We start from the raw sequence: 88,699 nt of genomic DNA on the forward strand, positions 1-88,699 counted from the left end.
ACTCTGTGGGTGGGGTGTTCTCGCCGTTGGCAGTCTGAAAATCACCCGTCACGCCCCTCTCCGCGGCCACCCCCTCCGCCACCCCCTCCCGCAGCGCTCCCTCTCGCTGTGGGGGGATGAGGGGTGGGGGTGGTTGAGGGGGTGCGTTGGTGCGACGCGGTGGGGGGGGTGAAGGGGGTGGGGTAGCTGCGGAACGGGGGCTTCAGATGGCCAGTGCCGGGGTCGGGTGGGTAGCCATGGTTTGTAGCAGGGTTCGGGCGGTGGAGTCGTTCTGGCGGAAGCCCAGGGAGTTGGTGCGGGGGCGGGCGAAGGCCGAGGCGGCGCGGAGGGTGGTGTGGGGGCCCATGGCGGTGCGGCGCGGGTGTGGGGCGCCGTTCAGGGCGGGGTCGATGAGGCGGCTGTCGTGTGGGGAGATCGCGATCAGGCCGGAGTGGTGGGTGTACTCCTCGTCGGTCAGGACCTCCTCGACGACCCGGTGGGTGTGGTGCAGGTCTTGCAGGACGGGGTCCGCGGTGCGGCCGATGGTGTGCTTCGGGAGGTAGGCCTCGATGAGGGCCGTCGCGGTGACGGTGTGGCCGGGGACGGTGGTTCCGGAGGCTCGCCAGGTGCCGTCGGCCTCGTTCCGGGTGATCCGGATGCCCGCGCCGAGGAACCGGACCACGCCGGCCTCGGAGAGCGCGAGCAGCTGGCGCAGCCGGAAGCCGGGCGGGCCGGAGGCGAGGTGGTTGAAGTAGCCGAAGAACCACCCGTCGACCTCCTCCGCGATCGACCGGGCGGTCAGCAGCCCGGAGCCGATCACCCGGGGGAGCTGGCCGAACAGCGAGAGCAGGGCGAGGAACGCGCCGAGGTCGGCGCTGTGGGCGGGGTCGGCGCGGCGGTCGGCGTCGGCGGTGATGTAGGCGCGCAGGTGGGCCTGGAGTTCGTCCGCGGACCTCAGTTCTGTTCCGGCCAGCGGGCGGTCGAGCCGTTCGAAGTCGAGCCGGTCGGCGAGGTCGGGGACGGCTTCGGCGACGAGGGCGGCGAGTTCGGGGGTGTACCAGCCGTACCGGTCGTAGCGGGCGAGGAACCCGGTCCAGGGCAGGGCGGTGCGTTCGGGGTGTGCGTGGAACAGTTCGTGGTAGTAGCCGAAGCCGACCTCCTTGGCCATCAACGGCCAGACGTCGCGGCGCAGTTCGAGCGGTCCGCCGGTGGCGAGGACGGCGTCGACGGCGGCCGCGCCGAAGTAGCGGGGGAGCGGGGCGGGCGGGCCTTGGAGGCGGTAGCCGGTCTTGGAGTGGTACGGCACGCCGCGCCGGGAGCCGAGGTGGAGTACCGGTTCGCGGCCGGAGGGGTGGTAGCGCAGCCCGTCCGGGGTGGGTTCGTAGTGTCCGCCGCGGCCTTCGGTCAGGAGCGTGATCAGGTCGACCGCGGCCAGGCCGAGGCCGCGCAGCACGGTGTGCTCGCCGGGGGCGAGGCCCGTGAGGTCGGCGTCGGCGGTGTAGGCGGGCGGGAGGTGGAAGCGGCCGTGCCGGGCGGCGAAGTCGGCGTCGGCGTCGTGGCGGGGGTGCGGGGTGGAGTCGAGGTGGCCGAGGGTGAGGGCGACGTGGTCGGCGGTGAGCGTGCGGTCGCCGAGGTGGACGGTCTGCGGGCCGTCGGCGGGGCCGTCGATCCGCCGGACGGTGTCCCGGTGGACGGTCACGGTGACGTGCGGCGGCAGGTCGGCGACGGCGCGGCGGAACACCCAGTCCAGGTAGGCGCTCTGGGCCCGGCGGGTGGGGAAGTCGGTGGGGGCGAGGGTGCGCAGCTCGGCCCGCACGGCCGGGTCCGCGACCTCCCGGTAGGGCGCGAACTCGTGTCGGCGGCGGGCCCATTCGGCGAGCGAGGGGCCGGGGCGGACCGGGCCCTCGATGGTGGAGTGCTCGTCGGTGAACATCGTGACGTCCTCGGCCATCGAGTTCATCCGCAGCAGCGGGGACTGGTCGTGCCGCCAGATCCGGCCCGCGCCCGGCGGGTGCGGGTCGACCAGGTGGACGTGCAACGGCCGGTCGGCGGGCAGGAGTTCGGGGGCGTTGGCGGCGATCCGCTCCAGCAGCCCGGTGCCGCGCGGGCCCGCTCCGACGATGACGAGAACGCTCATGCCCCGACCACCCGCCGGAGGGCCGCCCGGGCGCGCTGGAGCGGGGTGGGCGGCAGCCCGTCCCGGGTGGCTCCCCTGGCGTAGTGCCGTTCGACGTAGTACTGGCCGACGGACAGGACGGTGGTGATCACCAGGTACCAGATGGTGGCGACCATCAGCATCGGGATGACCTGGTACGACTGCAGGTAGACCAGCTGGACCGAGTACAGCAGGTCGGACACGGCCAGCACGCTGACGATGCTGGTGCCCTTGAGGGCGCCGATCAGCATGTTCCCCGCGGTGGGCACGATCGCCCGCATCGCCTGCGGCACGACGATCCGGCGCAGCACCCGCCACCGGCCGAGACCGAGCGCGGCCGCGGCCTCCAGCTGCCCGCGGTCGACGGACAGGATGCCGCCGCGGATCACCTCGGCCGCGTACGCGGTCTCCAGCAGGGTGAGGCCGATGACGGCGGTGAGGGTGGGCCCGATCAGGTTGACCGTCTTCACGGTGACGAACTCCGGGCCGAACGGGATGCCGAGGCCGAGGGTCGGGTAGAGCGCGCCGATGTTGAAGAAGAACAGCAGCTGGACCAGCGGCGGGGTGGAGCGGAAGAGCCAGATGTAGCCCCAGCTCAGCGTGCGCAGCACCGGGTTGGCGGACAGCCGCATGGTGGCGAGCAGGGTGCCGAGCACGAAGCCGAGGCCGAGCGTGACGGCGGTGAGCCAGAGGGTCAGGCCGAGCCCGTCGAGGACGGACCGCGCGGTGAACCACTCGGCGACGACGCCCCACTGGAAGGCGTCGTTGCGGACGACCGACGCGACCGCCATGACGAACAGCAGCAGGGCGACCGCGGCGGCGATCCACTGGCCGGGGCTCCGGCGGGCGACGATCCGGGCCTCGGCGGTGCCGGGGTCCGGGGGCGGTGCGGGGCGGGCGGTCGGTGCGGGGGAGGGGAGGACGTCCGGCGGAGTGGCCATGGCGGAGGCTCCTGGCGGGAGGCGGGAGGTACGGGTGTCGTCACGTACGGCCGTCACGCCGGCCCGCGTCCCTCAACACGGCCGGCTCTGCGCTCCGCCGTGATCGTAGGCCGCGGCGCGCGCGGGCTGTCAAGGGTGACCAGGAGTCGCGGGAGGACGTCGAGAGATTGCAACAGCGCTGCAATGATGGGCGGTTGACGTACCGCTCGGGCCGCTGGTCAACTTGAGGCCATGTACGCCGAGCAGCTCCTGGTCACCCGCGACCACATCGACTTCGGTCGGGTGTGGTCGGCGGCGTGTCCGGCCTGACCCGGCAGCGGACCGCCGTCCTCCCTCACCGAGGGCTTTCCTGACGGCCTTCCCGACAGCCGTGCGCTGCCGCTCCCCCCGGCCTCACCCACTGCGCTCCGGCAGTTCCCTCGCCCGTCACGTACCCGTGCTCACGGCCGCCCCGCCGCGGCCGCCTCCGGCACGCCCGGATCCGCCCATTCGAAAGGTTCCGCCATGCCCGTCGAGTTCCTCGGCATCGCCGCCACCGGCGACGGTTCGGAGACCACCGCCCGCACCACCGCCGCCTTCGACCGCGACTACACCCTGCGGCTGGCCCGCGCCCACGAGGACCACGGCTGGGACCGCGTCCTGTTCGCGTACGGGGCCGGTTCGCCCGAGCCGGCCGCGGCCGCCGCGTTCCTCGCGTCGAAGCTCGACCGGCTGCAGATCCTGCTCGCCCACCGGCCGAACGTCTCCTACCCGACCTTCGCCGCCAAGACCTTCGCGACGCTCGACCAGATCAGCGGCGGCCGGCTCACCGTCCACTTCATCACCGGCGGCAACGACCACGAGCAGCAGCGCGAGGGCGACTTCCTCACCAAGGACCGCCGCTACGACCGCACCCGCGAGTACATCGGCATCGTCAAGAAGGCCTGGACGAGCCGCGAGCCCTTCGACCACGAGGGCGAGCACTACCGCTTCAACGACTTCGTCTCGGACGTCTTCCCCGTCCAGCAGCCGCGCCCCGGCGTCTCCTTCGGCGGCTCCTCGGACGCCGCCTACGCGGCCGGCGGCGCCGAGGCGGACGTCTACTGCCTGTGGGGCGAGCCGCTGGCCCGCACCGCCGAGCAGATCGAGCGGGTGAAGGAGGCGGCGCGCGCCGCCGGGCGCACCGACGTGCCGCGGATCCAGGTGGCTTTCCGGCCGATCGTCGCGCCGACCGAGGAGCTGGCCTGGGAGAAGGCGCACCGGACGGTGGACGCGATCAGGGCCCGCCGGGCCGGCGGGGAGCTGGTGCGCCGCGGCCGGCCGCTCGGCGCCGATGCTCCGGAGAACACCGGTTCCCAGCGCCTCGTCGAGATCGCCGAGGCCGGCGAGCGCTACGACCGCGCGCTGTGGACCCCGACCGCGGCGGCCACCGGCGGGGCCGGTAACTCCAACGCGCTGGTCGGCACGCCGGAGACGGTCGCCCAGGCCCTGCTCGACTACTACGACCTCGGCGTGGACATCCTCTCCGCGCGCGGCTACGACCTGCTGGACGACGCGATCGACTTCGGCCGGTACGTCATCCCGCTGGTCCGCGAGGAGGTCGCCAAGCGGGACGCCGCGAAGGCGGCCGCGCGGGCGAAGCAGGCCGAGCGCGACCGGCACCAGCTGATCGCGGTGCAGGCGTGAGCGAACCAGCCCATGCGGTGGCGGCCCGTGCCTTGGAGATCCGGCGCGTCACGGTCGACGATCCCCTGGTCGAGCCGCTGCTGCGCGAGCTGACGCACGAGTACACCAGCCGCTACGGCCCCGCGGGGCAGGTCGAGATGACCCGCTACCCGGCGGACGCGTTCGCCGAGCCGCACGGCCTGCTGCTCCTCCTGCTGGAGGACGGCGGGCCGGTGGCCGGCGGCGCGTACAAGCGCTACGACGAGCACACCGCCGAGCTCAAGCGGATGTGGACGGCCTCGGCGCACCGCCGCCGCGGCCTGGCCCGCCGGGTGCTGGCCGAGCTGGAGCGGGCCGCGCTCGCCGCCGGGTACCGCCGGATCTTCCTCACGACCGGTCCGCTCCAGCCCGAGGCCAGGGGCCTCTACCTGGCGGCCGGCTACACACCGCTGTTCGACGTCACCGCCGATCCCGTGGCGATCGGCCCGCTGCCGTTCGAGAAGCACCTCTTCCACTAGCGCACGACCGCACGAAAGGCCTTCCGTGAGAACCACTCCCGTCCGCCGCCTGCTCGCGGCCACGACCGCCCTGCTGTCGGTCCTGGCGGTGGCCGCGTGCGGCGCGGACCCGAAGATCCCGGGCGCGCCCGGTGCGAGCCGACTGGCCGCCGCGGCGGGCCAGGACGTCGTCTCCGGGGTCGCCACGTCGGACGCGGCGGCCGCCCTGCTGCCCGAGGAGGTCCGCGCCGCCGGCACGGTGAGGTTCGGTACGTCCTTCGGTTACCCGCCGAGCGCCTTCTACGCCGACCAGGCCACGAAGAAGCCGGCCGGCATCGACATCGACATCACCGACGCCGCCGCCAAGGTGCTCGGCCTCACCGTGCAGCGCGAGGAGGCCGCGTTCGAGACGATCCTGCCCGCCCTCGACAGCGGCAAGTACGACGTCGGCACCGGCAACTTCGGCGTCACCGCGGCCCGGCTGAAGACCATCGACTTCGTCACCTACATCGACGACGGCCAGGGCTTCGCGGTGCGCAAGGACGACGCGGGCGCCAAGCCCGTCACCGATCTCGTCCAGCTGTGCGGGCTGACCATCGGCACCGGCGCCGGCACCACCTTCGAGACCACGCTGAACGCGAAGAAGAACGTGTGCGCCGAGGCCGGGAAGAAGCCGTACGAGGTCAAGGCGTTCAGCGACAGCGGCGCCGTGCTCACCGGCCTCCAGCAGGGCCGGATCGACATCGTGATGTCCACCATCAACGGCCTGCGCTACCAGGCCGCGCAGGAGGCCTCGGGGACGCGCTTCCTCGGCGAGTTCCACCGGCTGGACGTCGGCTTCGCGTTCAAGAAGGGCTCCCGGCTGACCCCGGCGTTCCGGGCGGCCGTCAACCAGCTGATCAAGGACGGGACGTACGAGCGGATCCTGCGCAAGTGGGGCGTCACCGACTCGGCGATCCCGGAGTCCCTGATCAGCCCGCCCGAACACCCATGACCCCCGGGTCCGTCGGAAGAGCCCCCGGGCCCGTTGGAGGAGTCCCCGCATGACCGTCACCGACACCACCGCCGTCCGCAGACCCGCCGGCACCGCGCGCGGGCCCGGGCGCGTCGACCTCGACGAACTGGCCGGGCTGCGGACCGTCCCGGCCCGGCACCCCTGGCGGCTGGCCACCGGGCTGGCCGCGGTCGTGGTCCTCGCCCAGTTCGTCCACGGCCTGGCCACCAACCCGGGCTGGGACTGGGGCACCTTCCGGCTCTACTTCACCGCCGACGTGATCGTCCGCGCGGTCGGCCGCACCCTCGAACTCACCGCCTACGGCACCGTCCTGGGCTTCCTGCTGGGCGCCGTCGTGGCCGCGATGCGGCTGTCGCACAGCCGCATCCTGCGGACCGTCGCGTGGGCGTACGTGTGGGCGTTCCGCTCGATCCCGCTGATCGTCCAGCTGGTGTTCTGGTTCAACCTCTCCTACCTCTACAAGCGGTTCGGCTTCGGCGTCCCGTTCGGCCCGACCTTCGGCGGCTTCGAGACGATGAACGTGCTCAGCGCGCTCGGGGCCGCCGTGCTCGGCCTCGGGCTGCACCAGGCCGCGTTCGCCGCCGAGATCATCCGCGGCGGCATCATCGCCGTCGACGCCGGCCAGCGCGAGGCCGCCGCCGCGCTCGGCATCCCACGCCTGCGCCAGGCCTGGCGGATCGTCCTGCCGCAGGCGATGCGCGGCATCCTGCCGTCCGCCGCCAACGAGGTGATCTCGCTGCTCAAGGGCACCTCGGTGGTCTACGTGATGGCCATCGGCGAGCTCTTCTACCAGGCCCAGGTGGTCTACGGGCGGACCGGCCGGGTGGTGCCGCTGCTCATGGTCGCCACCGTCTGGTACGTCCTGCTGACCACCGTCCTGTCCGTCGGCCAGTACTACGTCGAGCGCCACTTCGCCCGCGGCGCCGAGCGCACCCCGCCGCCCACCCCGCTCCAGCGCGCCCGGACGTTCCTCCGGGGCGCCGGCGCGGTCCGCAGCCCGGAAGGACAGTCGTGACCACCCTGACGAAGACCGAGGCCGCCCCCATGGTGCAGGTCCGCGGCCTGCACAAGAGCTTCGGCCCGCTCGCCGTCCTGCGCGGCGTCGACCTGGACGTCCCGGCCGGATCGGTGACCGTCGTGCTGGGCCCCTCCGGCTCCGGCAAGTCCACGCTGCTGCGCTCGATCAACCACCTGGAGAAGCTGGACCGCGGCTTCGTCGCCATCGACGGCGAGCTGATCGGCTACCGGCGCTCCGGCGACCGGCTGCACGAGCTCAGGGAGCGCGAGGTGCTGCGCCAGCGCACCCACATCGGCTTCGTGTTCCAGGGCTTCAACCTGTTCCCGCACCTCACCGTGCTGGAGAACCTGGTCGAGGCGCCGGTCAGCGCGCTGCGCAGGCCGAAGGCCGAGGCCAGGGCGGCGGCGCTGCGGCTGCTGGAGCGGGTCGGGCTGGCCGACAAGGCGGACGCCTACCCGCGGCAGCTCTCCGGCGGGCAGCAGCAGCGGGTGGCGATCGCCCGGGCACTGGCCCTGGAGCCCAAGGTGCTGCTGTTCGACGAGCCGACCTCGGCGCTGGACCCGGAGCTGGTCGGCGAGGTGCTCGACGTGATCAAGGACCTCGCCCGCAGCGGCACCACGATGATCGTCGTCACCCACGAGATCGGCTTCGCCCGCGAGGTCGCCGACACCGTCGTCTTCATGGACGGCGGCGTGGTGGTCGAGCAGGGCCCGCCGGCCGAGGTCCTGGACCGCCCCCGGCAGGAGCGCACCAAGGCGTTCCTCGCCAAGGTCCTCTGAATCCGCACCCTTTAGAAATCCCCTTCCCCGTACAGGAGTTCCGCCATGTCCCTGCCCCGCCGCGCCCTCGTCGCCGCAGTCGCCGCCGTCTCCCTCCTCGGCCTGGCCGCGTGCGGCGGCCCCGCGGGCGCCGAGGCGGAGCTCGCCCCGGCCAAGGGCAGCACCGCGCCGGACGGCACGACGGTCAACCTGACGGCCGACCAGAAGCGCGTCACCACGCCCAAGGTGGACGCCATCGCGGCGCTCGTCCCGGAGGAGATCCGCAGACGCGGCACGCTGACCGTCGCCGACAACCTCGGCACCACCCCGCCGCTGGAGTTCTACGCCGACGACGACAAGACCGTCATCGGCGTCGAGCCGGACATCGCCTCGCTCATCGGCAACGTGCTCGGCCTCAAGGTCGAGTTCAACCCGGTGTCCTGGGAGAACATCTTCGTCGGCCTGGACGCCGGCAAGTACGACGCCGGCCTGTCCAACATCACCGTCACCGAGGCCCGCAAGGAGAAGTACGACTTCGCCACCTACCGGCTCGACATCCTCGGCTTCGAGGCCAAGAAGGGCAGCGGCCTGAAGGTGACGGGTGCCAAGGACCTCGCGGGCCGCACGGTCGGCGTCTCCTCCGGCACCAACCAGGAGAAGCTGCTGATCGCCTGGAGCGAGGAGGACGTGCGCAACGGCCTCAAGCCCATCGACATCAAGTACTTCCAGGGCGTCGAGTTCTACCTCGCGCTCTCCTCCGGCCGGATCGACGCCTACGTCGGCCCCAACCCCAGCCTGTCCTTCCACGCCAAGCAGAGCGGCGAGACCGAGGTCGTCGGCACCTACTCGGGCGGCGGCGCCGACGTCCTCGGCAAGATCGCGGCGACCACCAGGAAGGACAACGGGCTGGTCAAGGCGCTCAACGCGGCGATCGAGGAGACGATCAGGAACGGCACCTACGCGCAGGTGCTCAAGCGCTGGGGCCTCGCCAACGAGGCCGTGCAGAGCTCCGAGATCAACCCGCCCGGGCTGCCGAAGACCGCGTCCTGATCCGTTCACCCGTTCGTCTTCCCCCGCCGCTATGGTGGTCCGCCCGGCGGTGAACGCCGGGCGGAGGAAATGGACTTGGGGGGAGACATGCAGGCGGGGGACGTGCTCGACGGCCGCTACCGGCTGGAGTCGCTGCTCGGCCGGGGCGGCTTCGGCTCGGTCTGGCTGGCCACCGACGCGCGGATGGGCCGCAAGGTCGCGGTGAAGGTGCTGCTGGAGGAGCACGCCACCGACCGGGAGGCCGTCAGCCGGTTCATCCGCGAGGCCCGGACGGCCGGCGGGCTCGCCGGCCCGCACATCGTGACGGTGCACGACTACGGCCGGGTGCCGGCCGGGGGCGGCTCGGGGTCGGGGTCGGGCGAGACCCACTACCTCGTCATGGAGTACGTCCGCGGCCGCTCGCTCGCCGACGTCCTCAAGGACGGCGTACCCGACCAGGCCGACGCCCTGCGCTGGGCGCGCCACGTGTGCCGGGCGCTGGACGCCGCGCACCGCGAGGGCATCGTCCACCGGGACATCAAGCCCGAGAACGTCATGATCGCGGAGGACACCGGCAAGGCCAAGGTGCTCGACTTCGGCATCGCCCGCCTGCTCACCCAGAGCGCCGTGCTCACCTCCACCGGCAACATCGTCGGCACCGTGCCCTACCTGGCCCCCGAGGTCTGGTCCGGTGCCGGCGCGGACAGCCGGGCCGACCTCTACGCGCTCGGCGTCATGCTGTACCAGCTGTGCACCGGCCGGCGGCCGTTCCAGGCGTCCTCGGCCGCCGAATACATGTACAAGCACCTGGAGGAGGTCCCGGCGAGGGTCCGCACCGCCGACCCGGCGCTCGGCGACCTCATCGCCCAGCTCCTCGCCAAGGACCCCGCCGACCGGCCCGCCGACGCCGCCGAGGTGCACCGCCGGCTGCGCGAGGTCCGCGCCGGCGCGCCCGGCCACGGCGACCCCGGCCCCAGCCCCGAACAGCTGCGCCGGCGCGCCGACCAGGCCTGGCGGCTCGGCGCGGGCGGTGCGCCCGGGGAGGCCGTCGCCATGCTGCCCGGGATCATCCGCGACCTGGCCCGGATCTGCGGCCCGGCCGACCTCCGTACCCTGCGCACCTGCCACGACCTGGCGGTCTTCCTCGCCCGTGACGGCAGCAGGGGCGCCGCCGTCGCGCTGCTGCGCGAGCTCGTCCCGGCCCTCGCCGCCGCCCCGGAGGCCCGGGCCGACGTGCTGCGCGACCTCGACCGCTGGGAGCGCGAGCTCCCCGCCGAGGGCCCGGGCGAGCCCCGGGCCCTGACCCTCGACGGCCTGCTCGCCGGCGGCCCGCGGAACGGCTGAGGCACCGACGGGGGTGAAGGGTGTCAACCGTGCGGGACGCCGATTCGGGCCTTCCCCGGGCTGTAGGAATTGATAGGAATTCGCTCACCGGGACGGTCTGGATCGCCCGCGGCGCCGTTGATATACCTCGTTGCCAGACTCGGGACCGGTGTGCGGCCGGCCCGGTGACCTGCGACGAAATGGTGGTGACGGATCGATGAAGCTCCTCCGTGTCGGACCCCCGGGCGCCGAGCGTCCGGTCGTGCTGGGTCAGGACGGCACCGGTTACGACCTCTCCGGCCGGACCCGGGACGTCGACGGGTCCTTCCTGGCCGGACTGGACGCGGCCGCGCTCGCCCGGGACGTGGCGGCCGGCCTGCTGCCCGAGGTCGACCTCGCCGGGCAGCGCGTCGGCGCCCCGGTGGCGCGGCCGGGCAAGGTGGTCGGGATCGGGCTCAACTACCGCGACCACGCGGCCGAGGCCGGGGCCGCGATCCCGGACGAGCCGGTGATCTTCCTCAAGCCGAGCTCGACCGTGGTCGGCCCCTACGACGAGGTCCTGGTGCCGCGCGGCGGCGACAAGACCGACTACGAGGCCGAGCTGGCCATCGTGATCGGGCGCCCGGCGAGCTACCTGGCCGGCCACGCCGAGGCGGCGCGGGTGATCGCGGGCTACACGATCGCCAACGACGTCACCGAGCGCGCCTTCCAGCTGGAGCGCGGCGGCCAGTGGGCCAAGGGCAAGTCGGCGCAGACGTTCACCCCGCTGGGCCCGTGGCTGGTCACCGCCGACGAGGTGGCCGACCCCCAGCGGCTGCCGCTGCGGCTCTGGGTCAACGGCGAGCTCCGGCAGGACGGCAGCACCGCGCACATGATCTTCCCGGTGCTCGAACTCGTCCGCTACGTCAGCCAGTTCATGGCCCTGGAGCCCGGCGACGTGATCGTCACCGGTACCCCGGCGGGCGTCACCCTGGGCCACCCGGGCGCGGCGTTCCTGGCCCCGGGCGACGTCGTCGAGATCGAGATCGACGGCCTCGGCCGCCAGCGCCAGGTGCTCGGCAAGGCCTGAGCACCCGCCGCCCGACCCCAGGCACGGGGGTCGGGAGGCCACCCCGGCTCCACCGTTCCACCGCGGCCCGCGCCCCCTACCGCCCGGCCGCCAGCACCGCCCGCAGCCGCTCCGCCCGCGGCGCGTCCGGCCCCTCCAGCGCGAGCAGCGCGGCCAGCACCTGCGCCGTCTGCGGATCGTGCAGCGCCGTCGCCGCCGCCATCGCCGTGAACTGGTCGACCAGCCAGTCGCGCAGCTCGGCCACCGGCAGCGCGCGCCCCTCGTCCAGCCAGCTGAGCGAGGCCCCCTCGACCACCGCGATCCACGACCGCACCAGCAGCGTGAGCCGCGGGCCCGCCTCCCGGACGCCCAGGTGCCGCAGCGTGCGCCGCAGCGCCGCCCGCCGGACGTCGTCGACGATCGCCGAGGTACGGGCCGTCTCCACCACCGAACCGCCGCGCAGCAGCGCCGAGTAGCCGGCGTCGTGCTCGGCGACGAACGCGAAGTAGCCGTCCAGGACGGCGGACAGCTGCTCGGACGGCGTGCCGGTGAGCGGGACGGCGAACCGGCTGGTCAGCTCGTCGGCGGCGGTGCGCAGCGCGGCCTCGTAGAGCTGCTGCTTGCCGCCCGCGAAGTAGCGGTAGACGAGCGGCCGGGAGGCCCCGGCGGCCTCGGCGACGTCGTCCAGGCCGACCTCCTCGGGCGCCCGGGTGGCGAACAGCTCCAGGGCCACCGCGATGAGCTGCTCGCGCCGCTGCTGGACCGGCAGCCGCCGGTAGCCGGTGCGGCGCGGCCGCGGTTCGGCGTCGGCCGGGGGGTCCGCCGGGCCGGATGCGGTGGCGGGGCGGGCATCCATGGCGCTCATGGCCGTCAGCGTAATGGGCGTCGGGACGATCGGATCCTGTCGGGCGCCGATGTTCTCGAACGGCTGTTTGCGGGTGCCTTCCGAACGGTTGTCGCGGCGCGCGGCCGGTCGCCGCCCTCCCGTGGGCCACCCGTACCGGGGGGCAAGGGGGTTGCATTCGGCCCGTGCCGCGAAATGATGTCCGAATGGTTGAAGAACTGATCACCTCCGACGGCCCCACCCCGCGCCGCATCGCCGATGGCTACGTCCGCGACCTCGCCGAGCTCGACCCGCTGACCGCGGTCTACCTGGGGCTGAACCCCGAGGACGACCGGCTCCCCGACCTGTCCCCGGCCGGCGCGGAGGCGGTCGCCGACCTCGCCCGCCGCACCCTGGACCGGCTGGCCGAGGCCGAGCGGGCCGGCGCCGCCGAGGACGAGGCCGAGCGCCGCTGCGCCCGGCTGCTGCGCGAGCGGCTGACCGCCGAACTCGCCGTCCACGACGCGGGGGAGGGCTACCGGGCGGTCCGCAACCTGGGCTCGCCGGTGCACAACACGCGTGACGTCTTCACCCTGATGGCCACCGAGACCGAGGAGCAGTGGGCGGTCGTCGGCCGCCGCCTGGCCCGGGTGCCGGTGGCGCTGGCGCAGTACCGGGAGACGCTGGAGGGCGGCATCGAGCGCGGTCTGCTCTCCGGCCCCCGCCAGGTCGCCACCGTGGTCGGGCAGTTCGGCGAGTGGCTGGCCGATGGCGACGTGCCGGCGGGAGAGGCGCCGCGTAGCGGCTCGGACGAGGGCGGTGGCGGGCGACGGGGGGGCTGGTTCGGGCAGTTCGTCGCGCAGGCGCCGGAGGCCCTGCGCGAGGAGCTGTCGGCGCACGCCGTCGCCGCCGCGGGCGCGCTGGCCGAACTGCGCGACTGGCTGCGCGACGTCTACGGCCCGGCCGCCGCCGGCACCCCGGACACCGCGGGCCGCGAGCGCTACGGCCGCTGGGTCCGCTTCTGGACCGGCTCCGACCTGGACCTCGACGAGGCCTACGCCTGGGCCTGGGGCGAGTTCCACCACCTGCTCGCCCAGATGGAGAGCGAGGCCGAGAAGGTCCGCCCGGGCGCCGGCCCGATGGAGGCGATGAAGTGGCTGGAGACGGACGGCGAGGGCCTCGCTGGCGCCGAGGCCGCCCGTGAGTACCTCCAGGGCCTGATGGACCAGGCGATCCGCGACCTCCAGGGCACCCACTTCGACCTGGCCGAGCCGGTCACCCGGGTCGAGTCGATGATCGCCCCGCCCGGCAGCGCCGCCGCGCCGTACTACACCGCCCCCTCGCTGGACTTCACCCGCCCCGGACGGACCTGGCTGCCGCTGCTCGGCCGCGAGCGCTTCCCGGTGTGGGACCTGGTGTCGACCTGGTACCACGAGGGCGTCCCCGGCCACCACCTGCAGCTCGCGCAGTGGAACTACGTCGCCGACCGGCTCTCCACCTACCAGGTCAGCCTCGGCGGCGTGAGCGCCAACCTGGAGGGCTGGGCGCTGTACGCCGAGCGCCTGATGGACGAGCTCGGCTACCTGACCGACCCGGGCCACCGCCTGGGCTACCTCAACGCGCAGATGATGCGGGCGCTGCGGGTCATCGTCGACATCGGCATGCACGCCGGCTTCGACTTCCCCGCCGAGTCCCCGTACCGGCCGGGCGAGCCGGTGAGCCCGGAGGCCGCCCGCGAGTTCTTCGGCCGCTACTGCGGCCTGTCCGCGGACTTCCTGGACAGCGAGCTGGTCCGCTACCTGGGCATGCCCGGCCAGGCGATCGGCTACAAGCTGGGCGAGCGCGCCTGGCTGCGCGGCCGCGCGGCGGCGAAGGCGGCGCACGAGGCGCGCGGCGAGGAGTTCGACCTCAAGGCCTGGCACATGGCGGCGCTGTCGCAGGGTTCGCTCGGCCTGGACGACCTGGTCGAGGAGCTGTCGGCGCTGTAGCGGCCGGGCCGTCCGGGCCCCGGTCCGCCGGGGCCCGGACGTAGGTCGACGGTCGCAGGACCCCGGTCGTACGGCCTGGTCCTTTCGTCCCGCACCTCTTATTCCATTGGTCCGATATGGGTCGATTTGGTGAGGTTTTTCCTTGCCATTCGTCCGCATGCGCGTTTGGCTGGAAGGCGACTGCGTGACCTCTCCGTAAGCACTCCGGAAGGCTCGACCAGTGTCTGCGCAAACCGCCACCGGTCATGACGCCGCGGACAGCCGCCGCTGGTGGGCATTGGCGGTCATCGCCATCGCCCAGCTCATGATCGTCCTCGACATCACCATCGTGAACATCGCGCTGCCCTCCGCCCAGCGGGACCTCGGGATCTCGGACGCCGACCGGCAGTGGGTGATCACCGCCTACACGCTCGCCTTCGGCGGACTGCTGCTGCTCGGCGGACGGCTGGGCGACCTCTTCGGCCGCAAGCGCGTCTTCACCATCGGCCTGCTGGGCTTCGCGCTCGCCTCCGCCGTCGGCGGCGGCGCGACCGGTCCGGCCATGCTCTTCGGCGCCCGTGCCCTGCAGGGCGCGTTCGGCGCCCTGCTCGCCCCGTCCGCGCTGGGGCTGCTCTCGACCACGTTCACCAACCCGAAGGAACGCAGTACGGCCTTCGGGATCTTCGGCGCGATCGCCGGCAGCGGCGCCGCGATCGGCTTCATCGCCGGCGGCCTGCTGACCGAGTACCTGAACTGGCGCTGGTGCCTGTTCGTCAACACCCCGATCGCCGTCGCCACCGCCTTCGCGGCCTTCTACGTCCTGGACCGCGACCACATCGCCAAGGGGCGGCGGGTCAGGCTGGACCTGCCGGGCGCGGTGCTCGGCTGCACCGGTCTGCTCGCCATCGTCTTCGGCACCTCCGAGGCCGTCACCCGCAGCTGGGGCGACGCACTGGTGATCGGCTCGCTGGTCCTCGGCGCGGCGCTGATCGCGGCGTTCGTCCTGGTCGAGCGGCGCACCGCGCACGCGCTGCTGCCGATGCACATCGTCGCGGACCGCAACCGCGGCGGCGGCGCGCTCTCGGTGGGGCTGGCGATGGTCGGCATGTTCGGCCTGTTCCTGTTCCTGACCTACTACCTGCAGGTCATCAAGCACTTCTCGCCGGTGGTCACGGGCGTCTCCTTCCTGCCGATGACGGGCGCGATCGTGCTGAGCTCGACCGGCATCGCGGCCCGGCTGATGACCCGGGTGCCGTCCCGGCTGCTGATCGGCCCCGGGTTGCTGCTCGCGGCGGCCGGCATGGCCTGGCTGACCCAGATGAAGGTGGACAGTCCGTGGGCCGCCATGGTGCTCCCGGCGGTGCTGCTGCTCGGCTTCGGCATGGGCCTGGTGTTCATGCCGTCGATGAGCCTGGCCACCCTCGGGGTCGCCCCGAACGAGGCCGGCGCCGCTTCGGCCACCATCAACTCGGCCCAGCAGGTGGGTGGTTCGTTCGGTACGGCGCTGCTGAACACGGTCGCGGCCAGTGCCACGGCGACGTACCTGTCCACCCGGCTCGTGCGGACGCCGCTGGTCCAGGCGCAGGGCGCGGTGCACGGCTACGTCATCGCGACCTGGGTGGCGATGGGCGTGCTGCTGCTGGCGGCGGTGATCGCGTTCCTGATGATCGACCACCGCCCGGCCCCCGGCGAGGCCACGGGCGTCCCGGGTGGCGCCGACGCCGCCGGGGCCGTTGCCGTCGTGGACGGGCAGCCCAGTGCCAAGGCGGGTGCGACCGCCCCGGCGGAGCGCCAGCGCGCCACCTGAAGGTTTCCGCAAGGTCTCGCAGTCAACCTCCGGCGCCTCCTCGACCCCTGGCCACCGTCCAGGGACCGGGGAGGCGCCGCCGTGCTGCCCGGAAGCCTTCGGCGGTGCGGCGGGGCCGGAGTCAACTGCCGCCGGGTGACGGCTTTTCTCATGGAGCTTCAAGTCTCGGGTAACAACTTTTCCAGCCGGAGGCGTCATAGTCAGTGACCGGACAACGCCGCCTCCCGGGCAGGAGAGACTCGCATGGGCCAGCACAGCCGCCGCACGACCCCGCGACGCAGATTCCTGGCTCCGACCCTGTTCACCGCGCTCTCGGCGCTCACGGTGGCCGCCGTCGTGACCGGCATGCACTCGCTGAGCCCGTCCGAGGCGACGGCCGCGAGCAGTCCCACCCGCACCTCCCCGGCGGCGACGGCACCCGCGTCGCCCTCCGCCACCGCGGCTCCCACGACCTCCGCGGCCCCCGCGGCCCCTGCGTCGACGTCACCGCTCGCCGAGCCCACGCCGTCGAGCACCCCGACGCCGACCGCCGACACCCCGACGCCCACACCCACGCCCACTCCGACTCCGACGGCCACCGCCACCAAGGCCCCCGGCACCCGCACGGTGAACCTCGGCACCACCGCGGCCGCCCCGGCGACCTCCGAATCGTCCACCGTCGGCGCGCTGTTCAGCGGCTCCGTCGCGGCCGGCAACCACTTCTGCACCGCCAGCGTGGTGCACAGCGCCACCGGCAACCTCCTGCTCACCGCCGCGCACTGCCTCACCAGCACCGACGGCGTGGTGTTCGTGCCGGGCTACCGCAACGGCACGGCCCCGTACGGCACGTGGCAGGTGACCGCGATCCACACCACCACCGACTGGTCCCAGAAGGGCGACGTGGACGAGGACTTCGCGATCCTGGAGACGGCCCCCAGCAACGGCCGCAAGGTCGAGGACGTGGTCGGCGCCAACCGCCTGGGCACCGACGAGTCGTTCGGCGCGACCGTCCGCCTCTACGGCTACCCGGCCGACTCCGAGTCCCCGAGCCTGTGCACCAACGCCAGCGACAAGCAGAGCACCTACCAGCGTGTCATCGACTGCCCGAGCTACCCGGCCGGCACCAGCGGCGGTCCGTGGATCGACACCGCGACCGGGGACGTCGTCGGCGCCATCGGCGGCTACCAGCAGGGCGGGGACACCGACGACGTGTCCTACAGCGCCTACTTCGACCACACGATCGCGACGCTCTACTCCCAGGCCGAGGCCGCCGCCTCCGCCTCCTGAAGCCCGCCGCCCGGCCGCCCACCCCGCGGCCGGGCGGCGTCTCCGCCGGCGTGGTCCGGAAAACGACGAAGGCCCAGATCCGTGGAACAACTCCACTGATCTGGGCTTCGGTTGCAAGTGCCCCCGGTAGGATTCGAACCTACGCACCCGCCTCCGGAGGGCGGTGCTCTATCCCCTGAGCTACGGGGGCCTGCTCTTGCCGTCGGGGCCTGCGCTCCGACGTGGAGAACACTACCAGGCTCCGGCCGTGGTCCGTGCACGGGTTTCGCACCGGGCCGGCCGGGCGCCCGCCGGGCGGAAGTCGGGAAAGGCCGGACGGGGCGGCGGCCCCGCCGATACCCTCGGTGAGGTGTCGGGAGAGTCCGGGCGGGTCCTCGTGGTGGACGACAGCGAGGTGATCCGCCAGCTGATCAGGGTCAACCTCGAACTCGAGGGCTTCGAGGTGGTGACCGCCGCCGACGGTGCCGAGTGCCTGGAGGTGGTCCGCCGGGTGCGGCCGGACGTGGTGACGCTGGACGTGGTGATGCCGCGTCTGGACGGCCTGCGGACGGCGGCCCGGCTGCGCGCGGCGCCCGGCACCAGCGGGCTGCCGATCGCGATCGTGAGCGCCTGCACCCCGGCGGACCTGGATCTGGGGGAGGCGGTGGGGGTGGACGGCTACCTCGGCAAGCCCTTCGACCCGGCGGACCTGGTGGCGCTGGTGCGCCGCCTGATGACCCTGGGCGGGCGGCCCGGCGGGTTTCGCCCTGAGCGAACAGAGCGCACCGATCGAGGCTGACACCGCCGCCGGGGCGCCGCACGGGCGTCTCAACCGGCAAACCGAGTGGCGGGCGGGCACCCCGTCTCGCCTACGCTTGGCGTCGTGACCCCCGCAGAGCTTTCCCAGGCAATCCAGGCCGCAGTGAGCGCCGCCGTCGAGGCGGGCGAGCTGGCCGTCGCCGTGCCCGAGCACGTGACGGTCGAGCGGCCCAAGAACAGGGACCACGGCGACTACGCGACCAACGTGGCCCTCCAGCTCGCCAAGGCGGCCGGCAAGCCGCCGCGAGCCGTCGCCGAGGCGCTGGCCGACCGCCTGCGAGGGATCACCGGCGTCACCAAGGTCGACATCGCCGGTCCGGGCTTCCTGAACATCACCCTGGACACCGCCACCGCCGGTGCGCTCGCCCGCACCGTCGTCGAGGCCGGCGAGGCCTACGGGCGCAACGAGGCCCTCAAGGGCCTGAAGATCAACCTGGAGTTCGTCTCCGCCAACCCGACCGGCCCGATCCACATCGGCGGCGTCCGCTGGGCGGCCGTCGGCGACTCGCTCGCCCGCGTCCTGCGGGCCTCCGGCGCCGACGTCACCACCGAGTACTACCTCAACGACGCCGGCGTGCAGATCACCAAGTTCGCCGCCTCGCTGCAGGCCGCCGCGAACGGCCGCGAGGTGCCCGAGGGCGGGTACGTCGGCGAGTACATCGTCGACATCGCCAAGGCGATCACCGACGCCGTCCCGGGCCTGCTCGACCTGCCCGAGGCCGAGCAGCTGCAGGTCTTCCGCACCGAGGGCCTCAAGCTCATGGTCGCCGAGATCAAGCGCTCGATGGACGAGTTCGGCACCCACTTCGACGTCTGGTTCTCGGAGAAGTCGCTGCACGACTCCGGCGCCGTCGAGAAGGCCATCACCCGGCTGCGCGAGCAGGGCCACGTCTTCGACCAGGACGGCGCGGTCTTCCTGCGCACCACCGACTTCGGCGACGACAAGGACCGCGTCCTGATCAAGGCCGACGGCGACACCACCTACTTCGCCGCCGACGCCGCCTACTACCTGTCCAAGCGCGACCGCGGCACCGACGTCGCGCTCTACATGCTGGGCGCCGACCACCACGGGTACGTCAACCGCCTCAAGGCCATCTCGGCCTGCGCGGGCGACGACATGAACCACAACATCGAGGTGAAGATCGGCCAGTTCGTGAAGATGCTTCGCGACGGCGAAGAGGTCCGCATGTCCAAGCGGGCCGGCAACATCATCACGATCGACGACGTCGTCGAGTGGATCGGCGTGGACGCCGCCCGCTACACGCTGGCGCGCTCCTCGACGGACTCCACGATCACGCTCGACATCAACCTCCTGACGAGCCAGACCAACGAGAACCCGGTCTTCTACGTCCAGTACGCCCACACCCGGATGTGCGGCGTGGCCCGCAAGGCCGCCGAGCTGGGCGTGGACAAGGGCCCGGCCGAGCAGTTCAAACCCGAGCTGCTCGCCACCGAGTGGGAGTCCGACGTGCTCGGCCACCTCGCCGAGTTCCCGCGCGTGCTGGCCACGGCCGGCGAGCTGCGCGAGCCGCACCGGGTCGCCGTGTACCTGGAGAAGCTCGCGAGCAAGTACCACCGCCTGTACGAGAACTGCATGTTCCTGCCCAAGGGCGACGAGGAGCTCAACGACACGCACCGGGCCCGCCTCTGGCTGGTCGAGGCGACGCGTACGGTGCTCGCCAACGGGCTCACGCTCCTGGGCGTGACGGCGCCCGAGCGGATGTAGGAACCACCCCCAAGCGCACAGCGGGGGCGGCTGACGGTCAACGGGGACCGTCGCCGCCCCTCGCCATAGGTCTCGAAGGACTGGGAAAGACACATGAGTCGTTCCGCACACCCCGCAGGCCCCCGGCACGGGGACGTGCTGCCCGAGGGCCACTACCAGGCCCCGCCGGCCGACCTGAACGCGCTCGACCCCAAGGTCTGGTCGCGCACCGTGGCCCGCGACGCCGAGGGCGTGGCCACCGTCGCCGGGATCGACGTCAAGACGCTGGCGGCCGAGTTCGGCACCCCGGCCTACGTCATGGACGAAGAGGACTTCCGCACCCGGGCGCGCGCCTGGCGCGACGCCTTCGGCGCCGACGCGGACGTCTACTACGCCGGCAAGGCGTTCCTCTCCAAGGCGGTCGTGCGCTGGCTGCACGAGGAGGGCCTGAACCTCGACGTGTGCAGCGTCGGCGAGCTGGTCGTGGCGCTGGCCGCCGGGATGCCGGCCGAGCGGATCGCGCTGCACGGCAACAACAAGTCGGTGGACGAGCTGGAGCACGCCGTGAAGGCGGGCGTCGGCCACGTCGTCGTCGACTCCTACGAGGAGATCGAGCGGCTGGCCGCGATCGCCGCCCGGCACGGCGTCCGCCAGCCGGTGCTGATCCGGGTCACCGTCGGCGTCGAGGCGCACACCCACGAGTTCATCGCGACGGCGCACGAGGACCAGAAGTTCGGCCTGTCGCTGACCGGGGGAGCGGCCGCCGAGGCGGTGCGCCGGGTGCTCGGCCACCCGACGAGCCTGGAGCTGCGCGGCATCCACTCGCACATCGGCTCGCAGATCTTCGACATGGCCGGTTTCGAGGTGGCCGCCCGCCGGGTGGTCGGCCTGCTCGGGCAGGTCCGCGACGAGCACGGTGTCCAGTTGCCCGAGATCGACCTGGGCGGCGGCCTCGGCATCGCCTACACCAGCGACGACGACCCCCGCGAGCCGGCCGAGATCGCCGCCGCGCTGGCCGACATCGTCCGCCGCGAGTGCCGGGCGGCCGAGCTGGACGTGCCGCGGCTGAGCGTGGAGCCGGGCCGGGCGATCGTCGGCCCGACCGCGTTCACGCTGTACGAGGTCGGCACCGTCAAGCCGCTGGAGGGCCTGCGCACCTACGTCAGCGTGGACGGCGGCATGTCCGACAACATCCGCACCGCGCTGTACGACGCCGAGTACTCGGTGGCGCTCGTGTCGCGCACCAGCGACGCCGAGCCGATGCTGGTCCGGGTGGTCGGCAAGCACTGCGAGTCCGGCGACATCGTCGTGCGGGACGCCTTCCTGCCGGCCGACCTCGTCCCGGGCGACCTGCTCGCGGTGCCCGCCACCGGCGCGTACTGCCGCTCGATGGCGAGCAACTACAACCACGCCCTGAAGCCCCCCGTGGTGGCCGTCAAGGACGGTGCGGCGCGGGTGATCGTCCGGCGCGAGACGGAGGAGGATCTCCTGCGTCTGGATATCGGATGACGAAATTCTTGTCTCAGATCATGGAACGACCGTAGATCCGTGCGGAAAGTCCCCGAGACTGGTACGGACCGAAGTTCCCGGCGGCCCGAGAAAACCGCCGGAATTACCGAAGCACGATGAATGCAGAGCGGAGTCGGATGATGCGTACGCGCCCGCTGAAGGTGGCGTTGCTGGGCTGTGGTGTGGTGGGCTCCGAGGTGGCGCGCATCATGACGACGACGGCCGACGACCTCGCCGCGCGCATCGGTGCCCCGGTCGAGCTCGCCGGCATCGCGGTCCGCCGGGCCGGCCGGGACCGCCCCGGCGTGCCCGCGCACCTGCTGACCACCGACGCCGAGGCCCTGATCAACCGCGGCGACATCGACGTGGTGATCGAGGTCGTGGGCGGCATCGAGCCGTCCAAACACCACATCCTGTCGGCGTTCAAGCAGGGCGCCTCGGTGGTCAGCGCCAACAAGGCGCTGCTCGCCCAGGACGGTGCCGAGCTGCACGCGGCCGCCGCGGCGGCCGGGGTGGACCTGTACTACGAGGCCGCGGTGGCGGGGGCGATCCCGCTGCTGCGCCCGCTGCGCGAGTCCCTCGCCGGCGACAAGGTGAACCGGGTGCTCGGCATCGTCAACGGCACCACCAACTTCATCCTCGACAAGATGGACACCACCGGCGCCGGCTACTCGGAGGCGCTGGAGGAGGCCACCGCGCTCGGCTACGCCGAGGCGGACCCGACCGCCGACGTCGAGGGCTTCGACGCCGCCGCGAAGGCCGCGATCCTGGCCGGGATCGCCTTCCACACCAAGGTGACCGCGGCGGACGTCTACCGCGAGGGCATCACCGAGGTGACCGCGGCCGACATCGCCTCGGCCAAGGCGATGGGCTGCGTCGTCAAGCTGCTCGCGATCTGCGAGCGGGCCGCCGACGGCGAGTCCGTCACCGCGCGCGTGCACCCGGCGATGATCCCGCTGTCGCACCCGCTGGCCTCCGTCCGCGAGGCGTACAACGCGGTGTTCGTCGAGGCCGAGGCGGCCGGGCGGCTGATGTTCTACGGCCCGGGCGCCGGCGGCTCGCCGACCGCCTCGGCGGTGCTCGGCGACCTGGTCGCGGTGTGCCGCAACAAGCTCAACGAGGCCACCGGCCCCGGTGACTCGGTGTACACGCAGCTGCCGGCCAAGCCGATGGACGAGGTCGTCACCCGCTACCACGTCAGCCTGGACGTGGACGACCGCGCCGGTGTGCTCGCCCAGGTGGCCTCCGTGTTCGCCGAGCACGGCGTCTCCATCGACACCGTGCGCCAGCAGGGCCGTGACGGCGACGCCTCGCTCGTCGTGGTCACCCACCGTGCCACCGACGCCGCCCTGTCGGCGACGGTCGACAAGCTCCGCGCGCTGGACAGCGTGCGGGACGTGGCCAGCATCATGCGGGTCGAAGGGGAGTAAGGAACTAGCCATGAACGCCGTTGCCGAGAACGTCGTCCGAGGCGCGCACACCCACCAGTGGCGCGGCCTGATCGAGGAGTACCGCGACCGCCTGCCGGTCACCGCGGCCACTCCGGTGGTCACCCTGCTCGAAGGCGGCACGCCGCTGGTCCCCGCCCAGGTGCTGTCCGAGCGCACGGGCTGCGAGGTCTACCTGAAGGTCGAGGGCGCCAACCCGACCGGCTCCTTCAAGGACCGCGGGATGACGATGGCCATCTCCAAGGCCAAGGAGGAGGGCGCGCAGGCCGTCATCTGCGCCTCCACCGGCAACACCTCGGCCTCCGCCGCCGCGTACGCGGTGCGGGCCGGGATGGTGTCGGCGGTGCTCGTCCCGCAGGGCAAGATCGCGCTGGGCAAGATGGGCCAGGCGCTGGTGCACGGCGCCAGGATCCTCCAGGTGGACGGGAACTTCGACGACTGCCTGACGCTCGCGCGCGAACTGTCCGAGAAGTACCCGGTGGCGCTGGTGAACTCGGTGAACCCGGTGCGCATCGAGGGCCAGAAGACGGCCGCCTTCGAGATCGTCGACATGCTCGGCGACGCCCCGGACATCCACGTCCTCCCGGTCGGCAACGCGGGCAACATCACCGCGTACTGGAAGGGCTACCGCGAATACGCCACCGACGGCCTGGCCTCCCGCACCCCGCGGATGTGGGGCTTCCAGGCCTCCGGCTCGGCCCCGATCGTGGACGGCGCGCCGGTGCTCAAGCCCCAGACCATCGCCACCGCGATCCGGATCGGCAACCCGGCCTCGTGGGACTTCGCGCTCGCCGCGCGGGACGAGTCGGGCGGCCTCATCGACAAAGTGACGGACCGTCAGATCCTGTCCGCCTACCGGCTGTTGGCCTCGCAGGAGGGCGTCTTCGTGGAGCCCGCCTCGGCCGCCTCGGTGGCCGGTCTGCTGGCCAAGGCGGAGGCCGGCCTGGTCGACCCGGGCCAGCGGATCGTCTGCACCGTGACCGGCAACGGCCTCAAGGACCCGGACTGGGCGGTGGCCGGTGCGCCGCAGCCGCAGATCGTCCCGATCGACCCGGAGGCGGCGGCCCGGCGCCTGGGTCTGCTCGACTGACCGACCGGAACGGGCCCACCGGAACGGGCCCACCGGGCCCATCGGGCAAAAGGCCTGATGCCCCACCGGACCGCGACGGGCCGACCCTTTCGGGGGTCGGCCCGTCAAAGTTCTCGACTGACACTTTTGTGTCAATTCCGCTGCGCATTCCGAACCGATTCCGCCCCGCCCTTTGACCGGGTGGGGTGCGCATTCCGGCCAGAAGCGGCAACACACCAGATCGAAGGCCCACGGGGTGTACCACTGGGGAACCTCTCTTCGATACTCTGGGTCCGGCCGTGTGGCACATGCCCCGGGTCCGTCCCCCTCGCGGGCCGCACCGACGACTGTGACCGCCCGCCCCGGTACGGGGCCCGCGGCCCGCCTCCCCACCCCCGCACCGAGGCGCTCCGCGCCGCCGAATTCCCCAGGAGAGTCCACCGCATGGCCGGTCCCGCGTTCCGTGCCGCCGCCGTCCGGGTCCGGGTCCCCGCGACCAGCGCCAACCTCGGTCCGGGCTTCGACGCCTTCGGACTCGCGCTGGGCCTGTACGACGACGTCGTCGTCCGGGTCGCCGACTCCGGCCTGTCCGTCGACATCGCCGGCGAGGGCGCCGACTCGCTGGCCCGCGACGAGCGCCACCTCGTCGTCCGCTCGATGCGCGCCGCCTTCGACCGCCTCGGCGGCCAGCCGCGCGGCCTCGAAGTGGTCTGCGCCAACCGGATACCGCACGGCCGGGGCCTCGGCTCCTCGTCGGCGGCCATCTGCGCCGGCCTCGTGGCCGCCCGCGCCGTCACCATCGGCGGCCCGTCCGCGCTGGACGACGACGCGCTGCTGGACCTCGCCTCCGAGCTGGAGGGCCACCCCGACAACGTCGCGGCCTGCCTGCGCGGCAACTTCACCGTCGCCTGGACCGACGAGGAGTCGGCCAAGGCGGTCGTCCTGGAGCCGTCCGAGCGGGTCGTGCCGGTCGTCTTCGTGCCCGCCACCGAGGTGCTCACCAAGACCGCCCGCGGCCTGCTGCCCAAGACCGTCCCGCTCGGCGACGCCGCGGTGAACGCGGGCCGCGCCGCGCTGATGGTCGAGGCGCTGACCCGGCGCCCCGAGCTGCTGCTCGCCGCCACCGAGGACCGGCTGCACCAGGACTACCGCGCCTCCGCGATGCCCGAGAGCGCCGGACTGGTGGGCGCCCTGCGCGCGGAGGGCATCCCCGCCGTCATCTCCGGGGCCGGCCCGACCGTCCTCGCGCTCACCGACGAGGCGGGCGCCGAGAAGGTGCTCTCCTTCGCCGGGCACCACGGCCACGGCGGCGACCCGGCGTTCGCCGCGCACCGCCTGGAGCTCGACCGCACCGGCGCCACGGTGCTCCCGCTGGACGCCTGAGCAGCACGTCCGGGCGGTCCGCCCGGGCCCGGCGGCGGCACGCCCGCAGCCGGGCCGTCCGGACACGATTGGCAAGCGCAAGGCTGGGGAATGTGTGAGGGGGTCGGTAGTGTTAACCTCATTGCTGCACCAGGTGCCCTCCGGGGCTCGGTGCGCCGCGTCCCGATCCCAGCACTCCGCTGCCGCGGAGTCCCGGCGATATTCGGGGCGACGATTCTCCGGGAGCCCACCGCAGCGCGTACGCAGCCTGCCTGCGCGACTTGCGGCCGCATCCCGAAGCCGTGACGGCACCTGACTCCCACCCGCGGCCTCCCACCTTGAGGCCAGGACGGGCGGAGCGCGGGCCACCGTCACGCGACGGGGGCCCGGGATTCGCAGGCAGCGTGGGGGTACGCCCTTCGGGGAGGTCGGCACACGGCCGGCCCACCGCGCCACTCGCACCACCGTGCTTCGTGCACCGCACCTCGCAGCTCTCCCTCGACGGGCTTCCGCCATTCGAGGGATCCCCGCCTCGGACCGACGCAGTCGAGCGTTGGTCAGGACAGCACAACCGGTCGCCGAGCCAGACAGGCCGACGTCCGCTCCAGGGAAGGACCCTTAGTGAGCGACACCACCGATCTGATGGGCGCGCGCCCGGACGCCGACGCGTCGGACGCCGCCGCCCCCGCTGCCCCGGCCCGGCGCCGCCGTTCGGCCGCCGCGGGCCTGGACGGGATGGTCCTGGCCGAGCTGCAGAAGCTCGCCGCGGACCTGGGCATCACCGGTACCGGACGCATGCGCAAGAGCCAGCTGATCGAGACCATCAAGGAGAAGAGCGGCGGCGACCCGCTGCTCGCCGCCGGTGGTGGCGCCCCGGCCGCCAAGCGCACCGCCGCCAAGGCGGACGCCGAGGCCCCGGCCGAGAAGCCGGCCCGCCGCACCAAGGCCGCCGCGGCCGCCGCCGCCCCGGCCGACGAGCCGCAGGCCCAGATCGAGATCCCGGTCCAGGCCGCCGCCGAGACCGCCGCGCCCGCCCGCGCCGAGCGCACCCGCCGCCGCGCCACCTCGGCCGCCGGCGCCCCGGTCGCCGAGACCGCCGCCGCCGCCGAGCCGGCCGCCGTCGTCGTGGCCGAGCCGAAGCAGACCGAGGCCCGCCCGGCCGAGACCCGCGCCTTCGAGGGCCGCGAGGAGGGCCGCACCGAGTCCCGCCGCGACCGCCGCGAGCGCCGCGACCGCCGCGACACCGGCGAGCGCACCGACCGCCAGGAGGGCGGCGAGGTCCAGGCCGGCCAGGACGGCGAGAGCCGCGAGTCGCGCCGCGACCGCCGCAACCGCCGTGAGCGCGCCGACCGCCAGGGCCAGCAGGGCGGCGGCCAGCAGCAGGGCGCCCAGGGCGACGGCCAGGCCCGCCAGGGCGGCCAGCAGCAGACCCAGCAGCAGCCGCAGGCGCAGCAGGGCGGCTACGACGACGACGAGTTCGGCGACGGCCGTCGCGGCCGTCGCGGCCGCTACCGCGACCGCCGTGGCCGCGGCAGCCGCCGCGAGGGCTTCGAGACCGGCGCCCCCGAGCCGCAGATCGGCGAGGACGACGTCCTGATCCCGGTCGCGGGCATCCTGGACATCCTCGACAACTACGCGTTCGTGCGCACCTCCGGCTACCTGCCGGGCCAGAACGACGTCTACGTCTCGCTGGCGCAGGTCCGCAAGAACGGCCTGCGCAAGGGCGACGCCATCACCGGCGCCGTGCGCCAGCCGCGCGAGGGCGAGCGCCGCGAGAAGTTCAACGCCATGGTGCGCCTGGACTCCGTCAACGGCATGGACCCGGAGAGCGGCCGCGGCCGTCCCGAGTTCAACAAGCTCACCCCGCTGTACCCGCAGGAGCGGCTGCGCCTGGAGACCGACCCGGGCGTGCTGACCACCCGGATCATCGACCTCGTGTCGCCGATCGGCAAGGGCCAGCGCGGTCTGATCGTCGCGCCGCCGAAGACCGGCAAGACGATGGTGCTGCAGGCGGTCGCCAACGCGATCACCCACAACAACCCCGAGTGCCACCTGATGGTCGTCCTGGTCGACGAGCGTCCGGAAGAGGTCACCGACATGCAGCGGTCGGTGAAGGGCGAGGTCATCTCCTCGACCTTCGACCGCCCGGCGGAGGACCACACCACCGTCGCCGAGCTCGCGATCGAGCGCGCCAAGCGACTGGTGGAGCTCGGCCACGACGTGGTGATCCTGCTGGACTCGATCACCCGCCTCGGCCGCGCCTACAACCTGGCGGCGCCGGCCTCCGGCCGCATCCTGTCCGGTGGTGTCGACTCGACCGCGCTGTACCCGCCGAAGAAGTTCTTCGGTGCCGCGCGCAACATCGAGAACGGCGGCTCGCTGACCATCCTGGCCACCGCGCTGGTCGAGACCGGCTCGCGCATGGACGAGGTGATCTTCGAGGAGTTCAAGGGCACCGGCAACATGGAGCTCAAGCTCGACCGCAAGCTCTCGGACAAGCGCATCTTCCCGGCCGTCGACGTGGACGCCTCCAGCACCCGCAAGGAGGAGATCCTGCTCGGCAGCGAGGAGTTGGCCATCGTCTGGAAGCTGCGCCGGGTGCTGCACGCGCTCGACTCGCAGCAGGCGATCGAGCTCCTGCTGGACAAGATGAAGCAGACCAAGAGCAACGCCGAGTTCCTGATGCAGATCGCCAAGACGACCCCCGGGTCCGGCGACTGACCGCAGTCGCACGGCTCGGCCGTCACGGAACCCCGGATCGCGCGAGCGGTCCGGGGTTCCGGCGTTCCCGGGCCCGGCTCCGGCCCGGGATCCGGGCCGGTTGTTCCAGAGTCGGTACATCTCGACCACATTGGTGACTCTTGTCCGATTTACCCTGGAGCGTATGGCCGAGCACAAGAGCGTCCCGAGCAACCGCCGCAGAGTCCTGCGGGTGGTCGCCTGCGCGTCCGCCGCGATCGCCGTCCTCGGCGCCGGGGCCGCCGCGTGGGCCTACTTCACGCTCGACGGCAACATCAAGAGCGTCGACATCAACGCCCGGCTGGGCGACGCCCGGCCGCCGGCCGCCACCGACGGCTCGTTCAACATCCTCGTGCTGGGCTCCGACTCGCGGGCCGGCGCGAACGGCGGCCTGGCGGGCGGGGACACCGGTGACACCGCGCGCTCCGACACCGCGATGGTCGTGCACGTCAGCCAGGACCACTCGCGCGCCGAGGTCGTCTCGATCCCGCGCGACACCCTCGTCGACCGCCCCGACTGCACCGACGCGAGCGGCAAGCCCGTGCCGGCCCTCAAGCGCGCCATGTACAACAGCGCCTTCGAGGCCGGCGGCGCCGCCTGCGCGGTCAAGACCACCGAGCAGCTGACCGGGCTGCGGATGGACCACTACGTGCAGGTCGACTTCGCCGGGTTCGCCCGGGTCGTGGACGCGATAGGCGGGGCCACCGTGACCACCACGGTGGCCATCCACGACAAGGACAGCGGGCTCGACCTCCCGGCCGGCGAGCACCACCTCGACGGCCGGCAGGCGCTCGCCTTCGTCCGCACCCGGCACGGCGTCGGCGACGGCAGCGACCTCGGCCGGATCGAGCTGCAGAAGCAGATGGTGAAGTCGCTGCTCCGGCAGACCGGCGGGGCGGGCCTGCTCACCGACCCGGTCAAGCTGTGGTCGATCGGCGACACCGTCACGAAGAGCATCACCACCGACTCGGCGCTCGGGTCGGTGAACGCGCTGGTGGGCCTCGCCCAGGAGCTCAAGGGCATCGGCCCGGACCAGCTGAGCATGGTGACCCTGCCGGTGGTCGCCGCCCCCAGCGACCCCAACCGCGTCGTCGAGCAGCAGCCCCAGGCGAACCAGGTCTGGGCGGCGCTCAAGGCCGACCAGCCGATCCCGCAGGCGGTCGTCGCGGCCCAGCCCGAGAACCCCGCCCAGGCGGCTCCGACGGCCTCCCCGGCGGCCGCGGCGCGGCGCTGAGGGCGTCCGGAATAACCCGGGACACGACCCGGTTTGGGAAGATGCGGCCCGTCCTGGCAGACTGGACCGTCGGTCCCGGTTCACGTGCGGCATTCCAGCCGCCGACCCGGTGCCCTCCCGATACCTAGGAGAACCCCTTGAAGTCCAACGTTCACCCCGAGTACGTGGTCACCCGTGTGACCTGCACCTGCGGCGCCGAGTTCACGACCCGCTCGACCGAGACCAGCGGCGAGATCCGCGCCGAGGTCTGCTCGCAGTGCCACCCGTTCTACACCGGCAAGCAGAAGATCCTCGACACCGGTGGCCGCGTGGCCCGCTTCGAGGCCCGCTTCGGCAAGCAGCACAGCGCGAAGGCCTAGCGCTCCCTCGGCGCCGGTTCCCGGTGCCCCCGTACTCGTTCCGGGGGCGCTGGGGACCGGCGCCGTTCGCGTCCCACCACCCCATCCGATCCCCGGGAAGAAGGCCACCCCCATGTTCGAGGCAGTCGAAGAGCTCCTCGTCGAGCACGCCGACCTCGAGAAGAGGCTGGCCGACCCGTCCGTCCACGCCGACCAGGCCAACGCCCGCAAGCTGGCCAAGCGGTACGCCGAGCTGACCCCGATCACCCGGGTCTACCGGGAGTGGCGGCAGGCCGGCGAGGACATCGAGGCGGCGCGTGAACTCGCCGCCGAGGACCCGGAGTTCATCGCCGAGGTGAAGGACTCCGAGGCGCGCCGCGAGGAGCTCACGGAGGAGCTGCGGCTGCTGCTCGTCCCGCGCGACCCGAGCGACGACAAGGACGTCATCCTGGAGATCAAGGCGGGCGAGGGCGGCGAGGAGTCCGCGCTGTTCGCCGGCGACCTGCTCCGGATGTACCTGCGCTTCGCCGAGCGGACCGGCTGGAAGACCGAGATCATCGACTCCAACGAGTCGGACCTCGGCGGCTACAAGGACGTCTCGGTCGCGGTCAAGACCAAGGGCAACGCCGAGCCCGGCCAGGGCGTCTGGGCCCGGCTGAAGTACGAGGGCGGCGTGCACCGCGTGCAGCGCGTGCCGGCCACCGAGTCGCAGGGCCGCATCCACACCTCCGCGGCGGGCGTGCTGGTCACCCCCGAGGCGGAGGAGGTCGAGGTCGAGATCCTCGCCAACGACCTGCGGATCGACGTCTACCGCTCGTCCGGCCCCGGCGGCCAGTCGGTCAACACCACCGACTCCGCGGTCCGGATCACCCACCTGCCGACCGGTATCGTGGCGTCCTGCCAGAACGAGAAGAGCCAGCTGCAGAACAAGGAGCAGGCGATGCGCATCCTGCGTTCGCGCCTGCTCGCCGCCGCGCAGGAGGAGGCCGAGCGGGAGGCCTCGGACGCGCGCCGCAGCCAGGTCCGCACGGTGGACCGCTCCGAGCGGATCCGCACGTACAACTACCCCGAGAACCGCATCTCGGACCACCGCACGGGCTTCAAGTCGTACAACCTGGACCAGGTCCTGGACGGCGAGCTGACCGCGGTGATCCAGTCCTGCGTCGACGCGGACGCGGCGGCCAAGCTCGCCGCGGCCCAACAGAACTGAGACCGGCGCGCCAGCGCCGGACAACCCCGCAGCCGGAGCGCAGAAACAAGAGGTCGTACGGATGAACCTGCTGCTCGCCGAGGTGGCTCAGGCCACCCAGCGGTTGGCCGCGGCCGGCGTGCCCTCGCCGCGCTTCGACGCGGAGGAACTCGCCGCCTACGTCCACAACGTCAAGCGCAGCCAGCTGCACACGGTGAAGGACGCCGACTTCGACGCCCGCTACTGGGAGGCCGTCTCCCGCCGCGAGGCGCGCGAGCCGCTCCAGCACATCACCGGGCGGGCGTTCTTCCGCTACCTGGAGCTGGAGGTCGGCCCCGGGGTGTTCGTGCCCCGGCCGGAGACCGAGAGCGTCGTCGAGTGGGCCATAGACGCCGTCCGCGACATGGACGTCGCCGAGCCGCTGGTCGTCGACCTGTGCTCCGGCTCGGGCGCCATCGCGCTCGCGCTCGCCCAGGAGCTGCCGCGCTCGACCGTGCACGCCTTCGAGCTCGACGAGGGCGCGCTGGAGTACACCCGGCGCAACATCGACGCCAGCCCGGACCGGGCCCGCATCACCCTGCACGCCGGCGACGCCACCAAGGCCTTCGCCGACGACCGCTCCTGGGACGGCCGCTTCGACCTGGTCATCTCCAACCCGCCGTACATCCCGCTCACCGAGTGGGAGTACGTCGCCCCCGAGGCCCGCGACCACGACCCGCAGATGTCGCTGTTCTCGGGCGAGGACGGCCTGGACACCATCCGCGGCATCGAGCGGGTGGCCGCCCGGCTGCTGCGCCCGGGCGGCGCGGTGGTGATCGAGCACGCCGACCAGCAGGGCGGCCAGGTGCCGTGGATCTTCAACGAGGAACGCGGCTGGACGGACACCGCCGACCACCGCGACCTGAACAACCGGCCGCGCTTCACGACCGCCCGAAGGGTGTCGTTGTGAACGATCGAGCACAGTACGACCGCCCGAAGGGTGTCGTTGTGAATCGGCGAGCACAGCACGACAGCCCGAAGGGCGTCGTCGTGACCCGCCGCGCGCAGGGCCGCGCCGTGAACGTCATGAGCCACTCCGGAAGGGGACCGCACCGATGAGCCGCCGCTACGACTGTGCCGATGCCGGGGACCGCACCACCGGTCTGCGGGAGGCCGCCTCCGCGATCCGCCGCGGCGAACTCGTCGTGCTGCCCACCGACACCCTGTACGGCGTCGGCGCCGACGCGTTCTCGCCGGAGGCCGTGGCCGCCCTGCTGGCCGCCAAGGGCCGGGGCCGCAACATGCCCTCGCCCGTCCTGGTCGGCTCCCCGACCACCCTGCACGGCCTGGTCACCGACTTCTCCGAGCAGGCCTGGGAGCTCGTCGACGCCTTCTGGCCCGGTGGCCTCACCCTGGTCGCCAAGCACCAGCCCTCGCTGCGCTGGGACCTCGGCGAGACCCGCGGCACCGTCGCCGTCCGGATGCCGCTGCACCCGGTCGCCATCGAGCTGCTGAACACCACCGGACCGCTGGCCGTCTCCAGCGCCAACAAGACCGGCGGCCCGTCCCCGGCCACCTGCGACGAGGCGCAGGCGCAGCTCGGCGACGCCATCTCGGTCTACCTGGACGGCGGCCAGGCCGACCACGCGACCGCCTCGTCCATCGTCGACGTCACGGGCAAGGTCCCGGTCCTGCTGCGGGCGGGCGCGATCAGCGTCGAGCAGCTGAGGGAGGTCGTTCCCGACCTGGAGGCCGGAAGTTGACACCCACCGCCTCGCTCCACGCCGGTCCGGGCATAGCGCCGTACCTGAGCGTGGGACCCAGGCCGCTGGACCACTTCCGGATCCTGTACGTGTGCACCGGCAACATCTGCCGTTCGCCGATCGCCGAGCGGCTGACCCGGCGTGAGCTCGACACCCGGCTCAGCCCCCGAGTGGCGGGGCGGATCCTGGTGGAGAGCGCCGGCACCTGGGGCCACGTGGGCGCGCCGATGGAGGACCACGCCGCGACCGTGCTCGACGAGTACGGCGCCGACAGCGGCGGCTTCACCGGCCGGGAGCTGCTGGACGAGCACGTGGTCGAGGCCGACCTGGTGCTCACCGCGACCCTGGACCACCGCGCCCAGGTCATCTCGATGGGCCACGAGGCGGGGCTGCGGACCTTCACGCTGAAGGAGTTCACCAGGCTGGTGCGGACGATAGACCCGGGCACCCTGCCGGACCCGCGCCGCGGCGCGGACGTCACCGAGCGCGCCCGCGCGCTGGTCCGGGCCGCCGCCGCGCTGCGCGGCTGGCTGCTGGCCGCCACCCCGGAGTCCGACGAGGTGGACGACCCGTACGGGGCGCCGATCGGCATGTTCCGCAACTGCGGCGAGGAGATATTCCACGCGGTCGACCCGGTGGTCACCGCGCTCACCGGAGTGCCCGCGCACCCCTGAGCGCCCGCGTCCCGCAGGGCCCCGCGCGCGCCCGCCCGGGTGCACCCGGCCCGCGTCGGCGAGCCGCCCGGGGGGCCCGGTCCTACGCTGGAGGGACCGACCCCCGTAGCGCCCGGGAGCACCGCCATGACCGTCACCGACGCCGTGTCCGGCACCACCACGACGACGGGGCGCCCCTGGGCGTCCGAGGCGCTGCACCGGGCCGATCCCCAGCTGGCCGACCTGCTGGCCGCGGAGGCCGAGCGGCGGGCCGAGACGGTCCAGCTGCTGGCGGGGGAGAACCTGACCTCACCGGCCGTCCTGGCGGCCCTGGGCGGCCCGCTGATCGACAAGTACGCCGAGGGGTACCCCGGACGCCGCCACCACACCGGCTGCGCCCTCGCGGACGCCGCGGAGCTCCTCGCGATCGACCGGGCGCGCGAGCTGTTCGCCGCGCCCCACGCCAACGTCCAGCCCCGCTCGGCGACTTCGGCGATGCTGGCGGCGTACGCGGCGCTGCTGCGGCCCGGCGACGGCGTCCTGGCGATGTCGCTGGAGCACGGCGGGCACCTCAGCTGCGGCTCGCGGGCGAACTTCTCCGGCCGGTGGTTCACCTTCACCGGCTACGGCGTGCGCGAGGACGACGGGCTGATCGACCTCGACCAGGTGCGCGAGCTCGCCCGCCGGGTGCGGCCGAAGGCCATCGTGGCGGGCTCGATCTCGCACCCCAGGCACCCGGACTGGGCCGGGTTCCGGGAGATCGCCGACGAGGTGGACGCGTACCTCATCGCCTCCGCCGCGCAGACCACCGGCCTGATCGCGGCCGGTGCGGCGCCCTCCCCGGTGCCGTACGCGGACGTCACGGTGGCGGCCACCCACAAGCTGCTGCGCGGCCCGCGCGGCGGCCTGCTGCTGTCCACCGCGGAGCTGGCCGAGCGGATCGACCGGGCGGTGTTCCCGTTCAGCCAGGGCGGCGCGGCGATGAACGAGGTGGCCGGCAAGGCCGTGGCGCTCGCGGAGGCCGCGACGCCCGCCTACCGGGAGTACGCGCGGCGGGCGGTCGCCGGGGCGCGCGTACTCGCCGAGGGGCTCGCGCAGGCCGGTATGCGCCCGTTGACCGGCGGGACCGACACCCACCTCGTGACGGCCGACGTGCGCCCGCTCGGCGTCACCGGGGCCGAGGCGGAGCGGCGCTGCGCGGCGGCCGGGCTGCTGCTCGGCAAGAGCGCCCTGCCGTACGACCCCGCGCCGCCCTCCGAGGCCTCCGGGATCCGGCTCGGCACCGGCACGGTGACCACGCAGGGGATGGGGGAGCGGGAGCTCGCGGAGATCGCCGGGCTGATCGGCCGACTGCTGGCCGGGGACGAGGTCGCGGCGGTCGGCGCGCGGGTGCGGGAACTGGCCCTGTCCTTCGCGGACCGCGGGTGAACGAGCGCGGCGGCGTATCCGGTTCTCCTACCCGGTAGGGCGAACCGCGATGCGCGTCCCCGGCGTCCGACTCAATAAGGTGTGTGCCGTGGCGACGCACCTCGAACCCCGGACAGGCGCGGGAGTACCTTGGGTACCTTCCCGCAGGACAGTGACGCAGGAGGCCAGTGGTGCGTGAGTATCTGCTGGTCCTGTTCACCACCGCGGCCGTCACCTACCTGCTGACCGGCCCGGTCCGGAAGTTCGCGATCGCGGCCGGCGCCATGCCGCCGGTCCGGGCCCGGGACGTGCACCGCGAGCCCACCCCGCGGCTCGGCGGCATCGCGATGTTCGGCGGTCTGTGCGCGGGCATCCTGGTCGCCTCCCAACTCGACAACCTGAGCAAGGTGTTCACCCAGGGCACCGACATCCGCGCGCTGCTCTCCGGCGCCGGGATCATGTGGCTGCTCGGCGTGCTCGACGACAAGTGGGGCGTGGACGCGCTGGTCAAGCTCGGCGGCCAGATGATCGCCGCCGGTGTGATGGTCTGGCAGGGGGTCACGGTGATCACCCTGCCGGTGCCCGGTGTCGGCGCGGTCGCCGTCAGTCCCACCCAGGGCATGGTCATCTCGGTGACGCTGGTCGTCGTCATGGTCAACGCGGTGAACTTCATCGACGGCCTGGACGGCCTGGCCGGCGGCATGGTCTGCATCGCCGCGATGGCGTTCTTCCTGTACTCCTACCGGCTCTGGTACGGCTACGCGATCACCGACGCCGCCCCCGCCGTGCTGTTCAGCGTGCTGCTGATCGGCATGTGCCTGGGCTTCCTGGCGCACAACATGCACCCCGCGCGGATCTTCATGGGCGACTCCGGCTCGATGATGCTGGGCCTGATGCTGGCCGTCGCCGCGATCTCGATCACCGGCCGGGTCGACCCGGACCTGATCAACAACGAGACCGGGTCGCAGACCGCCACCGTCCACGCCCTCGTGCCGATCTACATCCCGCTGCTGCTGCCGCTGACCGTCATCGCGCTGCCGCTGGCCGACCTGCTGCTCGCCGTCGTCCGCCGCACCTGGGCGGGCCAGTCGCCGTTCGCCGCGGACAAGCGCCACCTGCACCACCGGCTGCTCCAGGTCGGGCACTCGCACAGCCGGGCCGTGCTGATCATGTACTTCTGGGCGGCGCTGATCGCCTTCGGCACGGTGGCCTTCTCGGTCACCAACACCGGCCGCACGGTGGTGCTGACGCTCGCCGGGCTCTGCCTGGTCGGTCTGGTCGTGCTCCTGACGCCGCGGTTCCGGCCGCGCGCCCCGCGCGCGGTGCAGGCCTTCGTGCCGCCGCGCTACCGCCGGCAGCCCTCCGGTCCGATGGCTGAACTGTCGGCCAAGGACAAGCAACTTCTGGGTGAAGCCGGCGAGGGCTCCTCGGCGTCCCCCGAATCCCACGGTCGGACCACCGGGCGGCGCTAGCAAGGAATTTGACGCTCCGCCAGACGGGTTCACCCGATCGGCGGCACTCTTGCTCCGCCAGTGTGACAGGAGCCACACATTCATGGTAAAGCTCTCATCAAATAGTTTGTGATACCGTTCACGAGTACCGAGAACACGCCGAAAGACCTGACAGGTGGAGGACTTCCGTCCCTGGTCGGTCTCCCTCGACGGGCCCGCCGCTCCAGCGGGCGGCCCGGCGGCGGCCCCTCGGTCCGGTGCCACCCCACCGAGTGTTCTGCCCCGTCCCCGTAACACCGACATGCCGCCGGAGCTGCCGACATGCCGTCCAACGACGCCCGGATCCTCCGAGGCGCCGCGATTCCCACTGCGGTCGCCGGGATCATCGCCATGGCGATCTCGTTCCCCGTCGCCGGTGGGAAGGCTCTGCTCGGCGCCCTCTTCGGTGCGCTGCTCGTGATGGCCTTCTTCAGCTTCGGCCAGGTCGCGCTCGACCGGCTGACCAGGTCGAACCCGCACATCATGATGGCCGCCGCGCTGCTCGTGTACACCACGCAGATCCTGCTGGTCGGCATCGTGCTCGCGGTCTTCAAGAACACCGAGCTCTTCAACCGGCAGGCGTTCGCCTTCACCCTGCTGGGCTGCGCCCTCGTCTGGACGGGCTTCCAGGTGCGCGGCGCACTCAAGGCCAAGACCTTCTACGTCGTCCCCGACGCCTCCGAAAAGAAGGACGACAAGTCCTCCGGCTCGGGACGTCAACAGTGACGAGGCCCGACTGTCCCCCCAACGAGGGGGGCGGTGTTTATGCGCCACTGACGGGCTGCTATCGTCCGTCGCAACAACGGAGTACGGGAAGAGGCCAGGTCTGTCCGGACATTGGACGGATCGCCCCCCGGATCCGCGCAGTCTTCGATGATCCCGCAGTGGTGCAGCGCACCGCCGCGCAGGATCCGCGAGAAACCCATCAAGTTCCAGTGCCGCTCCGTGGCCGCAGGCCGCGCCGACACACCGAGGTTGCCGTAACCATGCGTCACGACGAAGGAGTCCGTGGTGAGTGCTGAACTCCCCCTCGCCAGCAGTTGCCACTTCGGGGACGCTGGCTGTGGCTTCCCGGCGCCGGGTCTGAACGAGTTCTCGTTCAAGCCGATCTTCACGATCGGCGGCGTCGACTTCAACAAGCCGATGCTGCTGTCGATGATCGTCGCCGTGCTGGTGGTCGTCTTCTTCTGGGCCGCCTTCGCCAAGCCGCGCCTCGTCCCGGGCAAGCTGCAGCTGGTCGGTGAGATCGGCTACGACTTCGTCAAGCGCTCCATCGTGCTGGAGACGATCGGCAAGAAGGGCGAGAAGTACGTCCCGATGCTCGTCTCGATGTTCTTCTTCATCTGGCTGATGAACATCATGTCGATCATCCCCTTCGCGCAGTTCCCCGTCTCGGCGGCGATCGCGTTCCCGGCCGGCCTCGCGGCGGTCGTGTGGATCACCTACATGACGCTGACCTTCAAGAAGCACGGCTTCGTCGGCGGTCTGAAGAACCTCTGCTGGCCGTCGGGCATCCCCGGCTGGGTCATGTTCATCCTGGTGCCGATCGAGTTCTTCTCGAACATCTTCGTGCGCCCCTTCACGCTCGCGGTCCGAGCCTTCGCGAACATGTTCGCCGGCCACCTGCTGATCGTGATGTTCTCCATCGCCTCCTGGTACCTGCTCAGCCCGACCCTGGGCGCGCTGTACGGCTCGGCCTCCTTCATCGTGGCCGTCGCGCTGACCGCCTTCGAGCTGCTGGTCCAGTTCCTGCAGGCCTACATCTTCGTGATGCTGGCCAGCAGCTACATCGCCGGTGCCCTGGAAGAGGCGCACTGAGCCCCGGGGCTCCGGCCCCGCCCCGAACCACACCTCCCGGATCGCCCGGTGGCCAATCACCACCGGATCACCACCCCTGCAAAGGACAACGTCAATGAGCATCCTCGCTGAGGGCAACGTCTACGGTTCCGTCGCCTCCATCGGCTACGGCCTCGCCGCGATCGGCCCCGGCATCGGCGTCGGTCTGATCTTCGGCAACGGTGTCCAGGCCATGGCCCGTCAGCCCGAGGCTGCCGGTCTCATCCGTTCCAACATGTTCATCGGCTTCGCGCTGACCGAGGCGCTCGCCCTCATCGGCATCGTCATGCCGTTCGTCTTCGGCAACAAGTAATCCGCCGTAGACCCTTTCTGAGGAAGGTCCAGATATGAGCCCCGTGCTTTCGCTCGCGGCCGAGGAGAAGATGAACCCTCTCCTCCCCGCGTGGCCCGAGGTGATCATCGGCCTGCTCTGCTTCTTCATCGTCTTCGGTCTGCTCGGCAAGAAGCTCCTCCCCAGCATCGAGAAGGTGCTGTCGGAGCGCCGGGACGCCATCGAGGGCGGCATGGAGCGCGCCGAGGCCGCTCAGGCCGAGGCCCAGGCCCTGCTTGAGCAGTACCGCGCCGAGCTCGCCGAGGCGCGTCACGAGGCTGCCCGCATCGTCGAGCAGGCTCGCGAGCAGGGCGCCGCCCAGCTCGCCGAGATGCGCGAGGAGGGCCAGCGTCAGCGCGAGGCCATCGTCGCCGCCGGTCACGCGCAGATCGAGGCCGACAAGAAGCAGGCGACTGCCGCCCTGCGCCAGGACGTGGGTTCGCTGGCCTCCCAGCTGGCCTCCCGCATCGTGGGTGAGTCCCTCGAGGACCACGCCCGGCAGAGCGGCGTCATCGACCGCTTCCTGGACGAGCTGGAGGCCAAGGCCGCCGTTGCTCAGGGTGCGGCCAAGTGATCGGCGCAAGCCGTGAGGCCCTCGCCGCCGGGCGGCAGAACCTGGAGAGCCTGACCGACTCCACCTCGGTGGACGCGGTCAAGCTCGCCGAGGAGCTCACCGCCGTCACGGTCCTGCTGGACCGTGAGGTGTCGCTGCGCCGCGTCCTGACCGACCCGTCCCGGTCGGGCCAGGACAAGGCCCAGCTGGTCTCCTCGCTGCTGACCGGTCAGGTCTCCGGCGAGACCGCCGACCTGGTGGCCGGCCTGGTCCGCTCGCGCTGGTCCGGTTCGCGCGACCTGGTCGACGCGACCGAGCAGCTCGCCGCGTACGCCGAGGTCATCGCCGCCGACAAGGCGGGCGCGCTGGACGACGTCGAGGACGAGCTGTTCCGCTTCGGCCGCGTCGTGGCCGGCTCGCACGAGCTGCGCGCCGCGCTGACCGAGCCGAAGGCCGGCACCGCCGCCAAGGCGGAGCTGATCGAGAAGCTGCTCGGCGGCCGCGCCAACGCGGGCACCGTCCGGCTGGTCACCGCCCTCGTGAACGCGCCGCGTGGCCGTAGCCTGGAGCAGGGCCTGGAGTCCTACTCGAAGCTCGCCGCCGCGCGTCGCGGCCGGGTGGTGGCCCTGGTCACCACCGCGGTGCCGCTGTCGGACGCACAGAAGGAGCGCCTGTCCGGTGCTCTGGGCCGGATGTACGGCCGCCAGGTCCACCTGAACATCGACGTCGACCCGGAGGTCGTCGGCGGGGTCCGGGTGCAGATCGGCGCCGAGATCATCGAGGGCACCGTGTCGAGCCGCCTCGAAGGCGCTCGCCAGTCGCTCGAAGGCTGAGTACCGAAGCAGCACATCCGACCCTCGGTCGGGAAACCGGCTCCCAACGGAGCCGGCACATCGTACGGCCGGTTCGGCAGACCCGGCCGAGAGTCGAATACTTGCGGCCCTCAATGGCGGGCCGAGGATCGCAAACTAGGAGAGCAGGGAAGCCTGATGGCGGAGCTTACGATCCGTCCGGAGGAGATCCGGGACGCGCTGGCCGACTTTGTCCAGTCGTACCAGCCGGACGCCGCTTCTGTGGAAGAGGTCGGCACGGTCACTGACGCGGCGGACGGCATCGCCCATGTCGAGGGTCTCCCCTCGGTCATGGCGAACGAGCTGCTGAAGTTCGAGGACGGCACGCTCGGCCTCGCGCTGAACCTCGACACCCGCGAGATCGGTGTCGTCATCCTCGGCGAGTTCGGCGGCATCGAAGAGGGCCAGACCGTGCGCCGCACGGGCGAGGTCCTGTCGGTCCCGGTCGGCGACGGCTACCTCGGCCGCGTCGTGGACCCGCTGGGCAACCCGATCGACGGCCTGGGCGAGATCGCCGCCACCGGCCGCCGCGCCCTGGAGCTGCAGGCCCCCGGCGTCATGGTCCGCAAGTCGGTCCACGAGCCGATGCAGACCGGTATCAAGGCCATCGACGCGATGACCCCGATCGGCCGCGGCCAGCGTCAGCTGATCATCGGCGACCGCCAGACCGGCAAGACCGCCGTGGCGATCGACACGATCATCAACCAGCGTGACAACTGGCGCTCGGGCGACCCGAAGAAGCAGGTCCGCTGCATCTACGTCGCCGTGGGCCAGAAGGGCTCCACCATCGCGTCCGTCCGCGGCGCCCTGGAGGAGGCCGGCGCGCTGGAGTACACCACGATCGTGGCCGCTCCCGCCTCCGACCCGGCCGGCTTCAAGTACCTCGCCCCGTACACCGGTTCGGCCATCGGCCAGGAGTGGATGTACGACGGCAAGCACGTCCTCATCATCTTCGACGACCTGTCGAAGCAGGCCGAGGCCTACCGCTCCGTCTCCCTGCTGCTGCGCCGCCCGCCGGGCCGCGAGGCCTACCCGGGTGACGTCTTCTACCTGCACTCCCGCCTGCTGGAGCGCTGCGCGAAGCTCTCCGACGAGCTGGGCGCGGGCTCGATGACCGGTCTGCCGATCATCGAGACCAAGGCCAACGACGTCTCGGCGTACATCCCGACCAACGTCATCTCCATCACCGACGGCCAGTGCTTCCTGGAGTCCGACCTGTTCAACGCCGGCATCCGCCCGGCCGTGAACGTCGGCATCTCGGTCTCCCGCGTCGGTGGCTCGGCCCAGATCAAGGCGATGAAGTCGGTCGCCGGCCGTCTGCGCCTGGACCTCGCCCAGTACCGCGAGCTGGAGGCCTTCGCCGGCTTCGGCTCCGACCTGGACGCGGCCTCCAAGGCCCAGCTGGAGCGCGGTGCGCGCATGGTCGAGCTGCTGAAGCAGGGCCAGTACCAGCCGTTCCCGGTCGAGGAGCAGGTCGTCTCCATCTGGGCCGGCACCACCGGCAAGCTGGACGACGTCCCGGTCGCGGACATCCGCCGCTTCGAGCGCGAGTTCCTGGACCACCTGCGCCTGCAGCACAAGGACCTGCTGGCCGGCATCGTCGAGACCAGCAAGCTGGAGGACGGCACCATCGACGCTCTCACCAGCGCGATCGCCGCCTTCAAGCAGGGCTTCACCACCGCCGACGGCAAGCTCCTCGGCGAGCAGGCCTGAGTCCGGTAGCGAGGGAAAGGACGTAACGACCCATGGGAGCACAGCTTCGGGTCTACAAGCGCCGGATCCGCTCTGTCACCGCGACGAAGAAGATCACCAAGGCGATGGAGATGATCTCCGCGGCGCGCATCGGCAAGGCGCAGCGCGCGGTGGCCGCCTCCACCCCGTACGCCGATGAGCTCACCCGGGCGGTGACGGCGGTGGCCACCCGGTCCAACGCCAAGCACCCGCTCACCACCGAGAACCCGAACGCCACCCGCGCCGCCGTCCTGCTGATCACGGCGGACCGCGGCCTGGCCGGCGGTTACTCGTCCAACGCCATCAAGGCCTCGATGGTGCTCTCCGAGCGCCTGCGCGGCGAGGGCAAGGACGTCGTGACCTACATCGTGGGCCGCAAGGGTCTGTCCTACTACACCTTCCGCAACCTCGCGGTGGGCCAGTCGTGGACGGGCTTCTCGGACAAGCCGGGCTACGGCGACGCGAAGGTCGTGGCGGCCGAGCTGATCGAGGCCTTCACGGCCGAGACCGGCGGCGTGGACGAGATCCACATCGTCTCCACCGAGTTCGTGTCGATGCTGACGCAGAACGCGGTCGAGGCGCGGCTGCTGCCGCTGAAGCTGGACGAGGTCCAGCAGGGCGAGCAGCCGGCCAAGGCGGAGATCTTCCCGCTGTACGACTTCGAGCCGTCGGCCGAGGGCGTCCTCGACGCCCTGCTGCCGCGGTACGTCGAGAGCCGGATCTACAGCGCGCTGCTTCAGTCCGCCGCCTCCGAGCACGCCGCACGCCGGCGCGCGATGAAGAGCGCGACGGACAACGCCGGCGAGCTCATCAAGTCGCTCACGCGGCTTGCCAACTCGGCCCGTCAGGCCGAGATCACCCAGGAAATCAGCGAGATCGTCGGTGGCGCCAACGCCCTCGCCGACGCTAGCCGCGGGAGCGAATGAGTATGACCACCACTGTTGAGCCGACCACGGCGACGGGCCGCGTCGCGCGGGTCATCGGCCCGGTCGTCGACGTGGAGTTCCCCGTCGACGCCATTCCGAACATGTTCAACGCCCTGCACGTCGAGGTGGACAACCCCGACGGCTCGGGCAAGAAGATCCTCACCCTCGAGGTCGCCCAGCACCTCGGCGACGGCCTGGTCCGCGGCATCTCGATGCAGCCGACCGACGGCCTGGTCCGTGGCGCGCAGGTCACCGACACCGGTGCCGCCATCTCCGTGCCGGTCGGCCAGATCACCAAGGGCAAGGTCTTCAACGCCCTCGGTGAGGTGCTGAACGTCGACAAGGCCGAGTTCGAGTCGCAGGTCGAGGTCCGGTGGCCCATCCACCGCAAGGCCCCGAACTTCTCCGAGCTCGAGTCGAAGACCGAGATGTTCGAGACCGGCATCAAGGTCATCGACCTCCTCACCCCGTACGTCCAGGGTGGCAAGATCGGTCTGTTCGGTGGTGCCGGTGTCGGCAAGACCGTTCTGATCCAGGAGATGATCTACCGCGTCGCCGAGAACTTCGGTGGTGTGTCGGTGTTCGCCGGCGTCGGCGAGCGCACCCGTGAGGGCAACGACCTCATCCACGAGATGGTCGACTCGGGCGTTCTGGACAAGACCGCGCTGGTCTTCGGCCAGATGGACGAGCCGCCGGGCACCCGTCTGCGCGTCGCGCTCTCCGCGCTGACCATGGCGGAGTACTTCCGTGACGTCGAGAAGCAGGACGTGCTCCTCTTCATCGACAACATCTTCCGGTTCACCCAGGCCGGTTCCGAGGTGTCGACCCTGCTCGGCCGCATGCCCTCCGCGGTGGGCTACCAGCCGAACCTGGCCGACGAGATGGGCCTCCTGCAGGAGCGCATCACCTCGACCCGCGGTCACTCGATCACCTCGATGCAGGCGATCTACGTCCCCGCGGACGACCTGACCGACCCGGCCCCGGCCACCACCTTCGCCCACCTGGACGCGACGACCGTTCTGTCGCGCCCGATCTCGGAGAAGGGCATCTACCCGGCCGTCGACCCGCTGGACTCCACGTCCCGCATCCTCGACCCGCGGTACATCGCGCAGAACCACTACGACACGGCCGTCCGCGTCAAGGGGATCCTGCAGAAGTACAAGGACCTGCAGGACATCATCGCCATCCTCGGTATGGACGAGCTGTCCGAGGAAGACAAGATCACGGTGCACCGCGCCCGTCGCATCGAGCGCTTCCTCTCGCAGAACACCTACGTGGCGAAGCAGTTCACCGGCGTCGACGGCTCGACCGTTCCGCTGTCGGAGACCATCGAGGCGTTCAACGCGATCGCGGACGGCAAGTACGACACCGTCCCGGAGCAGGCCTTCTTCATGTGCGGTGGCATCGAGGACCTCGAGAAGAACGCCGCCGAGCTGGCGAAGAAGTAATCGCGGCCGGTAGCAGCCGAGTGACCGTGAGGGGTGGGCCCCAACCCTGGGACCCACCCCTCGCGTCGCATCGGCTGTGATTCCGGTCAAATCCGTGCCGCCGGTTTCATGCCGGAGGCGCGGGGCCGTTATTCTTACCGAAACTCCCGAGTAATCGGGGGTTGCACGAGCCTAGGAGCCCACGTTGGCTGAGCTGCACGTCGAGCTGGTCGCAGCCGACCGCAAGGTGTGGTCCGGTGCGGCCACCATCGTCGTCGCCCGTACGGCCTCCGGTGACACCGGCATCATGCCGGGTCACACCCCGGTGCTGAGCGTGCTGGAGACCGGCCCGGTCACCATCCGCACGGTGGACGGCGGCACCGTCGTCGCCGCGGTGCACGGCGGCTTCATCTCCTTCGCCGACAACAAGCTGTCTCTGCTCGCGGAGATCGCCGAGCTGGCGGACGAGATCGACGTCGCCCGCGCCGAGCGCGCGCTGGAGCAGGCCAAGTCCGACCTGGACGCGCACGCCGAGCGTCGCGCCGAGGTCCGCCTGTTCGCGGCGCGCGGCCTCAAGGCGCACGTCTGAGTACGCCTGACCCCGCCTCGGCGAGGTCGACCGACGGTCCCGGGGACGCGCGAGCGTGACCCCGGGACTGTCGTCTCAGTTGGTAGGTCAACGCGGTCGCCTTGTACGACCGATACGGGGAACGCGGGTAGCGAGGAGGTAGGTGAGCATGGTCCTCGCCCTCGTGGTGTGTGCGGCGGTCGTGGCACTCGGTGTGATCGGCCTGGTCGCGTTCGCGGTACGGCGCCGCCTCATCCAGCGGGTGGGCGGCACGTTCGACTGCAGCTACCGGCTCAAAATGCCCGCCGACGCCTCGACGCAGCCCGACCTCGACGAGAACGGCAAACCCACCTCGGCCCCGGTCCCACAGACCGACGGCAAGGGGTGGGTTTTTGGTATCGGCCGGTACAGCGGCGACTCGATCGAGTGGTTCCGGGTCTTCTCGTACGCCCCGCGCCCGCGCAAGGTGCTCCCGCGCCGGGAGATCGAGGTGCTCGGCCGGCGCTACCCGGAGGGCCAGGAGGAGCTCGCCCTGCTCTCCGGCTCGGTGGTGCTGCGCTGCCTGCACAACGGCGCCCCGCTGGAGCTCGCGATGAGCGAGGACGCGCTCACCGGCTTCCTCGCCTGGCTGGAGGCGGCGCCGCCCGGACAGAGGGTCAACGTCGCCTAGGGTCGACGTCGCGCAGGGCCGACGGCGCCTGGGGTTAACGGCGCTTAACCGGCCCGGCTAGTCTGGCCGCATGGTCAATCTGACGCGCATCTACACCCGTACCGGCGACGACGGCACCACCGCGCTCGGTGACATGAGCCGGACCACCAAGACCGACCCGCGGCTGGTCGCGTACGCCGACGCCAACGAGGCGAACGCGGCGATCGGCGTGGCCATCGCCGCCGGGGCGCTGGCGCCGGACGTCGTCGCGGTGCTCACCCGGATCCAGAACGACCTGTTCGACGTCGGCGCGGACCTCGCGACGCCCGTGGTCGAGAACCCGGAGTACCCGCCGCTGCGGGTCCTGCAGTCCTACATCGACCGGCTCGAAGGCGACTGCGACCACTACCTGGAGCAGCTGGAGAAGCTGCGCAGCTTCATCCTCCCCGGCGGCACGGCCGGCGCGGCCTACCTGCACCTGGCCTGCACGGTGGTGCGGCGGGCCGAGCGGGCCACCTGGACGGCGATCGAGACGCACGGGGACACCGTCAACCCGCTGACCGCCAAGTACCTCAACCGGCTTTCGGACCTGCTGTTCATCCTGGCCAGGGCGGCCAACAAGGAGCGCGGCGACGTCCTGTGGGTGCCGGGGGAGAACCGCTAGCCGCCCTAGGGCAGCGGGGCCTTCTCCGGGGCGGGCTGCTCGACCGGCCGGCCGTCGACGACCGTCACGCCGGCCGGGGCCTCCTTGGGCCACTTCGAGTAGCAGCCGGCCACGACGACGTTGACGACGGCCGCGATGCCCAGCTTCCAGTACCACTGGGCGAAGGTGCCGACGTGGGCGCTGCCCGCGGAGAGCGGGACGAGGAGGCTGATCAGGCTCAGGGTGATCGCGGCCGAGACGACCGTGCGCCACGCGATCCGCCACTCGTGCCTGGTCCGCTCCGGGCCGTACTTGGGGGCGGGCAGCGGCTTGGGGCCGCCGGCGAAGCGGTGCAGGAAGTGCCGGTCGGCCCAGGCGACCAGCGAGGGCCCGTAGCCGACCGAGAAACCGGCGTAGCTCGCCGCCAGCGCGTGCATCCAGCTCGCCTCGGCGCCGCCCCGCAGGTTCAGGACGGTGAGCGCGTACAGCGCGAGGTCCACCACCGGGAGGCCGATCAGCAGCGCGGTGCTGGTGCGGCGCCACCGCAGCAGGTAGCGGGCGCTGAGGCCGAGGCCGAGCACGATCCACCAGGAGATCTCGGCCGCGACGATGAGGGTGACGATCACGTTCTGCTCCCGGGCTGGTCGACGGTGGTACCAGCCTCGTGTGCGGGCGCGCTCGCGTCGTCGTCGTGGAGTGCCGTCCCCGCGTGCATCTTTCGATGTAGCCGGATCCTCCGTGGACCGGAGCGGCGCGGTCCGCCCGGGATGGTGAGATGGGAGAGTGCTCCGTCCGTCCCTCTCACCGCGCGCGCTGGACCGGCTGATCGCCCTCTGCGGGCTGCTCGGCGGTGCGGTGCTGATCGCCTTCAAGGTGTACGACCGGCCCGACGACCTCCCGCTGTGGGCCGTCGTGGCGCCGCTGCTCGTGATGGCCGCGCTGGAGCTGGTGCGGCGGCGCAGGCCGGTGCTGGCGGTCTCCCTCGGCGGGCTCGCCTTCGCGGGCAGCATCCTCGCGGGCAGCCTGCTGGCGACGACCATCATGTACACCGACCTGCTGTACGCGGCGGTGATCTACGGGTCCGCGCGGATGTCGCGGATCCTGCACCTGACCGGCGGCGCCACCGTGCTGGTGCTCTCCACGCTGGCGCTGATCTACAGCGGAACGCCCGCCGGGCTGCTCGTCGTGGTGGTCACCTCGCTGGTCTTCCTGGCGCCGGTGTGGACCGGGGACGTGGTGCGCAAGCACCGGCAGGAGGCGGAGACCGAGCGGCTGCGCGCCGAACAGACCGCGCTGCTCTCGGAGATGGACCGCCGCGAGGCCATCGTCACCGAACGGGCCCGGATGGCACGGGAGTTGCACGACGTGGTGGCCAACCACCTGTCGGCGATCGCGATCCACGCGACCGGCGCGCAGTCCGTCGCCCGGCGCCAGCGGCGGGCCGAGGACGACCCGCTGGTGGAGGTGCTCGCCGTGATCCGGGAGAACAGCGTCCAAGGATTGGCCGAAATGCGTCGCATGATCGGACTGCTCCGGGACAGCGGCGGGGGCGAGGCCGACGAGTCCTACGCGGCGCCCGACCTCGCCGCGGTGGACGCGCTGCTGACGAAGGCCCGCGCGGCCGGCCGGGACGTCGGGCTGGAGTTCGAGCTGAGCGAGCACGGCGAGCGCGGCGAGCTGCCGGTGCCGGTGGGCCTGGCCGCGTACCGGATCGTGCAGGAGTCGCTGACCAACGCGCTCAAGCACGCCGGGCCCGGCCTGGTGCGGCTGCGGCTGGACTTCGGGGCGGGGGAGCTGCGGATCGCCGTCGACAGCCCGTACCGCGCCGAGGAGGGCCGCGGGCTGCCGGGGGCGCGGGCCGGGCTGGTGGGCATGTCGGAGCGGGCCGGGCTGCTCGGCGGCAGTTTCGAGGCGGGGCCGCGGGACGGGACCTGGAGCGTGCGCGCGGTGCTGCCGCACGGCCGGGGGAGCGAAGGGAACGAGGGACGCGCGTGACGATTCGGGTGCTGGTGGCCGAGGACCAGGCCGCGGTGCGGGCGGCGCTGGTGATGATCCTGCGGGCCGAGCCGGACGTCGAGGTGGTCGGACAGGCCGCCGACGGCGAGGAGGCCGTCCGGCTGGCCCTGGAGCTGCGGCCGGACGTGGTGCTGATGGACGTGCAGATGCCGCGCCTGGACGGCGTCTCGGCGACCCGCGAGGTGGTGGCCGCCGGCGCGGCCCAGGTGCTCGTGCTGACCACCTTCGACCTGGACGAGTACGTGTACGGCGCGCTGCGGGCCGGCGCGGCCGGCTTCCTGCTCAAGGACCTGGAGGCGGACACCCTCGTCGAGGGCATCCGGACGGTGGCGCGCGGGGACGGCATGCTGGCGCCCTCGGTGACCAGGCGGCTGATCGGCACCTTCGCCCGGCCGGACCGGGCGGTGGGGCCGGACACCCGGGAGGCGGTGGCCGGGCTCACCCCGCGCGAGCGCGAGGTGCTGGCCTGCATCGGCGCCGGGCTGTCGAACGGGGAGATCGCCGCCCGGCTCGCGATGGCGGAGGCGACCACGAAGACGCACGTCAGCCGGATCCTCGCGAAGCTGCGGCTGCGCAGCCGGGTGCAGGCGGCGATCCTGGCGCAGGACCTCGGGCTGATGATCTGACCATCGCGCCGACGATCGGCCGGGCTGATTGGTTCACCTGACCAGGTCGGTTGCAGATCACACTCCCGATTGCTATTGCACGGACGAAATGGGCGTTAGAGTCCCCGCCAGAGCGACGCGGCTCTACCGGGCGGCGACCCCTGCCCTGAGCCGCTTTCAGGGCCCGCCCGCGAGGCGGCGACGGCATCGGGAGACCCGCCATGAGCAATGCGTCCAGCAAGCAGATCGCCGTGATCGGTGCCGGCCTGATGGGCGCCGGCATCGCCCAGGTGTCGGCCCAGGCCGGCCACCCGGTGGTGCTGCGGGACGTCACCGACGAGGCGCTGCAGCGCGGCCTCGCCGGCATCCGCGCCTCGTACGAGAAGTTCGTCGCCAAGGGCCGGATGAGCGCGGAGGACGCCGAGGCCGCCCTCGGCCGGATCACCACCACCACCGACCTGGGCGCCGTCGCCGGGGCCGACATCGTGGTCGAGGCCGTGTTCGAGAAGCTGGAGGTCAAGGAGGCCGTCTTCCGCGAGCTGGACAAGCTCGCCAAGGACGGCGCCGTGCTCGCCTCCAACACCTCCGCGATCCCGATCACCCGGATCGCCGCCGCCACCCGGCGCCCGGAGTCCGTCATCGGCGTGCACTTCTTCTCGCCGGTGCCGCTGATGAAGCTGGTCGAGCTGGTGCGCGGCTACAAGACCAGCGACGAGACGCTGGCCACCGCCCGCGCCTTCGCCGAGGGCGTCGGCAAGGAGGTCGTGGTGGTCAACCGCGACGTGGCCGGCTTCGTCACCACCCGCCTGATCACCGCCCTGGTCGTCGAGGCCGCCAAGCTGTACGAGACGGGCGTGGCGACCGCCGAGGACATCGACAAGGCCTGCCGCCTCGGCTTCGGCCACCCGATGGGCCCGCTGGAGACCGCGGACCTGACCGGCGTCGACATCCTGCTGCACGCCGCCCGCAACATCTACGAGGAGACCCAGGACGAGAAGTTCGCCGCCCCGGAGGTCATGGCCCGCATGGTCACCGCCGGCGACCTCGGCCGCAAGAGCGGCCGCGGCTTCTACGGGCACGAGGGCAAGTAGCCCACGGGCCGCGGGGCCGGGCGGGCCGGGCGATCGAGCATCGTAGGACCCGCCCCGCCCGGGGCGGGTGAGTTTCCTCACGCCGGGTGCCGCAGACGGGTGATTTGGGCGGTAATCGAGCGTAGGTGTGGAGACTACCTGCGTATATTCCCTCGGACGAGTGAAGTTGCTTCAGATCTGACCGCAACCAGCAACCTGCGGTGCTGGTTCGCCGTCAGATGAGGGGCCCAGGTTTGAACGACGGGCGGCCGGCCCGGGCGCGCGGCCCGTCGCCGTTCGGCGCAGCAGGCGGGCCTCCGGACGAGGGGCCACGGCCCGCCCGGGCGGCCACCCCGCTCCCCGGCCCGGCACGGCCGGGGCGGACCCACACCCCCGACACCGGGACCGGCCAGGCGAAGGAGGAGGAGAGCATGCGCATCACCGGCGACCACAGGGCGCTGGCCATCGAGGGCCGCCTCGACGTGCGCACCGCCGCCGACGCGCGGGCCCGGCTCCACCAGGCCGTCGACACCGGCCTCGGCGACCTCGTGCTCGACCTCGCCCGCCTGGAGTTCTGGGACGCCACCGGCCTCGGCGTCATCATGGGCACCCACCGCCGGGCCGGCCGGATCGGCCGCCGGCTCGTGCTGCGCTCCGTCCCGGCCCAGCTCCAGCGGCTGCTGGTGGCCACCAAGCTGCACCGCATCCTCGCCGTGGACGGCGGCGTCGCCGAGGCGCACGGGGTCGGTCTCTGAAGCACGCCGAAGGGGTTCCGGAAGGGGCTCCGAACGCGCTCCGGAAAGCGTTCCGGGGGCGCACGAGGCCCTCGTGGGGCGCGCGTGACGGGACGGCGCTGCACACGCGGGGCCGGATGTGCGAGAGTCTGCCCGTCAGAAGACGGCCGCCGCAGCCGGGCCATGCCCGCCCGGTCCCCGCACGGCCGCGACCGAGACGTCAGCCGGCCGGCGCGGCACGCCGGCGGCCGAGCACGATGCGGAGCAGAACGTGGCACAGCCAACCGGTGAGTTCCGGCAGGAGGCCGTCCGCGCCCGCAGTGGCGAGCTGGTCTCCGGCGCTCTGCTGGTGGGCGTCGGCGCGCCGGACGGCTCCGAGGCCCGGCCCTGCCCCGAGGAGTGGCGCCCGCGCCCCCGCCGGGTGCTGCGCAGCGAGCCCGCCCGCGGACCCGTCGGCGGCGTCGAGCGGGCGGTCGGCCCGCTCGCCCTCGGCGCCGGGCCCGCCGACCTGCCGCTGCTCGACCGCGAGGCGGACGTCGCCGAACTCCTCGGCCTGCTCGCCGAGGGCCGCTCGATACGCCTGGTCGGCCAGGCCGGCTCCGGTCGCAGCGCCCTGCTGTCGGCCGTCGCCGAGGCCGCCGCCGACCTCGCCCCCGGCGGCGTCGTCCAGCTCTGCGGCCACCGCCGCACGACCGCCGACGTGCTCCAGGAGCTGTTCGCCGCCACCCACCACGCCCCCGGCTACCGCCCCGACCCGGCCCAGCTGGCCGCGCACCTCGCCGACGTCGGCGCGATCGTCGTGATCGACGGCGCCGAACCCTCCGGCGCCGAGCTGGAGGAGCTGCTCTCCGCCGCCCCCCGCTGCGCCTTCCTGATCTCGGTCGACCCCGCCGCCCCGCCGCTGTCGGCCGGCTCCCGGCTCCAGGACCACCCCGTCGCCGGACTCTCGCGCGCCGCCTGCCTCGCGCTCGCCGCCCGGCTGGCCGGGCGGCCGCTGGACGTCGCCGAGAAGGCCTGGGCGGTCGACCTCTGGTTCGAGTCCGAGGGACTGCCGCTGCGCTTCGTCCAGGCCGCCGCGCTGCTGCGCCAGCGGGACGTGGCGGTGGACGCGCTGGTCGCCGCCGAGGAGGACCGCCTGGACGTGTTCGGCGCGGTCGACGGGCCCGTCCACGACCCCGACCCGGCCGTCCGCGAGGGCGCGCTGCGCCGGACCGTGCCGCTGCCGTCCGTCGCCGAGACCGCCTCGCCCGCCGTCCGGCTCGCCGAGGGGCTGAGCGAGCCCGCGCAGGCCGTGCTGCGGCTCGCCGTGGCGCTCGGCGGCGAGTGCCCGACCGCGCCGCACCTGCCCGCGCTGATCGACGTCGGCCAGGGCGAGAGCGCGCTCGCCGAGCTCGCCGACGCCGGGCTCGCGGTGTCCATCGGCGGCCACCACCGGCTGACCGCCGGGGCGCTCGAACTGCTCCTCCCGCACTGGCCGGCGCGCGGCAGCGTCGACGGCGCGGCGCAGCACTTCGCCTGGTGGGTCGGGCACAGCTCGGTGTCGCTCGGGCAGATCGCGGCCGAGGCGGAGGTGGTGATCGGCGTCCTGCTGGCCGACCGCACCGCCGGGCGCCACGAGGCCGTCGTCCGGCTGGCCAGGGCCGCCGCCCCCGCGCTGGCCCTGTCGCTGCGCTGGGGGGCCTGGGAGCGGGCGCTGCAGCTGGGTCTGGAGGCCGCCAGGCGGACCGCCTCCAAGGCCGACGAGGCCTGGTTCCACCACGAGTTGGGCGTCTACGCGATCTGCGCGCAGGAACCGTCCCAGGCGATCGCCGAGCTGGAGACCGCGCTCACGCTGCGGGCCGTCGTCGGCGAGCAGCGCGGGGTCGCGGCGGCGCGTCGGATGCTCGACCTGCTGCGGGCCGAGGGCCGTCAACTGCCGGGCGCCCAGCCCGCGGCGGCGCCCGCGCGCGGTCCGGTGATCCGCAAGATCGCGGCCAGGGTGCCGTCCGGGCTGCGGTCGAGCCGGCGCCGGCGGGTGGTCGTCGCGTCGGCGGCGGTGCTCACGCTCGGGGTGCTCAGCACGGCGGTGGCGATGAGCGTCACCGGGCCGGGGGAGCAGCGGACCAACGACCCGCACAGCCGGCTCGACCAGGACGACACCGGTACCGGCGGGCAGGTCCCGCTGCCGCACTCCAGCACCGGCGCCGCCACGACGGCCGGCGCGGACGCCCCGGGCAGCAGCCCGGCGGCGAACGGGACCAGCCCGGAGCCCTCGGCGAGCGGCAGTGCGACGCACTCGCCGACCGCGTCGGCGTCGGCCTCGGCGACGGCGTCGAAGAAGCCGAGCCGCTCGCCCGGCGCGACGGGGTCGGACGCCCCGCAGCAGCCGCAGCCGCCCGCTCCGGGCGACCCGCAGCCGCCGACGCAGCAGCCCGGGCCGGGGCCGCAGCAGCCGCCCGTGACCCACCCGAGCCAGCCGCCGGCGCCGAGCAGTTCGCCGACGACCCCGTCCCCGAGTCCGTCGCAGTCGACCAAGCCCCCGACGACGCCGGTACCGACCGGACCTGGCACGCCGTCTCCGACGGCGACCTGAGGCGTCAGAACAGCTTCAGCTTGTCGTCGTCGATGCCGCGCAGCTCGTCGTAGTCCAGGACCACGCAGCCGATGCCCCGGTCGGTGGCCAGCACGCGGGCCTGGGGCTTGATCTCCTGCGCGGCGAAGACGCCCTTGACCGGGGCCAGCAGCGGGTCCCGGTTGAGGAGTTCGAGGTAGCGGGTGAGCTGCTCGACGCCGTCGATCTCGCCGCGGCGCTTGATCTCGACGGCGACCGTCGCCCCGTCGGAGTCGCGGCACAGGATGTCGACCGGGCCGATCGCGGTCGGGTACTCGCGGCGGATCAGCGACCAGCCGGCGCCGAGCACCTCCATGCGGTCCGCCAGCAGCTCCTGGAGGTGTGCCTCGACGCCGTCCTTGATCAGGCCCGGGTCGACCCCGAGCTCGTGGGACGAGTCGTGCAGCACCTCCTCCAGGGTGATGATGAGCTTCTCGCCGGCCTTGTTCTCCACCGTCCAGACCCCGTCGGCCTCCTTGAGGACGCACGGCGGGGACATCCAGTTGAGCGGCTTGTAGGCGCGGTCGTCGGCGTGGATGCTGACGCTGCCGTCGGCCTTGACCAGGATGAGCCTGGTGGCGGAGGGCAGATGGGCGGAGAGCCGACCGGCATAGTCGACTGAGCAGCGGGCAATTACGAGACGCACGGTCGACCACGCTAGCCCACCGGGGCCAGTTGATGCGATTCCGCGACGACGGGGTGAAGGAAGCGCGAACCCCGCGAACATGGAGGTTCGGCGATTCCGGGGATGCCTCCCGCGGTCTGGCGCCCCTACGCTGGGGTCGCTACCGTGTGTGACGGCATGCGTGCGGGACCGCTGTCAACGGGGATGGAGACTTCAGATGAACGATCCGACAGGATCCGGCCATTCTGGTGCACCACGGCGTATTTACGGAGCAATCCCTAGGAACCACCGGCCTGGCCCGCCGTTGACTGCCACGCTGTTCTGAAGCGGTCGGTGTCCGGGACGTTACGTCCAGTGGCGCCGCCGCACCCTTCGCACGGCGCCGGAAACAGCCGTTCCGTCGCTGTTCCGGACGTCCCGTGCGATTTCGCCCACCCTCACTGTGAGCTTCGGACCACGCACCACCACCCGCGCGCCGCGCGCGGGTGGTCCGCGAGAGGAGAATCCATGTCGCTCGACGTCTCACCGGCCCTGCTCGAAAAGGCCGAGCGGGGCGAGGTCGACGAGCGGGAATTCGTCGACTGCGTCCGCGTCTCGCTGCCGTACGCCTGGAACCTGATCAGCTCGCTGGTCGCCCAGGCCAAGGTCGACGGCACCGATTTCGCCGACAACCAGGTACCGCCGCCCAGCGAGCAGGCCCGCGGCCAGCTCCTGCGGGCGCTCGCCAGCGACGCCATCCGGGGTGCCCTGCAGCGGCACTTCGGGGTCCGGCTGGCTTTCCAGAACTGTCACCGGGTGGCGGTGTTCCTGCCGTCCGACGCCAACGAGGCGCGGTTCGACCGCTTCACGTCCGTCCGGGAGCAGCTGCTCAACCAGTCCGAGGAACTGCGGGACTGCTGATCGACCCGCTCACGGCGGCGCCGGAACGCCGTCGGCCCCTCCCCCGGTGCGGGGGGAGGGGGCGGCGCGGTTCGGTCCGGCCGGGCGGTGCGGCAGCTCGGTTCAGCTCAGTTGCGGGAGCACCTCCGAACCGAGCCGGGCGATGTTGTGCAGGGTCGCCTCGCGGTCGCCGCTGCCCTCGGCGAGCAGTGCGAAGCGGCGGATGCCGGTCCGCTCGGCGGTGGCCAGCAGACGGTCGGCGCACTGCTTCGGGGTGCCCACCGCGTGCAGGTCGCAGAGGAACTCGGTGTACTGGTGCGGGTCGCGCATCTTGCGCTCCCGGCCGTCCACGGTGCGGTGGGCGCCGAGCCCGTACTCGAACCAGCCCGGCATCGCGCTCAGCAGCGTGGCCCGCGCCGTCGAGGTGCGGTCGTCGACCTGGGCCACGCCGGCCGCGACGTGCCGGCGGTTGATCCGGCGCAGCTGCTCCTCGTCGCGTCCGGCGGCCAGCCAGGCGCTGCGGTACAGCTCCAGCATGTTCAGCTTGTCGTCGTCGCCCGAGTGCATGCCCAGCAGCATCGGCAGGCCGCGTTCGGCGGCGAGTCTGACCCCGGCCGGGGACGTGCACGCGACGACCACCGGCGGGCCGGCCACCGGCCGTCCGGCGGGGGTGAGTTCGTCGCCCGCGCCGAGGCTCGCACCCGCCCCCTCGACGTCCTGGCGCTGACGCGGCAGGCGCACCCGGCCGCCGGGGTCGCCGAGGCCCAGCCAGGCGCCCAGCCCGGGCCGGCGCAGCGGCTCGGTCGCCCGCGGGACGACGGCGACCTCGGGGAAGGCGAACTGCGGCCCGTCCGCGCCGACCCGGGAGCCGCGCAGCCAGCGCAGCAGCAGGTCCAGCCGCTCCGGGAAGCCGTTCTCGAAGGCGTCCACGCCGCTGCCGAACACGTCCAGGTCGATCCACGGGCCGCCGCGGCCCACCCCGAGCGTGAAGCGCCCGCCGGAGGTGAGGTGCAGCAGCGCGGCCTGCTCGCCGAGCGCCACCGGGTGGGCGGTGGACAGCACGCTGACGGCGGTGCCGACGCCGATCCGGCGGGTGCGGCCGAGCAGCAGGGCCGCGAGCGTGGCGGCGTTCGGGCAGACCCCGTACGGGACGAAGTGGTGCTCGGCCAGCCAGACGCTGTCCAGGCCCGCGCGTTCGGCCTCGACGGCGGCGCGCACGGTGCGGTCGAGCGCCTCCCCGTGGCTCTGCCCGGGGAACTGCGCGGAGAGCATGAAGGCGCCGACCCGGATCGGTGCGGTGTCCGCGGGGAACGCGGCGGCCCGCTGCGCGGCGGGCAGCGGATCGCCGGCGGCGGCCGTCACCGGGGGGACGGTGGTCAGCGCGGGCCCGGGGGCGGGCGGCCGGACCCCGACGGGCCGACGGGTCTCGGCGCGGGCGGTGGTCTTGGACATCGGTGGGCCTCCTCGGGTGCGCGCAGGGTCTGCGGGCCCCGCCTGTTCCCCTTGTGGGTATCGGATGTCATGTGCCAATGGCACGCCGAACCACGAATTTCGGGGAAGATCGGGTGGATCTCGCCGGAAACCCCGAACCGGCGCGTGATGCCGTGATAGAGGCTCTCGGGGGTCGTGCCCGGCCGTAGGCTGGAACGGTCCCGAGCCACCGGAGAGAGGTAGTCGCCGTGTCGCCCCGCCACAACCGGATCAAGAGCGCCGCCCACCGGGCGGACGAACCGGCCGCCCCGCCGGGCGGTTCGCTGCGCCGCACCGAGAGCTACCAGGGCGACGACTGGGTGGTCCAGACGGTCGCCGGGACGTCCGGGCGCAGCTACCGCTGCCCGGGCTGCGACCAGGAGATCCCGTCCGGGGTCGGCCACGTGGTCGCCTGGCCGATGCACGGCGCCGGGGTGGACGACCGGCGGCACTGGCACCGCGCGTGCTGGGGAGCGCGGGAGCGCCGGGCCTCCAACGTGCTGCGGGGCCGCGGCGCTCCGCGGTACTGATCCGTCGCTCCGGCCGGCGGGCAACCGCCTTACGCGTCGCGGTTCTTGAGCACGAGCGCGCCGCCGGCCAGGGCGGCCAGCGTCCAGGCCAGGCAGATCGCGAAACCGGCCCACGGTCCGTACGGCTGGCCGTGCTGCTCGTACACCAGCAGCATCCGCGAGCCCGCGTAGTCCGGGAAGTAGTGCGCGAGCGTCTTGACCTTCGGCACCGCCGAGAGGATCGGCGAGAGCAGGAAGAAGAACGGCACCAGCACGCCCAGCGCGAGCGTCTGGTTGTGCAGCATCGCCGTGACGCCGGCCGAGAACAGGCAGAGCATCGTCAGGTAGAGCGCGGCGCCGAACACCGCGCGCAGCACGTTCGGTTCGCCGAGGGTGGTGGAGTGCGAGCCGAGCAGCGACTGGCCGATGAAGAAGGTGACGAAGGCCGTCACGACCGACACGGCCAGGGCCAGCGAGCCGAGGACGACGGCCTTGCCGGTGAGCAGGGTGCCGCGCTGCGGGACGGCGGCCAGGCTGACCCGGACCATGCCGGTGCTGTACTCGTTGCCGATGGCCAGCACGCCGAAGACGATGATGGCGAGCTCGCCGAGCATGATGCCGGAGAAGGCCGTGCCGGTGGCGTCGAACGGGCTCTGGTCGTTGCGCCGGAACTCGGTGAAGTTGTTGTTGGTCAGCAGGGACAGCAGCGCGCCGATGCCGACCGTGACGACGAAGGTCAGCGCGAGGGTCCAGACCGTCGAGCGGACGCTGCGGATCTTCGTCCACTCGGAGCGCAGGATCGCGGGGAAGGACGCCATCTCAGTTCTCCTCCTGTCCGGCCGGGGCGGCCGCCTGTTCGGCGCCGGGCTGCCAGCCGGCGCCCCACACGCCGGGCGCGCCGGCCGCGTCCCGGCCCGGTCCGTCGCCGGCGTGGTACTCCACCGAGTCGGCCGTCATCTGCATGAAGGCCTCCTCCAACGAGGCCTGCTGGGGGCTGAGTTCGTGCAGGACGACGCCGTTCGCGGCGGCCAGGTCGCCGAGGCCGGCGAGGTCGCCGTCGACCACCTCGTAGGAGCCGTCCGGCCCGGTCTCGTGGCGGATCCCGGCGCCGGCCAGGACGTCGAGCAGGCGCTCGGGGCTCGGGGTGCGCAGCCGCACGGCGGAGCGGGAGTTGCGCCGGATGAACTCGGGCATCGGCAGGTCGGCGAGCAGCCGGCCCCGGCCGATGACGACGAGGTGGTCGGCGGTGACGGCCATCTCGCTCATCAGGTGCGAGGAGACGAAGACGGTGCGGCCCTCGGCGGCGAGCCGCTTCATCAGGTTGCGGATCCAGAGGATGCCCTCCGGGTCCAGGCCGTTGACCGGCTCGTCGAACATGACGATCTCCGGGTCGCCGAGCAGCGCGGAGGCGATGCCCAGGCGCTGGCCCATGCCGAGCGAGAAGCCGCGGGCGCGCTTGCGGGCGACCGGGGTGAGGCCGACGAGGGCGAGCACCTCGTCGACCCGGCGCTCGGGGATCCGGTTGCTCTGGGCGAGCCAGAGCAGGTGGTCGCGGGCGGTGCGCCCGGGGTGGACGGCCTTGGCCTCCAGCAGGGCGCCGATGTACTTGAGCGGTTCGCTGAGCTGTCCGTACCTCCGGCCGTCGATGGTGACCCGGCCGGAGGTGGGTCTGTCGAGGTCGAGGATCATGCGCATGGTGGTGGACTTGCCCGCGCCGTTGGGGCCGAGGAAGCCGGTGACGACTCCCTGGGGCACCCGGAAGCTGAGCCGGTCCACCGCGAGGGTCTTGCCGTAACGTTTCGTCAGGTCGTGCAACTCGATCATTCGCGCTCCCTTACTCTCTGTCAGGCTAGGACAAAGCGGATATCGCGGCCCGCTGAGTGGGCCCGCCGGGCGCACCGGAATACGGTGGCCCCATGACCCAGCTCCCCTCAGCATTGTCGGTGCGCGAGAGCGGCACCGGAACGCCCCTCGTACTCCTGCACGCCTTCCCGCTGAACGCCGCGATGTGGTCCGCCCAACTGGACGCGCTGCCCGGACTGACCGGGGACGACGCCCGCGTGCTCGCCCCCGACCAGCGGGGGTTCGGCGGCACCGTGCTGGGCACCGACGAACCCTCGCTGGACCTGGTCGCGGACGACCTCGCGCTGCTGCTGGACGCGGCCGGGATCGACCGGGCGGTGGTCGGCGGGCTCTCCATGGGCGGCTACGTGGCGCTGGCCTTCGCCCGCCGTCACCCGGACCGGCTGGCCGGGCTGCTGCTGGCCAACACCCGCGCCACCGCCGACTCCGACGCCGTCCGCGCCAACCGGGAGCGCATCGCCGCCGCGGTCCTCGCCCGGGACAGCGTCCAGCTGCTGCTCGACGAGGAGGTGGCGGCCGGCCAGCTCGGTCCGGACTCGCAGCACCTGGTCGAGCGGGTGCAGGCGCTGGTCGCCGCCGCGCCGCCGGCCGCCGTCGCGTGGGCGCAGCGGGCCATGGCGGCCCGGCCGGACTCCCGGGAGGTGCTCGCCGGGGTGCGGGTGCCGACCGCGGTCGTCGCGGGCGCCGAGGACGCCCTGGTGGCCGTCGAGGAGGCCGAGCTGATGGCGCGGCTGCGGCCGGACGCCGAACTGACCGTCATCCCCGGGGTGGGCCACCTGAGCGCCCTGGAGGCACCGGAGGCGTTCGACGACGCCGTGCGCAAGCTGCTCGCCCGGGTGGCCGCCGGATGACCGAGGAGGAGGCCGGCTGGGACTTCTCGGCCCTGGAGGTGACCGGCCGGATGCCGCTGACGAACCGCGGCGAGGGGCTGCTGGAGCTGACCCTGGAGCCGCTCGGCGAGGACTACTGGATGCGCCCGGGGGAGACCTTCATCGTCACCTCGTACGGCGACCACGGCTCGGGCCACCCGTTCGAGGTGCAGTACTGGCCGGACTCGGTCTCGGTGTGGTGCACGTCGTGGTTCGGCACCGTCTCGGACGACGAGGGCAACCAGCTCAGCAGCGGCCACCAGCGGCCGGACGGGGCCTACCCGAGATGATGACGCCCTGAACGACGGCGGGCCCTCACCCGGGAGGGTGAGGGCCCGCCGTGCTGCTGCGTCAGCGGCCCTGCTGGGCGGGCACGCCGATGGTGTCGTCGTTCGGCAGCGAGGCGGCGGCCACGGCCGCGCCGGTCAGCGTCGCCAGCATCTCGCGGACGTTGGTCAGCTGGGCGTTGATGCTGTCGCGGCGGTTGGTGAGCGCCGCCAGCTCGCGCTCGGACTCGCTGCGGATCCGGTCGGCCTTGGCGTTCGCGTCGGCCACGATGTCCTCGGACTGGCGCTGGGCCGTCTCGACGGTCTGGCGGGCGCGGCGCTCGGCGTCGGTGCGCAGCTTCTCGGCCTCCAGGCGCAGCTGCTCGGCCCGGTGCTCGATCTCGGCGAGGCGCTTCTCGGCCTTGGCCTGACGGGCGGCCAGGTCGCGCTCGGACTGCTCGCGGCGCTTGGCCAGGTTGGTCTCGAACTCCAGCGCGGCCTGGGCGGCCTTGGTGCGGGTCTCCTCGAAGAGGGCGTCCGCCTCCTCGCGCTTGTTCTGCGCGTCCTTGTTGGCCTCGGCGCGCAGCTGGGCCGCGTCGCTCTTGGCCTTGTCGACGATCCGCATGCCCTCGTCCTCCGCCTTGGCCTTGCGGTCCTTGGCGTAGTTCTCGGCCTCGGTGCGGACCTGCTGGGCGGCGGCCTCGGCGAGCTCGCGGTGCTGCTCGGCGGCGCGGTGCGCCTCGTCGCGCAGGTCCTTGGCCTCCTCCTCGGCGAGGCGCAGGATCTTCTCGACCCGGGCGCCGAGACCGGCGTACGACGGCTCCTGCTCGGCGACCGCCGCCTGGGCGGTCTGCGTCTCCAGGTGGAGCTCCTCGATGCGCTTCTCCAGCGCACTGATCCGGGTCAAGGCACTGTCACGGTCGGCCACCAGCTTGGTGATCCGCTCGTCGACCTGGGCACGCTCGTACCCACGGCGCACCAGGTCGAAGCCGTGAGGGGAGTGACTGTCGCTCATGGGGTTCTGGGCTTCCTGTCGTCAAACCGCTGAGGTGGTTGAGGGAATCCTGACACGGTACCGGAGTGTCGACGGCGAAATGCCGTTGTCCCGCGGACAATGTCCGCTCAATCGGGTGGTGCGTTCTTGGAGCGATTGCCACCCGACCGGGGGGAGCCAACTCCGGCACCGGCCTTGGCACCCCCGTCCTTCTTGCTGTTTCCCCCGTTGGTCTGTGCGACCGGTGCCGGTGCCTCAAAGGCCTCCAGGGCGGACAGGACGTCCTGGACCCTGGAGATCTCGGTGTTGATGTCCTTGCGACGGCGCACCAGTTCGTCGAGCTCGCGCCGGCCCTCGGTGGTGACGCGCTCCGCCTCGGCGCGCGCCTCCTCCAGCAGGCGCTCGGCCTCGGCCTTGGCCAGCTCGACCTGCTCGTCCGCCGCGCGGTCGGCGGCCTGCAGCCGCTTCTCCGCCTCGGCGGACGCCTTCTCCAGCCGCTCCTCGGCCTCCTCCTGGGAGGACCGCAGCTTGGCCTCGGCCTTCTCGATCAGCGCCTCGGCCCGGTCGGTGGAGGTGGAGAGCTTGGTCTCCGCCTCCTTGAGCAGGCCCTCGGCCTTGCGGACCGCCGACAGCCGGACCTTGCTCGCCTCGGCGGACGCCTCCGAGGAGAGCTCCCCGGCCCGCTCCTCGGCGGCGGCGACCAGGGCCGCCGCGCGGTCCTCGGCCTCGGCGACGGTGGCGACCGCCTGCTCCTCGGCCTCGGTGAGCTGCTCCTGGGCGGCCGTCACCAGCGCGTCGACGCGCTCGCCGGCCGACTTCATGGCCGCCGCGTTCTCCTTGCGGGCGCGCTCGTGCAGCGCCTCGACCTCGGCGTCGGTGCGCTCGCGCAGCTCCTCGGCGCGCTCGCGGATCGCGGTCGCGTCCCGGCGGGCCTCGGCGAGCAGCGCGTCGGCGTCGGAGCGGCCCTTCTCCACCTCGCCCTGGCCGGCCGCCTCGCCGGCGGCGACCAGCCGGTCGGCCTCCTTGCGGGCGGCGGCGACCATCGCGTCGGCCTGCTCCTCGGCGGCGGCGGTGGTGGCCAGCGCGGTGGTCTGGGCGTCCTCGCCGAGCGACTCGGCGTCCGCGAAGGCCCGTTCCAGGACGGACTTGGCCTGGTCGCGGGTGGCCTTGTCGAACTGCTCGGCGGCCTCCCGGGTGTCCGCGTCGTAGGCGTCGGCGCGGGCGTGGGTCGCGGAGTCGTACTCGTCGGCCAGGGTGCGGGTCGCGAGCGCGTACTCCTCGGCCTCCGAGCGCAGCGCGGCGGCCAGCTCCTCGGCGTCGGCGACCACGCCGGCCGCGTGCTCCTCGGCGGCGGCGACCGTCCGGGCGGCCTGGGCCTCGGCGTCGGCGCGCAGCTGGTCGGCGGCCTCCTGGGCGGTGCGCAGCTCGTGGTCGGCCTCGGCGCGCAGCTGCTCGTCGTAGGCCTGGGCCTCGGCGTACCGGCGGGCGATCTCGGCCTCGGCGGCCTCGCGCTCGGCGGCGAGCTCCAGCTCGGTCTGCTCGCGCAGGGCGGCCGTCTCGGCCTCGGTGCGGGCGCGCAGGTCGGCGGTCTCGCGGTCGGCGAGCTCGCGCTGCTCCGAGGTTTCCCGGTCGGCGAGCTCGCGCTGCTCGGCGGTCTCCCGCTCGGCGTCGGCGCGCAGGTCGGCGGCGGCCTGTTCGGCCTGCTCGCGGACGTCGGCGGCCTCGCGCTCGGCGGTGGCCGTCAGCTCGGCGATCTGCTGGGAGGCGGCCTCGTGCAGGCCGGCCACCGACTGGCGGACCTCGGCGGCCTCGTCCTCGGCGACCTCGACCAGCGCGGCGCACTCCGCCTTGGCGGCGGCGACCAGCTCGTCGCCGTCGGCGCGGGCCCGGTCCAGGACGGCACCGGCCTCGGCGCGGATGGTGTCGGCGGTGGCGCGGGCCTCGGACAGCTCGCGGCCGGCCTCGGCACGGACCGTCTCGGCCTGCTCGGCGGCCAGCGCCAGGTCGGCGGCGGCCTTCTCGCGGATCTCCTTGGCGGCCTGGGCGGCCTCGGCCTTGCGCTGCTCGGCGGAGACGCGGGCGGCCTCCAGCAGCTCCTCGGCGTCGGCGCGCTGGGCGGCGGTCTCGGTGGCGGTGTGCTCGGCGAGCTCGTCCGCGGCCTGCTCGGCCTCGGCGCGGACGCGCTCGGCGTAGGCCTCGGCGTCCGCGCGCTGGGCGACCGTTTCGGCGGCGGTGCGCTCGGTGAGGTCGGCGGCGGCCTGCTCGGCCTCGGCGCGGACGCGCTCGGCGTAGGCCTCGGCGTCGGTGCGCTGGGCGGTCGTTTCGGCGGCGGTGCGCTCGGTGAGGTCGGTGGCGGTCTGTTCGGCCTCGGTGCGGACGCGGTCGGCGTACGTCTCGGCGGCCTCGCGGACGGCGGCGGTCTCGGCGGCCGTCCGCTTCGTCAGCTCCTCGGCGCCCTGCTCGGCCTGCTCACGCGCGGCCTGGGCGGCGGCCAGCTGCTCCGCGGTCTCCTCGCGCAGCGCGGTGGCGACCGTCTCGGCCTCGCCCCGGGTGCGGGCGGCCTCGGTGTCGGCCTCGGTGCGCACGCGCTCGGCGTCGGCCACCGCGGCGTCCCTTACGGCCTTCGCCGCGGCGTCGGCGTCGGCCCGCAGGGCCTCTGCGGCGGTGCCCGCCTCGGCGCGCACCCGCTGGTCGAACTCGGCCGCGTCACGGCGGAGTTCGGCGGTCTCGCGCTCGGCGGCGGTGCGGTTCTCGGCGGCCGCGGCGCGGGCGGCGGCGAGCGCGTCCTGGCCCTGCTGCTCGGCGGCGGCGGTGATCTTCCCGGCCTCGGCACGGGCCCGGGACAGGGTCTGCTCGGCCCGGCCCTGGGTCTCGGCGGCCTGCTCCTGGGCCTGCTCGCGCAGCCGCTCGATCTCGGCGGCGGCGCCGGCGCGCAGCTCGTCCGCGTCGGCCTTGGCCTTGGTGAGCAGTTCCTCGGCGTTCTTCGCCGACTCCTCGATCTGCACCACGGCCTGGCGGCGGGCCTCGCCGCGGACCCGGTCGGCCTCGGCGGCGGCCTGGGCGCGCAGCTCCTCGGCCTCGGCGCGCAGCCGGGCGGCCTCGTCCTGCATCTGCTCGATCCGCTCGCGGATCGCGGCGGCGTCGTCCAGGGCGGCGTTCTGGGCCTGCTCGACGGCGGCCTGGGCCTGCTCGCGCAGGAGCTGGGCCTCGGCGGCGGCCTCGGTGCGGATCCGCTCGGCCTCCGCGGCGGCCTCGCTCCGCGCCGCCTCGGCGTCCCGGTCGGCCCGGTCGAGGACCTCCTCGGCCGTCTTGGCGGCCTTGGCGAGGTGGACGGTGGCGTCCTTGGCGCCCGCCGCGCGGCCCTCCTCCTCGGCCTCGCCGCGCAGGCGCAGCGCGTCGGCCTCGGCCTGCGCCCGCAGGTCGGCGAGGTCGCGCTCGGTGCGGGCGCGCAGGTCGGCGATCGCCGCCTCGGCCTCGGCCTTCAGCTCGGCGGCGACGGACTCGGCGGTGGCGCGCAGCCGCTCGCTCTCCTCGGCCGCGGCGGCCCTGGCGGCGTCCGCCTCGGCCTGCCGGTTGGCGGCCTCGGCCCGCACCGCCTCGGCCTCGGCCCGGATGGCCTCGGACTCCTTGGTGGCCTTGGCGACCAGGCGGGCGATCTCGGCCCGGGCGGTCTGGGAGCGCTGCTCGTTGGCGGCGTCGCCGTCGGCGACCCGGCGCTCGACGGCGGCCTCGGCGTCGGCCTGGAGCTGCTCGGCGGCCCGCTCGGCCTGGTCGCGCAGCTCGGCGGCCTCACGGCGGGTGCGCTCGGCCTCGGCGATCGCCTCGGCGCGCAGCCGCTCTATCTCGGCCTGGGCGTGGGACAGCTGCTGCTCGGCGCGGGCCTGCTCGGCGGCGGCGTGCTCCTTGAGCCGGCCGATCTCGCCCTGCGCGGCGGCGAGCTGCTGTTCGGCGGCCGCGTGCGCGGCGGCCAGCTGCTGCTGGGCCTCGCCGCGGGCGGCGTCGACGTCGGCGGCGGCCTGGGCGCCGGCCTGCTGGGCCTGCTCGGAGGCGGCGCGCAGGAGGCGCTCGGCGTCGTTCTGGGCCCTGTGCAGGGCGGCCTCGGCGGCGGCCTGGGCCTCGCCGCGGGCGGCGTCCACGTCGGCGGCGGTCTGCGCGCGGGCCTGGTCGGCGAGCGCGACGGCCTCGGCGCGGGCGGCGGCCATCATCCGCTCGGCCTCGGCGCGGGCCTCCTGGAGCAGGCGGTGGGCCTCCTGCTCGCTGCCGGTCCTGGTCTGCTCGGCCCAGCCGTTCAGGTGCTGCTCGGCGTTGCGGCGCAGCTCGGTGAGCTCGTCCTCCAGCTGGCGGCGGCGGGCGGTGAGCTCGGCCTCCAGGCGGGCGGTGCGCTCGGCGGCCTCGGCCATGATCCGCTGGGTCGCGGCCTGGGAGTCCCGCAGCTGGCGCTCGGCGTCCGCGCGCATCTGCTGGGCCTGCATCTCGGCGGTCCTGAGCATCTGCTCGGCCTGGCCGGAGACGGCGTCGAAGGCACGCGGCTGGGCGAGCATGCGACGGGATTCGTGCAGCTTGGCCCGGAGCACCTCCACCTGGTAGGCGAGGTCCTCGGCGTGCTCGACTGCCTTGTCCCGCTCCTTTCGAGTCCGACCCATCTCGGCCTCGAACTGGGAGAGGTGATCGTCAGCCTCGTAGCGGTCGTTGCCCCGCACTCCGCGGTCCCATCCATCTCCTGGTCGCGTCCTCGACCCGGCCGGTGCGAGGCCCCCGTGGTTCCGGGTGCCGCTCCGACTGGTCCTTGCATCCGCGGCCGGTGAGCCCCCACGTTCAAGCCGGGGCCGCCCGCCGCGGTCGTCGGAGCCCTCGGTGCGGGAGCGCGGTGATGCCGCGTTCCCCCGTCCGGGTGGACTCCTGGGCGAACTCTTGCCTTGTGGAGAATGGTGACAGATCCGACTTGCGACTGTTCAGCCGTGCCCGCGTAGTGGACTCCCCTGCGACGGGCCGCCGCCGGAGGGCGGACGGGCCTGTCATCGGCCGTGCCCGTCCCCTCCGTCCCCCGGAGTCTTCGCGCACCTGGGCATTGTAGTGGGAGCGCACTGCGGGGGAATGGCCGCGTGGGGGTTTTCGGCGTACCCGGCCAGGTTACTGACGAGTTCCCGGGTCCGGGCGGAGCGAGGGCCCCGTCGAAAGGTGCATGCGCGTCCGGCGCCTCCCGGGCGTCAGCGGGGGGAGGGAACGGGATGCCGCCCGGGGCGGGAGCGGCATCCCGGGGCTCTCAGTGCTCGTCGTGGGCGGCCGGTTCGGCCGAGGTGACCAGCTCGGTCAGGACGCCGCCGCAGTCCTTGGGGTGCAGGAACGTGATCCGCGAGCCCATCGAGCCGATCCGCGGCTGGTCGTACAGGACCCGGACGCCCTTGCCCCGGATCGCCTCCGCGTCGCCGTCGACGTCGGCGGTGCCGAAGGCGATGTGGTGGACGCCCTCGCCGTTCTTCTCCAGCCACTTGGCGACGGTGGAGTCGGGCCGGGTGGGCTCCAGCAGCTGGAGGTAGGAGGCGCCGCCGTCGCCGGTGTCGTTGATCTTGAGCATGGCCTCGCGGACGCCCTGCTCCTCGTTGACCTCGCTGTGGAACACCTCGAAGCCGTACGTGGCGCGGTAGAACTCGACCGTCTTGTCGAGGTCTCGGCAGGCGATGCCGATGTGGTCGATACGGGTCAGCACGGCGGCCTCCGGTGAGCGGGTCGCGAAACGGGTGGCCACCAGTGCAGCGCATCGCGCTTAACGCGCGCCAGCGCCGGACGTGCGAGTCTGCTCACACGCCCGGGGTTCACCCGGACCGCGTTGACACGGTGTTGACTGGACGGTGCCAGTGCGCTCGATCACACCGTAGCTCCGGTGACGGGCGGGTAACAGGTCAGTACATTGAGCGGCATCCTCACCTGGCCACGACGTGCGAAGGGGCTCGTCCCATGACCAACACCACCTCTGTGATCGTTGCCGGTGCGCGGACCCCCATGGGTCGCCTGCTCGGCTCGCTCAAGGGCTTCTCCGGAGCCGACCTCGGCGGCTTCGCGATCAAGGGCGCGCTGGAGCGGGCCGGGATCACGGGGGAGCAGGTCCAGTACGTCATCATGGGCCAGGTGCTCCAGGCCGGCGCCGGCCAGATCCCGGCCCGCCAGGCCGCCGTCAAGGCCGGCATCCCGATGAACGTCCCGGCGCTGACCATCAACAAGGTCTGCCTCTCCGGCCTCGACGCGATCGCCCTGGCCGACCAGCTGATCCGCGCGGGCGAGTTCGACATCGTCGTGGCCGGCGGCCAGGAGTCGATGACCAACGCCCCGCACCTGCTGCCGAAGTCCCGCGAGGGCTACAAGTACGGCGCGGTCGAGGTGCTGGACGCCATGGCGTACGACGGCCTCACCGACGCCTACGAGAACATCCCGATGGGCGAGTCCACCGAGAAGCACAACACCCGCCTCGGCATCGGCCGCGAGGTCCAGGACGAGATCGCCGCCGCCTCGCACCAGCGCGCCGCCAAGGCCCAGGCCGACGGCCTCTTCGACGCCGAGATCGTCCCGGTGCCGATCCCGCAGCGCAAGGGCGAGCCGGTCCTGTTCGGCCAGGACGAGGGCATCCGCGCGGACACCACCGCCGAGGGCCTCGGCAAGCTGCGCCCGGCCTTCGCCAAGGACGGCACGATCACCGCCGGCTCCGCCTCGCAGATCTCCGACGGCGCCGCCGCCGTGGTCGTGATGAGCAAGGCCAAGGCCGAGGAGCTGGGCCTGACCTGGATCGCCGAGATCGGCGCCCACGGCAACGTGGCCGGCCCGGACAACTCGCTGCAGTCCCAGCCGTCCAACGCGATCAAGCACGCGCTGGCCAAGGACGGCCTGACCGTCGCCGACCTCGACCTGATCGAGATCAACGAGGCCTTCGCGGCCGTCGCCCACCAGTCGATGAAGGACCTCGGCGTCTCCGCGGACATCGTCAACGTCAACGGCGGCGCGATCGCCCTCGGCCACCCGATCGGCATGTCCGGCGCCCGGGTGGTGCTGCACCTGGCCCTGGAGCTCCAGCGGCGCGGCGGCGGCGTCGGCGCGGCCGCCCTGTGCGGCGGCGGCGGCCAGGGCGACGCCCTGATCGTGCACGTCCCCAAGGATCACAGCCCGAAGGCCTGATCAACCTCGACCTGTCCGGGGCTGCGGACCGCCACGAGCGGTCCGCGGCCCCGTCGGCATCCGCCAAGGAGCACCCGATGATCGATGTCGCCACGCTGGTCGAACAGGCCCGGCACGGCCGACCGCGCGCCGTCGCCCGGCTCATCACGCTGGTCGAGAACGCCGCCCCGGAGCTGCGCGAGGTCATGGCCGCGCTGGCCCCGCACACCGGACGCGCCTACACCGTGGGCCTCACCGGCTCCCCCGGCGTGGGCAAGTCCACCTCCACCTCGGCGCTGGTCGCCGCCTACCGGCGGCTCGGCAAGCGGGTCGGGGTGCTGGCCGTCGACCCGTCCTCGCCGTTCTCCGGCGGCGCGCTGCTCGGCGACCGGGTCCGGATGCAGGAGCACGCCACCGACCCGGAGGTCTTCATCCGCTCGATGGCCACCCGCGGCCACCTCGGCGGCCTGTCCTGGGCCGCCCCGCAGGCCCTGCGGGTGCTGGACGCGGCCGGCTGCGACGTGATCCTGGTGGAGACCGTCGGCGTCGGCCAGTCCGAGGTGGAGGTCGCCGCGCAGGCCGACACCACCGTCGTGCTGCTCGCCCCCGGGATGGGCGACGGGATCCAGGCCGCCAAGGCCGGGATCCTGGAGATCGGCGACCTCTTCGTGGTCAACAAGGCCGACCGGGACGGCGCCGACGCCACCGCCCGGGAGCTCAACCACATGCTCGGCCTCGGCGAGGCCCGCGAGGCCGGCGACTGGCGCCCGCCGATCGTCAAGACGGTCGCCGCGCGCGGCGAGGGCGTGGACGAGGTCGTCGAGGCGCTGGAGAAGCACCGTGCCTGGCTGGAGGAGCACGGCGAGCTGGCGGTGCGCCGCCGCCGCCGGGCCGCCGACGAGATCGAGGCGATCGCGCTGGCCGAGCTGCGCGCCCGGATCGGCGACCTGCGCGGGGACCGGCACCTGGCCGGGCTGGCCGAGCGCGTCGTCACGGGCGACCTGGACCCGTACGGCGCCGCCGACGCCCTGGTGGCCGGGCTGACCGCCCAGGCCTGAGACGACGGAGGAGGGGGGGGCCCCCCCGCGGGGGGGGCGCGCCCCCGGGCGGCCGCCGGGGCGGGGGCCCCCGCCGCCGGGGGGGCGGGGCGCACCCCCCCGCCCGTTGACCCGGCTGGCGGCCGCCCCCCCGGGGGGGTCCGGCCTCCTCCGTGTCCGCGTGCCGTGCGCGGGCCCTACGAGCGGCCGCGCAGGCCGCGCAGGTGCTCGGCGACGGGTGCCAGGGCGTCGTACATCGCGTCCAGCTGCTCCGGGGTGAAGCGGTCGATGAAGTGGCTGCGGACGCTGCGCACGTGGTCCGGGGCGACGCGCTGCATCGTCTCCCAGCCCTCCTCGGTGAGGTGCGCGAAGAGGCCGCGGCGGTCGCCCGGACACTCCTGGCGGAGCACCAGGCCGGCCGTCTCCATGCGGGTGATCTGGTGCGAGAGCCGGCTCTTGGACTGCAGGGTGGCCGTCGCGAGGTCGGTCATCCGCATCCGGCGGTCGGGCGCCTCGGAGAGGACGACCAGGATCTCGTAGTCGTTGATCGCCAGGTTGTGCGGCTGGAGCTCGCGGCCGAGCTGGTAGTCCAGCAGCTTGGCGACCTCCAGATGGGCGCGCCACATCCGCTGCTCCCGGGCGGTCAGCCAGGGCGTCTCGTCCTCGGGCTGCGACGCGGGGGCGTCCGCGGTGTCGGCGGGGTGCGTGTCCATGGCGCCCAGCATACCCCCGATTTAGTTAAATCTTGTACGAGTTTACGGGGCGAAACGTCGTCCGGCTCAGGGTACCGACCCTTCGGCGCCCACGAGACCGACCGGCCGTCCGGCCACCACGCGCTCGGTGGACTGCAGCAGCACCTGGCCGGCGCCGACGAACTCGAACTGGTGCTCCTCGCCGGACACCCCGCCGATGCCGGTCAGCCGCCGCAGGCCGCCGACCACGCCGTGCAGGTAGTCGTGGTCGTAGTGGTGGCAGGGAGCGGGGCAGTCCGCCCAGCCGACCAGCGCCTGCGGGTCCACCCGGATCGGCGGGTCGACGAAGTGCACCGGGCCGTTGGACGCGGCGACGAACCGGCCGGTGCCGAGCAGGGTCAGGAAGCCCGGGACGATCGACTGCTTGAGCCGCAGCGCGGGGTCGAAGGCGAGCAGGTTGCCCGAGCGGACGGTCAGGTTGCCGTCGTCCAGGTCGTAGGAGTTGAGGTCGTAGGCGCGGTCCGCCAGCAGCAGCTTGCCGCGGCCCCGGGCGACGACCCAATCGGCCGCGTGCAGCGGCGAGTTGAAGTGCAGGCTGAGCATCCGGTCGAGCGCGCCGGCGCCGACGCCCTGGAAGGAGATGTCGCCGTAGTAGGCGATCATCTTGCCCTTCTGCAGGAAGTACGAGCCGTTGAGGTCGACCGAGAACGCGTACGGGTTGACGTTGTCGTCGACCGGCAGGGTGTACGCGTCGTGGACCACCGGGCCGGCGCCGTCCCGCGGCTCCGGGAGGGGCACCGAGAGGTCGTACTGGGTGGGCATCGGGATCGCGAGGCCCGGCTGCGTCGGCTGGTCGTAGGGCGACTGCCCGTACTCGGGCCGGCCGTACTCGGGCCGGCCGTACGCCGGCTGCCCGTACGAGGGCGGGCCGTACGGCGGCTGGGGCGGGTGGGTCATCAGAGCTTCTCCTCGCTCGCCTGGACGTACACCGCGCCGTGCCCGTCCAGCTCCAGCTGGAACGCCTCGCCGGAACCGCGGCCGATGAACTCGCGCCACCCCAGCGCGGTGGACAGCCGGTTGCGCACCTCGCCGCGGTGGGCGACGTAGGCCTGCGGGTCGACGTGCACCGGCTGCCCGGGGACGATCGGCAGCTCGAAGACGCCGCCGTGCGCCATCACCGCGACCGCGCCGTGCCCGTCCAGCCGGGTGGTGAACAGCCCCTGGCCGGTGGCCTGGCCGCGGACGACGCCCATCACCCCGCCCTGCGCGCCGAGGAACGCGGTGGACTGGCGCAGCGAGCCCTCGAAGGCCAGCAGCCGGTCCGCCTCGACGAACAGGGTGTCCCCGGTCAGGTCGATCACGTGCACGTGGTGGCCGCCGTGGCCGAACATGACGGTGCCCTGGCCCTCGACGGTCATCAGCGGGGTGTCCTCGTTCGCCACGCGGCGGCCGATCATCGACAGCACGCCGCCCTGCCCGCCGGTGATGTCCGGCGTGAAGCGGACGTCCCCGGTGTACGCGATCATCGCGCCGCGCTGGCTGAACAGCCGCTGTCCGGGCAGCACCCGGGCCTCGACCAACTTGCCGTTGAGCTGCCGGAAGGCCATCAGACATCACCTCCGAGGGTGTGCTTCTCGGAGGGCTGGACGTACACCAGGCCCTCGCCGGTGAACTCCACCTGGACGGCCTCGCCGCCGCCCTCGCCGATCGCCGTCGTCCACCCCGCGCCGGACTTGAGGCTGCGGTGCAGGCTGCCGGTGTGCGCGACGTACGCGCCCGGGTCCACCCGCAGCGGCATGTCCTTGCCGACCCGCAGGACGACGGCGGGGCCGTTCGAGGTGACGGCGGCCCAGCCGTGGCCCTCCACCTTGGTGGTGAACAGGCCGTTGCCGGAGGAGACGCCGTTCAGCCCGGTGAAGGTGGTGCCGGTGCGCAGGGCGGCCTCGGTGCAGAGCAGGTTGTCCGCCTCGACGTACAGCACCTCGCCGGTCAGCCGGACCAGGTTGATCTCGGTGGCCCGGTCGGCGAAGTAGCAGGTGCCCTGCCCCTTGACCTCCATCACTTCCATCTGTTCGCCGGTCAGCCGTCTGGCGACCATGCCGCGCAGGCCGTCACCGCCGCCGGTGAGCTTCTTGAAGGCCATCTGCCCGGTGTAGGCGACCATCGAACCGTTCCTGGCCTTCACGGCGTCGCCCGCCAGCTCGACGGCGAGCACCCGGGACCCCTGGAGTCTGAACTGTGCCACGGCCGCAATGTAACCGGAGCGGCCGTGGCAGTGGGAGGGGGCCCGGGGCGTGTCCGGCTTACGTGCGGGCGTGCGCGCCCCGGGACGGCGGCACCGTGCCGGCCGACTCCTCGACCTCCAGCAGCGAGGCCGAGTGGCGCTCCGCCTCGAAGGCGACCACGCCGCCGCGCAGGCCGAACAGCCGCTTGGAGAGCATGATCCAGACCACCGCGGCGATGTTGAGCAGCAGCGTGCAGATCTTCAGCACGCTCGTCTTCTCGTGCAGCTCGTAGCCCTCCAGCGGGAGGAAGGCGGCGGTCGCGATGACGGTCAGGTACTCCGCCCAGCGCTTGCCCAGCCACAGGCCGAAGGCCTCGACGATCTCGATCAGCGCGTAGGCGACCAGCGCACCGGCGACGATCACCAGGGTGCTCTTCTTGTAGTCGAAGGTCTTGCGGATCGTGTCGACGATCGGGGAGTGCTCGATGTCCCAGTTGAAGTGGTCGGTGACCGGCTTGAAGACCGTCAGGTCCTGGTCGAAGACCCGGTGCACGGCGTCCTGGCTGTTGGAGAACTTCCAGACGCCGAACGCGACGATGAGGATCAGCACGCCGCGCAGGATCCGTTCGACGGCCAGGAAGCGCAGGATGAAGATGTCGCGCAGGGCCTTGCCGCGCGGCACCAGGGGGGCGTTCCCGGCGGGGCCGGAGCCGTGCGGGGCGCCGAGGGCGAAGTCCCCGCAGCGCAGGCAGCGCCAGGCGTCGCCGAGCGCGGTCGCGGCGTGCAGCCGGGCGGCGAGCTCGGGCTCGGCCGGCGCGTAGGTCACGTGCCCGCGCTTGGCGCAGGTCCTTCGGTCCCAGTCCCGCTTGAACATCGGTGGCTACCCCCGTCGTGCGTTGCGTACGGCGCCCGGTTCGCCGGGCGCGCGGGCAGCAGGATAGGGGCAGCGGGCGGCGCGGCGCCCGGCGCGGCGCGGTTCTGGGGCCCGGTTGTGACATCGGGCACCCCTGGCGTGCTGCCGGGCACCCCGGCGGCCGGTTCGGACGTGTGCTCGGTGATAATGGCCGGAGGCTTGTGAGCGGGTTCACAAGCGATCTCCGACCCCCGCATCGAGGTATCCATCGTGAACAGCAGCGCCGTCCACCGCCTGCGCCTGGTCTCCGGCCCCGAAGGGGTCTCGTTCATCCTGCTGCTGATCTGCTCGGTGCTGAAGCGGACCACCAGCTTCGACGCCGTTCCGGTGATGGGGATGGTCCACGGGATCCTGTTCATCCTGTACGTGGTCTTCTGGATCCAGGCGTGGCAGGCGCAGAAGTGGGACGCCAAGCGCGGCGTCCTGCTGTTCGTCCTCGCGGTGCTGCCGACCGGCGGCTTCTTCGCCGAGCGGATGCTCGGCAAGGAGGAGCGCGGGGAGCTGCAGCCGGCCGCCGCCTGACGCCCTCCGTCCCACGCGCAGCCGGTCGACAGGCTGTCGCGGCCTCCTCTCCCAAGGGCCGCGACAGCCTGTCGCCGTTTCCGGGGGTGGCTCCGACAGAAGCATGACAAGTCGCGGCCGGGAAGAACAGAGCGCCTCGGGGGATTGGCCAAGAAGAGGCCCTGCGGACGTTCGGACGTCCGCAGGGCCCTGTGCCGTTCGTCGGGGCGCCGTGGGTCAGTTGACGTTGACGCCGCTCCACGCGGCCGCGACGGCCTTGTACTCGGCGCTGGTGGCGCCGTACAGGTCCGCCGCCGCCTTGAGGGTGCCGGTGCGGGCGCTCGCGTAGTTGGTGGTGGACGTGAAGTAGACGGTCAGCGCGCGGTACCAGATCTGCGCCGCCTTGTCCCGGCCGATGCCGGTGACCGTCGAGCCGTTGGACGTCGGGCTGTTGTAGCTGAAGCCGTTGATGCTCTTCGCGCCGCTGCCCTCGGACAGCAGGTAGAAGAAGTGGTTCGCGACGCCGGACGAGTAGTGGACGTCCAGGTTGCCGACGCCCGACGACCAGGAGTCGGCCGAGGAGCCGTCCTTGCTGGGCTGGTCCATGTAGCGCAACGGGGTGCCGTCGCCGTTGAGGTTGATCAGCTCGCCGATCCAGTAGTTCGGCGGGTTGGAGGGCAGGTTGGCGTAGAACTCGACCATCGTGCCGAGGATGTCGGAGGTGGCCTCGTTGAGGCCGCCGGACTCACCGGAGTAGTTGAGGCCCGCGGTGGCGGAGGTGACGCCGTGGGTCATCTCGTGGCCGGCCACGTCGATCTCGGTGAGCGGGTGGGTGTTGCTCGCGCCGTCGCCGTAGGACATGCAGAAGCAGGCGTCGCTCCAGAAGGCGTTGACGTAGTTGCTGCCGTAGTGGACCCGGCTGGTCGCGCCGACGCCGTTGTTCTTGATGCCGCTGCGGCCGAAGGTGTTCTTGTAGAAGTCCCAGGTGGCCGCCGCGCCGTACTGGGCGTCCACGGCGGCGGACTCGCCGTTGCCGGCGCTGCCGTTGCCCCAGGTGTTGGTCGACTTGGCGTAGAGGGTGCCCGAACCCGAGGTCCGGTTCTTCATGTTGACGGTGGACTGCCCGCCACGGCTGGCGTCCTTCAGCGAGTAGCCGCCGGTGGTCTGGGTCGTGGTGAGCGGGACCTTGCCGACGAAGACGCCGGTGCCGGTGCCGGCAGCGGTCTGTACCTGCTCGTGGGTGGACAGCACCTCGCCGGAGGCCGCGTCGGTGACCAGCAGCTGGCTGCTCGGGGTGCCGTCGGCGCGCTCGCCCTCGACGGTGGTCCGGTAGGCCAGGCGCGGGTTGCCGTCGGAGGCCCAGATCACCAGCTCGGGCTCGCCGGTCCGGTGGACGGCCGTCAGCGGGGACTCGTCCTTGTCGGCGGTGACGCCGACGGTGGACTGCACGGCGCCGGTCGCCTGCGCGGCGGCCTGGTCGGCGGGGATCTCCGGGGTCAGGCTGGGCACCGCGATCGGGGCGGTTATCGCCTTGTCGACCGACTCGACGGCGCCGCCGGCGCTCTGGTGGACCACCAGGTCGCCGCCGAGCACGGGCAGTCCGGCGAAGGTGCGCTCGAAGCGCAGGTGGCGGGTGCCGTCGGCGTCCACCACCGCGTCCTTGGCGACGAGTTGCTCCTGGCCGCCGAGCGCCAGGGCCTTGCCGAGCGGCCCGGCCTGGCCGTCGGCCAGCGCGAGCGCGGCGGCGTACTGCTGCGCGGCCTGCGCCTGGAGCGCGGGCGCGGGGGTCGCCACAGCGGCGGTGCCCACCTGGACGACGCCGGTCAGGAGGGCGGTGGCGGAGAGTACGGCGACGGCTGCGAGCTTTCGCTTCACGTGCGAGTCCTTCCGGGAAACCGCGGGTGCGCGGTCGCGCCGCGTCCCGGGGGCCGGGGTCGGCACCTTGGGGGCGGAACGGGCGCTGACGTGCTGGGCAACCCCGTGCGGCGGACGGCGGCGCACCGATGGGTGGGGGTGGTGGCCGCTGAACGGGGTTGGCCGAAAGCATGACAATCGAGCAAACGAAATGACAGGTCTGGTTCATGAATTGGCCAAGTCCCGCCAGGGCGAAGCATTGTGAACGGGCCGACAAAACCGGCGAATCACCCCGTCTTTCAGCGGGTTACCGCCCGAACCGAGGCCTGATAGCGGGGTGGACCGCTGATTCGGCGTCAGCGGCCGCGCCGTGACCGCGCGTTGGCGGGCCGACACACCGCCGCAATGTCCAGGTATGGACCTGCCCGCCCGATTGGCGGGATCCCGCCACGCACCGTCGCTTGTCCAGCATCAGGACGGCTGGTAGCACACGTCCGTTCCGCCGGTACGGTAAGGAGGTGGCCAAGCCCCTCGCACTCGACTTCGACCCGATCGCCCGCGCCGACGAGCTCTGGACCCGCCGCTGGGGCGGTGCCCCCTCGATGGCGGCGATCACCTCGATCATGCGCGCCCACCAGATCCTGCTCTCCCGGGTCGACGCGGTGCTCAAGCCGTACGGGCTGACCTTCGCCCGCTACGAGGCGCTGGTGCTGCTCACCTTCAGCCGGACCGGCGAGCTGTCCCTCTCCAAGATCGGCGAGCGGCTCATGGTCCACCCGACCAGCGTCACCAACACCGTCGACCGGCTGGAGCGGGCCGGCCTGGTCGCCCGCCGCCCCAACCCGCTGGACGGCCGCGGGGTGCTCGCCTCGATCACCGCGCGCGGCCGCGAGGTGGTCGAGGAGGCCACCCGGGAGCTCATGGCGATGGAGTTCGGGCTGGAGGAGTACGACGCGGGACAGTGCCGGCAGGTGTTCGACCTGCTCCGGCCGCTGCGGGTCGCCGCCGGGGACTTCACCGACGAGGGTGACGAAGCCGACGAGGGGCCTGCGCCGGCGCGGCCGTGAGGACGGCTACCCTCGTTCGGAGCGGTGCGCAGATCCGGACGTACCGGCCGATCCAGCCGAACGAGGCGATGTAGAAGATGAAGGCGACCCCCCTGCTGGGCTGGTACCGGGCCCTGGCCGTCGCGACCGGTGTGGCGCTGCTGGTGTTCTGCGGCTTCATGGTCGCGAAGTACGGGTTCCAGACCGGCGAGGACGTGACGACGTACGTCGCGATGCTGCACGGCTACCTGTACATCGGGTACTTCGTGGTGACCTTCCTGCTGGGCCAGAAGCTGAAGTGGCCGCTCGGCCGGCTGGTGCTGACCCTGGCGGCCGGCTGCATCCCGTTCCTCTCCTTCGTCTTCGAGCGGCGGGTGGCCCGCGAGGCCGCCGCGAGCCTCCCGGCCGGGTCGGACGCCCGCCAGCCGGCCGGCGTCTGAGCGCGGACGCGGCGCGCAGCGACGACGGAACCTTCGAGGGCCCTCCTCCCCGGTGCGGGGAGGAGGGCCCTCCGTCGCTCCCGGGGAGGCCCCCTGTTCCCGGGGAGACCTCCCGTTCCCGGGGGATCTCCGCGATGTCCACCCGCTTGCCCCGGTTCGTCCATCGACAAGTAGTAGGACGTCCGAGTAAATTAGTAGGACGTCCTAATAGCTGTGCCGCCCCGGTGCCGTGGCGGCCGTACGGAGCGGAGTTCGGCCCATGGACGCCGAGGAGATCGAGCGCGGACGCCTGCGCTGGCAGCAGCGGTACGACGCGGCCCGCAAGCGCGACGCGGACTTCACCACCCTCTCCGGCGACGAGGTCGCGCCGGCCTACGGTCCGCCGGCCGGGCAGCCGTACGAGGGCTTCGAGCGGATCGGCTGGCCGGGGGAGTACCCGTTCACCCGCGGGCTGCACGCCACCGGCTACCGCGGGCGCACCTGGACCATCCGCCAGTTCGCCGGCTTCGGCAACGCGCAGCAGACCAACGAGCGCTACCGGATGATCCTGGAGGCGGGCGGCGGCGGCCTCTCGGTCGCCTTCGACATGCCGACCCTCATGGGCTACGACTCCGACGACGCCAAGTCGCTCGGCGAGGTCGGCCACTGCGGCGTGGCCATCGACTCGGCCGCCGACATGGAGGTGCTGTTCGCCGGCATCCCGCTCGGCGAGGTCACCACCTCGATGACCATCAGCGGCCCGGCCGTCCCGATCTTCTGCATGTACCTCGTCGCCGCCGAGCGCCAGGGCGTTGACCCGGCGGTGCTCAACGGCACCCTGCAGACGGACATCTTCAAGGAGTACATCGCCCAGAAGGAGTGGCTCTTTGCCCCCGAGCCGCACCTGCGCCTGATCGGCGACCTGATGGCGTACTGCGCGAAGGGCATCCCCGCGTACAAGCCGCTGTCCGTCTCCGGCTACCACATCCGCGAGGCCGGGGCGACGGCCGCGCAGGAGCTGGCGTACACCCTCGCCGACGGCTTCGCGTACGTCGAGCTGGGCCTGTCCCGCGGCCTGGACGTCGACGTGTTCGCGCCGGGCCTGTCGTTCTTCTTCGACGCGCACCTCGACTTCTTCGAGGAGATCGCCAAGTTCCGTGCCGCGCGCCGGATCTGGGCCCGCTGGATGCGCGACCGCTTCGGCGCGAAGACCGACAAGGCGCAGTGGCTGCGCTTCCACACCCAGACCGCCGGCGTCTCGCTCACCGCGCAGCAGCCGTACAACAACGTGGTCCGCACCGCCGTCGAGGCGCTGTCCGCGGTGCTCGGCGGCACCAACTCGCTGCACACCAACGCCCTGGACGAGACCCTGGCGCTGCCCTCCGAGCAGGCCGCCGAGATCGCCCTGCGCACGCAGCAGGTGCTGATGGAGGAGACCGGCGTCGCCAACGTGGCCGACCCGCTGGGCGGTTCGTGGTACGTCGAGGCGCTGACCGACCGGATCGAGCAGCAGGCCGAGGCGATCTTCCAGCGGATCCTCGACAAGGGCCGCGAGGACCACGAGATCGGCCCGATCACGGCCGGCATCCTGCGCGGGATCGAGGAGGGCTGGTTCACCGGCGAGATCGCCGAGGCCGCCTTCCAGTACCAGCAGGGCGTGGAGAAGGGCGACAAGCGCGTGGTCGGCGTCAACTGCCACCCGCGCAGCGTCACCCCGGAGCTGGAGATCCTGCGGGTCAGCCACGAGGTCGAGCGCGAGCAGGTGCGCGTCCTCGCCGAGCGCAAGGCGGCCCGGGACGAGGCGGCGGTGCGGGCCGGGCTGGACGCCATGCTCGCGGCGGCGCGCTCCGGCGAGTCGATGATCCCGCCGATGCTGGACGCGGTCCGCGCCGAGGCGACGCTGGGCGAGATCTGCAACGTGCTGCGCCAGGAGTGGGGCACCTACCAGGAGACGGCGGCCTTCTGACAGGTCCTGCGGCCGGTTCTCTTCCCGGAGCCGTCCCGCACGCCATGGGCGCGGGACGGCTCCGGCATGCCCGGCGTCAGTCGGTGGCGAGGCTCGGGAACGGGCCCAGCAGGAGGCTGGTGAAGCGGCGGGTCCACTCCGGGGTGATCGGCTCCCCGCTGACCAGGACGCGGTGCTCGACCGTCCCCGCGATGGTGTCGAAGATGATGTCGATCTCCTCGCCGGCCGCCGACGGGTCGGTGTCCGGGGCGAGTTCGCCGCGCGCCTGGGCGGCCGCCCGGCCCTGGCGGACCAGCCGCTTCTGCGGGTCGACGATGGCCTCCCGGATCCGCCGGCGCAGCTGCCGGTCGCGGGTGCCCTCGGCGAACAGGGCGAGTAGCGCGGCCTGGGTCTCGGGCCGGGCCAGCAGGTCCGCGAACTGGGCCACCACGGCCTCGATGTCGGCCCGCAGGCTGCCGAGGTCGGGCATCACGAGCTCGTCGAAGAGACTGGCGACGGCGTCCACGACGAGCTCGTTCTTCGACGGCCAGCGGCGGTAGAGGGTGGTCTTGGCGACCTTGGCGCGGGTGGCGACGTGGCCCATGGTGAGTCCGCCCCAGCCGAGTTCGGCGAGCGTCTCGCGGGTGGCGTCGAGGATCGCGAGGTCGGCGGCGGCGCTGCGCGGGCGCCCCTTGGCCCGGACCGTGACGGCCTCCGCCGGGGTGCCCGGGGCCGCCGGCAGCGCCGTGGCGGACGGGTTCGCGGCGGTCGGCTGGCTCACGGGGGGCTGGGCGGCCGGCACCGGGCCTCCTTGCACTTTACTGGTTGGTAACTTGGGTGGGGCTGGTAACGGTAGCGACTGTCCGGCGCTTCGGACAGCCGGGCGGTCCGCGAAAGTGGGGCAGGTCACGTCACGGAACGGCCGGTGGGGCTTGCGGGCGGGCCACTCGCTCCAGTTACGCTACGACTCGTAGCGAAAGCAGTGACAACCGGGCGCCGGATCCCGTGGGACGGGAACGGCGCGGGTGCGGGTGGGGATCCGCACCGGAGGCAGCAGGCTACTGGGGGGAGCGCACGGCGCTCCGGGGAGAGGCACCGCGCAGCCCGCGCGGGACGACTTTCCCGAGGTTGGTGCTCGCGGGCGGCGCGGACGGGGGAGGATGGTGCCATGCAGCCACGGAATTCGCGTCAGAACAGCTCCGCCCTGCGTGGTGCGGTCGACCTCGCCGCCGTGAAGGCGGCCGGTGAGGCAGCCCAGAAGGCCGAGCAGGCGCGGGCCGAGCGGGCCCGCCAGGCCGCCGCCGCCGAGGCGGCCGGCATCGCCCCCGCCGAGCCCGCTTACGAGCTCGTCATCGACGTCACCGAGGACACCTTCGAGACCGAGGTCGTCCAGCGCTCCGCCGAGGTGCCGGTCGTCATCGACTTCTGGGCCGAGTGGTGCGGCCCCTGCAAGCAGCTCAGCCCGATCCTGGAGGGCCTGGCCGAGGAGTACGCCGGCCGGTTCGTCCTCGTCAAGATCGACGTCGACTCCAACCAGATGCTGGCCCAGCAGTTCGGCATCCAGGGCATCCCGGCCGTGATGGCCGTCGTGGCCGGCCAGCTCGTGCCGCTGTTCCAGGGCGCGGAGAGCGCGGCCAACGTCCGCAAGGTCCTCGACCAGCTGATCCTCGTCGCCGAGCAGCGCTTCGGCATCGTCGGCGGCCAGGCCGCCCCCGGCACCGCGGACGGCGAGGCCGGTCCGGCCGGCGCCCCGCAGCGCTTCGAGGACCCGGCGCTCGCCGCCGCGCACGACGCGCTCGACCGCGGCGACCTCGCCGGCGCGATCCAGGCCTACCGGAACGTGCTGGCCGACCAGCCCGGCAACACCGAGGCCAAGCTGGGCCTGGCCCAGGCCGAACTCCTGCACCGCGTCGAGGGCCTGGACCTCCAGGCCGTCCGGGCGGCCGCCGCGGCCGACCCGAAGAACGTCGAGGTGCAGCTCCAGGCCGCCGACCTGGACCTGGTCGGCGGCCACGTCGAGGACGCCTTCGGGCGCCTGATCGACACCGTCGGCAAGACCTTCGGCGCGGACCGGGACACCGTCCGGCTGCGCCTGCTCGAACTCTTCGAGGTCATCGGCGCGGAGGACCCGCGCGTCGTGGTGGCCCGCGCCGGGCTGGCGCGCGTGCTCTTCTGAGCCCGCGTGCCGGGTGGTGCGCCTGGCACGGCGGGTGACCTGCGGTGTCGCTGGTGATTTGGCGACAATCCGGTCAACCCGGCCGACGTTTACCAAATCTTGATTTCACCCGTGGGTGGTCACCAAGTGTGACCGCCCACGGGTGTTTCGGCGGTGTTTCCGGGGGATTTCGCCGACACGATTCCTGCACGACGTCACGCACGGTGCAGATCGGGCCGAGTTCATGATCGACGCCACCGACTGTTGCATTACCCGTCAGTAAGGCACCTCTTGTGCTTCGCCCGGGATTCAAGCACGATCGGCCACGCCCGGTCCCAGACTCCTTCCCCCGACAGCCGGTCGGCCACGGGGAGCGCGGGATCCCCACCGGGTGATCCGCCGGCCACGGCCGGCGGTAGGGAGGGCAGGGGGGTATCCGCGGTCCCACGGCGGTTCCTGTCCTTCGACCGGCCGCGTGCCCTGCGCGGTCGCTGGTTGTCGCTCGGGGGTGATCGCCGATGTCGCCGGTCCTGCCCGCCGCCCCACAAGGACGGCCGGTCCAGGGACGGGAGTGCCGCTCCACGCAGGCCGCTCCCGCGTCCGACGACACGCGCGCTCTCCGCTACCGAGGACGTAGCTCTCTCCCATCCCAGGCCCCCACCGGTGCCGGAGGCGCCGCCGGGGAGCCGGAGATGTACGTCCCAGAAGGAGGACTCGCATGTCCAAGACCTACGGCAAGACCCGCTGGAAGCGCTTCGCCCTGGTGATGGTGCCGAGCATCGCGGCCACCGCCGCGGTGGGCTTCTCCATTGCCAACAGCGCGCTCGCCGCCTCGTTCAGCATCTCCGGCCAGGAGTTCAAGGTGCACACCACGCACCTCCAGGGCGAGGGCTTCTCCCAGTTCGGCACCGTCGACGTCGAGGCCGGCGGCAAGCTGCACCCGGTGGCCGTCTCGGCCTTCGACAAGGCCGACATCACCAACCTGTGCCAGTCCGTGGTGACCGACCTGAGCGGCTTCGGCCTCGGCAAGATCACGCTTCAGCTGAACGCCGGCGGCGAGGGGAGCACGCCGGTGCACGCCGAGAAGCTGCTCATCGACCTGGAGGACCTGAAGGCCGACGCGACCTTCCAGGACATCAACATCGGTGAGGACGCCTCTGCCCTGACCGGCCCCGCCGTCGGAAGCTGGCACCCCCACCCGGTGGTCGGGAAGGCGACCGGGGACAAGCTGCCGACCGGCGCCATGGGCTTCGCCCAGGCCGCCAGGACGGCCACCCTGGACAACGTGCAGCAGACCGCGCGCGCCACGTCGGCCGGCACCTTCGTCCTCAGCGGCCTGCACCTGTCGCTCAAGCAGGGCGACGGCGCGGGCAACGAGTGCTTCTGAGCCTCGCCTGACGGCGTGCCGGCCGGCACGCCCGAGTGACGGGTCTTCTCGGGCCGGGGGCGGCGGGTCACCGTCGTTCCCGGCCTCCTGCCAATCGTTCTTCCCTCGTAGCGATGTCGAGGAGCTGCACCATGTCCAGCGCAACGGTCGAAACCCGGACCGGCCACCAGAACGCGATCGGGTGGCTCTGGCGGCACTTCCGCGCGTTCCGCCGCACCAGGCCCTTCTGGGGCGGCCTGCTGGCCATGATCGCCGGCGTCCCGATCCTGTACTTCCCCTACGCGCACCTCGCGCTCGGCAGCGTGACGATCGCGATGTCGACCACGGCGGGGGCCGGGTCGCTGCTGATCGGCATCCTGATGATCATCCTCGGGATCACCGGGTGGTTCCAGCCGGCCGTCCGGGTCTTCGCGGGCATCGCGACCATCCTGCTGACGCTGGTCTCGATCCCGATGTCCAACCTGGCCGGTTTCGGCATGGCGCTGCTGCCGGGCCTGATCGGCGGCGGGCTGCTGGTCTCCTGGGCGCCGCTGCCGGAGCCCGAGGCTGCGGCCGAGAACGCCGTCGCCGAGAACGCCGTCGCCGAGAGCGTCGCCGCCGAAGAGCCCGCTGCCGCCGAGGCGCCCACGGCCAAGCTGCCCGCCCAGGCCGTGCCGGGGGAGCAGGCCGCCACGGCGGATCCGGGGGAGGCGCGGTGAGCACGGGCGACGACCAAGCGAAGCGCTCCGGGCGCCACGCCGCTCCGCGGACGCCCGTCCGGGTGCGGCTGCGGGGCCGGGCGCTGGCGATGGCCGCGGTGCCGACGGCGCTGCTGATGGCCGCCGCCTACACGCCGAACCCGGCGTCGGCCGAGTCCACGGCCGGCAAGGCGTGCCCCACCGCCCCCGTGGCGGTGCCGGACGTCTCGTCGGTCCAGGAGACGCCGGTGCCCAAGAGCGAGCTGCCCGCGCCGCCGCCCGGTCCGTCCGCGACGCCCACCGGCACGCCCACCGCGGGGGCGAGCGCCGGTGCGACGGGCGTCCCGACGCAGGCCCCGACGGCCGCGCCCACCCCGCAGCCGTCCGCGCCGGTGAAGACGCCGACCGCCGCCCCGACGGCCCCGACGTCGACGGCGACCACCGCGCCGGCCGTCCGGTCCGCTGCCAACGGCAGTGCGGGCGCGGTGAGCGCGGTCTACCAGGGCGACCCGAACGGGACAGCCAAGGCGTCCCAGGCCGGGCTGATCGACGACATCCTCGGCGGGATCGGCAACCTCCTGAACCCGGGTGGCTCGGCGTCCCCGACGCCCTCCGCGTCGCCGACCGCCACCCCGGCCCCGGCGACCACCCCGGCGCCCGCCGCGCCCGCCCCGCGGGTCGGCGCCCCGGTCCAGCCCGGGCAGCCGCCGACCCAGCCCCAGCCGCCGACCCAGCCGCAGGCGCAGCCGTCCCCGCAGGTGCCCGGCGGCGGCACGGTGACCCAGGCCCCGAAGCCGCCCGCGACGGGCAAGGCGCCCACCAAGCCGGCGCCGTCGTCCAGTGCCCCGGCCGCGCCGTCCGCCTCCGCCTCGACCTCGGCGCCGTCGTCCTCGGCGTCCCCGTCGGCCTCCGGCTCCCAGACCGCGAACCCGAACTGCGCGGTGGACGCCCGCGGCCTGACCGCCGCCCCGGCGCCCGGCGAGCAGGTCGTCCCGGAGCAGAACTGGACGCTGCAGACCAGCCGCCTCGGCCTGCACGGCGCGGCCTTCCACGGCGTCTACGACGTCAGGACCCCGACCGGCACCAAGCGGGTGCTGAAGTTCGTGGTGTCGAGCGTCGACATCGAGAACCTCGACATGTCGACTCTTGAGGGCAACGGCGTGACGTTCCACGTCCAGGGCGCCCCCGGCTCGACCTCGACCATGCGCGACGGCGCGGTCACCATGTACGTGGAGCGGCTGTCCGGTCACCTGTCCAAGCTGCTGGGCCTGCCGATCCCGATCGACCTGGGCGAGATCACCCTCACCCCGGACACCCTGCCGCGCTGGCTGTACGACCTGATCGGCTCGGTCCCGATCCCGCTGGACATCGAGCTGACCGGGGTGACCGCCAAGCAGGCCGGCCAGTTCGGCGGCACGCTGCACATCCCCGGGATGCACCTGTTCAACGACAACGCCCCCTACAGCGACAAGTAGGAGCAACGCACGACGCCCGTGGGGCGGCCCTCCGTCGCGGAGGAGCCGCCCCACGGGCGTTCGGCGGTGCGGCGGGGACTACTCGCCGTGCGAGCCCAGGCGGTGCACCTGCACCATGTTGGTGGTGCCGGGGATGCCGACCGGGACGCCGGCGGTGACGATGACGGTGTCGCCCTCGGACAGCTCGCCCATCTTCAGCAGCTCGCGGTCGACCTGCGCGACCATCGCGTCGGTGGTGGCCACCTGCTCGGTGACGTACGACTCGACGCCCCAGCTCAGCGAGAGCTGGTTGCGGGTGGCCGAGTCCGGGGTGAACGCGATCACCGGGATCGGCGAGCGGTAGCGGGACAGCCGGCGCGCGGTGTCGCCGGACTTGGTGAACGCGATCAGCGCCTTGCCGTTCAGGAAGTCGCCCAGCTCGCACGCGGCGCGGGCGACGGAGCCGCCCTGGGTGCGCGGCTTGCGGCCCGGGTTGAGCGGCTGCAGGCCCTGGCCGACGAGCTCCTCCTCGGCCTTCTCGCAGATCCGGCTCATGGTGCGGACGGTCTCGACCGGGTACTTCCCGACGCTCGACTCGGCCGACAGCATGACCGCGTCGGCGCCGTCCAGGATGGCGTTGGCGACGTCGGAGACCTCGGCGCGGGTCGGGCGCGAGGCGTGGATCATCGACTCCATCATCTGGGTGGCGACGATGACCGGCTTGGCGTTGCGGCGCGCCAGCGTGATCAGGCGCTTCTGGACCAGCGGGACCCGCTCCAGCGGGTACTCCACGGCCAGGTCGCCGCGGGCGACCATGATGGCGTCGAAGGCGAGGACGATCTCCTCCATGGCCTCGACGGCCTGCGGCTTCTCGATCTTGGCGATGACCGGCACGCGGATGCCGACCTCGTCCATGACCTCGTGGACGTCCTTGACGTCGTCCGCGTTGCGGACGAAGGACAGGGCGATCATGTCGACGCCCAGGCGGAGCGCGAAGCGCAGGTCGTCCTTGTCCTTCTCGGACAGGGCGGGCACGTTCACGGCCGCGCCGGGCAGGTTGATGCCCTTGTTGTTCGAGAGCACGCCGCCCTCGACCACCACGGTCCTCACCCGCGGGCCGTCGACGCTGACGACCTCCAGGGCGATGACGCCGTCGTTGATCAGGATCGGGTCGCCGGGCTTCACGTCGCCGGGCAGGCCCTTGTAGGTGGTGCCGCAGATGTGCTGGTCACCGGGGACGTCCTCGGTGGTGATGGTGAAATCGTCGCCGTTGTCGACGGTCACCGGGCCGTTGGCGAAGGTCGCCAGACGGATCTTGGGACCCTGGAGGTCGGCCAGGACGCCGATGGCCTTGCCGGTGTCCTCCGAGACCTGGCGGACCTTTCGGTACCGCTCCTCGTGGTCCGCGTGGGTGCCGTGGCTCATGTTCAGTCGGGCGACGTTCATGCCCGCTTCGACGATGGCCTTCAGCTGTTCGTAGGAGTCCGTCGCCGGACCCAGGGTGCAGACAATTTTCGCTCGGCGCATATGGATCAGTCTATCCGTTCGTGTTATGGGTGCATTCGGCACGAATCGTGAGGAATCGCCGACGAAGGATTCCGCGGACCGAGACGACGGAGTGTCAGTCCTCGGACCCGTGGGTTCCCTGCGCCTCCTGGTTCCGGCGGTGCACGAGGGCGAAGGCCTGTCGGGCGATCTCCAGCTCCTCGTCGGTCGGCACCACCGCGACCGCCACCCGCGCGTACTCCGGCGAGATGATCCTGGGCTCGCCGGAGCGCACGGAGTTCAGCTCGGGGTCCACCGCGATGCCCAGTTCATCCAGGCCCGCCGTGGCCGCCGCGCGCACCGGTGCGGCGTTCTCCCCGACGCCCGCGGTGAACGCGATCGCGTCCACCCGGCCGAGCACGGCGTAGTAGGCGCCGATGTACTTGCGGAGCCGGTGGACGTAGGAGTCGAACGCGAGCCTCGCGTCCGCGTCCCCCTCGTCCGCGCGGCGCATGATCTCGCGCATGTCGTTGTCCCCGCACAGGCCGCGCAGGCCGCTGCGGCGGTTGAGCAGGTCGTCGATCTCGTCGATCGACAGGCCGCCCACCCGGTGCAGGTGGAACACCACGCCCGCGTCGATGTCACCCGAACGGGTGCCCATGACCAGGCCCTCCAGCGGGGTCAGGCCCATCGAGGTGTCCACGCACCGGCCGCCGGCGACGGCCGACGCGGAGGCGCCGTTGCCCAGGTGCAGCACGATGACGTTCACCTCGGCCGGGTCCTTGCCGAGCAGCCGGGCGGTGGCCCGCGAGACGTACTGGTGCGAGGTGCCGTGGAAGCCGTAGCGGCGCACCCGGTGCTCGTCCGCGACGGCCTTGTCGATCGCGTACCGGGCGGCCGGCTCGGGCATCGAGGCGTGGAAGGCGGTGTCGAAGACGGCCACCTGCGGCAGGTCCGGGCGCAGCGCGCGGGCCACCTCGATGCCGGTGATGTTGGCCGGGTTGTGCAGCGGCGCGACCGGGATCAGCCGGCGGATCTCCCGGAGCACCTCGTCGGTGAGCACGGTCGGCTCGGTGAACCGCTTGCCGCCGTGCACCACGCGGTGGCCGATCGCGGCGAGCTCCGGGGAGTCCAGCCCGACGCCGTCGGCGGCGAGTTCCTCGGCGACGGCCTTGAGCGCGGCGGAGTGGTCCGGGAAGGTCTGCAGGCTCTCGCGCCGCTCGCCGGAGCGCGGGGTGTGCACCAGCCGGCCGCTCGGCTCGCCGATCCGCTCGACCAGTCCGGAGGCGAGCCGGGCGCCGTCGAGCATGTCGATCAGCTGGTACTTGACCGACGAGGAGCCGGCGTTCAGGACGAGGACGCGCGTTCCTTCACTCATGCGTCCACCTCGCTGCGCTCGGTGGTCGCTTCGCGAAACACGCACCCGCTGATGATTCTCCCCCAGCCTCCGGCCGGGGGGACCCCCATGCTGCGCTCGCTCATGCGTTCGACTCCTTGCGGTCCTGGGACTGGATCGCGGTGATCGCGACGGTGTTGACGATGTCCTCGACCAGCGCGCCGCGGGAGAGGTCGTTGACGGGCTTGCGCAGGCCCTGGAGGACCGGGCCGACGGCGACCGCGCCCGCCGAGCGCTGCACGGCCTTGTAGGTGTTGTTGCCGGTGTTGAGGTCCGGGAAGATCAGCACGGTCGCCCGGCCGGCCACCGCGGAGCCCGGCAGCTTGGTGGCCGCGACGTGCGGGTCCACGGCGGCGTCGTACTGGATCGGGCCCTCGACCAGGATGTCCGGGCGCAGCTCGCGGACGAGCTCGGTGGCCTTGCGGACCTTGTCGACGTCCGCGCCGGAGCCGGAGGTGCCGGTCGAGTAGGAGAGCATCGCGACCCGCGGCTCGACGCCGAACTGGGCGGCGGTGGCCGCGGCCTGGATCGCGATGTCGGCCAGCTGCTGGGCGTCCGGGTCCGGGTTGACGGCGCAGTCGCCGTACACGAGGACCTTGTCGGCCAGGCACATGAAGAAGACGCTCGACACGATGGACGCGCCCGGCGAGGTCTTGATGACCTCGAAGGCGGGCCGGATGGTGGCGGCGGTGGAGTGCACCGCGCCGGAGACCATGCCGTCGGCGATGCCCTCCTGGACCATCAGGGTGCCGAAGTAGGAGACGTCGGTGACGACGTCCAGCGCGAGCTCGACGGTCATGCCCTTGTGGGCGCGCAGCCGCGCGTACAGCTCGGCGAACTGGCGGCGCAGCGGGCTGGTGGTCGGGTCGACGATCCGGACCCGGGCGCGGTCGGCGCCGGAGTCTTCCCGCGGTATCGCGATGCCGAGGCCCGCGGCCGTGCGGCGCACCGCGTCGGCGTCGCCGAGGAGGGTGAGGTCGCAGATGTTGCGGCGCAGCAGGATCTCGGCCGCGCGCAGCACGCGCTCCTCGGTGCCCTCGGGCAGGACGACGTGCCGGCGGTCGGCGCGGGCGCGCTCCAGGAGCTCGTGCTCGAACATCATCGGGGTGACCCGCTCGGACCGGCCGACCTCGATCCGGTTGGTCAACTCGACCGTGTCGACGTGCAGTTCGAACAGTCCGAGGGCGATCTCGGCCTTCCGCGGGCTGGCCGCGCTGAGCTTGCCCTCCAGGTGGGTCAGGGTGGCGGCGGTCGGCCAGCTGCCCCCGGGGACGACCGCGACCGGGGTGCCGGGGGCGAGCCGGGCGGCCAGCGCCATGACGTTCGGCCCCGGGTGCTGGCCGAGCGTCAGGAGCACGCCGGCGATCGGCGGGGCGCCGGCGGCGTGCGCGGCGAGCGAGCCGATGACCAGGTCGGCGCGGTCCCCGGGGGTGACGACGAGGGCGCCGTCGGTCAGCGCGTCGAGGAAGGTCGGCAGCATGGCGCCGCCGAAGACGAACCCGCGGACGTCCCGGGCGAGCCCGGCGGCGTCCCCGAGCAGCACCTCGGCGCCGGTCGCCTCGACCAGCTGGGCGACGGTGGGCGCGGCCAGCGCCGGCTCCTCGGGGATGACGTAGGCGGGGATCGGCAGCTTCTCGGTGAGCTTGCGCTGGATCCGCTGCTTGGCGGCGGGGGCGACCCGGTTGGCGATCATCGCGAGGGTCTCGCAGCCGAGGTCGGTGTACGCCCGGTGGGCGTTGCGGACCTCGGCGGTCACGGCCTCCGCCTCCTTGCCCTGCCCGCCGAGCACCGGCAGCACGGCGGCGCCGAACTCGTTGGCCAGCCGGGCGTTGAAGGCCAGCTCGTCCGGGATGTTGGTGTCCGCGAAGTCGGTGCCGAGCACCAGCACGGCCTCGCAGCGCCGCTCCACCGCCCGGAACCGGTCGACGAGGGCCGACACCAGCTCGTCCTGCCCCTGGGCGGCCTGCAGGGCGGCGGCCTCCTCGTACGTCAGCCCGTACAGGTCGGTGGCGGGCAGGTCGATCCGGTACCGGCCGCGCAGCAGCTCGACCACGTGGTCCGACCCGGACTCTCCCGGCGCGTGCGCGTGCACCAGCGGCCGGAACACCCCGACCCGGTCCACCTGCCGGGTGAGCAGCTCCATGACCCCGAGCTCGACCGCCTGCCGTCCGTCCCCCCGGTCGATCCCGGTCACGTACACGCTGCGCGCCACGCGGTCTTCTCCGTCCCGTCGCCTCGGAAAGTGGTCATATCGACCATACCTTCGCACCCCGAACTGGCGTCCGCGAGCAGAGCATCCCGGGGGAGGCAAGGGACGAAGGTCACGTCGGTCGCGGAAGACCGCGAACGGAAGACGGCGAACGGAAGACCGCGGACGGAAGACCGCGGACGTCGGCACCGCGGACGTCGGACG

The 88,699-nt window shown here is 72.7% G+C and carries 77 protein-coding genes and 1 tRNA gene; 56 read left to right on the top strand and 22 right to left on the bottom strand.

What is annotated here, in order from left to right:
- Positions 1–202: 202 nt before the first annotated feature.
- The gene (locus ACFXDE_RS23485; RefSeq protein WP_380496753.1) at positions 203–2,116 is read right to left on the bottom strand and encodes an FAD/NAD(P)-binding protein; all 1,914 of its coding nucleotides are present in this window, start codon (positions 2,114–2,116) and stop codon (positions 203–205) included.
- Positions 2,113–3,075, bottom strand: coding sequence for an amino acid ABC transporter permease (locus ACFXDE_RS23490; RefSeq protein ID WP_380440070.1), 963 nt, complete (start codon positions 3,073–3,075; stop codon positions 2,113–2,115). The genes ACFXDE_RS23485 and ACFXDE_RS23490 overlap by 4 nt, the downstream gene beginning before the upstream one ends.
- 504 nt (positions 3,076–3,579) lie before the next feature.
- On the opposite strand from ACFXDE_RS23490, the gene ACFXDE_RS23495 reads away from it, so the two are divergent.
- From ACFXDE_RS23495 to ACFXDE_RS23530, 8 genes are all read left to right on the top strand, one after another.
- A complete protein-coding gene (locus tag ACFXDE_RS23495) occupies positions 3,580–4,740 on the top strand; it encodes an LLM class flavin-dependent oxidoreductase (protein ID WP_380440072.1) in 1,161 nt (386 codons plus the stop codon).
- Positions 4,737–5,237, top strand: coding sequence for a GNAT family N-acetyltransferase (locus ACFXDE_RS23500; protein ID WP_380440074.1), 501 nt, complete (start codon positions 4,737–4,739; stop codon positions 5,235–5,237). Before ACFXDE_RS23495 ends, ACFXDE_RS23500 begins: the two co-directional genes overlap by 4 nt.
- A 25-nt stretch (positions 5,238–5,262) precedes the next feature.
- Positions 5,263–6,210, top strand: a complete 948-nt coding sequence (locus ACFXDE_RS23505) for an ABC transporter substrate-binding protein (protein ID WP_380496754.1) — start codon at positions 5,263–5,265, stop codon at positions 6,208–6,210.
- Between the two features lie 49 nt (positions 6,211–6,259).
- Positions 6,260–7,246, top strand: a complete 987-nt coding sequence (locus tag ACFXDE_RS23510) for an amino acid ABC transporter permease (protein WP_380496755.1) — start codon at positions 6,260–6,262, stop codon at positions 7,244–7,246.
- Positions 7,247–7,275: 29 nt separating this feature from the next.
- A complete protein-coding gene (locus tag ACFXDE_RS23515; protein WP_380440183.1) occupies positions 7,276–8,028 on the top strand; it encodes an amino acid ABC transporter ATP-binding protein in 753 nt (250 codons plus the stop codon).
- Positions 8,029–8,073: 45 nt separating this feature from the next.
- Positions 8,074–9,057: an ABC transporter substrate-binding protein gene (locus ACFXDE_RS23520; protein WP_380496757.1), complete on the top strand. Its 984-nt coding sequence runs from the start codon at positions 8,074–8,076 to the stop codon at positions 9,055–9,057.
- A gap of 75 nt (positions 9,058–9,132) precedes the next feature.
- Entirely contained in the window at positions 9,133–10,380 is a 1,248-nt protein-coding gene (locus ACFXDE_RS23525) for a serine/threonine-protein kinase (protein WP_380496759.1), read from the top strand.
- Positions 10,381–10,576: 196 nt separating this feature from the next.
- On the top strand, positions 10,577–11,428 hold the full coding sequence (locus ACFXDE_RS23530) for a fumarylacetoacetate hydrolase family protein (RefSeq protein WP_380496760.1): 852 nt from the start codon (positions 10,577–10,579) through the stop codon (positions 11,426–11,428).
- A gap of 76 nt (positions 11,429–11,504) precedes the next feature.
- On the opposite strand, the gene ACFXDE_RS23535 is transcribed toward ACFXDE_RS23530, so the two are convergent.
- Positions 11,505–12,263 (bottom strand): TetR/AcrR family transcriptional regulator, encoded by a 759-nt coding sequence (locus ACFXDE_RS23535; protein WP_380496798.1) that lies wholly within the window; start codon positions 12,261–12,263, stop codon positions 11,505–11,507.
- Positions 12,264–12,457: 194 nt separating this feature from the next.
- On the opposite strand from ACFXDE_RS23535, the gene ACFXDE_RS23540 reads away from it, so the two are divergent.
- From ACFXDE_RS23540 to ACFXDE_RS23550, 3 genes are all read left to right on the top strand, one after another.
- The gene (locus ACFXDE_RS23540) at positions 12,458–14,218 is read left to right on the top strand and encodes a DUF885 domain-containing protein (protein ID WP_380440086.1); all 1,761 of its coding nucleotides are present in this window, start codon (positions 12,458–12,460) and stop codon (positions 14,216–14,218) included.
- Positions 14,219–14,438: 220 nt separating this feature from the next.
- Positions 14,439–16,004, top strand: a complete 1,566-nt coding sequence (locus ACFXDE_RS23545) for an MFS transporter (protein WP_380496761.1) — start codon at positions 14,439–14,441, stop codon at positions 16,002–16,004.
- 243 nt (positions 16,005–16,247) lie between these two features.
- On the top strand, positions 16,248–17,270 hold the full coding sequence (locus tag ACFXDE_RS23550) for a trypsin-like serine peptidase (RefSeq protein ID WP_380496762.1): 1,023 nt from the start codon (positions 16,248–16,250) through the stop codon (positions 17,268–17,270).
- 118 nt (positions 17,271–17,388) lie between these two features.
- Here the strand turns inward: ACFXDE_RS23550 and ACFXDE_RS23555 are convergent.
- Positions 17,389–17,460, bottom strand: a tRNA-Arg gene (locus tag ACFXDE_RS23555).
- 159 nt (positions 17,461–17,619) lie between these two features.
- Here ACFXDE_RS23555 and ACFXDE_RS23560 point away from each other — a divergent pair.
- The 26 genes from ACFXDE_RS23560 (at position 17,620) to ACFXDE_RS23685 (ending at position 45,489) form a co-directional block, all read left to right on the top strand.
- The gene (locus ACFXDE_RS23560) at positions 17,620–18,048 is read left to right on the top strand and encodes a response regulator (RefSeq protein ID WP_380496763.1); all 429 of its coding nucleotides are present in this window, start codon (positions 17,620–17,622) and stop codon (positions 18,046–18,048) included.
- Positions 18,049–18,132: 84 nt separating this feature from the next.
- Positions 18,133–19,794 (top strand): arginine--tRNA ligase, encoded by a 1,662-nt coding sequence (gene argS / locus ACFXDE_RS23565; protein WP_380496764.1) that lies wholly within the window; start codon positions 18,133–18,135, stop codon positions 19,792–19,794.
- Positions 19,795–19,887: 93 nt separating this feature from the next.
- Positions 19,888–21,282, top strand: coding sequence for a diaminopimelate decarboxylase (gene lysA / locus ACFXDE_RS23570; protein ID WP_380496765.1), 1,395 nt, complete (start codon positions 19,888–19,890; stop codon positions 21,280–21,282).
- A 137-nt stretch (positions 21,283–21,419) separates the two neighbouring features.
- Positions 21,420–22,712 carry a homoserine dehydrogenase gene (locus ACFXDE_RS23575; protein WP_380440096.1) on the top strand — a complete coding sequence of 431 codons (1,293 nt, stop codon included), beginning with the start codon at positions 21,420–21,422 and terminating at the stop codon, positions 22,710–22,712.
- A 10-nt stretch (positions 22,713–22,722) separates the two neighbouring features.
- Positions 22,723–23,820, top strand: a complete 1,098-nt coding sequence (gene thrC, locus ACFXDE_RS23580; protein WP_380440098.1) for a threonine synthase — start codon at positions 22,723–22,725, stop codon at positions 23,818–23,820.
- Positions 23,821–24,243: 423 nt separating this feature from the next.
- A complete protein-coding gene (gene thrB / locus ACFXDE_RS23585; RefSeq protein WP_380496766.1) occupies positions 24,244–25,182 on the top strand; it encodes a homoserine kinase in 939 nt (312 codons plus the stop codon).
- A gap of 600 nt (positions 25,183–25,782) precedes the next feature.
- Positions 25,783–27,882: a transcription termination factor Rho gene (gene rho / locus ACFXDE_RS23590; RefSeq protein WP_380496767.1), complete on the top strand. Its 2,100-nt coding sequence runs from the start codon at positions 25,783–25,785 to the stop codon at positions 27,880–27,882.
- 163 nt (positions 27,883–28,045) lie between these two features.
- Positions 28,046–29,134, top strand: a complete 1,089-nt coding sequence (locus ACFXDE_RS23595; RefSeq protein ID WP_380440100.1) for an LCP family protein — start codon at positions 28,046–28,048, stop codon at positions 29,132–29,134.
- A gap of 137 nt (positions 29,135–29,271) precedes the next feature.
- On the top strand, positions 29,272–29,493 hold the full coding sequence (gene rpmE, locus ACFXDE_RS23600; protein ID WP_030235761.1) for a 50S ribosomal protein L31: 222 nt from the start codon (positions 29,272–29,274) through the stop codon (positions 29,491–29,493).
- A 112-nt stretch (positions 29,494–29,605) separates the two neighbouring features.
- A complete protein-coding gene (gene prfA, locus ACFXDE_RS23605; RefSeq protein WP_380496769.1) occupies positions 29,606–30,682 on the top strand; it encodes a peptide chain release factor 1 in 1,077 nt (358 codons plus the stop codon).
- 61 nt (positions 30,683–30,743) lie between these two features.
- Positions 30,744–31,610: a peptide chain release factor N(5)-glutamine methyltransferase gene (gene prmC / locus ACFXDE_RS23610; RefSeq protein ID WP_380440104.1), complete on the top strand. Its 867-nt coding sequence runs from the start codon at positions 30,744–30,746 to the stop codon at positions 31,608–31,610.
- 145 nt (positions 31,611–31,755) lie between these two features.
- A complete protein-coding gene (locus tag ACFXDE_RS23615) occupies positions 31,756–32,403 on the top strand; it encodes an L-threonylcarbamoyladenylate synthase (protein ID WP_380496770.1) in 648 nt (215 codons plus the stop codon).
- A 32-nt stretch (positions 32,404–32,435) separates the two neighbouring features.
- Positions 32,436–33,077 carry a protein-tyrosine-phosphatase gene (locus tag ACFXDE_RS23620; protein WP_359971718.1) on the top strand — a complete coding sequence of 214 codons (642 nt, stop codon included), beginning with the start codon at positions 32,436–32,438 and terminating at the stop codon, positions 33,075–33,077.
- A 126-nt stretch (positions 33,078–33,203) separates the two neighbouring features.
- Entirely contained in the window at positions 33,204–34,484 is a 1,281-nt protein-coding gene (glyA, locus tag ACFXDE_RS23625; RefSeq protein ID WP_380440108.1) for a serine hydroxymethyltransferase, read from the top strand.
- Positions 34,485–34,654: 170 nt separating this feature from the next.
- The gene (locus ACFXDE_RS23630; protein ID WP_380496771.1) at positions 34,655–35,935 is read left to right on the top strand and encodes an MraY family glycosyltransferase; all 1,281 of its coding nucleotides are present in this window, start codon (positions 34,655–34,657) and stop codon (positions 35,933–35,935) included.
- Positions 35,936–36,235: 300 nt separating this feature from the next.
- Positions 36,236–36,679 carry a hypothetical protein gene (locus ACFXDE_RS23635; RefSeq protein WP_380440112.1) on the top strand — a complete coding sequence of 148 codons (444 nt, stop codon included), beginning with the start codon at positions 36,236–36,238 and terminating at the stop codon, positions 36,677–36,679.
- 285 nt (positions 36,680–36,964) lie between these two features.
- Positions 36,965–37,771 carry a F0F1 ATP synthase subunit A gene (gene atpB / locus ACFXDE_RS23640; protein WP_380440114.1) on the top strand — a complete coding sequence of 269 codons (807 nt, stop codon included), beginning with the start codon at positions 36,965–36,967 and terminating at the stop codon, positions 37,769–37,771.
- 94 nt (positions 37,772–37,865) lie between these two features.
- Positions 37,866–38,102, top strand: a complete 237-nt coding sequence (gene atpE, locus ACFXDE_RS23645; RefSeq protein ID WP_350879602.1) for an ATP synthase F0 subunit C — start codon at positions 37,866–37,868, stop codon at positions 38,100–38,102.
- Positions 38,103–38,136: 34 nt separating this feature from the next.
- The gene (locus tag ACFXDE_RS23650; RefSeq protein ID WP_380440116.1) at positions 38,137–38,694 is read left to right on the top strand and encodes a F0F1 ATP synthase subunit B; all 558 of its coding nucleotides are present in this window, start codon (positions 38,137–38,139) and stop codon (positions 38,692–38,694) included.
- Complete coding sequence (locus ACFXDE_RS23655) at positions 38,691–39,506, top strand: F0F1 ATP synthase subunit delta (protein ID WP_380440118.1); 816 nt, start codon at positions 38,691–38,693, stop codon at positions 39,504–39,506. Before ACFXDE_RS23650 ends, ACFXDE_RS23655 begins: the two co-directional genes overlap by 4 nt.
- A 156-nt stretch (positions 39,507–39,662) precedes the next feature.
- Complete coding sequence (gene atpA / locus ACFXDE_RS23660; protein WP_380440121.1) at positions 39,663–41,237, top strand: F0F1 ATP synthase subunit alpha; 1,575 nt, start codon at positions 39,663–39,665, stop codon at positions 41,235–41,237.
- A gap of 32 nt (positions 41,238–41,269) precedes the next feature.
- Positions 41,270–42,181: a F0F1 ATP synthase subunit gamma gene (locus ACFXDE_RS23665; RefSeq protein WP_380440123.1), complete on the top strand. Its 912-nt coding sequence runs from the start codon at positions 41,270–41,272 to the stop codon at positions 42,179–42,181.
- A gap of 2 nt (positions 42,182–42,183) precedes the next feature.
- Positions 42,184–43,629 (top strand): F0F1 ATP synthase subunit beta, encoded by a 1,446-nt coding sequence (gene atpD / locus ACFXDE_RS23670; protein WP_380496772.1) that lies wholly within the window; start codon positions 42,184–42,186, stop codon positions 43,627–43,629.
- 184 nt (positions 43,630–43,813) lie between these two features.
- Positions 43,814–44,197 (top strand): F0F1 ATP synthase subunit epsilon, encoded by a 384-nt coding sequence (locus ACFXDE_RS23675; protein ID WP_329927969.1) that lies wholly within the window; start codon positions 43,814–43,816, stop codon positions 44,195–44,197.
- A 148-nt stretch (positions 44,198–44,345) separates the two neighbouring features.
- The gene (locus ACFXDE_RS23680) at positions 44,346–44,846 is read left to right on the top strand and encodes a DUF2550 domain-containing protein (RefSeq protein WP_218201846.1); all 501 of its coding nucleotides are present in this window, start codon (positions 44,346–44,348) and stop codon (positions 44,844–44,846) included.
- A 70-nt stretch (positions 44,847–44,916) separates the two neighbouring features.
- Complete coding sequence (locus ACFXDE_RS23685; RefSeq protein ID WP_380496773.1) at positions 44,917–45,489, top strand: cob(I)yrinic acid a,c-diamide adenosyltransferase; 573 nt, start codon at positions 44,917–44,919, stop codon at positions 45,487–45,489.
- A 5-nt stretch (positions 45,490–45,494) separates the two neighbouring features.
- Here the strand turns inward: ACFXDE_RS23685 and ACFXDE_RS23690 are convergent, their stop codons facing one another.
- On the bottom strand, positions 45,495–46,094 hold the full coding sequence (locus ACFXDE_RS23690; RefSeq protein WP_380496774.1) for a hypothetical protein: 600 nt from the start codon (positions 46,092–46,094) through the stop codon (positions 45,495–45,497).
- Between the two features lie 157 nt (positions 46,095–46,251).
- Between ACFXDE_RS23690 and ACFXDE_RS23695 the strand changes: the two genes are divergently transcribed.
- The 5 genes from ACFXDE_RS23695 (at position 46,252) to ACFXDE_RS23715 (ending at position 52,465) form a co-directional block, all read left to right on the top strand.
- The gene (locus ACFXDE_RS23695) at positions 46,252–47,463 is read left to right on the top strand and encodes a sensor histidine kinase (protein WP_380496775.1); all 1,212 of its coding nucleotides are present in this window, start codon (positions 46,252–46,254) and stop codon (positions 47,461–47,463) included.
- Positions 47,460–48,110, top strand: a complete 651-nt coding sequence (locus ACFXDE_RS23700; protein WP_380496777.1) for a response regulator — start codon at positions 47,460–47,462, stop codon at positions 48,108–48,110. Before ACFXDE_RS23695 ends, ACFXDE_RS23700 begins: the two co-directional genes overlap by 4 nt.
- Before the next feature lie 200 nt (positions 48,111–48,310).
- Positions 48,311–49,180: a 3-hydroxyacyl-CoA dehydrogenase family protein gene (locus ACFXDE_RS23705; protein WP_380496778.1), complete on the top strand. Its 870-nt coding sequence runs from the start codon at positions 48,311–48,313 to the stop codon at positions 49,178–49,180.
- Positions 49,181–49,590: 410 nt separating this feature from the next.
- Positions 49,591–49,914 (top strand): STAS domain-containing protein, encoded by a 324-nt coding sequence (locus tag ACFXDE_RS23710; protein WP_380440136.1) that lies wholly within the window; start codon positions 49,591–49,593, stop codon positions 49,912–49,914.
- 250 nt (positions 49,915–50,164) lie between these two features.
- A complete protein-coding gene (locus ACFXDE_RS23715; protein WP_380496781.1) occupies positions 50,165–52,465 on the top strand; it encodes an ATP-binding protein in 2,301 nt (766 codons plus the stop codon).
- Between the two features lie 4 nt (positions 52,466–52,469).
- Here ACFXDE_RS23715 and nucS read toward each other — a convergent pair whose 3' ends face one another.
- Positions 52,470–53,129: an endonuclease NucS gene (nucS, locus tag ACFXDE_RS23720; protein ID WP_355252708.1), complete on the bottom strand. Its 660-nt coding sequence runs from the start codon at positions 53,127–53,129 to the stop codon at positions 52,470–52,472.
- A 486-nt stretch (positions 53,130–53,615) separates the two neighbouring features.
- On the opposite strand from nucS, the gene ACFXDE_RS23725 reads away from it, so the two are divergent.
- Complete coding sequence (locus tag ACFXDE_RS23725; protein ID WP_329927961.1) at positions 53,616–54,008, top strand: SCO5389 family protein; 393 nt, start codon at positions 53,616–53,618, stop codon at positions 54,006–54,008.
- A gap of 102 nt (positions 54,009–54,110) precedes the next feature.
- Here the strand turns inward: ACFXDE_RS23725 and ACFXDE_RS23730 are convergent, their stop codons facing one another.
- The gene (locus tag ACFXDE_RS23730) at positions 54,111–55,277 is read right to left on the bottom strand and encodes an LLM class flavin-dependent oxidoreductase (RefSeq protein WP_380440189.1); all 1,167 of its coding nucleotides are present in this window, start codon (positions 55,275–55,277) and stop codon (positions 54,111–54,113) included.
- A gap of 389 nt (positions 55,278–55,666) precedes the next feature.
- Between ACFXDE_RS23730 and ACFXDE_RS23735 the strand changes: the two genes are divergently transcribed.
- A complete protein-coding gene (locus tag ACFXDE_RS23735) occupies positions 55,667–55,987 on the top strand; it encodes an ATP/GTP-binding protein (RefSeq protein ID WP_380496782.1) in 321 nt (106 codons plus the stop codon).
- 29 nt (positions 55,988–56,016) lie between these two features.
- Here the strand turns inward: ACFXDE_RS23735 and ACFXDE_RS23740 are convergent, their stop codons facing one another.
- Both ACFXDE_RS23740 and ACFXDE_RS23745 read right to left on the bottom strand, forming a co-directional pair.
- Positions 56,017–56,784, bottom strand: coding sequence for an ABC transporter permease subunit (locus tag ACFXDE_RS23740; RefSeq protein WP_380440142.1), 768 nt, complete (start codon positions 56,782–56,784; stop codon positions 56,017–56,019).
- Position 56,785: 1 nt separating this feature from the next.
- Positions 56,786–57,790 carry an ABC transporter ATP-binding protein gene (locus ACFXDE_RS23745; RefSeq protein WP_380496783.1) on the bottom strand — a complete coding sequence of 335 codons (1,005 nt, stop codon included), beginning with the start codon at positions 57,788–57,790 and terminating at the stop codon, positions 56,786–56,788.
- 92 nt (positions 57,791–57,882) lie between these two features.
- Between ACFXDE_RS23745 and ACFXDE_RS23750 the strand changes: the two genes are divergently transcribed.
- A complete protein-coding gene (locus tag ACFXDE_RS23750; protein ID WP_380440146.1) occupies positions 57,883–58,680 on the top strand; it encodes an alpha/beta fold hydrolase in 798 nt (265 codons plus the stop codon).
- Positions 58,677–58,988 (top strand): hypothetical protein, encoded by a 312-nt coding sequence (locus ACFXDE_RS23755; RefSeq protein ID WP_329927956.1) that lies wholly within the window; start codon positions 58,677–58,679, stop codon positions 58,986–58,988. The genes ACFXDE_RS23750 and ACFXDE_RS23755 overlap by 4 nt, the downstream gene beginning before the upstream one ends.
- A gap of 61 nt (positions 58,989–59,049) precedes the next feature.
- Here the strand turns inward: ACFXDE_RS23755 and ACFXDE_RS23760 are convergent, their stop codons facing one another.
- The 3 genes from ACFXDE_RS23760 to mce form a co-directional block, all read right to left on the bottom strand.
- Entirely contained in the window at positions 59,050–59,979 is a 930-nt protein-coding gene (locus ACFXDE_RS23760) for a cellulose-binding protein (RefSeq protein WP_329927955.1), read from the bottom strand.
- A 107-nt stretch (positions 59,980–60,086) separates the two neighbouring features.
- Entirely contained in the window at positions 60,087–64,658 is a 4,572-nt protein-coding gene (locus tag ACFXDE_RS23765; RefSeq protein WP_380496785.1) for a hypothetical protein, read from the bottom strand.
- Between the two features lie 563 nt (positions 64,659–65,221).
- Positions 65,222–65,665 carry a methylmalonyl-CoA epimerase gene (gene mce, locus ACFXDE_RS23770; RefSeq protein WP_329928148.1) on the bottom strand — a complete coding sequence of 148 codons (444 nt, stop codon included), beginning with the start codon at positions 65,663–65,665 and terminating at the stop codon, positions 65,222–65,224.
- Between the two features lie 248 nt (positions 65,666–65,913).
- Here mce and ACFXDE_RS23775 point away from each other — a divergent pair, with 248 nt between their 5' ends.
- Together ACFXDE_RS23775 and meaB are read left to right on the top strand one after the other, a co-directional pair.
- Entirely contained in the window at positions 65,914–67,122 is a 1,209-nt protein-coding gene (locus ACFXDE_RS23775) for an acetyl-CoA C-acetyltransferase (protein ID WP_380440151.1), read from the top strand.
- A gap of 77 nt (positions 67,123–67,199) precedes the next feature.
- Positions 67,200–68,159 (top strand): methylmalonyl Co-A mutase-associated GTPase MeaB, encoded by a 960-nt coding sequence (gene meaB, locus ACFXDE_RS23780; RefSeq protein WP_380496786.1) that lies wholly within the window; start codon positions 67,200–67,202, stop codon positions 68,157–68,159.
- Between the two features lie 176 nt (positions 68,160–68,335).
- Here the strand turns inward: meaB and ACFXDE_RS23785 are convergent, their stop codons facing one another.
- The 5 genes from ACFXDE_RS23785 to ACFXDE_RS23805 all read right to left on the bottom strand — a co-directional run bounded on the left by ACFXDE_RS23785 (position 68,336) and on the right by ACFXDE_RS23805 (position 71,928).
- Positions 68,336–68,851: a MarR family winged helix-turn-helix transcriptional regulator gene (locus ACFXDE_RS23785; RefSeq protein WP_380440155.1), complete on the bottom strand. Its 516-nt coding sequence runs from the start codon at positions 68,849–68,851 to the stop codon at positions 68,336–68,338.
- 66 nt (positions 68,852–68,917) lie between these two features.
- Positions 68,918–69,652 carry an AIM24 family protein gene (locus ACFXDE_RS23790; protein ID WP_380440191.1) on the bottom strand — a complete coding sequence of 245 codons (735 nt, stop codon included), beginning with the start codon at positions 69,650–69,652 and terminating at the stop codon, positions 68,918–68,920.
- Between the two features lie 134 nt (positions 69,653–69,786).
- Complete coding sequence (locus ACFXDE_RS23795) at positions 69,787–70,437, bottom strand: AIM24 family protein (protein ID WP_380440157.1); 651 nt, start codon at positions 70,435–70,437, stop codon at positions 69,787–69,789.
- The gene (locus ACFXDE_RS23800) at positions 70,437–71,075 is read right to left on the bottom strand and encodes an AIM24 family protein (RefSeq protein ID WP_359969407.1); all 639 of its coding nucleotides are present in this window, start codon (positions 71,073–71,075) and stop codon (positions 70,437–70,439) included. The genes ACFXDE_RS23795 and ACFXDE_RS23800 overlap by 1 nt, the downstream gene beginning before the upstream one ends.
- Positions 71,076–71,133: 58 nt before the next feature.
- Positions 71,134–71,928: a DUF2127 domain-containing protein gene (locus ACFXDE_RS23805; RefSeq protein ID WP_380496788.1), complete on the bottom strand. Its 795-nt coding sequence runs from the start codon at positions 71,926–71,928 to the stop codon at positions 71,134–71,136.
- Positions 71,929–72,177: 249 nt separating this feature from the next.
- Between ACFXDE_RS23805 and ACFXDE_RS23810 the strand changes: the two genes are divergently transcribed.
- Positions 72,178–72,489, top strand: a complete 312-nt coding sequence (locus tag ACFXDE_RS23810) for a DUF3817 domain-containing protein (RefSeq protein WP_380496789.1) — start codon at positions 72,178–72,180, stop codon at positions 72,487–72,489.
- A gap of 216 nt (positions 72,490–72,705) precedes the next feature.
- Here ACFXDE_RS23810 and ACFXDE_RS23815 read toward each other — a convergent pair whose 3' ends face one another.
- Positions 72,706–74,343, bottom strand: a complete 1,638-nt coding sequence (locus ACFXDE_RS23815) for a M4 family metallopeptidase (protein WP_380496790.1) — start codon at positions 74,341–74,343, stop codon at positions 72,706–72,708.
- Positions 74,344–74,840: 497 nt separating this feature from the next.
- Between ACFXDE_RS23815 and ACFXDE_RS23820 the strand changes: the two genes are divergently transcribed.
- From ACFXDE_RS23820 to ACFXDE_RS23830, 3 genes are all read left to right on the top strand, one after another.
- Positions 74,841–75,389, top strand: coding sequence for a MarR family winged helix-turn-helix transcriptional regulator (locus tag ACFXDE_RS23820; RefSeq protein WP_380440165.1), 549 nt, complete (start codon positions 74,841–74,843; stop codon positions 75,387–75,389).
- 77 nt (positions 75,390–75,466) lie between these two features.
- A complete protein-coding gene (locus ACFXDE_RS23825) occupies positions 75,467–75,808 on the top strand; it encodes a DUF3817 domain-containing protein (RefSeq protein ID WP_329927945.1) in 342 nt (113 codons plus the stop codon).
- Between the two features lie 259 nt (positions 75,809–76,067).
- Positions 76,068–77,753: a methylmalonyl-CoA mutase gene (locus ACFXDE_RS23830; RefSeq protein WP_380440167.1), complete on the top strand. Its 1,686-nt coding sequence runs from the start codon at positions 76,068–76,070 to the stop codon at positions 77,751–77,753.
- Between the two features lie 76 nt (positions 77,754–77,829).
- Here ACFXDE_RS23830 and ACFXDE_RS23835 read toward each other — a convergent pair whose 3' ends face one another.
- Complete coding sequence (locus ACFXDE_RS23835; protein ID WP_380440193.1) at positions 77,830–78,474, bottom strand: TetR/AcrR family transcriptional regulator; 645 nt, start codon at positions 78,472–78,474, stop codon at positions 77,830–77,832.
- A gap of 426 nt (positions 78,475–78,900) precedes the next feature.
- Here ACFXDE_RS23835 and ACFXDE_RS23840 point away from each other — a divergent pair, with 426 nt between their 5' ends.
- The 4 genes from ACFXDE_RS23840 to ACFXDE_RS23855 all read left to right on the top strand — a co-directional run bounded on the left by ACFXDE_RS23840 (position 78,901) and on the right by ACFXDE_RS23855 (position 83,426).
- Positions 78,901–79,908, top strand: coding sequence for a tetratricopeptide repeat protein (locus ACFXDE_RS23840; RefSeq protein ID WP_380496791.1), 1,008 nt, complete (start codon positions 78,901–78,903; stop codon positions 79,906–79,908).
- A 697-nt stretch (positions 79,909–80,605) separates the two neighbouring features.
- The gene (locus tag ACFXDE_RS23845; RefSeq protein WP_380440169.1) at positions 80,606–81,274 is read left to right on the top strand and encodes a DUF6230 family protein; all 669 of its coding nucleotides are present in this window, start codon (positions 80,606–80,608) and stop codon (positions 81,272–81,274) included.
- 131 nt (positions 81,275–81,405) lie between these two features.
- Positions 81,406–81,972: a DUF6114 domain-containing protein gene (locus ACFXDE_RS23850; RefSeq protein WP_380496792.1), complete on the top strand. Its 567-nt coding sequence runs from the start codon at positions 81,406–81,408 to the stop codon at positions 81,970–81,972.
- Positions 81,969–83,426 (top strand): hypothetical protein, encoded by a 1,458-nt coding sequence (locus ACFXDE_RS23855; protein WP_380496793.1) that lies wholly within the window; start codon positions 81,969–81,971, stop codon positions 83,424–83,426. Before ACFXDE_RS23850 ends, ACFXDE_RS23855 begins: the two co-directional genes overlap by 4 nt.
- Before the next feature lie 78 nt (positions 83,427–83,504).
- Here ACFXDE_RS23855 and pyk read toward each other — a convergent pair whose 3' ends face one another.
- The 3 genes from pyk to pta form a co-directional block, all read right to left on the bottom strand.
- The gene (gene pyk / locus ACFXDE_RS23860) at positions 83,505–84,932 is read right to left on the bottom strand and encodes a pyruvate kinase (protein ID WP_380496794.1); all 1,428 of its coding nucleotides are present in this window, start codon (positions 84,930–84,932) and stop codon (positions 83,505–83,507) included.
- A gap of 94 nt (positions 84,933–85,026) precedes the next feature.
- Positions 85,027–86,268, bottom strand: coding sequence for an acetate kinase (locus tag ACFXDE_RS23865; protein WP_380496795.1), 1,242 nt, complete (start codon positions 86,266–86,268; stop codon positions 85,027–85,029).
- A gap of 100 nt (positions 86,269–86,368) precedes the next feature.
- Positions 86,369–88,498: a phosphate acetyltransferase gene (gene pta, locus ACFXDE_RS23870; RefSeq protein WP_380496796.1), complete on the bottom strand. Its 2,130-nt coding sequence runs from the start codon at positions 88,496–88,498 to the stop codon at positions 86,369–86,371.
- Positions 88,499–88,699: the final 201 nt, after the last annotated feature.

The sequence above is a fragment of the Kitasatospora sp. NPDC059408 genome (genome assembly GCF_042751525.1).
Taxonomy (GTDB): domain Bacteria; phylum Actinomycetota; class Actinomycetes; order Streptomycetales; family Streptomycetaceae; genus Kitasatospora.

What these genes read in the sequence shown, in the direction of transcription:
- ACFXDE_RS23530 (WP_380496760.1), top strand. Translation starts at nt 10,577, where the DNA reads ATGAAGCTCCTCCGTGTCGGACCCCCGGGCGCCGAGCGTCCGGTCGTG.
- ACFXDE_RS23595 (WP_380440100.1), top strand. Translation starts at nt 28,046, where the DNA reads ATGGCCGAGCACAAGAGCGTCCCGAGCAACCGCCGCAGAGTCCTGCGG.
- thrC (WP_380440098.1), top strand. Translation starts at nt 22,723, where the DNA reads ATGAACGCCGTTGCCGAGAACGTCGTCCGAGGCGCGCACACCCACCAG.
- prmC (WP_380440104.1), top strand. Translation starts at nt 30,744, where the DNA reads ATGAACCTGCTGCTCGCCGAGGTGGCTCAGGCCACCCAGCGGTTGGCC.
- ACFXDE_RS23725 (WP_329927961.1), top strand. Translation starts at nt 53,616, where the DNA reads ATGTCGCTCGACGTCTCACCGGCCCTGCTCGAAAAGGCCGAGCGGGGC.
- atpA (WP_380440121.1), top strand. Translation starts at nt 39,663, where the DNA reads ATGGCGGAGCTTACGATCCGTCCGGAGGAGATCCGGGACGCGCTGGCC.
- lysA (WP_380496765.1), top strand. Translation starts at nt 19,888, where the DNA reads ATGAGTCGTTCCGCACACCCCGCAGGCCCCCGGCACGGGGACGTGCTG.
- glyA (WP_380440108.1), top strand. Translation starts at nt 33,204, where the DNA reads ATGACCGTCACCGACGCCGTGTCCGGCACCACCACGACGACGGGGCGC.
- ACFXDE_RS23650 (WP_380440116.1), top strand. Translation starts at nt 38,137, where the DNA reads ATGAGCCCCGTGCTTTCGCTCGCGGCCGAGGAGAAGATGAACCCTCTC.
- ACFXDE_RS23520 (WP_380496757.1), top strand. Translation starts at nt 8,074, where the DNA reads ATGTCCCTGCCCCGCCGCGCCCTCGTCGCCGCAGTCGCCGCCGTCTCC.
- ACFXDE_RS23665 (WP_380440123.1), top strand. Translation starts at nt 41,270, where the DNA reads ATGGGAGCACAGCTTCGGGTCTACAAGCGCCGGATCCGCTCTGTCACC.
- ACFXDE_RS23615 (WP_380496770.1), top strand. Translation starts at nt 31,756, where the DNA reads ATGAGCCGCCGCTACGACTGTGCCGATGCCGGGGACCGCACCACCGGT.
- ACFXDE_RS23705 (WP_380496778.1), top strand. Translation starts at nt 48,311, where the DNA reads ATGAGCAATGCGTCCAGCAAGCAGATCGCCGTGATCGGTGCCGGCCTG.
- atpE (WP_350879602.1), top strand. Translation starts at nt 37,866, where the DNA reads ATGAGCATCCTCGCTGAGGGCAACGTCTACGGTTCCGTCGCCTCCATC.
- ACFXDE_RS23785 (WP_380440155.1), bottom strand. Translation starts at nt 68,851, where the DNA reads ATGGACACGCACCCCGCCGACACCGCGGACGCCCCCGCGTCGCAGCCC.
- ACFXDE_RS23830 (WP_380440167.1), top strand. Translation starts at nt 76,068, where the DNA reads ATGGACGCCGAGGAGATCGAGCGCGGACGCCTGCGCTGGCAGCAGCGG.
- atpD (WP_380496772.1), top strand. Translation starts at nt 42,184, where the DNA reads ATGACCACCACTGTTGAGCCGACCACGGCGACGGGCCGCGTCGCGCGG.
- ACFXDE_RS23510 (WP_380496755.1), top strand. Translation starts at nt 6,260, where the DNA reads ATGACCGTCACCGACACCACCGCCGTCCGCAGACCCGCCGGCACCGCG.
- meaB (WP_380496786.1), top strand. Translation starts at nt 67,200, where the DNA reads ATGATCGATGTCGCCACGCTGGTCGAACAGGCCCGGCACGGCCGACCG.
- ACFXDE_RS23550 (WP_380496762.1), top strand. Translation starts at nt 16,248, where the DNA reads ATGGGCCAGCACAGCCGCCGCACGACCCCGCGACGCAGATTCCTGGCT.
- ACFXDE_RS23755 (WP_329927956.1), top strand. Translation starts at nt 58,677, where the DNA reads ATGACCGAGGAGGAGGCCGGCTGGGACTTCTCGGCCCTGGAGGTGACC.
- ACFXDE_RS23490 (WP_380440070.1), bottom strand. Translation starts at nt 3,075, where the DNA reads ATGGCCACTCCGCCGGACGTCCTCCCCTCCCCCGCACCGACCGCCCGC.
- ACFXDE_RS23805 (WP_380496788.1), bottom strand. Translation starts at nt 71,928, where the DNA reads ATGTTCAAGCGGGACTGGGACCGAAGGACCTGCGCCAAGCGCGGGCAC.
- ACFXDE_RS23850 (WP_380496792.1), top strand. Translation starts at nt 81,406, where the DNA reads ATGTCCAGCGCAACGGTCGAAACCCGGACCGGCCACCAGAACGCGATC.
- ACFXDE_RS23840 (WP_380496791.1), top strand. Translation starts at nt 78,901, where the DNA reads ATGCAGCCACGGAATTCGCGTCAGAACAGCTCCGCCCTGCGTGGTGCG.
- ACFXDE_RS23495 (WP_380440072.1), top strand. Translation starts at nt 3,580, where the DNA reads ATGCCCGTCGAGTTCCTCGGCATCGCCGCCACCGGCGACGGTTCGGAG.
- ACFXDE_RS23540 (WP_380440086.1), top strand. Translation starts at nt 12,458, where the DNA reads ATGGTTGAAGAACTGATCACCTCCGACGGCCCCACCCCGCGCCGCATC.
- ACFXDE_RS23575 (WP_380440096.1), top strand. Translation starts at nt 21,420, where the DNA reads ATGATGCGTACGCGCCCGCTGAAGGTGGCGTTGCTGGGCTGTGGTGTG.
- ACFXDE_RS23750 (WP_380440146.1), top strand. Translation starts at nt 57,883, where the DNA reads ATGACCCAGCTCCCCTCAGCATTGTCGGTGCGCGAGAGCGGCACCGGA.
- prfA (WP_380496769.1), top strand. Translation starts at nt 29,606, where the DNA reads ATGTTCGAGGCAGTCGAAGAGCTCCTCGTCGAGCACGCCGACCTCGAG.
- ACFXDE_RS23485 (WP_380496753.1), bottom strand. Translation starts at nt 2,116, where the DNA reads ATGAGCGTTCTCGTCATCGTCGGAGCGGGCCCGCGCGGCACCGGGCTG.
- ACFXDE_RS23825 (WP_329927945.1), top strand. Translation starts at nt 75,467, where the DNA reads ATGAAGGCGACCCCCCTGCTGGGCTGGTACCGGGCCCTGGCCGTCGCG.
- ACFXDE_RS23795 (WP_380440157.1), bottom strand. Translation starts at nt 70,437, where the DNA reads ATGGCCTTCCGGCAGCTCAACGGCAAGTTGGTCGAGGCCCGGGTGCTG.
- ACFXDE_RS23680 (WP_218201846.1), top strand. Translation starts at nt 44,346, where the DNA reads ATGGTCCTCGCCCTCGTGGTGTGTGCGGCGGTCGTGGCACTCGGTGTG.
- pyk (WP_380496794.1), bottom strand. Translation starts at nt 84,932, where the DNA reads ATGCGCCGAGCGAAAATTGTCTGCACCCTGGGTCCGGCGACGGACTCC.
- ACFXDE_RS23790 (WP_380440191.1), bottom strand. Translation starts at nt 69,652, where the DNA reads ATGCCCACCCAGTACGACCTCTCGGTGCCCCTCCCGGAGCCGCGGGAC.
- ACFXDE_RS23865 (WP_380496795.1), bottom strand. Translation starts at nt 86,268, where the DNA reads ATGAGTGAAGGAACGCGCGTCCTCGTCCTGAACGCCGGCTCCTCGTCG.
- ACFXDE_RS23535 (WP_380496798.1), bottom strand. Translation starts at nt 12,263, where the DNA reads ATGGATGCCCGCCCCGCCACCGCATCCGGCCCGGCGGACCCCCCGGCC.
- ACFXDE_RS23635 (WP_380440112.1), top strand. Translation starts at nt 36,236, where the DNA reads ATGCCGTCCAACGACGCCCGGATCCTCCGAGGCGCCGCGATTCCCACT.
- ACFXDE_RS23760 (WP_329927955.1), bottom strand. Translation starts at nt 59,979, where the DNA reads ATGAGCGACAGTCACTCCCCTCACGGCTTCGACCTGGTGCGCCGTGGG.
- ACFXDE_RS23845 (WP_380440169.1), top strand. Translation starts at nt 80,606, where the DNA reads ATGTCCAAGACCTACGGCAAGACCCGCTGGAAGCGCTTCGCCCTGGTG.
- ACFXDE_RS23775 (WP_380440151.1), top strand. Translation starts at nt 65,914, where the DNA reads ATGACCAACACCACCTCTGTGATCGTTGCCGGTGCGCGGACCCCCATG.
- ACFXDE_RS23745 (WP_380496783.1), bottom strand. Translation starts at nt 57,790, where the DNA reads ATGATCGAGTTGCACGACCTGACGAAACGTTACGGCAAGACCCTCGCG.
- ACFXDE_RS23515 (WP_380440183.1), top strand. Translation starts at nt 7,276, where the DNA reads ATGGTGCAGGTCCGCGGCCTGCACAAGAGCTTCGGCCCGCTCGCCGTC.
- ACFXDE_RS23685 (WP_380496773.1), top strand. Translation starts at nt 44,917, where the DNA reads ATGGTCAATCTGACGCGCATCTACACCCGTACCGGCGACGACGGCACC.
- ACFXDE_RS23740 (WP_380440142.1), bottom strand. Translation starts at nt 56,784, where the DNA reads ATGGCGTCCTTCCCCGCGATCCTGCGCTCCGAGTGGACGAAGATCCGC.
- thrB (WP_380496766.1), top strand. Translation starts at nt 24,244, where the DNA reads ATGGCCGGTCCCGCGTTCCGTGCCGCCGCCGTCCGGGTCCGGGTCCCC.
- ACFXDE_RS23710 (WP_380440136.1), top strand. Translation starts at nt 49,591, where the DNA reads ATGCGCATCACCGGCGACCACAGGGCGCTGGCCATCGAGGGCCGCCTC.